The 83733-nt window shown below is 69.9% G+C and carries 84 protein-coding genes; 61 read left to right on the plus strand and 23 right to left on the minus strand.

Translation table 11 applies throughout. The features are described 5' to 3' along the window. Positions 1–107 precede the first annotated feature (107 nt). Complete coding sequence (locus ABZY89_RS19485) at positions 108–1901, minus strand: AMP-dependent synthetase/ligase (RefSeq protein WP_355229839.1); 1794 nt, start codon at positions 1899–1901, stop codon at positions 108–110. 132 nt (positions 1902–2033) lie between these two features. Between ABZY89_RS19485 and ABZY89_RS19490 the strand changes: the two genes are divergently transcribed. The 5 genes from ABZY89_RS19490 to ABZY89_RS19510 all read left to right on the plus strand — a co-directional run bounded on the left by ABZY89_RS19490 (position 2034) and on the right by ABZY89_RS19510 (position 6126). Further along, entirely contained in the window at positions 2034–2480 is a 447-nt protein-coding gene (locus tag ABZY89_RS19490) for an SRPBCC family protein (protein ID WP_355229841.1), read from the plus strand. Beyond that, positions 2477–3694 carry an ArsA family ATPase gene (locus ABZY89_RS19495; RefSeq protein ID WP_355229843.1) on the plus strand — a complete coding sequence of 406 codons (1218 nt, stop codon included), beginning with the start codon at positions 2477–2479 and terminating at the stop codon, positions 3692–3694. Before ABZY89_RS19490 ends, ABZY89_RS19495 begins: the two co-directional genes overlap by 4 nt. Next, positions 3691–4113 carry a DUF5304 family protein gene (locus ABZY89_RS19500; protein WP_160024370.1) on the plus strand — a complete coding sequence of 141 codons (423 nt, stop codon included), beginning with the start codon at positions 3691–3693 and terminating at the stop codon, positions 4111–4113. Before ABZY89_RS19495 ends, ABZY89_RS19500 begins: the two co-directional genes overlap by 4 nt. 3 nt (positions 4114–4116) lie before the next feature. Next, positions 4117–5070 carry an ROK family glucokinase gene (locus tag ABZY89_RS19505; protein WP_355229845.1) on the plus strand — a complete coding sequence of 318 codons (954 nt, stop codon included), beginning with the start codon at positions 4117–4119 and terminating at the stop codon, positions 5068–5070. Between the two features lie 90 nt (positions 5071–5160). After that, complete coding sequence (locus ABZY89_RS19510; protein WP_355229847.1) at positions 5161–6126, plus strand: ROK family protein; 966 nt, start codon at positions 5161–5163, stop codon at positions 6124–6126. Here ABZY89_RS19510 and ABZY89_RS19515 read toward each other — a convergent pair. Continuing rightward, positions 6123–6611 (minus strand): hypothetical protein, encoded by a 489-nt coding sequence (locus ABZY89_RS19515; RefSeq protein WP_355229849.1) that lies wholly within the window; start codon positions 6609–6611, stop codon positions 6123–6125. The two genes, ABZY89_RS19510 and ABZY89_RS19515, sit on opposite strands and share 4 nt — an antisense overlap. Positions 6612–6709: 98 nt before the next feature. On the opposite strand from ABZY89_RS19515, the gene ABZY89_RS19520 reads away from it, so the two are divergent. The 5 genes from ABZY89_RS19520 (at position 6710) to ABZY89_RS19540 (ending at position 10580) form a co-directional block, all read left to right on the plus strand. After that, positions 6710–7444, plus strand: coding sequence for a lysophospholipid acyltransferase family protein (locus ABZY89_RS19520; RefSeq protein WP_355229851.1), 735 nt, complete (start codon positions 6710–6712; stop codon positions 7442–7444). 50 nt (positions 7445–7494) lie between these two features. Next, complete coding sequence (locus ABZY89_RS19525) at positions 7495–7938, plus strand: flavin reductase family protein (protein WP_355229852.1); 444 nt, start codon at positions 7495–7497, stop codon at positions 7936–7938. Then, positions 7935–8780: an arylamine N-acetyltransferase gene (locus tag ABZY89_RS19530; RefSeq protein ID WP_355229853.1), complete on the plus strand. Its 846-nt coding sequence runs from the start codon at positions 7935–7937 to the stop codon at positions 8778–8780. Before ABZY89_RS19525 ends, ABZY89_RS19530 begins: the two co-directional genes overlap by 4 nt. A gap of 25 nt (positions 8781–8805) precedes the next feature. Beyond that, positions 8806–9699, plus strand: coding sequence for a hypothetical protein (locus tag ABZY89_RS19535; RefSeq protein WP_355229855.1), 894 nt, complete (start codon positions 8806–8808; stop codon positions 9697–9699). Positions 9700–9761: 62 nt separating this feature from the next. Then, positions 9762–10580: an NADPH-dependent oxidoreductase gene (locus ABZY89_RS19540; RefSeq protein WP_355229856.1), complete on the plus strand. Its 819-nt coding sequence runs from the start codon at positions 9762–9764 to the stop codon at positions 10578–10580. Between the two features lies 1 nt (position 10581). Here the strand turns inward: ABZY89_RS19540 and ABZY89_RS19545 are convergent, their stop codons facing one another. Further along, complete coding sequence (locus tag ABZY89_RS19545; RefSeq protein WP_355229858.1) at positions 10582–11109, minus strand: GNAT family N-acetyltransferase; 528 nt, start codon at positions 11107–11109, stop codon at positions 10582–10584. 193 nt (positions 11110–11302) lie between these two features. On the opposite strand from ABZY89_RS19545, the gene ABZY89_RS19550 reads away from it, so the two are divergent. Then, on the plus strand, positions 11303–12637 hold the full coding sequence (locus ABZY89_RS19550; protein WP_355229860.1) for an endo-1,4-beta-xylanase: 1335 nt from the start codon (positions 11303–11305) through the stop codon (positions 12635–12637). Between the two features lie 76 nt (positions 12638–12713). On the opposite strand, the gene ABZY89_RS19555 is transcribed toward ABZY89_RS19550, so the two are convergent. From ABZY89_RS19555 to ABZY89_RS19570, 4 genes are read right to left on the minus strand one after another with little or no spacing between them, the layout of a single operon-like run. After that, the gene (locus ABZY89_RS19555) at positions 12714–13586 is read right to left on the minus strand and encodes a metallophosphoesterase (protein ID WP_355229862.1); all 873 of its coding nucleotides are present in this window, start codon (positions 13584–13586) and stop codon (positions 12714–12716) included. A gap of 29 nt (positions 13587–13615) precedes the next feature. Further along, positions 13616–14080 carry a hypothetical protein gene (locus tag ABZY89_RS19560; RefSeq protein WP_355229864.1) on the minus strand — a complete coding sequence of 155 codons (465 nt, stop codon included), beginning with the start codon at positions 14078–14080 and terminating at the stop codon, positions 13616–13618. Then, positions 14077–15546 carry a glycerol kinase gene (locus ABZY89_RS19565; protein ID WP_355229866.1) on the minus strand — a complete coding sequence of 490 codons (1470 nt, stop codon included), beginning with the start codon at positions 15544–15546 and terminating at the stop codon, positions 14077–14079. The genes ABZY89_RS19560 and ABZY89_RS19565 overlap by 4 nt, the downstream gene beginning before the upstream one ends. Then, positions 15543–16385, minus strand: a complete 843-nt coding sequence (locus ABZY89_RS19570) for a DUF1028 domain-containing protein (protein WP_355229868.1) — start codon at positions 16383–16385, stop codon at positions 15543–15545. Before ABZY89_RS19570 ends, ABZY89_RS19565 begins: the two co-directional genes overlap by 4 nt. A 186-nt stretch (positions 16386–16571) precedes the next feature. On the opposite strand from ABZY89_RS19570, the gene ABZY89_RS19575 reads away from it, so the two are divergent. Then, positions 16572–17993 (plus strand): APC family permease, encoded by a 1422-nt coding sequence (locus ABZY89_RS19575; protein WP_355229968.1) that lies wholly within the window; start codon positions 16572–16574, stop codon positions 17991–17993. Positions 17994–18103: 110 nt separating this feature from the next. Beyond that, on the plus strand, positions 18104–19444 hold the full coding sequence (locus tag ABZY89_RS19580) for a class II 3-deoxy-7-phosphoheptulonate synthase (protein WP_355229870.1): 1341 nt from the start codon (positions 18104–18106) through the stop codon (positions 19442–19444). Positions 19445–19531: 87 nt separating this feature from the next. Here the strand turns inward: ABZY89_RS19580 and ABZY89_RS19585 are convergent, their stop codons facing one another. The 4 genes from ABZY89_RS19585 to pknB all read right to left on the minus strand — a co-directional run bounded on the left by ABZY89_RS19585 (position 19532) and on the right by pknB (position 24228). Next, positions 19532–20011, minus strand: coding sequence for a GNAT family N-acetyltransferase (locus tag ABZY89_RS19585; protein ID WP_355229871.1), 480 nt, complete (start codon positions 20009–20011; stop codon positions 19532–19534). 8 nt (positions 20012–20019) lie between these two features. Beyond that, positions 20020–20997 (minus strand): hypothetical protein, encoded by a 978-nt coding sequence (locus ABZY89_RS19590; protein ID WP_355229873.1) that lies wholly within the window; start codon positions 20995–20997, stop codon positions 20020–20022. A 193-nt stretch (positions 20998–21190) separates the two neighbouring features. Then, positions 21191–22090: a deoxyribonuclease IV gene (locus ABZY89_RS19595; protein ID WP_355229875.1), complete on the minus strand. Its 900-nt coding sequence runs from the start codon at positions 22088–22090 to the stop codon at positions 21191–21193. 2 nt (positions 22091–22092) lie between these two features. Continuing rightward, on the minus strand, positions 22093–24228 hold the full coding sequence (gene pknB / locus ABZY89_RS19600) for a Stk1 family PASTA domain-containing Ser/Thr kinase (protein WP_355229877.1): 2136 nt from the start codon (positions 24226–24228) through the stop codon (positions 22093–22095). A 113-nt stretch (positions 24229–24341) separates the two neighbouring features. Here pknB and ABZY89_RS19605 point away from each other — a divergent pair, with 113 nt between their 5' ends. Genes ABZY89_RS19605 through ABZY89_RS19615 form a run of 3 tightly spaced genes read left to right on the plus strand, consistent with a single transcriptional unit; the run spans position 24342 to position 25591 of the window. After that, positions 24342–24713 carry an Rv2175c family DNA-binding protein gene (locus ABZY89_RS19605; protein ID WP_355229878.1) on the plus strand — a complete coding sequence of 124 codons (372 nt, stop codon included), beginning with the start codon at positions 24342–24344 and terminating at the stop codon, positions 24711–24713. A 31-nt stretch (positions 24714–24744) separates the two neighbouring features. Then, entirely contained in the window at positions 24745–25161 is a 417-nt protein-coding gene (locus ABZY89_RS19610) for a ribonuclease domain-containing protein (protein WP_355229879.1), read from the plus strand. Between the two features lie 7 nt (positions 25162–25168). Beyond that, on the plus strand, positions 25169–25591 hold the full coding sequence (locus ABZY89_RS19615) for a barstar family protein (protein ID WP_355229881.1): 423 nt from the start codon (positions 25169–25171) through the stop codon (positions 25589–25591). On the opposite strand, the gene ABZY89_RS19620 is transcribed toward ABZY89_RS19615, so the two are convergent. After that, complete coding sequence (locus tag ABZY89_RS19620; protein WP_355229883.1) at positions 25592–27154, minus strand: molybdopterin-dependent oxidoreductase; 1563 nt, start codon at positions 27152–27154, stop codon at positions 25592–25594. 101 nt (positions 27155–27255) lie between these two features. On the opposite strand from ABZY89_RS19620, the gene sigK reads away from it, so the two are divergent. Both sigK and ABZY89_RS19630 read left to right on the plus strand, forming a co-directional pair. Then, a complete protein-coding gene (gene sigK, locus ABZY89_RS19625; RefSeq protein ID WP_355229884.1) occupies positions 27256–27888 on the plus strand; it encodes an ECF RNA polymerase sigma factor SigK in 633 nt (210 codons plus the stop codon). Continuing rightward, positions 27878–28555 carry an anti-sigma factor gene (locus tag ABZY89_RS19630; RefSeq protein WP_355229886.1) on the plus strand — a complete coding sequence of 226 codons (678 nt, stop codon included), beginning with the start codon at positions 27878–27880 and terminating at the stop codon, positions 28553–28555. Before sigK ends, ABZY89_RS19630 begins: the two co-directional genes overlap by 11 nt. A 7-nt stretch (positions 28556–28562) precedes the next feature. On the opposite strand, the gene ABZY89_RS19635 is transcribed toward ABZY89_RS19630, so the two are convergent. Continuing rightward, a complete protein-coding gene (locus ABZY89_RS19635) occupies positions 28563–29648 on the minus strand; it encodes a polyprenyl synthetase family protein (RefSeq protein ID WP_355229887.1) in 1086 nt (361 codons plus the stop codon). A gap of 34 nt (positions 29649–29682) precedes the next feature. On the opposite strand from ABZY89_RS19635, the gene metF reads away from it, so the two are divergent. Then, positions 29683–30573, plus strand: a complete 891-nt coding sequence (gene metF, locus ABZY89_RS19640) for a methylenetetrahydrofolate reductase [NAD(P)H] (RefSeq protein WP_355229889.1) — start codon at positions 29683–29685, stop codon at positions 30571–30573. Positions 30574–30592: 19 nt separating this feature from the next. On the opposite strand, the gene ABZY89_RS19645 is transcribed toward metF, so the two are convergent. Further along, positions 30593–31918 (minus strand): NAD(P)/FAD-dependent oxidoreductase, encoded by a 1326-nt coding sequence (locus tag ABZY89_RS19645; RefSeq protein ID WP_355229891.1) that lies wholly within the window; start codon positions 31916–31918, stop codon positions 30593–30595. Then, entirely contained in the window at positions 31915–32550 is a 636-nt protein-coding gene (locus tag ABZY89_RS19650; RefSeq protein WP_355229892.1) for a DUF4126 domain-containing protein, read from the minus strand. The genes ABZY89_RS19645 and ABZY89_RS19650 overlap by 4 nt, the downstream gene beginning before the upstream one ends. A gap of 143 nt (positions 32551–32693) precedes the next feature. Between ABZY89_RS19650 and ABZY89_RS19655 the strand changes: the two genes are divergently transcribed. The 5 genes from ABZY89_RS19655 (at position 32694) to ABZY89_RS19675 (ending at position 36524) form a co-directional block, all read left to right on the plus strand. Then, entirely contained in the window at positions 32694–33287 is a 594-nt protein-coding gene (locus ABZY89_RS19655) for a hypothetical protein (protein ID WP_355229893.1), read from the plus strand. A 169-nt stretch (positions 33288–33456) separates the two neighbouring features. Next, on the plus strand, positions 33457–33918 hold the full coding sequence (locus ABZY89_RS19660) for an SAV_6107 family HEPN domain-containing protein (protein WP_355017918.1): 462 nt from the start codon (positions 33457–33459) through the stop codon (positions 33916–33918). Between the two features lie 49 nt (positions 33919–33967). Continuing rightward, positions 33968–34771 (plus strand): methyltransferase domain-containing protein, encoded by an 804-nt coding sequence (locus ABZY89_RS19665; RefSeq protein ID WP_355229895.1) that lies wholly within the window; start codon positions 33968–33970, stop codon positions 34769–34771. A 33-nt stretch (positions 34772–34804) separates the two neighbouring features. Beyond that, positions 34805–36010, plus strand: a complete 1206-nt coding sequence (dinB, locus tag ABZY89_RS19670) for a DNA polymerase IV (protein WP_355229897.1) — start codon at positions 34805–34807, stop codon at positions 36008–36010. A gap of 145 nt (positions 36011–36155) precedes the next feature. Beyond that, positions 36156–36524: a DUF3040 domain-containing protein gene (locus tag ABZY89_RS19675; protein WP_160024339.1), complete on the plus strand. Its 369-nt coding sequence runs from the start codon at positions 36156–36158 to the stop codon at positions 36522–36524. Positions 36525–36548: 24 nt separating this feature from the next. On the opposite strand, the gene ABZY89_RS19680 is transcribed toward ABZY89_RS19675, so the two are convergent. The 3 genes from ABZY89_RS19680 to ABZY89_RS19690 are packed head-to-tail and all read right to left on the minus strand — an operon-like array spanning position 36549 to position 41104. Continuing rightward, on the minus strand, positions 36549–38837 hold the full coding sequence (locus ABZY89_RS19680) for a DUF3488 and transglutaminase-like domain-containing protein (RefSeq protein WP_355229899.1): 2289 nt from the start codon (positions 38835–38837) through the stop codon (positions 36549–36551). Continuing rightward, positions 38837–40129, minus strand: a complete 1293-nt coding sequence (locus ABZY89_RS19685) for a DUF58 domain-containing protein (protein ID WP_355229900.1) — start codon at positions 40127–40129, stop codon at positions 38837–38839. The genes ABZY89_RS19680 and ABZY89_RS19685 overlap by 1 nt, the downstream gene beginning before the upstream one ends. Positions 40130–40150: 21 nt before the next feature. Next, complete coding sequence (locus ABZY89_RS19690; protein ID WP_355229902.1) at positions 40151–41104, minus strand: MoxR family ATPase; 954 nt, start codon at positions 41102–41104, stop codon at positions 40151–40153. A gap of 299 nt (positions 41105–41403) precedes the next feature. On the opposite strand from ABZY89_RS19690, the gene mraZ reads away from it, so the two are divergent. The 22 genes from mraZ to ABZY89_RS19800 all read left to right on the plus strand — a co-directional run bounded on the left by mraZ (position 41404) and on the right by ABZY89_RS19800 (position 64180). Next, entirely contained in the window at positions 41404–41817 is a 414-nt protein-coding gene (gene mraZ, locus ABZY89_RS19695) for a division/cell wall cluster transcriptional repressor MraZ (RefSeq protein ID WP_231380332.1), read from the plus strand. A 259-nt stretch (positions 41818–42076) separates the two neighbouring features. Next, entirely contained in the window at positions 42077–43075 is a 999-nt protein-coding gene (rsmH, locus tag ABZY89_RS19700) for a 16S rRNA (cytosine(1402)-N(4))-methyltransferase RsmH (RefSeq protein WP_355229904.1), read from the plus strand. Further along, complete coding sequence (locus tag ABZY89_RS19705) at positions 43072–43668, plus strand: hypothetical protein (protein WP_355229906.1); 597 nt, start codon at positions 43072–43074, stop codon at positions 43666–43668. The genes rsmH and ABZY89_RS19705 overlap by 4 nt, the downstream gene beginning before the upstream one ends. A 12-nt stretch (positions 43669–43680) precedes the next feature. Beyond that, on the plus strand, positions 43681–45504 hold the full coding sequence (locus ABZY89_RS19710; RefSeq protein ID WP_355229908.1) for a penicillin-binding protein 2: 1824 nt from the start codon (positions 43681–43683) through the stop codon (positions 45502–45504). A 154-nt stretch (positions 45505–45658) separates the two neighbouring features. Further along, a complete protein-coding gene (locus tag ABZY89_RS19715) occupies positions 45659–46093 on the plus strand; it encodes a MarR family transcriptional regulator (RefSeq protein WP_355229910.1) in 435 nt (144 codons plus the stop codon). Between the two features lie 55 nt (positions 46094–46148). After that, positions 46149–47864, plus strand: coding sequence for an MFS transporter (locus tag ABZY89_RS19720; RefSeq protein WP_355229911.1), 1716 nt, complete (start codon positions 46149–46151; stop codon positions 47862–47864). Between the two features lie 139 nt (positions 47865–48003). Further along, positions 48004–49464 (plus strand): UDP-N-acetylmuramoyl-L-alanyl-D-glutamate--2,6-diaminopimelate ligase, encoded by a 1461-nt coding sequence (locus ABZY89_RS19725; protein WP_355229971.1) that lies wholly within the window; start codon positions 48004–48006, stop codon positions 49462–49464. A 137-nt stretch (positions 49465–49601) separates the two neighbouring features. Beyond that, complete coding sequence (mraY, locus tag ABZY89_RS19730; protein WP_355229913.1) at positions 49602–50720, plus strand: phospho-N-acetylmuramoyl-pentapeptide-transferase; 1119 nt, start codon at positions 49602–49604, stop codon at positions 50718–50720. Then, positions 50720–52183 (plus strand): UDP-N-acetylmuramoyl-L-alanine--D-glutamate ligase, encoded by a 1464-nt coding sequence (gene murD / locus ABZY89_RS19735; RefSeq protein WP_355229914.1) that lies wholly within the window; start codon positions 50720–50722, stop codon positions 52181–52183. Before mraY ends, murD begins: the two co-directional genes overlap by 1 nt. A gap of 108 nt (positions 52184–52291) precedes the next feature. Further along, positions 52292–53584 (plus strand): putative lipid II flippase FtsW, encoded by a 1293-nt coding sequence (gene ftsW / locus ABZY89_RS19740; protein ID WP_355229916.1) that lies wholly within the window; start codon positions 52292–52294, stop codon positions 53582–53584. 13 nt (positions 53585–53597) lie between these two features. Next, complete coding sequence (gene murG, locus ABZY89_RS19745) at positions 53598–54674, plus strand: undecaprenyldiphospho-muramoylpentapeptide beta-N-acetylglucosaminyltransferase (protein ID WP_355229918.1); 1077 nt, start codon at positions 53598–53600, stop codon at positions 54672–54674. Further along, positions 54671–56089: a UDP-N-acetylmuramate--L-alanine ligase gene (murC, locus tag ABZY89_RS19750; protein WP_355229920.1), complete on the plus strand. Its 1419-nt coding sequence runs from the start codon at positions 54671–54673 to the stop codon at positions 56087–56089. The genes murG and murC overlap by 4 nt, the downstream gene beginning before the upstream one ends. A gap of 17 nt (positions 56090–56106) precedes the next feature. Beyond that, the gene (locus tag ABZY89_RS19755) at positions 56107–57021 is read left to right on the plus strand and encodes an FtsQ-type POTRA domain-containing protein (RefSeq protein WP_355229922.1); all 915 of its coding nucleotides are present in this window, start codon (positions 56107–56109) and stop codon (positions 57019–57021) included. A gap of 187 nt (positions 57022–57208) precedes the next feature. Next, positions 57209–58447, plus strand: a complete 1239-nt coding sequence (gene ftsZ / locus ABZY89_RS19760) for a cell division protein FtsZ (protein WP_355229924.1) — start codon at positions 57209–57211, stop codon at positions 58445–58447. Between the two features lie 25 nt (positions 58448–58472). Beyond that, the gene (gene pgeF / locus ABZY89_RS19765; protein ID WP_355229926.1) at positions 58473–59183 is read left to right on the plus strand and encodes a peptidoglycan editing factor PgeF; all 711 of its coding nucleotides are present in this window, start codon (positions 58473–58475) and stop codon (positions 59181–59183) included. Further along, positions 59183–59887, plus strand: coding sequence for a YggS family pyridoxal phosphate-dependent enzyme (locus ABZY89_RS19770; protein ID WP_355229928.1), 705 nt, complete (start codon positions 59183–59185; stop codon positions 59885–59887). The genes pgeF and ABZY89_RS19770 overlap by 1 nt, the downstream gene beginning before the upstream one ends. Before the next feature lie 36 nt (positions 59888–59923). Beyond that, the gene (gene sepF / locus ABZY89_RS19775; RefSeq protein ID WP_355229930.1) at positions 59924–60409 is read left to right on the plus strand and encodes a cell division protein SepF; all 486 of its coding nucleotides are present in this window, start codon (positions 59924–59926) and stop codon (positions 60407–60409) included. Positions 60410–60561: 152 nt separating this feature from the next. Further along, entirely contained in the window at positions 60562–61329 is a 768-nt protein-coding gene (locus ABZY89_RS19780; RefSeq protein WP_229788310.1) for a DivIVA domain-containing protein, read from the plus strand. A gap of 470 nt (positions 61330–61799) precedes the next feature. Further along, a complete protein-coding gene (locus ABZY89_RS19785) occupies positions 61800–62228 on the plus strand; it encodes a TraR/DksA family transcriptional regulator (protein ID WP_160024321.1) in 429 nt (142 codons plus the stop codon). Continuing rightward, entirely contained in the window at positions 62201–62797 is a 597-nt protein-coding gene (lspA, locus tag ABZY89_RS19790; RefSeq protein ID WP_355229932.1) for a signal peptidase II, read from the plus strand. Before ABZY89_RS19785 ends, lspA begins: the two co-directional genes overlap by 28 nt. Next, the gene (locus tag ABZY89_RS19795) at positions 62794–63735 is read left to right on the plus strand and encodes an RluA family pseudouridine synthase (protein WP_355229933.1); all 942 of its coding nucleotides are present in this window, start codon (positions 62794–62796) and stop codon (positions 63733–63735) included. The genes lspA and ABZY89_RS19795 overlap by 4 nt, the downstream gene beginning before the upstream one ends. Beyond that, entirely contained in the window at positions 63713–64180 is a 468-nt protein-coding gene (locus tag ABZY89_RS19800) for a GNAT family N-acetyltransferase (protein WP_355229935.1), read from the plus strand. Before ABZY89_RS19795 ends, ABZY89_RS19800 begins: the two co-directional genes overlap by 23 nt. Before the next feature lies 1 nt (position 64181). Here ABZY89_RS19800 and mmuM read toward each other — a convergent pair whose 3' ends face one another. Next, positions 64182–65045 carry a homocysteine S-methyltransferase gene (gene mmuM / locus ABZY89_RS19805; RefSeq protein WP_355229937.1) on the minus strand — a complete coding sequence of 288 codons (864 nt, stop codon included), beginning with the start codon at positions 65043–65045 and terminating at the stop codon, positions 64182–64184. A 140-nt stretch (positions 65046–65185) separates the two neighbouring features. Between mmuM and dnaE the strand changes: the two genes are divergently transcribed. The 3 genes from dnaE (at position 65186) to ABZY89_RS19820 (ending at position 70993) form a co-directional block, all read left to right on the plus strand. Further along, the gene (gene dnaE, locus ABZY89_RS19810; protein ID WP_355229939.1) at positions 65186–68770 is read left to right on the plus strand and encodes a DNA polymerase III subunit alpha; all 3585 of its coding nucleotides are present in this window, start codon (positions 65186–65188) and stop codon (positions 68768–68770) included. After that, entirely contained in the window at positions 68755–69384 is a 630-nt protein-coding gene (locus ABZY89_RS19815; protein WP_355229940.1) for a hypothetical protein, read from the plus strand. Before dnaE ends, ABZY89_RS19815 begins: the two co-directional genes overlap by 16 nt. Positions 69385–69472: 88 nt before the next feature. Continuing rightward, positions 69473–70993: a hypothetical protein gene (locus ABZY89_RS19820; protein ID WP_355229942.1), complete on the plus strand. Its 1521-nt coding sequence runs from the start codon at positions 69473–69475 to the stop codon at positions 70991–70993. Between the two features lie 106 nt (positions 70994–71099). Here ABZY89_RS19820 and ybaK read toward each other — a convergent pair whose 3' ends face one another. From ybaK to ABZY89_RS19835, 3 genes are all read right to left on the minus strand, one after another. Then, positions 71100–71612, minus strand: a complete 513-nt coding sequence (ybaK, locus tag ABZY89_RS19825; RefSeq protein ID WP_355229944.1) for a Cys-tRNA(Pro) deacylase — start codon at positions 71610–71612, stop codon at positions 71100–71102. Then, positions 71612–72280, minus strand: coding sequence for an LON peptidase substrate-binding domain-containing protein (locus ABZY89_RS19830; protein ID WP_355229946.1), 669 nt, complete (start codon positions 72278–72280; stop codon positions 71612–71614). The genes ybaK and ABZY89_RS19830 overlap by 1 nt, the downstream gene beginning before the upstream one ends. Before the next feature lie 75 nt (positions 72281–72355). Further along, the gene (locus ABZY89_RS19835) at positions 72356–73111 is read right to left on the minus strand and encodes a hypothetical protein (RefSeq protein ID WP_355229947.1); all 756 of its coding nucleotides are present in this window, start codon (positions 73109–73111) and stop codon (positions 72356–72358) included. 138 nt (positions 73112–73249) lie between these two features. On the opposite strand from ABZY89_RS19835, the gene hisD reads away from it, so the two are divergent. The 12 genes from hisD to hisF all read left to right on the plus strand — a co-directional run bounded on the left by hisD (position 73250) and on the right by hisF (position 81868). Beyond that, complete coding sequence (hisD, locus tag ABZY89_RS19840) at positions 73250–74560, plus strand: histidinol dehydrogenase (protein ID WP_355229948.1); 1311 nt, start codon at positions 73250–73252, stop codon at positions 74558–74560. Continuing rightward, a complete protein-coding gene (locus ABZY89_RS19845; protein ID WP_355229949.1) occupies positions 74557–75651 on the plus strand; it encodes a histidinol-phosphate transaminase in 1095 nt (364 codons plus the stop codon). The genes hisD and ABZY89_RS19845 overlap by 4 nt, the downstream gene beginning before the upstream one ends. After that, on the plus strand, positions 75648–76262 hold the full coding sequence (gene hisB / locus ABZY89_RS19850) for an imidazoleglycerol-phosphate dehydratase HisB (RefSeq protein WP_355229950.1): 615 nt from the start codon (positions 75648–75650) through the stop codon (positions 76260–76262). Before ABZY89_RS19845 ends, hisB begins: the two co-directional genes overlap by 4 nt. A 79-nt stretch (positions 76263–76341) precedes the next feature. Further along, positions 76342–76986 (plus strand): imidazole glycerol phosphate synthase subunit HisH, encoded by a 645-nt coding sequence (hisH, locus tag ABZY89_RS19855; protein WP_355229952.1) that lies wholly within the window; start codon positions 76342–76344, stop codon positions 76984–76986. Further along, the gene (locus ABZY89_RS19860; protein ID WP_355229954.1) at positions 76987–77319 is read left to right on the plus strand and encodes a hypothetical protein; all 333 of its coding nucleotides are present in this window, start codon (positions 76987–76989) and stop codon (positions 77317–77319) included. A gap of 9 nt (positions 77320–77328) precedes the next feature. After that, positions 77329–77763: a DUF1801 domain-containing protein gene (locus ABZY89_RS19865; protein ID WP_355229956.1), complete on the plus strand. Its 435-nt coding sequence runs from the start codon at positions 77329–77331 to the stop codon at positions 77761–77763. A 5-nt stretch (positions 77764–77768) separates the two neighbouring features. After that, complete coding sequence (locus tag ABZY89_RS19870) at positions 77769–78269, plus strand: DinB family protein (protein ID WP_355229957.1); 501 nt, start codon at positions 77769–77771, stop codon at positions 78267–78269. Positions 78270–78284: 15 nt separating this feature from the next. Continuing rightward, a complete protein-coding gene (locus tag ABZY89_RS19875) occupies positions 78285–78953 on the plus strand; it encodes a cysteine hydrolase (protein ID WP_355229959.1) in 669 nt (222 codons plus the stop codon). After that, the gene (locus ABZY89_RS19880) at positions 78950–79420 is read left to right on the plus strand and encodes an SRPBCC family protein (RefSeq protein ID WP_355229960.1); all 471 of its coding nucleotides are present in this window, start codon (positions 78950–78952) and stop codon (positions 79418–79420) included. The genes ABZY89_RS19875 and ABZY89_RS19880 overlap by 4 nt, the downstream gene beginning before the upstream one ends. A gap of 63 nt (positions 79421–79483) precedes the next feature. Beyond that, on the plus strand, positions 79484–80203 hold the full coding sequence (locus ABZY89_RS19885; protein WP_355229962.1) for a VOC family protein: 720 nt from the start codon (positions 79484–79486) through the stop codon (positions 80201–80203). A 157-nt stretch (positions 80204–80360) separates the two neighbouring features. Then, positions 80361–81110 carry a bifunctional 1-(5-phosphoribosyl)-5-((5-phosphoribosylamino)methylideneamino)imidazole-4-carboxamide isomerase/phosphoribosylanthranilate isomerase PriA gene (gene priA, locus ABZY89_RS19890; protein ID WP_355229964.1) on the plus strand — a complete coding sequence of 250 codons (750 nt, stop codon included), beginning with the start codon at positions 80361–80363 and terminating at the stop codon, positions 81108–81110. Beyond that, complete coding sequence (gene hisF, locus ABZY89_RS19895) at positions 81107–81868, plus strand: imidazole glycerol phosphate synthase subunit HisF (RefSeq protein WP_355229965.1); 762 nt, start codon at positions 81107–81109, stop codon at positions 81866–81868. Before priA ends, hisF begins: the two co-directional genes overlap by 4 nt. Before the next feature lie 178 nt (positions 81869–82046). Here the strand turns inward: hisF and ABZY89_RS19900 are convergent, their stop codons facing one another. Next, entirely contained in the window at positions 82047–83474 is a 1428-nt protein-coding gene (locus ABZY89_RS19900; RefSeq protein ID WP_355229966.1) for a serine/threonine protein kinase, read from the minus strand. Between the last annotated feature and the right edge of the window lie 259 nt (positions 83475–83733).

Consider the following 83733-nt stretch of genomic DNA (forward strand, 5'->3'; position numbering starts at 1 on the left):
CAGGCCAACGGGGCCGCGCGCGAAGAGGTCGAGGTGCTCGACGTCGCGCAGATGCTGCTCGCGTCCGTGAAGGGCGAGCAGGCGACCAAGCCGACTCGGCGGGGGTTTCACTTGCTGTAGAGCGCGTCGACCTCGTGGCTGAACTCGCGCATGACCACGTTGCGCTTGAGCTTGAGGCTGGGGGTGAGTTGGCCACCCTCCTCGGTCCAGGACTCGGGGATGATCGCGAACTTGCGGATCGACTCCGCCTTCGAGACGGCCTTGTTGGCGTCGTCGACGGCGCTCTGGATGGCGGCGCGCAGGTCCTCGTCCTCGACGAGGTCCTCGATGTTGCCGGACTTGTCGTTGGCCTCGGCCCAGGTGGGCAGCGCCTCGGGGTCGATGGTGACGATCGCGCCGATGAACGGCTGGCCGTCGCCCACGACGATGCACTGGTCGACGAGCACGTGGGCGCGCAGGCGGTCCTCGAGGACGGCCGGGGCGACGTTCTTGCCGCCGGCGGTGACCAGGATCTCCTTCTTGCGGCCGGTGATCTTGACGAAGCCCTCGTCGTCGACCTCGCCGAGGTCGCCGGAGTGGAACCAACCGTCCTCGGTCTTCGCGTCCGAGGTGGCGGCCGGGTTCTGCCAGTACTCCTTCAGCACCTGGCCGCCCTTGAAGAGCAGCTCGCCGTCGTCGGCGACACGCACCGAGGTGCCGGGAATCGGCCGGCCGACGGTGCCGATCTTGAACGCCTCGGGCAGGTTGACGGTGAGCGCGCCGGTCGTCTCGGTGAGGCCGTAGCCCTCCAGGACGGTCACGCCGATGCCGCGGTAGAAGTGGCCAAGGCGGTCGCCGAGCGGTGCCCCGCCGGAGATCGCGTAGGAGCAGTTGCCGCCGAGCGCGGCGAGCAGCTTGCCGTAGACGAGCTTGGAGAACAGCTTGTGCTTGGCGGCGAGCAGGAACGGCGCCTTGCCGGTCTCGGTGGCCCGGGAGTATTCGATCGCGACCTCGGTGGCCATGTCGAAGATGCGGCCCTTGCCGTCGGCGACGGCCTTCTGCGAGGCGGTGTTGTAGACCTTCTCGAACACCCGCGGCACGGCCAGCACGAAGGTCGGCTGGAAGGTGCCGAGGTCGGCGACGAGGTTCTTGATGTCGGGGGTGTGGCCCAGACGGGTGCGGGACGTGATGCAGCCGATCTGGATGATCCGCGCGAAGACGTGCGCGAGCGGCAGGAACAGCAGCGTGCTGCGGCCCTCGATGTTGAACAGGCCGTCGAGCGAGTCGACGACGACACCGAGCTCGAACATGAAGTTGCCGTGGGTCAGCACGCAGCCCTTCGGGCGGCCGGTGGTGCCGGAGGTGTAGATCAGCGTCGCGGCGTCGTCGGGGGTGACCGCGCTGCGGCGGGCCTCGAGCTGCTCGTCGGTGATGTCGGCGCCGAGCTTGACCAGCAGGTCGATGGCGTTGTCGTTGATCGACCACACGCTGTTGAGCGCGGCGCAGGACGCGCGGACCTCGCTGATCCGGCTCATGTGGCCGGCGTCCTCGGCGATGATCGCCACGGCGGCGGAGTCCTGGAGGATCCACTCGATCTGCTCGGCCGAGGAGGTCTCGTAGATCGGCACCGTCGTCGCGCCGGCGAACCAGATCGCGTAGTCGATCAGTGTCCACTCATAGCGCGTCTTCGAGAGCAGCGCGACCCGGTCCCCAGCGCCGACACCCGCCGCGATCAGTCCCTTGGCGACCGCCGAGACCTCAGCGAGGAACTCGGACGACGTCACGTCGACCCAGGAGCCGTCCGCGCCGGGCCGGCTGAGGACGGCGGCATCGGGTGCCTCAGCGGCGTTGCGCACGACATCGTCGCTCAGACTGCCGGTGGGGGGAACAACGTACGTCGCGGGCGTGGAGAACTCGCGCACTAGGGCCTCCGCATACTGATGGTAGGTGGGTACGAACCGGAGGTTACCCCCGTCACAGCCCGACCATTTCACCGGGATGCTATCCGGTACGCTCCATGGCACCTAGCAAGTCAGGGAGTGAGGACACCACCGATGGCCGATCAGACCACCTCGACGATCGTGATCGAGGCCGCGCCCTCGGCAGTGATGGCGGTGATCGCGGACTTCAAGTCCTATCCGGCCTGGGCCAAGGGCATGCAGGAGGTCAGCGTCCTCGAAACGGGCGTCGACGGGCGCGCCGAGCAGGTCCGGTTCGTGCTGGATGTCGCGCCGATCAAGGACGAATACACCCTGACGTACGACTGGGACGACGACCGCCAGGTGACCTGGTCGCTGGTCAAGGGCAACCTGCTGCGGTCGATGGACGGCGCCTACGTGCTGCGCGACCTCGGTGGTCGCACCGAGGTCACCTACCGGCTCGCGCTCGACCTGAGCATCCCGCTGATCGGCATGCTCAAGCGCAAGGGCGAGAAGGTCCTGATCGACACCGCGCTGCGAGGCCTCAAGCAGAGAGTCGAGAAGCAGGGCATGCCTTCGTGAGAATCCTCCTCTTCACCGGCAAGGGCGGCGTCGGCAAGTCGACCGTCTCGGCCGGCACCGCGGCGATGTCCGCGGCCCGCGGCCTGCGCACCCTGGTCCTCTCGACCGATGCCGCTCACTCCCTGGGCGACGCCTTCGGGGTCGAGGGGGCGCTGGGTTCGGAGCCGGTCCCGGTCACCGAGCACCTCTACGTCCAGCACGTCGACGCCCAGCGCCGCTTCGAGGAGTCGTGGGCGGAGGTGCAGGGCTATCTGCTGAGCGTCCTGGACACGATCGGGGTGGACCGGATCGCCGCCGAGGAGCTGACCATCATCCCGGGGGCCGAGGAGGTATTCGCGCTCCTGGAGCTGCGCCGGATGGCGGTCTCGGGGGAGTGGGACACGATCGTGGTCGACTGCGCCCCGACCGCCGAGACGCTGCGGCTGCTCGCCCTTCCCGAGGCCCTGGGCTGGTATCTCGAGCGCATCCTTCCGGTGCAGCGCAAGATGGTGAAGGCGCTCAAGCCGGTGCTGACCAAGGCCTCCGGTGTCCCGATGCCCGGCGACTCCGTCTTCGACGCCCTGGTGCGCCTCCACGACGAGCTCGCGGAGGTCCGAGCCCTGCTGTCCGGCCCCGAGGCGTCCGTACGCATCGTGCTGACCCCCGAGCGGGTCGTGCTCGCCGAAGCGCGACGGTCCTGGACGACGCTCTCCCTCTACGGCTACCGCGTCGACGGTGTCGTCGCCAACCGGATCTTCCCGGCCGGCGGCTCCGACGACTGGCGCGCCGGCTGGGTCAAGGCCCAGGACGACGTGCTCGGCGACGTCGGCGCCTCCTTCGAAGGCCTGCCGGTCTGGCGCTCGTTCTACCGGCCGACCGAGCCGGTGGGGGTCGAGGACCTGCGCGAGGTAGCCGAGGCCGCCTACGCCTGGACCGGCAGCGTCGACCCGCTCGCCGTCCCCGAGACCGCGGCCCCGTTCCGCACCGAGACCACCGGCGAGGCCACGATCGTCCACCTCGCGCTGCCCGGGCTGGCCCAGTGGGTCGACCGCGACCAGGTCCAGCTGGGCCGCAACGGCGACGAGCTGGCGATCACCGTGGGGGCCTACCGGCGCCTGCTGACCCTTCCCGCCGCACTCGCCCGGATGCGCGTCAGCGGGGCGCGGGTCGAGGGCGGGGAGCTGCGAGTAACGTTTTCTCGTCAGACGACGAACACCGAGAGCGAGTTGTCGTGAGCGAGCAGCGCCACGAGTGGGCGGACGAGCCGTTGGGGTCGACCGCCGAGGAGCTCGGCCGGCTGATGGAGGCCATCGGCGAGTGGGCCAAGGACTCCCGGATCGGCCACTTCACCGAGGCGGTCGGAGAGCATCTCGATACCGGGGCACCGGAGTGTGCCTACTGCCCGCTGTGCCGTACCGTACATGTCCTCCGGGAGTCGAGTCCGGAGGTCAAGGTGCACCTGGCCAGCGCTGCCGCATCGTTGATGCAGGCCGCGGTCACGGTGCTCAATGCGGCGGCCACGAGTCCGGGTGCTGGCCCTAGTGAAGGCGAGGATGCTCACAGTGATGGCGTGCGGGCTGAGGAAGATGCGACCCGGGACTGGGCGCAGCGCTCGGAGAAGGTCGAGCGGATCGATCTCGACGGCTGGAGCTGAGGCATGACGGCGACGAAGAAGCTCGCCTGTGGCGTCGACGTCGGTGGCACCAAGATCCTCGGCGGCGTCGTCGACCACGACGGCAACATCATCGAGGACCACCGCGTCGAATCGCCGGCGAAGAGCCCGGAGGCCATCGAGGCCGCCATCATCGAGGTGGTCCTGGAGCTCAAGACCCGCCACCCGATCGAGTGCGTCGGCATCGGCGCCGCGGGCTACATCGACAAGGGCCGCTCGACGGTCATGTTCGCGCCCAACATCGCCTGGCGCGACGTACCGCTCAAGGAGCGCCTGGAGAAGGTCCTCGAGCTGCCGGTCGTGATCGAGAACGACGCCAACGCGGCCGCGTGGGGCGAGTTCGAGTACGGCGCGGGTGCCGAGGTCGACAACATGATGCTGGTGACCGTCGGCACCGGTGTCGGCGGCGGCCTGGTGCTCGAGGGCGAGCTCTACCGCGGTGCCTTCGGCGTCGGCGCCGAGATCGGCCACATGCGGGTCGTACCCAACGGCCACCTGTGCGGCTGCGGCAACCGCGGCTGCTGGGAGCAGTACGCCTCGGGGTCGGCCCTGGTGCGCAACGTCCGCTCTGCCGCGCGCGGCGGCTCCCTGCTGGCCCGCGAGGTCCTGGACCGGGCCGAGGGTGACCTCGACAAGATCAAGGGCCCGCTGATCACCGAGGCGGCACGCGACGGGGACGCCTTCGCGATCGAGGCGCTGACCGACCTCGGCGTCTGGCTCGGCGAGGGGATCGCCTCGATCGCCGCCGTGCTGGACCCGGCCGTGGTGGCCATCGGCGGGGGAGTGGCCGAGGCCGACGACCTGCTGCTCGGGCCCGCTCGGCGTGCCTTCCAGGCTCAGCTGACCGGCCGGGGGCACCGGCCGATGCTCGACGTACGCAAGGCGACGCTCGGCAACCAGGCGGGTCTGATCGGCGCTGCTGACCTGGCTCGCAAGTGAGCCACCACAAGTGAGCGAGCGCCAGCGAGCGACGATAAATCTCAGGCCGCCACGTCCGTATGATTGCGCTTGCGCTACGGAGGTGGCGGCTTGAGCCTGCACATCGGTGTCGACATCGGCGGCACCAAGGTGCTCGCGGCGGAGGTCTCACCGGACGGTGAGGTGCTCCGCACCGCTCAGCGCAGCACACCCGGACGCCGGGTCGAGCTGGAGCTGGTGGAGGACGCGCTGACCGAGGCGGTCACCGAGGTGGCCGCCGGCCGGCCCGTCGCCGGCGTCGGCCTGGCCGCCGCGGGGTTCGTCGACGCGGCCGGGGAGCGGGTCATGTTCGCTCCCCACCTGCCCTGGCGAGGCGAGCCGACTCTGACCCGGCTCTCCTCGCGATGGGGCACCCGGGTGGCGCTCGACAACGACGCCAATTGTGCCGCGCTGGCCGAGCTGGAGCTCGGCGCGGCCCGCGGCGTCGACTCGGCCCTGCTCATCACCCTCGGCACCGGCATCGGCGGCGCCGTGGTCCTGGACGGCCGGATCGTCCGGGGCCGCAACGGCATGGCCGGCGAGTTCGGCCACATGCAGGTCGTGCCCGGCGGGCTCCCGTGCGAGTGCGGCCTCACCGGCTGCTGGGAGCAGTACTCCTCCGGCAACGCGCTGGTCGCCTTCGTGCGTGCCCGCGTGGAGACCGAGGAGTACGCCGGCTGCGCGCTCGACGAGCTGGCCGCCGGCGACCCGCTCAAGATCACCGGCCCGGCGGTCACCGCCGCCGCGGGCCGCGGCGATGCGCTCGCGCTGGCTGCGTACGAGTCGGTGGGGTCGTGGCTGGGGGTCGGGATGGCCGGCCTCGTGGCCGCCTTCGACCCCGAGCTGTTGGTCGTCGGCGGGGGAGTCTCCACCGCGGGCGACCTGCTGCTGGCGCCGGCGCGTACGGCGCTGGAGGCCTCGCTCGTCGGCCGCCTGCACCGCGAGGTGCCGCGGATCGTGGCGACCGCCTTCGGCGCGGAGGCCGGCGTGGTGGGAGCGAGCATCCTGGCTCGCCGCCTCACCGCGAGCCAGAGCTAGACGCGAGCGCCGTCGTCCCAGGGGTCGCGGGGCTCGGACGGCATGGTCGCCAGCAGGTAGACGAAGCCGGCCAGGAAGGCAGCGACGAGGCCACCGATGACCCAGCTGCTGAAGTGCCGGCCGGTGATCTGGGTGACCACGATCAGGACCAGCACGGCGACCGGTGCGCCGAGCACCCCGATCCAGGCGAGCAGGCGCGCCGGGGTCGGCTTCGGGAGCGGCGGTGGAGGCGGCGGGACGTAGCCCTCCTCGTCGTCGCGCCACATGTCGTCATAGGCGTCCGGCTCGTCGACGGTCTCGACGATGTCGATCTTCTTCTCGAAGAGATCGCGGGCGACGGGCTCCTCCTCGAGAGCGGGGCGGTCGCCGTAGTTCTCGACGATCTCGCGCCATGCTTCGTCGTCCGACGGCTGGCCCTCCGAGGGCACGGAGGCGTCGTCGGAGGCCCCGGTCGCGTCCTCGGGCCGGTCGTCTCGGTCACTCACTCCTCCAGCCTAGCCGGATCTCATGACAGGGTGCGGGAGTAGAAGTACCTGTCTCGTTATAGGCTGACCGGTCGAAGGCAAATAGGGAAGGCGATGGGGTGTCGACGAAGCTCTTCTACTCGTTCTTGAAGTGGGTGGCGATCGGGCCCATCCTGCGAACGGTTTTCCGTCCGTCCTATGAGGGCACGGAGAACATCCCGCGCAAAGGCCCGGCGATCATGGCCAGCAACCACCTCTCCTACGCCGACTGGCTCTTCATGCCGCTCGGGATGAAGCGGATGGTGCGTTTTGTGGCCAAGGCGGAGTACTTCACCGGAACGGGCCCCAAGGGCTTCCTGCAGAGGATCTTCTTCTCGGGCACCGGCAACGTGCCGATCGACCGTGGTGGCGCCACCGCCGCCGAGGGGGCGCTCATCGCCGCCAAGCGGGTCCTGGCCGAGGGCGAGCTCTTCGGGATCTACCCCGAGGGCACCCGCTCCCACGACGGCAAGCTCTACCGGGGCCGGACCGGCATCGCCCGACTGGCACTGGACACGGGTGCGCCCGTGATCCCGGTCGCCGTGATCGGCACCGATGTGATCGCGCCTCCGGGCAAGAAGTTCGGCAAGCTCGTGCACCCGCGGGTCATCTACGGCAAGCCGCTCGACTTCTCGCGCTACGAGGGCATGACCAACGACCGCTACATCCTGCGCGCGATCACCGACGAGATCGTCTACGAGATCCTCAAGCTCTCCGGCCAGGAGTACGTCGACATGTACGCCACCGAGGCCAAGAAGCTGGCCGAGGGCAAGAAGCCCGCGAAGAAGTCCGGGCCTACCAAGGACGTAGCCTGACGATCCACTCGTCCCACCCGTTCCCGACGCCGGAGGATCCGGTACGCCGGTTGCGCGGGCGTCTGGGTGGGCGGGTGTCGCTGTGGACCTCCGGCTCTGCCGGTTCCTGGGCCGGGCTGACGGTCTCCTCGCTGATGGTGGCCAACGGGTCGCCCGGAGCCGTCCTCGGTCTGCTCGATCCCGACTCGGACCTCCGTGACGAGCTCGAGGAGACCGGCGTGGGGGTCGTGTCGCTGCTCCACTGGCGTCATCGCGATCTCGCCGAGGCGTTCGGGGGCACCGCTCCCGCTCCCGGCGGCGCGTTCCGGTCCGGGGCGTGGGAGACGACCGAGTTCGGCCCTCGGCTCGCCGACGCGCCGACCTGGGCGGGCGTACGCCTGGTGTCGATGCAGGAAATCGGCTGGTCTGCTCTGGCGACGTGCGAGATCGTGGCGCTCGAGGTCGGTGACGACGCCGACCCGCTGGTCCACCGGCACGGGAGGTATGAGCGATGATCGAGGGCTATCTGCGACGGCTCGGCATCGAAGGACGGCCGGAGGCGACGTACGAGACGCTTGTCGATCTTCATCACCGCCATCTCGACACGCTTCCCTATGAGAATCTCTCGATCATGCTCGCCGCCATCGGGGCTGTGGGGGCGCCGGATCCGGTGGACCCCGAAGTGACGCTGGCGCGGGTCGCGGCCGGGGGCAACGCGGGCTACTGCTTCCACAACAACGGCGTCTTCTCGCTGGCGCTGGAGAAGCTCGGTTTCGATGTCGTACGCCGCTCCGGCCAGATGCTCGAGGCGACCGGTCCTTCGGGCACGCTGGATCATCTGGCGCTGGAGGTGCGTGGCCTGCCGACCGCGTCGAACCCGGCGGGCCGGTGGGCTGCCGACGTGGGCTACGGGGACGGCTTCCGTGACCCGTTGCCGCTGGTCGACGGGCACTTCCGGCAGTCAGGCTTCGTGTACCGGCTGGCGCGGGTGGGGGAGTCGGGATGGACCTTCCACCATGATCCGCACGGTTCCTTCAACGGGAGCTTCGTCCGCGGCGACGTGGCGCAGGAGGCGATCGAGGCGTCGCATCTGCGTCTCTCCACGCCGCCGGAGGGCGACTTCGCTCGCAAGCTCGTCGTGCAGCGTCGCGACGCGACGGGTGCTGACACCGTTCGCTCGATCCGGCACACGCGGAGCGGATCCGGGGCGTCGACCCGCGAGCTGCGGGACTTCGAGGAGTGGCGGGCAGCCCTGGGTGGTCTCGGGCTCTCGTTCCTCGGGGTCGAGGACGACGCGCTGCGCGAGCTCCACAAGCGACAGGCCGCCGACTACGACGAGTGGTTGCTGACGCGGTAGTCCGCGACGTGCTGAGATGGCGGACATGAGCGACGACGCACCTGCCCCCGAGCTGCTCGACATCGCGGCCGAGCTCTACGGGCTGCCGCTGGCCGACTTCACACCGGAACGCGACGCGCGGGTCAAGAGCCTGAAGGGGACGCCCCTGGCGGGCGCGGTCAAGGCGCTGAAGAAGCCCTCGACCGCGGCGTGGGTGGTGAACCTGCTGGTGCGCTACGAGACCGAGCAGGTGGAGCAGGTGATCTCGGTCGGCGCCCTGCTGCGCGAGGCGCAGACGGGCATGGACGCCGCCCAGCTGCGGGAGCTCACCAAGCAGCGGCGCCAGCTGACCGCGGCGGTGACGACCCGTGCCCGCGGCCTCGCGCGCGAGCACGGTCTCCGGGTGACCGAGGCGGTCGCAACCCAGGTCGAGGCCACGTTGACCGCGGCGATGATCGACGAGTCCGCCGCCCAGGCCGTACGCAGCGGTCTGCTCGTCTCCGCATTGGCCGCCACCGGGGTCGACGCCGTGAACGCGGCGTCCGCCGTCGCGCTCCCGGATGCCTTGGGCTTCGAGGTCTCCGAGGTGGTCCCTCCTCCCCGGGAGCCGCTGCGGGCCGTCCCGGATCTGCCCGACACCGCCGCGCTCGACGAGGCCCGGGAGGCGCTCGCGGAGGCCGAGTCCGCGCTCTCCGGTGCGGAGGAGCAGCGCGACAAGGCCATGTCGGCGTTCAAGGACGTCGAGGCGAGGTCGCTCCAGGTGAAGTCGGAGATCGAGGAGCTACGCCGCCGGCTGGCCGACCTGGAGTCGGCCGCCGCCGACGTCGACGACGAGCTCACCGAGGCGGAGGATGCCCGCGACTCGGCCGAGACCGCGGTCTCGGAGGCGGCCGCTGCCCGCGATTCCGCCGCCGCAGAGGTCGAGCGCCTCGGCGGATAGGTCTTTCTGACCGTCCGTGGACGCGGTCAATGTCGAGTTGTTTGGTCGACTATTCTGGCGGGGTGACCAAGACTGCCCCCGGCTCCGCCGTCGCCGCCCGCTACCGCGACCCCGCTCTCGCTGCCTTGGCGGCGACCAGCGCGGTGATCGAGCACCAGCTCGGACACCGGTCGGTGCGCTCGTTCTTGAGCGACCCGGTCACCGACGACCAGCTCACCGCGATCGTCGCAGCCGCCTCCTCGGCGCCCACCTCGTCCAACCTGCAGACCTGGAGCGTCGTCGCCGTACGCGACCCGGCCCGCAAGGCGCGACTCGCCAGGCTGGCCGGTGACCAGGCGTTCATCGAGGCGGCGCCGCTCTTCCTGCTCTGGGTCGCCGACCTCAGCCGCGCCCGCCGGCTCGCTGCGGCCGCCGGGACCCGGGTCGAGGCGACCGACTACCTGGAGTCGACGCTCCTCGGTGTGATCGATGCCACCCTCGCCGCTCAGAACGCCATCGTCGCCGCATCCTCGCTCGGCCTGGGCACGGTCTGCGTCGGCGGCGCCCGCAACCACCCTGAGGAGATCGCGGCTGAGATCGGCCTGCCTCCGGGCGCGTTCGTCGTCTTCGGCCTCGCGGTAGGCGTTCCTGACCCTGCTGAGGAGGCCGGCGTCAAGCCACGGCTTCCTCAGTCCGTCGTTCTCCACCACGAGACCTACTCGCCCCCGGGTGCCGATGACCTCGCAGGGTACGACGATCGGCTCGGCGGCTACAACGCCACCTACGGTCTCGGCGGCGGCTGGTCCGAGCGCGTCCTGACGCGCCTCGTCGGGCCCGCCAGCATGTCCGGTCGCCACCGGCTCCGGGCGCAGCTCGAGCGCCTCGGGCTCGCCGGCCGCTGACTCAGATGCTCTTCCGCATCCGGACCAGCGGGACGGGTGCGCCGCCACGGTCGTCGGTGATCCGCTCGACGGGTTCGAAGCCGTACGCCGTGTAGAGCGGCTCGCCGGAGAGGGTGCCCATCAGCTCGAGGGTGGTGAAGCCCTCCGCTGCCGCCGCCTGCTCGCAGAGGTCGAGGATCAGCCTGCCCACGCCGCGTCGGGCGAAGGCCGGGTTGGTGTACATCGCCCGCACCCGGGCCGGGTCCGTCCTCGGGTCCAGGAGCTTCGGCTCGCGGCCCGGGGTGTGGTCGCCGCCGTAGAGCGTCGCCCTTCTGCTCCAGCCGCCGCAGCCGGCGATCTGATGGTCCTCTTCGACCACGAAGTAGGAGCCGTCCTCGATCAGCTGGGTGTCGATGCCCATCACGGTTCGGCTCGAGGTGATCTGGGCCGCGGTCAGAAAGCCCTTCTGGAGCTCTCCGATCGACACGTTCATGATCGCCGTCAGGGCTGGGATGTCTTCTTGGGTTGCGATGCGGTGGGTGAAGGGCACAGGTCAAAGCGTGTCATGACGCTGCGATGTCCTTGCCGCGTGGCCAGAACCAGGATTCCTGTGTGAGGTAAGTCACGTGAATTCGGTCGAACCTATTGACGCTGTAAAACGATGTCGATAACGTTTTCCAGCGAGTTCGCGCGAGCTCTGAGGTACACCGACCACCTTTCATTCCGGGAGAACAGGATCGATGATGACCCGAGTTCGTGTCAGACCCCTGCGCACCATGAAGGCCAGAGGAACCGCCGCCTTCACCACCCTCGCCGCCCTGGTGATCACCAGCGGTATCGCCATCACCGCCGTCGCCGGGCCCGCCCGGGCCGACGGCTCCACCCTGCAGGCAGCCGCGGCCGAGTCCGGCCGCTACTACGGCACTGCCATCGCCGCGAGTCGGATGTCCGACTCGCAGTACACGACCATCGCGAACCGCGAGTTCAACATGATCACGGCCGAGAACGAGATGAAGATGGACGCGACCGAGCCGTCGCCGAACCAGTTCAGCTTCTCCTCCGGGGACCAGATCGCCAACTGGGCCATCCAGAACGGCAAGCGGGTCCGTGGGCACGCGCTGGCCTGGCACTCACAGCAGCCGGGCTGGATGCAGAACATGGAGGGCAGCTCGCTCCGCAGCGCGATGCTCAATCACATCGCCGGGGTCGCCGGCCACTACCGCGGCAAGATCTACGCCTGGGACGTGGTGAACGAGGCCTTCGAGGACGGCTCCTCCGGGGCGCGCCGCAACTCCAACCTGCAGCGCACCGGCAACGACTGGATCGAGGCCGCCTTCCGTGCCGCCCGCTCCGCCGACCCGAACGCGAAGCTCTGCTACAACGACTACAACACCGACAACTGGAGCCACGCGAAGACGCAGGCCGTCTACAACATGGTCCGCGACTTCAAGTCGCGCGGCGTACCCATCGACTGCGTCGGCTTCCAGGCCCACTTCAACTCGGGCAACCCGGTGCCGAGCAACTACCACGTCACGCTGCAGAACTTCGCCGACCTGGGCGTTGACGTACAGATCACCGAGCTCGACATCGCCGGCTCCGGCACCTCGCAGGCCGAGCAGTTCCGCGGTGTGACCCAGGCCTGCATGGCGGTGACCCGCTGCACCGGCATCACCGTCTGGGGCGTACGCGACACCGACTCGTGGCGGGCCTCGGACACCCCGCTGCTCTTCGACGGCTCCGGCAACAAGAAGCTGGCCTACGGCTACGTCCTCGACCAGCTCAACACCGCGGACGGCGGGTCCAACCCGCCGGCGGGTAGCTGCACGGTGAGCGTCACCCGGACCGAGTCCTGGAACGACCGGTTCAACACCGTGTTCGCCGTCAGCGGCACCGACGACTGGGTGGTCCGGATCAGCACGGGCTCGGGCCAGAGCGTGCAGAACGCCTGGAACGCGACCGTCTCCGGTACGTCGGGAACGCTCACCGCCACACCGAACGGGAACGGCAACCAGTTCGGGATCACGCTCTACTCGGGCGGGAACACCGCGACACCGACCGCGACCTGTACCGCGGCCTGACACCGATACGCCTGAGGCCTCGGCTGCGGATGATCCGCAGCCGAGGCTGCGTCGTCGGACAGTGGCGACGGTCGCCTCAGAGCTCCTCGAGAGCGTCCTCTCCGGAGGCGGGGTCGTAGAGGTAGACCTGCTCGCCCGCGCGTGGGTCGCGGGCGGAGAGCACGTGGAAGGTGGGGGAGGCCGGGTCGGCGAGGTCGACGACGGTCGCGCCGGCGCCGAGCACGCCGCGTACGAGATGCGGGGGAGCGGTGGTGTCGATGCGCGTCACGACGCCGGGGGTCACCCAGACGGGTACGCCGGCGAGGAATCCGCTGGCCTGGAAGTGCAGGTGTCCGGTGAGGATCGCGCGTACGTCGCTGCTCCGCACCACCCGGCCGAGGGCGGAGATGTTTCGCAGGACGACATCGGCGACGTACGGGACCGAGGCGAGGTGAAGGGGCGGATGGTGCAGGACGAGGACGGTTCCGTCGCGTACCGGAGTGGCCAGCTCGTTCGCGAGGCAGGCCAGTTGGTGCTCGTCGAGGAAGCCGTGGGTCTTGCCCGGGACCAGGCTGTCGATGGTGATGACCCTGAGCTCGCCCAGGTAGCTGACCGCCGCGCACAGGTCCGAGTCGGGATCGAGCAGCTGGCCGCGGTCGCTCCCGTCGGGATCGCGATGCCCGCTGCCGAGCACCTCGCGGAACGGTCCGCGGGCATCGTGGTTGCCCGTCGAGTAGAGGTGCGGGATGCCGCGCTCGGCCGCGAACGCGCCCACCCTCTCCAGGACCGCGGCGCAGCCTGCGGCCGAGCCGTCATCGGCGATGTCGCCGCTGACCACGACGGCGTCCAGGCCGGGCAGGTGACGGGCGTCGTGCAGGATGCGCTCGAGAGCGGCGACGGCGTCGACACCGTCCATGTCGACGCCGGTCGCGGAGACGTGGGTGTCGGAGAGATGCAGGATCCGGGTCAAGGTGTGCTTTCTGTCCGAGTCGAATGGGGTCAGGTGGTGAAGGCTGACATGCGAACCTCGGCCACGCCGTCGTGCTCGCCGAGGACGGCGACGTCGAGGTAGTGGGCGTCGACCTCCTCCCCGACCTGGGTGAGGTCGACCTGGACGCAGGCGACCGCGTCCGTGCAGCCGGCCTCGCCCAGCACGGGGGAGCCGGGAACCTGCGCGAGCCAGGTGTCGAGATCGGAACGCGGGACCGTCATGGTGCCCTCCATCTGCCAGTCCTGGAACCCGACATAGGTGCAGGTCGCAGCCGAGCTCCCGGCCGGCAGGTCCGGCACACCGACCGCCTCGGCGAGCTCGACGCAGTCGATCGGCTCGGTCCCCGCGGAATCATCGAGGTTTGTGCCGACCCAGGCGACCAGCCCGACGAGACCGACCAGCACCAGGACCACGAACACGGCACCCGCGACGAGCGCCCAGCCCCACCAGGGCACCCGTCGCGGTGTGCTCATGCCCACTGTCGGGAGCGCTCGACGGCCCGGGTCCAGGAGGCGTACGCCTCATCGGCCGCATCGCGGCGCGACGCGTCGGGGGAGAAGTTGCGGTCCAGGGCCCAGGTCTCGCGGATCTCGTCGAACGAGGACCACACGCCGACCCCGAGGCCGGCGAGGAAGGCCGCGCCGAGACCCGTGGTCTCGACGTAGCGGGGGCGGGAGACGTCGACGCCGAGCTGGTCGGCCTGGAGCTGGCAGAGCAGGTTGTTGGCGGCCGCGCCGCCGTCGACGTTGAGCGAGGCGACGGGCGTCGGCATGGTCGCCATCACGTCGCGTACCTCGAAGGTGATCGCCTCCAGGGTCGCCCGCACGATGTGGGCACGGGTGGTGCCGCGGGTGATGCCGATGATCGTGCCGCGGGCGTCGGGGTCCCAGTGGGGCGCGCCGAGGCCGGTCAGGGCGGGTACGAACACGACGCCCTCGGACGAGGTGACGGTGCGCGCCAGGGCCTCGGTCTCCGCGGCCGAGCCGATGATCTGCAGGCCGTCGCGCAGCCACTGCACCGCGGCGCCGGTCACGAAGATGGAGCCCTCGAGGACGTAGGTGACCTCTCCGTCGGGCGACATCCAGCCCGGCGAGGTGAGCAGCCCGGAGTCCGATCGCTGCGGGGTGGTGCCGGTGTTGGTCAGCACGAACGAGCCGGTGCCGTAGGTGCACTTGGAGTCGCCCACCTCGAACGCGGCCTGCCCGAACAGCGCCGCCTGCTGGTCCCCGGCCACCCCGGCGATCGGCAGCGAGAGATCCAGGAAGGAGCGTGGGTCCGTGACCACGCCCTCGCCCCAGTTGGGACCGATCTCCGGAAGCGCGTCGCGCGGCACCCCGAAGAGGTCGCACAGCTCGTCGGACCAGTCGTTGGCGCCGATGTCGAACAGCAGCGTCCGCGACGCGTTCGAGACGTCGGTGACGTGGTGCATGCCGCGGGTCATCCGGGCGATGAGGTAGGAGTCGACGGTGCCGATCGCGTAGCGCCCCGACTCCACGTGCGCCCAGGTGTGCGGCTCGTTCTCACGGATCCAGGCCAGCTTCGTCGCGCTGAAGTAGGGGTCCAGGCGGAGCCCGGTCAGCTCTCGGACGCGGGCGTCGTGGTCGGCCATCGAGGCGCACATCGCGGTCGTACGCCGGTCCTGCCACACGATCGCTCGCCGCGGCGACCCCAGCGTCTCCCGGTCCCACAGCACGACCGTCTCGCGCTGGTTCGTGATCCCGATGCCGACGAGGTCGTCCTTGCCGTGGGCCGCGAGGACCGTACGGCACGCCTCCAGGGTCGCCTGCCAGATCCCCTCGGGCACGTGCTCGACCCGGCCCGGGCTGGGGAAGAGCTGGTCGAACTCCTCATAGCCCCGAGCCGCGACCTCGCCCTTCTCGGTCACGATCAGGGCGGTGACACCGGTGGTGCCGGCGTCGATGGCGAGGATGGAGCTCACTTGGGCGTCCTGACGATGTCGAGGATGCGCCGGTCGATCCAGGACAGGTCCTCGGCCACCCGCATCTCGTAGTTCTCGGTGGCGACCCAGGCGAGGAAGCCCGTGGCGCCCTGCGCCGCGGCGTACGTCTCCACCTCGGCCTCGATCTCCGGGGTGACCTGCACCTTCTCGGCCTCGGTCGACGCCGTCAGGTAGAAGTCGCTGAGGTCCAGGAGCCGCTTCAGCTCGGTGATCGGCGCCGCGTGGTCATCGACCCGGAGGTCGGCGGCGATGTCGTCGTTGCCGCCGTAGCCGGCCTCCTCGCGCACCACCAGGAGGGCCGCGCTCTGCCGGCCGCGGCTGTCGCCGCCGGCCTCGTCTCCCGCGGCCAGGGCCGCCAGCAGCCGGTGCTGCAACGGGTCCTCGGGGGAGGAGGCCAGCCAGGCGGCCTCCATCGCCTCGACCACCTCGGGGCCGGTGAGGATGTTGCCCTGGATCGCGTACGCCCCATCCTCGGTGGAGCCGGTCCGGCCGCCCGCCCAGGCGAAGCAGGAGGGTCCGGTGTGGGACGCGGCGTTGCCGTCGACGTCGACGATTCCGACCTGACGGTGGTCGCGTCGCTCGTCCTCCTCCAGCAGCCTCTCGAGGGCGACCGAAGCGGTCGCACCCTCGTCGAGGTGAGCGAGCGCGAGACCCTTGTAGGCGACGTTGGCCTCGGCCTGGGTGGCGATGGCTCCGACCCCCGCGACGGCGGCCGGGACGGCCGATCCGACGGCGAGGAACTTCGAAGCGACGGCCACACCCCAGGTGGGCTCCCCGGTGCCTGGATCAACTGCTCTGGCGACGATGGAGAAGGTCATGGCGCGACCCTATCCACGAAATTTCGTTCCGTTACGGCGTGTTGACGAATTGTCGTACACCTGACGGCGAGGTTGGGCTTTGATTGAGGGATCCCTTCATCCCAATTTCGGAACTGAGTTTCGAACGTGACCAGGAAGGACATCATGACAACCCTGGCGAAAGAAGAAACACCCGAGTTGAAGAGAGTGATGGGGCCCTGGCTCCTTCTGCTCTTCATCGTCGGTGACATCCTGGGAGCCGGCGTCTACGCCGTCACCGGGACCATGGCCGGCTACGTGGGAGGCATCCTGTGGCTGCCGTTCCTGCTCGCCTTCGTGGTGGCCACCATGACAGCGTTCTCCTACCTCGAGCTGGTGACGAAGTATCCCAGCGCCGCCGGTGCCGCGCTCTACACGCACAAGGCGTTCGGCATCCACTTCCTCACCTTCATGGTGACCTTCGCGGTCGCCTGCTCGGGCATCACCAGCGCGTCGACCTCGGCCAACACGTTGGCGCAGAACTTCTTCGGCGGTCTGGAGATCAACGGCTGGATGGACGCGCCCAGCGAGGGCGTCGTCACGTTGGTCGCGTTGGGCTTCATGGTCCTGCTCGCGCTGATCAACCTGCGTGGCGTGGGCGAGAGCGTGAAGTTCAACATCGTCCTCACCGTCGTCGAGATGGTCGCGCTGTGCATCGTGATCGGCGTCGGCTTCTACGTGATCGCCCAGGGCAAGGCGGAGATGTCCGAGCTGGTCTCCTTCGACGACTACTCGAACATGGGCGTGGTCTTCGCGGTCACCGCGGCGACCTCGGTGGCCTTCTTCGCGATGGTCGGGTTCGAGGACGCGGTCAACATGGTCGAGGAGACCAAGGAGCCGGAGCGGATCTTCCCGCGCACCATGTTCATGGGCCTGGGAGCAGCCGCGCTCCTCTACATCCTGGTCGCGGTCTCGGTCGTCAGTGTCCTGACCCCCGGAGAGCTCGAGACGATCCGTGAGTCCGAGGGCCGGGCCCTGCTCGAGGTGGTCGAGAAGGGTGCTCCCGACTTCCCGATCGACAAGGTGTTCCCGTTCTTGGCGGTCTTCGCCGTCGCCAACACGGCGCTGATCAACATGCTGATGGCCAGTCGGCTCGTCTACGGCATGGCCAAGCAGCGGGTGCTGCCCAAGCAGCTGGGCGCGGTCCTGCCCGGCCGGCGCACGCCCTACATCGCCATCATGTTCACCACGGTGCTGGCGCTGCTGCTGATCTGGTACGTCTCCAGCGACCCGGACAGCAACATCGTCTCCAACCTCGGCTCGACGACCGCGCTGCTCCTGCTGTGCGTCTTCGCGATCGTCAACATCGCCTGCGTGGTCCTGCGCAACCGACGTGCCGACACCGACAAGGCGTTCTTCACCGCGCCGAGATGGCTGCCGCCCATCGCCGCGATCCTGTGCATCTACCTGGCCGGCCCGTGGGTCGACCGCGACGGGATCGTCTACGAGATCGCCGGCGGCCTGATGGTCATCGGCGTGATCCTGTGGGCCATCACCTGGCTCATCAACAAGTTCGCCAACAAGGACGACGAGCCGCCGCACTTCCAGGACATCGAGCACATGGACGTGAACCCCGAGGACGACAAGTAACCGGGTGAATTCGGTCAGGGCCGGCGTACGAACTCTCGAGGACGTACGCCGGCCCTGCCGTGTCTGAGATGACTTCGTAACAAGCGGGTGATCCGCGTACCCTGAGGCTCGTGAACGACGCCTTCCCCTCCCTCGATCAGCTGCACGCCATCGGAGCACTTCAGCAGCCGACCTATTCCGACCCGGCCGCGCTGGCCGCGGCGGTCGAGAAGCTGAGGAACCAGCCGCCGCTCGTCTTTGCGGGGGAGTGCGACCAGCTCAAGAGCTCGATCGCCGCCGCCGGCCGTGGTGAGGCGTTCATCCTGCAGGGCGGCGACTGCGCCGAGGTCTTCGCCGAGGCGACCGCCGACAACACCCGCAACAAGCTGCGCGTGCTGCTGCAGATGGCCGTGGTCCTGACGTACGCCGCCTCCGTCCCGGTCGTGAAGATCGGCCGGCTCGCGGGGCAGTACGCCAAGCCGCGCTCCTCCGACACCGAGACGCGCGACGGGGTGACCCTGCCGGCCTACCGCGGCGACGCCGTCAACGGCTTCGAGTTCACCGAGGAGTCGCGCATCCCCGACCCGCAGCGGCTGCTGGACGTCTACCACGCGTCCTCCTCGACCCTGAACCTCGTGCGCGCGTTCACCACCGGTGGCTACGCCGACCTGCGTCAGGTGCACACCTGGAACTCCGAGTTCGTGCGCAACTCGCCCGTCGGCGCGAAGTACGAGGCGATGGGCTCCGAGATCGAGCGCGCGATCGCGTTCATGGAGGCCATCGGCGCCGACCCGGAGGAGTTCCACCGGGTCGACTTCTACTCCTCCCACGAGGCGCTGCTGCTCGAGTACGAGCACGCGATGACCCGCATCGACTCGCGCACCGAGACGCCGTACAACGTCTCCGGCCACTTCGTCTGGATCGGTGAGCGCACCCGTCAGCTCGACGGCGCCCACGTCGAGTACTTCCGCCACCTCAACAACCCGATCGGCTGCAAGCTCGGCCCCACCGCGACCCCCGACGACGCGCTCGCGCTGGCCGCCAAGCTCAACCCGAAGAACGAGGAGGGCCGGCTCACCTTCATCACCCGCTTCGGCGCGGGGAAGGTGCGCGACGGGCTGCCCGGGCTGGTCGAGAAGATCACCGCCGAAGGCGTCAACGTCACCTGGATCTCCGACCCGATGCACGGCAACACCTTCTCCACCTCCAACGGCTACAAGACCCGCCGCTTCGAGGACGTCCTCGACGAGGTCCAGGGCTTCTTCGACGTCCACCACGCCCTCGGGACCGTCCCCGGCGGCATCCTCGTCGAGAACACCGGCGACGATGTCACCGAGATCATCGGCGGCGGCGAGGAGCTCGACGAGGCCGGTCTCGTGCACCGCTACGAGTCCGTCGTCGACCCGCGCCTCAACCGCGTCCAGTCGCTCGAGATGGCGTTCCAGGTCGCGGAGATGCTGCGGTCCCGCTAGTCACATGCGTCGCAGGAATACCCGGTTAACCGGGTATTCCTGCACTTCTCTGGCATTGCAACACCCCGGAAGTGCAGGTTTCACCGGTTAACCGGGTATTCCTTCACGCGCCCAGGCGAGCTGCATGATCTCGTCGCCGTCGTGGAGGATGCTGCGGTTGTTGGTGTCGGTGAAGCCGGTGCGCTCGTAGAGGCGCTGGGCGCGCCGGTTGTCGGTGCGGGTCCAGACGCTGAGGCCCTCCCAGCCGCGTGACTGGAGGTCGCGGATCATCTCGGTGCCGACGTGGGAGCCCCAGACGGCGGGGTCGACGAAGACCATCGAGATGTGGCCGTAGCCGGGGAGGGGTACGCCGTCGACTAGATAGGTCTCGGCCACCAGCATCCCCGCCGGACGGGTGCCGTAGTGGGCGAGCAGCGCCAGCTCGGCGGACTCCAGCTTCTCGCGGACGCGGCGGATGCGGGCCTCGGTGGCGGTGCGGCGGCGGGCGGCGTTGGCCGCCCGCCAGACGTCGAGCGCAAGGGCGCGCTGCTCGTCGCTGCTGATCTCGGCGACGATGATTCTCGGCATCTAGGCGGCTACAGCGTCATCAGCCAGATGCCGAGCACGAGCATCACGATCATGAAGATCGCGCCCACCCACAGCAGCACGATCCAGGTCGAGGGGTTGTCCTCGGACTCGGAGGCCATCAGCGAGGAGACGTACTCCTGCTGGGCGCCGTAGTCGCCGAAGTCCTGCTCGATCGGCTCCTGCTCGGCGGCGTAGCCGTAGCCGGTCTGCCAGTCGCCGGCCTCCTCGGTCGCGTAGGCATCCTCCGCGTACCCGGTGGCGTAGGCGGGCTCGGGCTCGTAGATCTCGGCCGCAGTCTCCTGCTCCTGGGGCGGGGCCCAGTGGCGGGCCTGCCCGTTGCGCGACTCCTGGACGAGCATCCCGGAGGGCTGGACGAAGGGCTGGTACGCCGCCTCGACCGTGGTCTCGGAGACCGGCTCGGGCTCGGGGACGGGCTCGGGTCCGGGAAGCGGACCAGGCTCCGGAGTCGGGTCGGGAACGGGCTCCGGGCCGGGGACGGGCTCAGGCTCCGGGACCGGGGTCGGCTCCGGGAAGGGCGAGGGGTCGGGAATGGGCGACGGCTCGGGCTCGGGGATCACGGCCTGCTCCGCGGCGGCCGGCTCGTGCGCCGGCGGGGGAGTGGTCGGCGGCGGGGCGGTCGGCGGGGCGTACGCCGGGCGGACCGCGGTGGTGCCGTCGGGCTCGTCGTCGGTGTCGAGCTTCTCCTCGACGGACGGCGCCTGGCGCCTCGAGGTGCGCTCGGTGGGCTCGTCGTTGGAGGCGGACGATGCCGGACCCGGCACGTTGTCGTCGCCGTAGGCGCTGATCCGAGGCAGGCTCAGGGAGGTCTGCGCCGCGTCGGGCTCGTCCTCGACGGCTTCCGGGGCCGTCGAGGAGACCGGCTTCCGGATCACGGTCGCCTCGTTGGGCTCGTCGAGCTCATCGGGTGTGACGTCATCGTTCGGAGTGGGCTGGATGTCTTCGGGCTTCGCTTCAGCAGCGGACACGGGCGGCGTCCTTTCCTCTACATCGGTGGAGTCAGCCTCGGCTGCTCGGTCGGGCTCCGTGGCGACCTCGAGTCCACACATCGGGCACGCCGGCTCATCGGACAGCCGGTGTCCACACTGTGCGCAGCTGGTCATGCCACCCCCATGGCGTCGAAGATCACTCCCGTGCGTTCCCAAGACTAGGTCACCCGCCTTAACCTTGGGCCGATGCCCGCAGATCGCGGAGCAGCGCGATATCGGGGTTGTCCGCGTCGCGAGAGCCGGGAGTCTCCAGGATGAAGGGGACTCCGTCGGTCGCCGGATGTGCGAAGAGCTCCTCGAAGGCCGCCGTGCCGATGTGGCCCCGGCCGATCTGCTCGTGGCGGTCGAGGTGCTTGCCGCGTACGTCCTTGGAGTCGTTGGCGTGGATCAGCCGGAGGCGTCCGGGGCCGCCGATCTCGACGATGCGGTCGACGCACGCGGTCGCGCCACCGGGCTCGTCCAGCGGGGCGCCGGCGGCGAAGACGTGGCACGTGTCCAGGCAGATCCCGGCCTTGGGGTGGAAGTCGACGGCCTCCAGGTAGGCCGGCAGGTCCTCGACGCCCGCGCACAGCGAGCGTCCCTGGCCGGCGGTCGGCTCCAGCAGCAGCCAGGGCGCGTCGTCGGCGGAGATCTCGTCGAGCACCGGAAGCAGCGCCTCGCGTACCTGCTTCATCGCGACGGCGTGCTTCTCGGTCGCATCCCCGTCGGGGGAGACGAAGGAGCCGGTGTGGATGACGACCCCTTCGGCGCCGATGTCGGCGGCGCGGCGGAGGTTGTGGGCGACCAGGGCGGCTGACCTCTCGTAGGTGGCAGGGGTCGGCGAGCCGAGGTTGACCAGGTAGGGGGCGTGGACGAAGGCGCGCATGCCGCGCCGTTCGAGCTCTGCCCGGAACGCCTTGTCCTCGGCGGGCTTCCCGGCCGAGAGCGCCCAGCCGCGTGGGTTGCCGACGAAGATCTGCAGGGTCTCGCCGCCGACCGCGTCGGTGTTGGCGAGGGCACCGGCGACGAGACCCTTGCCGACCTGTACGTGGGTGCCGATCGGGTTGCGAAGGGAGGTCCGAGAAGTCGTCAAGGTCAGTTCAGCCAGATCGTGATCTCGGAGCCGTAGGGAGCCTCGCCGCCCGCCGGCTCCTGACGGGTCACGTAGCCGAGGCCGAGGTTGATGCCGGCCTCCGGCTCCTCCTTGACCTTGAATCCGGCGGCCTCGAGAGTCTGCCTGGCTGTGGCCTTGTCGGCGCCGACGACGTTGGGAACCGCGACAGCGGCCGGGCCCTTGGCGACCACGAGGGTCACGGTCTCGCCCTTGGGGAGGGTGCCGGAGTTGGGGCTCTGGCTGAGCACGGTGCCGGGCTGGATCTCCTGGTTCTCCTCCTCCTGGATCTCGACCTTCAGGCCGTCGGCCTCCAGCGACTTCTTGGCGCGCTCCGCGCTGCGGCCGGTCCAGTCGACGATGTCGACGGGAGCCGGACCCTTGCTGATCACGAGCACGATCGCCTTGCCGGGCCGCACCAGGGTGCCGGGGCGCGGCTGGGAGTTGATGACGTGGCCCTCGGGGACGTTGTCGTTGAACTTCTCGATCGGGTCGCCGATGCCGAGGCCCTTGTCGCGGATCTCGTCCTGGGCGTCGTCGGCGAGCATGCCCTTCACCTTGGGCACCGAGTATTCCTCGACGCCCTTGCTCACGCTGATCTCGACCGTCGATCCGGGCAGCGCCTTGTCGTCGCGGCCGGGGTCGGAGTCGATCACGACGCCCTCCTCGACGGTGTCGGAGAACTCGGTGTTGGCCGAGACCTCGAAGCCGGCGTCCTGCAGCTGCGTGGTGGCTGCGGCCTTGCTCAGGCCGGCCACCGAGGGCACCCGCTCGTAGCGGCCGTCGATGAACCACCACAGGCCGCCCGCCACCAGCGCGACGGCCACCACGGCGGCTCCGATGGCGAACGGGGCCTTCCAGGTCGCCGGCATGCTCCAGCGCTGCTTCGGCTGCGCGGGGGTCGGGGCGATGCGTACGTTCTCCTCGGGCTCGCTCAGCGAGAGCCGGGTGCCCGCGGGGAGTCCGACGCCCGGAGGCGGTCCCGGCGGACCCGGGGGACGACCCGGCGGCGGACCGGACGGCCCTGACTGTCCGGACGGTCCCAGACCGAGCGCGGGCAGGACGGCGGTCGTCTCGGCGCCGGACTCGTCGTGAGCCCGTGCCGGGGAGTCGGTGCCACCGCTGCCCTGGGCGCCCTGCTCGGGCGCGCCGGGCCGGGGGAGCGCCAGGTCGGCGGTGAGGTCGGGGTCGTCGAAGATGCCCGCGGACAGGGTGGCCATGACCCGGTTGACCATGCGCAGCAGCACGCCGGCGTCGGCCGGGCGCAGCTCGGGATCACGGGCGGTCGCGCGGGCGACCAGGGCGTCGACGTACCGGGGGATGCCGGGGGCGGCTTTCGAGGGCGGCGGGATGTCCTCGTGGACGTGCTTGTAGGCGATCTCGACCGGCGAGGGACCGCTGTGCGGCTTGCGGCCGGTGAGCAGCTCGTAGAGCACGACGCCGGCGGCGTAGACATCGGACCGCGGCCCGGACCTGGACTCGGTGACCAGCTCGGGCGCGAGATAGGAGACGGTGCCGACGAGGTTGCCGGTGGTGGCGTCGTTGGAGTTGTTGTTCATCACCCGGGCCAGACCGAAGTCGGCGACCTTGACCCGCTGCGAGATCGAGGCGGCACCGGTGGTGATGAGCACGTTCTCGGGCTTGATGTCGCGGTGCACGATCCCGACCGCGTGGGCCGCGGTCATCGCGCTCAGGATCGGCTCGATGTAGGCCAGCGCCTTCGCCGCGCCCAGCGGAGCCTGTGAGGCGATGGTGTCGCGCAGGGTGTGTCCCTCGATGTACTCCATCGCGAGGAAGGCGACGCCGTCGTCCTCGTCCTGGTCGTAGACGGCGACCACGTTGGGGTGGGAGAGCTTCGCGGCAGACCTGCCCTCGCGTACGAACCGCTCGGCGAAGTTGCCCTCCTCGTCGAGGTCCTGGTGCATGACCTTGACGGCGACGATGCGGTCCAGCCGCATGTCGTGGGCCACGTAGACCGTCGCCATGCCGCCCTTCGCGACCTTCTCGACGATCCGGTAACGCATCCCCAAGACCTTGCCCAGAAGGGGTTCGGATGCGGTAGCCGAGCCTCCGCCGTGGCGCCCGATGACGTCGTCACGGGGGTCCGCCTCACTAGCCACGCGATCCTCCTGTCTCCGGTTGGAGAAGTATTCCGGACCGGGCAATGGTACGGACCAGCGGGTCCCACTCACGACTTTCCGGACCGGCTACCCGGGCCGGTAATGTGATTGTTATGAGTGACTTGCGGTTGGCGGAGCAGGATCTGGGTGTCCTGGTTGAAGAGTGGATCGACTGGGCTACGGCCGCGTCGCTGCTCGGAGTGACCGTGGGGAAGGTGCGCACCATGATCCGCGAGCACGAGCTCGCCGCGGCGGTGCCTCCGGGGGTGAAGGGCCAGCACATCCCGGCCCTTTTCATCCAGGACGGTCTGCCGGTCAAGGGTCTGAGCGGGCTGCTGCACGTGCTCCACGACGGACGCTACGACGACCGCGAGATCATCGCCTGGCTCTTCCTCGACGACGACCTTCCCGGCCGCCCGATCGACGCGCTTCGGGAGAACCGCGGGTCGGAGGTCAAGCGCCGGGCCCAGGCCATGGCACTCTAGACGACCGGTCCGTACGTCTCGGAGGAACCTCGTGAGGTCGAAGTCTGCCCTGGTCGCCCTGCTGATCGCCGTCCTGATGGCGCTGGTCGCCGGATGTGGAGGCGGCACCGGAGGTGACTCCGGGGCGGACGGTGGCGGGAAGACCGGCACCGACCCCGAGAGCGGGCTCGCCTGGATCGCGGAGTCCGACCTGCCGCCCGAAGGCGTGGAGACGCTCGACCTGATCGACGCCGGCGGCCCGTTCCCCTACCCGGGCAAGGACGGCAGCACCTTCGGCAACCGCGAGGGGATCCTGCCGGAGGAGGAGTCGGACTACTACGCCGAATACACCGTGCCGACGCCTGGCTCCGATGACCGGGGCGCGCGGCGTATCGTCACAGGCGAGGGTGGAGAGTTCTACTTCACCGAGGACCACTACGAGTCGTTCTCACGGATCGACCGGGGGTGATGGAGACATGAGTGGACTGGCAGGTCTCTTGGCAGGGAAGGTCGATCCCGGCGTCTATCGCTGGCACACCGAGCTGGCCGCGGCCGACCTCTCCGAGTCGGTGACGGGCGCGGGCTGGTCGCTGGCGCAGATCGCCGACGTGGCCGAGACCAAGGACGAGGTGCTCGGTGCCATCGGCGCTGCGCTGGGCTTCCCGGCCCACTTCGGCCGCAACCTCGACGCGCTCTGGGACTCGCTGCGCGATCTCTCCGCGCCCACGGTGCTGCTGTGGGAGACATGGGGGTGCGCTGCGTACGCGGATCGGAACGGTTTCGACAGGATCGTCCGGGTCCTCCAGGACCGGGCCGCGGAGATCTCCGAGGACCGGCCGGCGTTCACCGTGCTGCTGCGCGGGGACGGCCCGGAGACGGACCTGACCGACCTGGACTGATCACCCGACGTTGACCGTACGCGTCGGGTAGCCGGTGGCTCCGTCGGGAGCGGGCGGCGCCTCGTCGGCGGTCTGCGGAGTGCCGGTGCGGTCGTACGCCCGCGCCTGGATCCGGTGCTCGCCCTCGGTCGCGTCCCAGCGGTAGGTCCACTGGCGCCAGGTGTCGATGCTGTCCTCGGCGGCGAGCGTGGCGGGCTGCCAGGGGCCGTCGTCGATGCGTACCTCGACCTTGCTCACACCCCGGTGCTGCGCCCAGGCGACGCCGGCGATGGTGCGTTCACCGGGCATGACGTCGTCTCCGGGCAGGTCGATGCGGCACTCGGTCTTGATCGGGCCCTCGGCGGACCAGCCGCGGTCGGTCCAGTACGCGCGGAAGTCGGCGAAGCGGGTGACCTCCAGCTCGGTGAGCCACTTGGTCGCCGAGACGTAGCCGTAGAGGCCCGGGACGACCATGCGTACGGGGAAGCCGTGGTCCCGGGTCAGCGGCTCGCCGTCCTGGGCGATCGCGAGCAGGGAGTCGCGGCCGTCGGTGAGCGCCTCGAGCGGGGTGCCGATGGTGATGCCGTCGGCCCCGGTGGACTTCACCGCGTCGGCGTCGGGAGAGAGGCCGGCGCGCTTGAGGACGTCGCGGATGCGTACGCCGGTCCAGGTCGCGTTGCCGATCAGGTCGCCGCCGACCTCGTTGGATACGCAGCAGATCGTCACGCGGCGCTCGTAGAGCGGCATCGCGAGCAGGTCCTCGTAGGTGAGCTCGACCGGGTCGTCGACCAGACCGTGGATCTTGAGCCGGTAGTCGGCGACGTCGACGCGTGGGGTGAGCAGGGCGATGTCGATGCGGTAGAAGTCGTCGACGGGGGTGAGGTGGGGCGTCAGCCCGTCGATCCGGAGCTCCGCGCCCGCCGGGAGGGGCGCGGCGGGGGAGACCGCCGCGGGGATGGCCACCCTCGTCGCCGGGAGCCGGCGCCCGGCGACCACCTTGGCGCCGACCCCGCCGGCCGCACCCACCGCGGTCACCGCCGCCGCGGCGACCAGGAACCTGCGACGGTCGAAGCCGTCGGGGGCCTCGGCCTCGGTGGGCGGGCTGTCGGTGTCGCGTAGGGGCCGGGTCAGGAGGATCAGTGCGGTGATGCCGACAGCGAGGCCGATCACGATCGCCACGATCCCGGTCGTTCCGTTGCCGGCCCGGTCGGCCAGGAGAGCGGCGATGTCGATGGCCCCGAGGAGCACGAGCATGCCCGCGCCGAGGATGGGGCGGCGTACGGCCAGGGCGCCGGCGACGCCGAGCAGGGCCAGCGTGACCAGCCCGACGCAGGCGAGCAGGATCGGCTTGTCGGCGGTGCCGAAGGTGGCGACCGCCGCCTCCTTGAGCCAGCGAGGGGTGAGGTCGATGACCCGGTCGCCGAGCGCGAGCAGCGGCGAGGCGCCGCCGGCCAGGGCGGCGATGAGCTCGGCGACGCCGAGACCGAGTACGCCGGCGGCGATGCCCGCGAGGGGGCCGTACGGAAGACGTGGTGCCGAAGCGGAGCTCGAGGCCTTCTGCTCGGCGAGGTTGCCGGATGTCATGCTGTGGGTTCGTGGCCGATCGATGGGCGGATGGGACCAATCCTCCCACTCTTCGGCTGCGAACCCGGGATGAGATCTTTCATTTGTCGAAAGGGGTGCGCGTGCGGCGAGCGCTGCGGGTCGTGGGCGACGAGTCGTCGCCTGACCCCGATGACGACCTGGACCCCGCGGCGGCGCTCGCCGCGGTAGCCGGTGGCGACCTCGACGCCTTCGGCCGGCTCTACGACGAGCTGGCTCCGCTGGTCTTCGGCGTCGCCCGGCGGGTCGTGCGGGACCCCTCGCGTGCGGAGGAGGTGACCCAGGAGGTGTTCACCGAGGTGTGGCGCCAGGCGGCCCGGTTCGACCCGTCGCGCGGCTCCGCCCGGACCTGGGTGCTGACGATCGCGCACCGTCGCGCGGTCGACACCGTGCGCTCCACGCAGGCCTCGCGAGCGCGGGAGGAGCACGTCGGCCGGCGTGAGCCGGTGGACGTCGCCGGCCCGGAGGACGCTGTCGTCATGGCGGCGGAGCACGAAGGCGTACGCCGCTGCCTGGACTCCCTCACGCCGCTGCAGTCCCAGGCCGTGCGGCTGGCCTACTACCAGGGCTTCACCTATCCCGAGGTCGCCGAGCTGCTCGGCCGGCCCTTGCCGACGGTGAAGTCGCGGATGCGGGACGGGCTGATCCGTCTCAGAGATTGCCTGGCCGAAGCGGAGCCCGAGGCAAAGGGTGGAGGGGCTGGTCATGGCGCCTGACGTACACGGTCTGGTCGGGGCCTACCTCCTCCACGCACTGGAGCCCGGTGAGCGAGCAGAGGTCGAGGCGCACCTGGCTGCCTGCCCCGACTGCCGCGAGGAGGTCGACTCGCTGCGGTCGGCGACCGCTTCGCTGGCCGATGAGGTCGCCGAGACCCCTCCGGCATCGCTGCGCGCGCGGGTGATGCGTACGGCCTCGGAGACTCCGCAGCTACCGCCCGTGGTCGCCGCGGGCCGCGCTCGTCGTCGTTGGTTCGCGGGCGTGATCGCCGCGGTCGCGGCCCTGGTCATCGGTGTCGGAGTGACGGTCAGCGTGGTCGTACGAGATGACGACCCGCCCGCGATGACCGCCGCCGAAGTGATGTCGGCCCCGGACGCGCGGATGCACAAGGAGGAGACCTCCGACGGCGAGCTGATGGTCGCGATGTCCCACGAGATGCACATGGTCGCCGTCGACACCGCCCACCTCGACCGTCCCGACGGCATGACCTACCAGGTCTGGTGGCACACCGACGCCGGCATGGAGTCCGCAGGCGTCCTCGACGAGGAGATGGCCGTCGCCGTACCGGTCGAGGACGGCGACCTGATGGTCACCATGGAACCCGAGGGCGGCTCCGACCAGCCCTCCGAGAAGGTCCTCTTCGAGATGCCTGCCGAGCGCCTCTGACGCCGGGTCAGACCGTGCGCTGGGTGGCGGCGGTGGCGAGGGCGCGGAGGACTTCGGCGGCGTTGGCGTCGAGTACGCCTGACGACTTGGCGTCGTCGAGGGCGGTGAGGCCCTGGTCGGCGAGCTCGGTGATGGTCTTCTCGACCTGCTGCTCGGCGCCGGAGGAGGCGATGATCGTACGCAGCGCCGCGACCTGGTCCACGCTGAGCGGCTGGCCGAGGGAGCGGTCCAGGAGGTCGGCGTCGGTGGTCGGTGAGGCCTTCAGGGCGAGGGCGACCAGGACGGTGCGCTTGCCCTCGACGAGGTCGTCGCCGGCGGGCTTGCCGGTGACCGAGGGGTCGCCGAAGACACCGAGAAGGTCGTCGCGGAGCTGGAAGGCCTCGCCGACGGGGAGGCCGTAGGCCGACAGCGCCTCGATCTGCTCCGGAGAGGCGCCGGCCAGGGCGGCGCCGACGTGGAGGGGGCGCTCGACGGAGTACTTGGCCGCCTTGTAGCGCACCACCTTCATCGCCGCCTCGACGTCCGCGGCGCCACGGGCCTGGACGGTGATGTCGAGGAACTGCCCGGCGATCACCTCGCTGCGGGTGTGGTCGAACACCGAGAGGGCGGCGGAGGTCTCGGAGCCCCCGAACCCAGAGGTACGCAGCAGCTCGTCCGACCAGGTCAGCAGCAGGTCGCCGAGGAGCACGGCCGCGGCGTCGCCATAGGCTCGGGACCGGCCCGGCCAGCCTGCGGCGGAGTGGTCGGCCTCGAACGCGCGGTGCGCGGCCGGCGCTCCGCGCCGGGTGTCGGAGTCGTCGATGACGTCGTCGTGGACGAGCGCCGAGGCCTGGAGCAGCTCGAGCGCGGCGGCCGCCCGGACGAGCGACTCCTCCTCGGCCGGCGAGGGGGAGGGGCGGACCGCGTGGAAGCCCCAGTAGCAGAACGCGGCCCGCAGCCGCTTGCCACCGGACATCGACTCGCGGGCCCGGCGCAGCAGCAGTTCGACCTCGTCACCGAGCGGAGCCAGCCGCTCGGACTGCGTCTCGAGGAAGGTGTCCAGTGCCCCCTGGACGCGACTGCGGAATTCATCGGCGTCCCACGTTTCATTCACTCTCCGAGCCTAGGGCACTGCCTAGGATGGCCCGATGGTGACTGGACGTGGACGCTCCCTGGCGGAGCTGATCAACCAAGGCGAGCGCTCGTTCTCCTTCGAGTTCTTCCCACCGAAGGACGAGGCCGGCGAGGAGCAGCTGTGGAACGCCGTACGCGCGCTGGAGCCCTACCGCCCCACCTTCGTGAGCGTCACCTACGGCGCCGGCGGCTCGACCCGTGACAAGACGGTCGCCATCACCGGCCGGATCGCCGCGGAGACCGAGCTGCTGCCGGTCGCCCACCTGACCTGCGTCGGCCACACCCGCGACGAAGTCACCGGGATCCTGGACTCCTATGCGGCGAAGGGAGTCGCGCACGTGATGGCGCTGCGCGGCGACCCCGCCGAGGGGCCGCGCGCCGAGTGGACCCCGACCCCGGGCGGCCTCGACTACGCGATCGACGTGGTGAAGCTGGCCCGCGAGCGCGGCGACTTCCGCATCGGCGTCGCCGCCTTCCCGGAGGGCCACCCGAGTGCCGAGTCGCTCGAGGCCGACGCCGAAGTACTGGTCGCCAAGGCGAAGGCCGGCGCGGAGTTCGCGGTCACCCAGATGTTCTTCCGTGCGGCCGACTACTTCGGTCTCGTCGACCGGGTCCGAGCCCGCGGCGTCGACATCCCGATCCTGCCCGGGATCATGCCGATCCTGAACCTCGCGGCCATCCGGCGCCAGAGCGAGCTGATCGGCGCCGAGGTCCCCGAGGAGATCGTCGAGCGCCTCAGCGCCGCCGGCCCCGAGCCTGCCGACATCCGTGCCGAGGGCATCGCCGTGGCCGCCGAGCTCTGCCAGGAGCTCCTCGACGGAGGCGCCCCGGGGCTGCACTTCTACACCCTCAACCGCTCCAAGGCGACGCTGGAGATCTTCGCCAAGCTCAACGTGACGGTCTAGGCCGCGCTCACTTCTCGGCTCACTTCTCGGCGGGCCCGACCGACTGCGCGACCAGCGCGGACGAGAGCCCGGCGAACGGCAGCCCGGAGCCGGGCGTGGCGTGGGCGCCGGCGGCGTAGACGTTGGGGAGCGGGGTGCGCGGCCCGAGGCGCTGGAACACCGTCCCGCGACCCGCCCACTTCACGCCCAGCGGCGACCCGCGCCAGCGGCGTACGAGCTCGGCGGCGCCCAGGTCGACACGGTGCACGACGTGCTCGCGCAGGTCGATCTTGTGGCGCGCCAGCGCGAGCAGGACGTCCTCCATCAGCTTGCCGTGGGAGTGGATCGTCCAGGCGTGCTGCCCCTCGGGGGCGAGGCCGCGGGTGCGTACGACCAGGGTGGGCTCGCCGTGGAGCACCAGCTCGTCGGGAAGATCGACGAGGTGCTCGGGCAGCGAGGAGAGTCCGAGGTGGAACGTCATCGGCGGGATCGCCGGCAACGTACGTTCCACCAGCGGCCGCAGCGCCGGCAGCGAGCGCGGATCGAAGGCGACCACGACCGCTCCGTCGGCGCCGAGATCGATCTCGCCGGCGGTGGTGCTGACCGCGACCGCCCGTCCGTCGCGTACGACGATGTCCTCCACGCGGGTCGCGGTCTGCACCGAGACCCGGCGGGTGGCCATCCGGGCGGCGAGGACCTCGGCCACGACCCCCATCCCGCCCTCGACCCGCCAGGCGCCGAAGCGCTGCTCGAGATAGGCGGTGAGCCCCGCCCAGGCAGGTACGTCACGCAGCTCCTGCCCCGCCGCGACGAACGGGTGCGCCGCGACCAGCCGGAGCCGCTCGTCCTTGAACGTCTTGCGCAGCCGCTTGTGGAGGGTCTCGCGCGACCGGAACCGCTCCGCGACGGCCGCGGGCAGCGCCGAGGGCTCCCACGGCACCTCGAAGTAGTGCTGGCGCAGCACCTCCCAGTCCTCGCTGAACCTGGCGACATAGTCGGTCCACTGCTGGCCCATGCCCGGGCCCAGCTCGTCGAAGGCCGCCAGCTGGGCGCCGCGGGTGCCGCCGGGCACCGACACCGAGGTCTTGTCGGCGAACCGGTGCTCGCGGATGACGTCCATCGGCACCAGCTCCAGCTCACGCTCGGCCGGCCGTCCGGACTTGCGGAACAGGTCGCGCATCACCGCGGGCAGGAGCGTCGAGGTCGCCGAGGCGTCCCAGGCGAACCCCTCCTCACGCACCGGCACCAGGGCGCCGCCTAGCTGACCGGAGGCCTCGAGAAGGGTCACCGAGTGGCCGAGCTTGGCCAGCCTGGCGGCGCTGGCCATCCCGGCGTACCCGCCCCCGAGGACGACGATGCTCGTCATTGGACGGGGTAGGGCTTGGTAGTGCCGTCGGAGGGCCCCTCCGGAGGCGGTGCACCCCGTCGTCCGCGGCGGGTGAGCCTGCGCCAGCCCCCGCGAACGGTGCGGATGATGAAGTACACCAGCACCAGCCCGGCCGCCAGCAGGGCCGCGGCGATGCCGGCGGCGGCCAGCGGGTGCTCGGTCGCGAACCAGACCACGCCGAGGACGAGGCCGTCCTCGGCCAGGCTGACCACCGAGTTGGAGACCGGCTCGGGGGAGGAGTTGACCGCCAGTCGCTCGCTGGCCTTGACCAGGTGGGACATGAACGCCGAGGTGCCGCCCACGACGCCGCCGACGGCCGCGTTGAGCGAGTCGGCCTCACCGGCGAGCAGGACACCGATCACGGCGCCGATCGTGGGCCGGATCACCGTGGAGATCGAGTCCCAGGTCGAGTCGACGTAGGGCACCTTGTCCGCGACGAACTCGATCGCGAACATCGCCCCCGCGGCCGCCAGCACCGGCCAGGTGCCGAGCACGTCAGGGATCTCCTCGGCCCCCGTCGTACGCTGCACGACGCCGAGCACCAGCACGACCAGATAGGCGTTGATGCCACTGGCCCACCCGCTGGAGAAGGTCAGCGCTAGAGATTCCATGGAGACATCTTGGCGTACGACACCGACAGCTCGGACCTGGCCCGAGACCAAGCGCACGCGATCCCGTATTTACCTCCGTTGTGCACCGTGCGGCAGAATGGGCTGATCAACGCAGAGTTCCCCCCACGTCGCAAGGAGACCGGATGACCATGACGACACCCGACGAGAACGAAGGTGTGGTCGTGAACGAGGACCCGGAGGTCGCCTACGAGGTCGCCGCCCTCGCTGCTGAGCCCGTGCCGCGCGAGATGACGTGGGCGGTTCGGCTGATCGTCGGTCTGATCGCGTTCAGCGCCGTCGTGGTCGTGGTCATGGTGCTGCGTTCCGATGACCTGGTGCGCGCGTGGGCGGAGGGCAACGCCTCGGCCAAGCGCATCCTGGAGACCGAGGGGCTCGAGGCCCTCATCAATCCGCCCACCGACAACCGGGTCAGCGCGCCGGCGTTCATCGCCCCCGCAATCACCCTGTTCGGGGTGATGGCCGGCATGCTCGGTGTGCTCGCGGTCTTCCTCCGCAACGGCTTCGAGTGGGCCCGCATCGTGATCACGTTCCTGGTGTTCATCTCCGCGGTGGCCAGCGTCGGCGGCATCCTGACCGGCCCGCCGGTGATCATCAGCGTGCTCACCACGATCGCGATCGTCATCGCCGCAGGGCTGCTGGTGGTCATGTGGCTGCCGGCCAACACCCGCTACATCCACCCGCCGCACCTCATCCGCGGCGCCGTCGCCGACGACTGAGCGACCCGCAGCACCGCTCGACACGCCCCGCCACCGAAACGTCTTGTGACTGTCGGTGGTGGGGTGTAGTTTGATCACGTGTTCGAACAGATGTTCGAACAACCAGGCTCTGGCGGGCGTCGTCCTCGACCCCCGACGCCCGCCAGAGCCGTCCACTGCGGGGTCGACCGTGAGCGAGAAGGACGACCCGATGCATCTGCTGCCGGCCACGACGCACAGCTACCTCTTCCGAGCCACCGAGACCCTCGCGGAGGCGATCGTGGCCGACGACGTGCCGAGCAGGTACGCCATCGCTCACGTCGCCGCACTCCAGGCCGCCGCCGCTCTGATCGCCGCCCGCACCGATCCCGTCGAGGCCGCGAGCCGCGCCGGTCGCCGTCGCCCGTGGAACGCCTGGGTCCGCCTCAAGAAGGTCGCGCCCGAGCTCTCCGAGTGGGCCGACTACTTCGCCGCCGGCGCCGCCAAGCGCGCCGCTGCGGAGGCCGGCTCCATCCGTGCGGTCACCGCGGAGGAGGCCGACGAGCAGGTGCGTGACGCCGACCGGTTCCTCGCCGTCGTCGAGGAGTCGCTCGGGCTGATGGCCCACACCTCGCAGGCCACCCCGCTCCGCCACGACCGCCTCGTGGGCTGATCCAGGTGTGGCGTACGCAGGGTGGGAGGCAGGGCCTACGCTTGGCCCCATGTCAGCTGGCTCCGCTCCGCGCTCCGCGCGGTCACTCCCTCGCTCGGCGCGAACGGACGAGCAAGCTCGCCGTTCGGCCTCGCTCCCGTCGTCTCCAACCAGTCGTCGGGCAGGCGCCCGGACCGTCGCCGTCTGGGACGCGCTCGACCCGGTCCTGGCCTCCGGCCCGCTCGACGTCCTCGACATCGGCGGCGGCACCGGCACCTCAGCCGTACGTATCGCCGGGCTCGGCCACCGGGTCACCGTCGTCGACCCCAGCCCCGATGCGCTGGCCGCGCTCGACCGCCGGGCCCGCGAGGCCGGCGTCTCCGTCGACGCGCGCCAGGGCGACCTGGCCGCACTCTCCGATGTCGCCGACCCCAGCGGTGCCGACGTGGTGCTCTGCCACGGCGTCCTCGAGGTCGTTCCCGACCCTGCTGCCGCACTGGCGGGGATCCGCGAGGTGCTCCGGCCCGGCGGAACGCTCAGCCTGCTGGTCGCCCAGCGCACCGCCGCCGTCCTCTCCCGCGCTCTGGCCGGCCACTTCGCGCAAGCGGCCGAGCTTCTCGACGACACCGCTCCGCAGGGGCGCTCGGGTCGGCGCTTCGCCCTCGACGAGGTCACCGGGCTGCTCGAGGCCGCCGGCTTCGCGGTCTCGGATGTTCGCGGCGTACGTGTCTTCGTGGATCACGTTCCCGGGTCTCTGCTCGACGTCGATCCTGGCGCGACCAGTGCGCTCGTCGAGCTCGAGCAGCGTGCTTCTACCCGCGCTGATTACCTGCCGCTGGCCTCGCAGGTGCACTTGCTCGCTTCGCTTCGCTGACGGCTCGCTTGTCCGCGCCCTTGGAGGATCGGGGTGACCTCCTCCGCTGGCGCTCCGGAGGCCACCCCGATCCTCCATGTCGACATGGACGCCTTCTTCGTATCGGTGGCCATCAGGCACCAACCTGAGCTCTGGGACCAGCCGGTGGTGGTCGGGGGACACGCCCGTGGCGTGGTGACCTGCGCCAACTATCCGGCGCGGGCCTACGGCGTGCGGGCCGCGATGCCGGGCTCGATGGCGAGACGGCTGTGCCCTCAGCTCGTCTCGGTCCGTCTCGACTTCGGTGAGGTCGCCGAGGTCTCCCACCAGGTCCGGGAGATCTTCCGCCGCGCCACGCCGCTGGTGGAGGTGGTCAGCGTCGACGAGGCGTTCCTCGACGTACGGGGAGCGACCAGGCTCTTCGGGAGCCCCGAGGAGATCGCCCAGCGGATCCGCCGCCAGATCGCCGAGGAGCTGAGCATCACCTGCTCGGTCGGTGTCGCGCCCACCCCGAGCGTCGCCAAGGTCGGCAGCCGCAAGGCGAAGCCCGACGGCGTCGTGGTCGTCCGGCCGGAGGAGATCCCCGGCTTCCTCCACCCGCTCGACGTCGGCGAGCTCTACGGCGTCGGCCCGAGCACCCGGACCCGGCTGAGGCGGCTCGGCTTCGAAACGGTGGGCGACATCGCCCGCACCCCGGTGCCGACCCTCCACCAGATCCTCGGCCCGCGCCTCGGCGGCCACCTGCACCGGCTCGCCACCGGCACCGACCGGCGCGAGCTGACCGGCCGGCTGGGCCCCGACCTGCCCGACCGGTCCACCGGCGCCCAGGAGACCTTCGGTCACGACCTGAGCGACCGCGAGGACATCGTCCGCGAGCTGCTGCGCCTCTCGGCCCGGGTCACCCGGCGGATGCGGCGGGCCGGCACGGTCGGCCGCACGGTCGCGCTGACGGTGCGGTTCACCGACTTCAAGACCATCTCGCGCTCGCGCACGCTGCCTGATCCCACCGACGTCACCCAGGAGGTGCACGCCACCGCGGTCCGCCTCTACGACGAGCTGAATCTCCGGGGCCGGGCCCTGCGCCTGGTCGGGGTCCGGGTCGAGCACCTGGTCACCCGCGAGGGCACCGACCGGCAGCTGGTGCTCGGCGAGCGGGAGCGGGGCTGGTCCGAGGCCGACCGCGCCATCGACAAGGTCGCCGAACGCTTCGGATCCAGCCTCGTACGCCGCGCGAGCCTGCTCGATCAGGGCCGGGGTTGACGCACCCGCCACTTTGCTTGACACAATCAGTCCTGGTTGTGCCATGTGGCAGAACGTCAAGGGGCAAGAATTTTCTGGGCTCACTACCGCCTTCAGGGTGGCCAGCCTAGACTTGGAGATGCCCCAACAGGACATGGGAGGTACGGTGCCACTCTCGGAAGAGGAGCTTCGCCTGCTCGAGCAGATGGAGCGCGCGCTCTCGGCGGAGGACCCGAAGTTCGCCTCCGCCCTCCGAGGCACGGCCTTGCGTCGTGCCCAACGTCGACACGCGGTCATCGCGGGCATCGTGCTCGCCGGTGGTGTCGCGTTGCTGATGACCGGTGTGATCTCACGGATGTGGATCGTCGGGGTGGTCGGCTTCTTGGTGATGCTGGCCTCGACCTCCGTGCTGCTCACCGCTCTTCGTGGTGCTGCCGCGGTCGAGGAGGACGACGGGGACCACACGCCCCGCAGCTCGTTCTTCGACCGGGCCAGCGAGCGCTGGAAGCAGCGCCGCCGCGACAACGACCTCTGAGAGAACGACCTCTCAGAGGGACCTCTAGGACGAGATCAGCTCCCGCTCGGACCGCGCAACCGGTCCGTCGGAGGTTGGCGCGGGCCGGCGGCGGAAGACCGACGCCGGCCACAGGCGTGCCCGGCGACGGGCACGCCGATCGGCGTGCTCCCTGAGCGTGGCCGAGACCAGGCGTACGTCGTCCCCGACCGCTGCGGTGTCGCGATGCTCCGCATAGCGGTTGCGCTCGACGGCGGCCACGATCCGTTGCAGCGCGAGCATCGGCTCGCGATCCTGCAGATGCGGGGCCAGGCCGGTGGCCTCCTCCCGGGGTGAACGGGTCCCGGTCCAGGGGAGACCGAGGTCGATCGCGGTGTCGCCCAGCTCGCTCCAGCCGGCCTCGGCGTCGCCCGCGAGGCGAGTCGTACGCCGCCGGCGCCGGATCACCGCCGGCGCCGCGAGGGCGATCAGGCCGACCAGGGCGACGATCCCCAGGCCGGTCCAGACGGCGCCGGCGTTGGACTCCTCGGTGCCGGTGTCGGCGACCTCGGGCGTGTCCGGCTCCTCGCGCTGCGGCCGGTTGGGCACCGGCGCGACGCTCGTGCCGGCGCTGGGAACCGGCGCCTCCGGCTCGTTGCGGGCGTTGCCCAGCGCACCGGTGGTGTAGCCGGGCTCGCTGGTGTCGGCGGCCGACGGGGTCGGCTCGAAGCGGATCCAGCCGATGTCCTCGAACCACAGCTCGGGCCAGGCGTGCAGGTCGCGGCCGCGGAACTGCCACACGCCGTCCTCGTCCTGGTCGCCGCCCAGGAAGCCGAAGGCGACCCGGGCCGGGATGCCGAGCTCGCGAGCGAGCACGGCCATGGCCGTGGCGTACTGCTGGCAGTAGCCGATCTTGTTGTCGGTCAGGAAGTCCAGCAGGGCCGCGCTGTCGGCGCCGACGTCACGCTCCAGGCTGTAGGTGAACTCGCCGCTGTGGCGGAACCAGTTCTGCAGGGCGACCGCCTTGGCGAACGGCCGGTCCTGGCCGGCGGTCCGCTCCAGGGCGATCTCCTCGATCTCGTCGGGGAGCAGCGGCAGGTCGGTCATGCCCGGCGGGGCGCCGACGCCGGGGTCGCCGGCGGCGAGGAGTCGCTCCTGGGACGGCTCGACGGGGGCGGCGGTCATCCGCCAGCTCTGCCCGGCGACGGTCTGGTCCCTGCCCTCGGTGGACATGAAGTCGAGGGTGTCCTCGTCGTAGCGCCACGGCCCCCGGGCGGTGACCTCGAGGGGATGGGCGAAGATCGGCAGCCAGGTCGACTGGAACTTCGCGCTCGCCCGCAGCTGGTAGGTCGTGGGATCACCCAGCAGGGTCGCGTCGGACATCGGCGGCTCGAAGGTGGCCACGCCGCTGTGGTCGGAGGGCACGTCACGGTTGCCGGAGGTCCACTCCGTGCCGGTGAACTTGGTCAGGGCCCCGACGCGGAGATAGGACGGGGGAGTCTCGGTGTCGCCGTAGACGGGTGTCACGGACACCATCACCTGGTCGCTCTGCCGGCGCAGGTCGTCGTAGAGCCCGACGGTCGGGTTGATCACTCGCAGCGGGCCGTTGCCGTCACCCGGACCCAGGCCGGGAAGGGAGACGTTCGGGCTGGGCAGCCACGCCGGGGTGAGCAGGGCGATCACGACCGCGGAGACGCCGATGACCGCCGGCCCGGCGGCGGGCACCACCGGGAGGTCGTCGTCGAGGCGCCGGCCCCAGCGGCTCAGCTGCTGGGCACGATCGAGGCGCAGCATCACCAGGAACGAGATCGCGGTGAGTGCGAAGACGACCCAGGAGACACCGCCCCAGCCGCCAGCGCCGATGATGCTGAACGGCACCGTGAAGACGCCCAGCACCACGAGCCCCATCATCGGCGGCCGCCGCAGAGAGACGGCGAGGATGTCCGCCAGCAGCACCGCCGCGACACCGCCCGGGATGAGGTAGGGCGCCACCTCCGGCCCGGACATCGGCAGGTCGAACGGGTTGAACGCGACGTACGCCTCGGTCATCTCCGCCGTGACCCGTGCCCGGCCGCCGCCGGTGACTGGGAAGGGGTGCTGCACGACCAGGAGGCCGGTCGCGATCGTGCCGAGAAGCAACTGCAGCAGGACCACGACCGAGCCGTGCACGCGCAGCAGCCGCGCGGAGATGCCGGTGCCGACCACGAGCAGGCCGGCGACCAGGATCGGGCCGAGGTAGGGGAACCGGGTGCTCGTGAACGAGCCCCATGACGACAGCGCGAACAGGACGGTCAGGAAGCAGGTCAGCGGCACCGCCATGGCGGGCACGACGCCGCGTGTGTCTCTGGAGGTCATCATCGCGCTGCCCCCGCTCCCGCCGCCGCGCCCCGGGTGCCGAGCTCGCGCCAGCGCGTGGCCACCGAGTCGCCGACCCCGAGCTCGACCGCCTTCCAGCCGTGCTGGATGAGCAGAGGTACGCCGCTGGGCCGCCGTTGCTCGGGCGCCAGGTGCACCGCGCTCCAGCCGTCGACGGCGAGCGAGAAGGCGAGCGCGGCGCCGGTGTGGTGTCGCACCCGGCGAAGCACGCCGGCGTCGTCCTCGTCGAGCGAGCCGAGCACCGCGACGGTGACGCCACCCTGGCCGGCCTCGCCGATCCAGGAGGCGTCGATGCGGTGGTGCTGGACGGTCTCGACCACGGCGAGCGCCTCCAGCAGGGCGGCCGCGTCGGCCTGACCCTCGCGGTCGTGCCAGCCGGCGTTGAGCTCACCGCTGCCCGCGACGCCGGGGGTGTTTCCGCCGGAGGTCACCAGCCGCACCGAGTAGCCGGCCTCGACCAGGTGCACCGCGACCGAGGCGGCGACCACGACGGCGTGCTCGAAGGAGGAGCTCGCGCCCTGGCCGCGGTGGACCGAGCGACGGTTGTCGAGGAAGACGGTGGCCCGGGCCTGCCAGGGCTGCTCCTCGCGGCGCACCATCAGCTCGCCGAGGCGCGCCGAGCTGCGCCAGTGCACCCGCCGCAGCTCGTCGCCGCGGCGGTACTCACGCACCGTGACGTCCTCCGCGCTGCCACCGAGGAACGCCCGCGGCCGGGAGTCGCCCGACGAGGTGGCGTTGCCGGTCAGGGGAGTCGGGGGCAACGGGACCACTCTCGGGGTGACCGTGAACGGGACAGTGGACTGGAAGGCGCGGTTGAGCTCGACCAGGCCGAACGGGTCGGCCACGGTCACGCGCATCGGGCCGATGTCGAAGCGGCCCCGGATCTCGGAGCGGATCTGGTAGCCGAGCTTGTGACGCCACCCGAAGCCGATCCGGTCGACCACGAAGCGCGGGCGCCCACCCAGGGCGTACGGCACCGTCTCCTCCAGCAGCAGGGTCCCGGTGGGGATCCGGCCCTCGTTGGCGATGGTGAGCTCGACCTTGGCCGGCTGACCGGCCTCGGTCAGGTGCGGCTCGATGTGGCGGACGAGCGCGAGCCGGTAGCGGCCCCAGGCGGCGACCACCGCGGTGACCAGCGGCAGGGCGACCAGCAGCATCCCGATCCGGGACAGCGTGGACTGGTCCAGCAGGATCCCGCAGACGATGGCGGTGATCCCGGCGGCCAGGAAAGCCCGGCCTCGGATGGTCAGTCCGGACAGTGCCTCACGCATATCGGACGGTTCCCTCGTGGATCAGGACTGTGGCACCGGGACGGCGGACACGACGGACTCGAGGATGTCGGTGACCGACCGGCCGTGCATCGCCGCGGAGGCGCTGGGGAGGAGACGGTGGGCAAGGACCGGACCGGTCAGCCTGCGTACGTCATCGGGGAGGACGAACTCGCGTCCGTGCAGGGCGGCATGAGCCTTGGCGGCCCGCAGCAGGTGGAGGCTCGCCCGCGGCGAGGCACCCAGAGCGAGCTCGTTGTTGGTGCGGGTCGCCGCGGTCAGCGCGACGGTGTAGCGGCGGACCGCCTCCGACACGTAGATCTGGTTGACGACGCCGACGAGCTTGCGGATCTCCACGGCGTCGGTGACCGGGTCGAGGTCGTCGAGCGGGTTGGCCGCGCTGTGGCTGGCCAGCATCGCGATCTCGGAGCCGACCGGCGGATAGCCGACCGACACCCGCGCCATGAACCGGTCGCGCTGCGCCTCGGGGAGGGCGTACGTCCCCTCCATCTCGATCGGGTTCTGGGTCGCGATCACCATGAACGGCGACTCCAGCTGGTAGGTCACGTTGTCGACGGTGACCTGATGCTCCTCCATGCACTCCAGCAACGCCGACTGGGTCTTGGGAGAGGCACGGTTGATCTCGTCGCCGACCACGATGTTGGCGAAGATGCCACCCGGGCGGAACTCGAACTCCCGGGTGTTCTGGTTGAAGATCGACACCCCGGTGACATCGCTCGGGAGCAGGTCGGGCGTGAACTGGATGCGGCGCACCGAACAGTCGATCGAGCGCGCCAGTGCCTTCGCGAGCTGGGTCTTGCCGACCCCGGGCACATCCTCGATCAGGAGGTGTCCCTCGGCGAGCAGCACGGTCAGCGTGGAGTCGACGACGTCGGTCTTTCCTTCGATCACCTTCTCGATGCTGTCGCGAATGCGGCCCGCGACCCGCACCAATGTCTCGATCTCTGTCCCATGCACTGGACCCGATCCTGGGGCCTCCAACGGCGTCGTCACGTCGCGTCCTTCCGACTCACCCTGCTTATGGGAACACCGTACGGGGTAGCGCCTACGGGCGTCTGCGTCATTCACCCGACTGTGACCTGTAGGCGGTATGCCGCCGGCTTCCGCCCGACGCGGACCGGGGGAGCGGGCGGTGGTGGGAAATCGCCTAGTGGGGGAGGAAGGTGGTTTGAATGTGGGGGATTGTGGGGTACGGTGGGGCAAAGTGGAGGAACGATCCACGTTGAGCTGACCGCGGGGGCGAGCACATGTTCTTCATGGGCACGTACACGCCGAAGCTCGATGAGAAGGGCCGGATCTTCCTCCCGGCAAAGTTCCGAGATCGACTGGCGGAGGGGGTTGTCGTGACGCAAGGTCAGGAGAACTGCCTCGTGGTGTGGCCCGAGGACGTCTTCATGCAGGAGGCGCAGCGGGCCCAGCAGACGCCGCTCACCTCTCGGGACGCACGTGACTACGCCCGTGTCCTCTTTGCGGGGGCCGAGCAGACGACACCCGACAAGCAGGGCCGGATCGGCATTCCGCCGCTCCTGCGCGACTACGCCGGGATCGTCAAGGACGTGGTCGTGATCGGTGTGATGGACCGGATCGAGATCTGGGACCCGGCCAAGTGGGCGGAGTACTCCGCGGGTGCACAGGCCAAGTTCGCAGACCTCGACGAGTCGACGGACTGATAAAGGGACAGATCGACAAAGCGACAAGCAGCAGAGCTGATCAGAAACGAAACAAGTCAACAGCGGATCCGCAGGACGAGGTCTCAGTCCCGCTCCACTCATCCACTCATCCAGCCATCCGGGGCACCTTCCCCGGCTCCGGACGGCACCTGGTGGTGACGGAGCGGGCATGAGACCTGGCTCTGCGGATCCGTGGCGTTGTCAGCCCGTGGCTCTATCAAAGAGGCAGGGCAGCACACACACCAGACGAAGCCGTGCGATGGGGGTCGAGGCGGTGACGAACCAGAAGCACGTGCCGGTGATGCTCGACCGCATCGTCGACCTGCTCGCGCCGGCGCTCGCCGATGGTGGCGTGCTGGTCGACTGCACGACGGGTCACGGTGGTCACACCGAGGCCGTCCTCGAGCGGATCGCTGGATCACGCGTGATCGGCATCGACCGGGACACCTATGCCCTCGGCATCGCGGGGGAGCGGCTGGCCCGCTTCGGCGACCGGTGGACAGGCGTCCACGCGGTCTACGACGAGATCCTCGACGTCGTCGCCGGGCAGGGCCTGGACGAGGTCCAGGCGGTCCTTTTCGACCTCGGTGTCTCCTCGATGCAGCTCGACCAGCGCGAGCGCGGCTTCGCCTACGCGGAGGACGCGCCGCTCGACATGCGGATGGACGCCACCCGGGGTCAGACCGCGGCGGACGTCCTCAACAACTACTCCGCGGCGGACCTGACCCGGATCCTGAGGGACTACGGCGAGGAGAAGTTCGCCAAGAAGATCGCCTACGCCATCGTCAAGCGTCGCGAGACGGTGCCGTTCACGACGAGCGGTCCTCTGGTGGAGCTTCTCTACGCGGAGATCCCGGCACCTGCCCGTCGCACCGGCGGACATCCGGCCAAGCGCACCTTCCAGGCGCTGCGGATGGAGGTCAACGACGAGCTCGGGGCACTGCGTACGGCACTGCCGGACTCGCTCGAGGCCGTCGGCGTCGGTGGCCGGGTGGTCGTCGAGTCCTACCACTCGCTCGAGGACCGGCTCACCAAGCGGGCCTTCACCGAGGCGACCAAGCTGGACGTACCTCCGGACATGCCGTTCGTGCCGCCCGAGGCCGAGCCGTCGTTCCGCCTGCTCACCCGTGGTTCCGAGCAGGCCAACGAAGCCGAGATCGAGGAGAACCCGCGCGCCGCCTCGGTGCGACTGCGCGCGGTGGAGCGCACCAAGCCCCGAACCAACCTTCCCAAGTCGAACCCTGGAGCAGCCAGATGAGCATCGCCGCCGCGCCACAGGCGCCCGTGCGCAGCCCGGACCGGGCCACCGAGACGACCCAGACACGGCTCACCGCCGTGCCGGCGCCGCTGCCTGCCCCGATGGCGCCGCGACTGCCGTTCGTCGTGCTCGTCTCGATGCTGCTCATCGGTGGCGTCGTGGGTCTGCTCGTCTTCAACACCTCCATGCAGCAGTCGGCCTTCCAAGAGGCGCGCCTGCAGGAGCAGGCGACCACGCTGGCCGCCCGGGAGCAGGCGCTCGACGGTGAGCTGAAGAAGATGGAGGACCCGCACAAGATCGCCGCCAAGGCGAAGGATCTCGGCATGGTCGTCCCGCAGAACGCGGCCATGCTCCGGGTCCCCGAGGCGAAGATCGAGGGCGAGGCGGCCGCGGCCGACCGGTCCGCGACGCCGCCGCTGCACCCGAAGGTCGCCAAGCCCTACAGCGTGCTGGTCGCCGAGCAGAAGGCGGCCGAGGCGGCCGCCGCGAAGAAGAAGGCGGCCGAGCTTGCCGAGAAGAAGCGCGAGCAGGAGGCGGCAGAGAAGCAGACGGCCGAGGAGCAGCAGCGTACGTCTTCGGGCGAGGCTCGGTAGGGGAGCGGAGCGATGGCCCAGCGACAGGTCAAGCGGAAGGTCCGCCGGCCGGCGCGCCGCTCTGCCTCGCGGTCCACGCCGAAGGCGACGCAGCGACGCGGGCCGGTGCACATCCGGCTCCGCGTCGGCTTCATCCTGGTGGCGATGGTGCTCTCGGTCTTCGGGGGCCGGCTGGTGCAGCTGCAGGGCATCGACCCGCACTCGTACGCCGCGATGGCGGCCGCCGAGAACGTCGTCGACGTCGTGCTGCCGGCCGAGCGCGGCGAGATCCTCGACCGTGACGGCGAGGCGCTGGCGGACTCCTCCGACGGGCTGATGGTGCTGGCCGATCCGAAGCAGACGAAGAAGGACGCTCCGGCGATCGCCGCGTTCCTGGCGAAGGAGCTCGGCGTCGACTACGCCTCGGCGCTCGCCAAGCTCCGCAAGGACGGCAGCCGGTTCCAGTACATCAAGCGTCAGGTGCCCGCGACCCAGGCGACCGCCGCGGTCGAGAAGGCGGGCGAGGAGGGCTACCAGGGCCTGTGGACCAGCCGTGACCCGCTGCGCAACTACCCCAACGGCGACGTCGCGGCCAACCTCGTCGGCTTCCTCGGCAACGACGGCCCGCTGGCGGGCCTCGAGGCCGCCTTCGACAAGCACCTGGCCGGCAAGGACGGCCACGCCGAGTACGACGCGACCAGCCCGGTCAGCGGCACGCGGATGCCGCTGGGCACCAACAACCGCGTCGACCCGGTCGACGGCAACGACCTGAGGCTCACCATCGACCGCGACCTGCAGTACTACGTGCAGCAGACCCTGATGGACGCCGTGCAGAAGTCGCGCGCGGAGTCGGGGATGGCGGTGGTCATGGACACCCAGACCGGCGAGATCCTGAGCCTGGCCGACTACCCGACCTTCGATGCCCGCGACCCGGCCGCCTCGCCGAAGTCGCTGCGCGGGAGCAACGCCCTCTCCAACGTCTACGAGCCCGGCTCGGTGCAGAAGGTGCTCACCGTCGCCGGCCTGCTCGACCAGGGGCTCGTCTCGCCCTCGACCAGGCTCAAGGTGCCGGGGTCCTACCGCTCGGGCGATGCCGACATCCACGACTGGTACGAGCACGGCATGGAGAAGCTCACCCTGGCCGGTGTGATCGCGAAGTCCTCCAACATCGGCACCGTGATGGCCGCGAACAAGTACGAGGACGGCCAGCTGCGCGACTACCTGGCCGCCTTCGGTCAGGGTCGGCGCACCGGCCTCGGCCTCGACACCGAGTCGGCCGGTCTGCTCGCCTCGCCGGAGACCTGGAACCCGGCAGATGAGGACCGCATCGACTTCGGCCAGTCGATCTCGGTCAACGCCGTGCAGATGACCGCCGCGCTCAACACGATCGCCAACGGCGGCGTACGCATCGACCCCAGCCTCATCGCCGGGAGCGCCACCAACAACTCCGGCATCGAGGTCGGCACCGACACCGCCGATCGCACCCGCGTGGTCTCCGAGGAGGCCGCCTCCCAGACCGGGGAGATGATGGAGCGGGTCATCAACGACCCGGACAACGCCACCGCTCCGCAGGCCGCCGTTCCCGGCTACCGCGTCTCCGGCAAGACCGGTACCGCGCAGCGGGTCAACTCCGAGTGCAAGTGCTACGACGGCACCACCACGGTCTCCTTCGGCGGTTTCGCCCCCACCGACGACCCGCGGTTCACGGTCTACGTGGCCATCCACAACCCCGGCAACGGTGGTGGCGGTGGCACCGTCACCGGCCCGGTCTTCTCCCAGATCATGTCATTCGCCCTGCGTCGCTACGGCGTCCCGCCGACCGGCACCGAGCCTTCGAAGATGCCCACTGGTTGGTGAGTTGCGCGGCTGCAGGAATACCCGGTTAACCGGGTATTCCTGCACTTCTCGGGCATTGCAACACCAGAGAAGTGCAGGCATTGCCTGTGCGCTGTGACGGATGAGACAGATGATCCAACCCAAATGCATAACATAGGTATGTTATGTTTCTCGGGTGAGTACGACACCTGCCTCCGGACGTGACCTGTCGCTCGCCCTCGAGAAGGTGGTGCGACTGGTGCGGGAGGTGTCGACCGCTGGGGACGTGTCGCCGACGGCGGCCACGGTGCTGGCCGGGCTGGCGAGGACGGGACCGCAGCGGGTCACGGACCTGGCAAAGGTCGCCGGGGTGTCCCAGCCCGCGATGACGCAGCTGGTCAACCGGCTCACCCAGCAGGGGATGCTCGCCCGGGTCGCCGATGACGCCGACAGGCGCGCGGTCCTGGTCGAGGTCACCGACGCCGGACGTGAGGTCCTCGAGACCAGGCGCGGGCAGCGAGCCGGTGTGCTCGACGCCGCCCTGGCCCGGGTCTCGACCGAGGACCGTGCCGCCATCGCGGCGGCGCTGCCCGCACTCGACCGGCTCGTCGACGCCGTGCTCGATTCCTGACGCGCCGGCCTGCCGGCGACGCGTCGAAACCAACGTCTGAGAAGAGGCAAGAAGAATGAGCTCCCACCAAGGGGCAGCTGCCGCAAGTCCGTTCAAGCAACCACGCGCCGTGTGGGCGGTCGCGTTCGCGTGCGTGGTGTCGTTCATGGGCATCGGGCTCGTCGACCCGATCCTGCCGGTGCTCGCCGAGGAGCTGGCCGCGACACCCGCGCAGGTGTCGCTGCTGTTCACCAGCTACCTCGTGGTGACCGCCGTGGCGATGATCGGCGTCGGCTGGGTCTCCAGCCGGATCGGCGCCAAGTGGACCCTGATCCTCGGCCTGGTGCTGATCGTGGTCTTCGCCGGGCTGGCCGGGACTGTCGACGGTGTCGACGGCATCGTCGGCTTCCGGGCCGGCTGGGGCCTGGGCAACGCGCTGTTCATCTCCACCAGCCTCGCCGTCATCGTCGGCTCGGCGACCGGAGGGTTCGCGGGGGCGATCATCCTCTACGAGACCGCGCTCGGCCTCGGCATCGCGGTCGGCCCGCTCCTCGGCGGCGTCCTCGGTGGCATCTCCTGGCGCGGCCCGTTCTTCGGCGTCTCCGCGCTGATGGCGATCGCGCTGGTCGCCACGCTGGTCTTTCTGCCGCCGACGCCCAAGCCGGAGAAGAAGGTCACCCTGCTCGCGCCGCTCGCCGCGCTGCGCCACCGCGGGCTGCTGACGATGGGCATCATGGCGCTGCTCTACAACTGGGGCTTCTTCACCCTGCTCGGCTACGCGCCCTACCCGATGGGGCTGCACGACCCGCTCCAGCTCGGCTGGGTCTTCTTCGCCTGGGGCATCCTCGTCGCTGTCTTCGCCGTGTGGGGTGCGCCGTGGGCGCAGCGCCGCTTCGGCACCGCGCCGACCCTCTACGTCAACCTGCTCGGTCTCGGCGCCCTGCTCGCCGTCATCGGCCTCGGTGTCTCCTCGCCGACCGTGGTCATCGTGGCCGTGATCCTGTCCGGCATCTTCGTCGGCCTCAACAACACGCTGACCACCCAGGCGGTCATGCTGGTCTCGCCGGTGGAGCGGCCGATCGCGTCGTCGGCCTACGGTTTCGTACGCTTCATCGGCGGCGGTCTCGCGCCCTTCGCCGCGGGCAAGATCGCCGAGGCGACTGACCAGTCGGTGGCCTTCTATGTCGGCGCCGCCGCGTTCCTGGTCGCGATCCCCGTCCTGGCCAGCGGCCACAAGCTGATCACGGCCGCCGAGTCGGCCGAGACCGCCGAGCCGGTCGCACCGACGCTCGAGCCCGTCGGCCCGGTCCGTGGTGAGGGCCGTCCCGTGCTGGTCGCCGTCGGCGCCACCCTCGATGCCGACGCGGTCGTCGACCGGGCAGCAGAGATGGCCGCGGCCGAGGGCGCTCCGCTCGAGGTCGTCCACGTCCGCGAGACCGAGGTCGTCGAGGAGCTCGCCATCGACGCCGAGGAGCCGGAGATGGCCGCTGCGACCGTACGCGCCCACCTGGACCGCCTCGCCGCCCGCGGCGTGAGCGCGTCCGGCCTGGTGCTGCACAGCGTCGGCGACCACGCCAGCGCTGGGATGGTGCTGGCCAGGTACGCCACCGAGGCCCGGGTCCGCACGATCGCGCTCGGCTCCTCGCCCCGGGGCCGTGCCGCCCAGCTCGCCGACGGCTCGATCACCTCCGCGGTCGTGCGGAACGCCGGCGTACCCGTCGTGCTCGTCGTTCCAGGCCAGGAGCCGCACGAGCTCAGCGCCGCAGCATTGACCCAGCTACGCCACGCCTGAACGCCACGCCTGAGGTCGGCCCGGCGGGACCTGGTCCCGCCGGGCGGATAACCTTCGCCAGGTGAGCAGTGCGTACGAGACGGCGGATCCCAAGAGCCCGACCCGCCCGCGAGTGACCGAGCCGGTGACGCTGGCCGAGCTGGCCGGCGAGTTCGGCCTGGACGTACGGGGCGAGGCCCGTGTCACCGGGGTCACGCTGAGCTCCCAACGGGTGCTGCCCGGTGACCTCTACGCCGCCGTCCCCGGGAGCCGGGCACACGGCGCCAGCTACGCCGCCAGTGCCGTCGAGGCCGGAGCGGTCGCGGTGCTCACCGACGCCGCCGGCGCCGCCGAGCTGGAGTCCCAGGGTCTCGGTGAGGTGCCCGTGCTGCTCGTCGAGAAACCGCGCAAGGTGCTCGGCTCGGTCTCGGCCCGCGTCTACGGCAACCCGTCGGGCAAGCTGCGGCTGATCGGGGTCACCGGCACCCAGGGCAAGACGACGACCACCCGGCTGGCCGAGAGCGCGCTGCTCGACGCCGGCCACCGCGCCGGCGTCATCGGCACCGTCGGCACCCGGATCGGTGGGCGCGACGTGAAGACGCCGCTGACCACGCCCGAGGCTCCCGACCTGCACGGTCTCTTCGCCCGGATGGTCGAGGAGGGGACCGAGGCGTGCGCCATGGAGGTCTCCTCCCACGCCCTGGTGATGGGCCGCGTCGACGGGGTCGTCTTCGACGTCGCCGTCTTCCTCAACCTGGGCCGCGACCACCTCGACTTCCACGAGACGGTCGAGGACTACTACGCGGCGAAGGCCGACCTGTTCACCCCGGAGCGGGCGATGTTGGGCATTGTCAACATCGACGACGAGCACGGCCGGCGCCTCGCCGCCGAGGCGACGATCCCGATCGTCACCTACGCCCTGCACGACGACACCGCCGACTGGCGCGCCACCGACGTCGAGCTGCGCCCCGACGGCTCCACCTTCACCGTCCACGGCCCCGGCGGGCTGGAGTTCCCGGGCGCCAGCCCTCTGGCCGGCGACTACAACGTCAGCAACACCCTCGCCGCCCTGGCCAGCATCCACCACGCGTACGGCGAGGAGACCGTGGTGCGCGACGTCGCCACCGCCCTCGCCAAGGGCTCCGGCGTCCCGGGACGCCTCGAGCGGATCGACGAGGGCCAGCCGTTCACCGTCGTGGTCGACTACGCGCACAAGCCGGATGCGGTCGAGGCCGCGCTCGGCACGCTCCGTCCGCTGACCGAGTCCCGGCTGATCGTGGTGATCGGTGCCGGGGGAGACCGCGACACCGGCAAGCGGCCGATCATGGGGGAGATCAGCGCGCGCCTGGCCGACCACGTGATCGTCACCGACGACAACCCCCGCACCGAGGACCCGGCGAGCATCCGGCGGCAGGTGCTCGAGGGCACCACCGACGGCAGCGCGAGCGTCGAGGAGATCGGCGACCGGCGGGCCGCGATCGTACGCGCCATCACTCTCGCCGAGCCCGGCGACATCGTCGTCGTCGCAGGTAAGGGGCATGAGACGGGCCAGGAGATCAACGGCGTCACGCACCCGTTCGACGACCGCGAGGTCGTCCGTGCGGCGTTGGCCACACAGTGATCGATGTGCCGATACGGCGGGGTGCCGCAGAGCCGGCGAAGCCGTAGGGAAGAATGCCGGGGGCCGGTGTCTTCGCTATGCACACCGGCCCGGGGGCAAGGACATGAACGGCATGGCAAGGAAGGCACCCGGCTGACATGAGAGCGATCTTGCTGAGCGGAGCGATTGCGCTTCTGTTCTCGCTGCTCGGCACCCGATTTGCGATCGTACAGTTCACGAAGTTGGGCTACGGCCAGGAGATCCGCGAGGACGGGCCGACCACCCATCGCACCAAGCGAGGCACCCCGACCATGGGTGGCGTCGCGATCGTGATCTCGGTCGTCGTGGGCTACTTCGCGGCCAAGCTGTTGACCGGGGACGCCCCGAGCGCGACGGCCTATCTGCTGCTCTTCCTCCTGGTGGGAATGGCCGCGGTCGGCTTCGTCGACGACTTCATCAAGGTCTTCATGCAGCGCAACCTCGGTCTGCGCGCGTGGTCCAAGATGGTCGGGCAGACGCTGGTCGCGGTGGGCTTCGGTGCGGTGGCGATCCACCCCGGGCTGGCCAACGCCGACGGCATCACGCCGGCGGCCGACCAGCTCTCCTTCATCCGTGACTTCGGTCCACACTTCCTCGCCGGGGACGGGATCCTCTACTGGCTCGGTGGAGCCCTCCTGCTGGTGATCTTCTGGATCATGGTCACCGGCACCTCCAACGCCACCAACCTCACCGACGGCCTGGACGGGCTGCTGGCGGCCTCCTCTGCGATCGTCTTCGCCGCCTACACGATCATCTCGATCTGGCAGAACAACCAGCGCTGCGGCCGCCCGAGCGTGGAGATCGGCACCTGCTACGAGGTGCGCGACCCGCTCGACATGGCGATCCTCGGCGCCGCGATCAGCGGCGCCTGCATCGGCTTCCTGTGGTGGAACGCGAGCCCGGCGAGGATCTTCATGGGCGACACCGGCTCGCTGGCGCTCGGCTCCGTGCTGGCCGGGTTCGCGATCCTGTCGCACACCGAGTTCCTGCTGATCATCCTCGGCGGCCTCTTCGTGACCGAGACGGTCTCGGTGATCCTGCAGACCGGTTGGTTCAAGATCACCCGCAAGGTGACCGGCACCCCGAAGCGGATCTTCCGGATGACACCGATCCATCACCACTTCGAGATGCTCGGCTGGGAACAGGTGACCGTGGTGATCCGGTTCTGGATCATCACCGGCCTCTGCGTCGCGGCCGGTCTGGGAATCTTCTACGCCGAATGGGTGGCGACCATCTGATGACTGAGCCAGAGGACAAGTCCGAGAAGCTCGACAAGCTCGGCCGCAACGACTCCTGGGAGGGCGTGAAGGCGGTCGTGGCCGGCTTCGGCGTCTCCGGTTTCGCCGCCGCCGACAACCTCACCCACCTGGGTGCCTCGGTGATCGCGCTCGACGAGTCGCCGGGCGACGAAGAACGCCAGGAGAAGGCCAAGCTCCTCGGCATCCTGGGTGCCGACGTACGCCTCGGCGAGGGCGCCACCCACGTGCTGCCCGACGACGTCGACGTCGTGGTCACCTCGCCCGGCTGGAGGCCGACGGCTCCGCTGCTCGCCCAGGCGCGCGAGCGCGGGATCCCGATCTGGGGAGAGGTCGAGCTCGCCTGGCGGCTTCGCGACCCCGACAACGCCGCCCCCTGGCTGGCGGTCACCGGCACCAACGGCAAGACCACGACCGTGCAGATGCTCGACAACATCCTGCGTACCGCCGGGCTCCGGTCCGTCGCCGTCGGCAACGTCGGCCTGCCGATCGTCGAGGCCGTGATGGACCCCGAGCCCTACGACGTCTTCGCCGTGGAGCTCTCCTCCTTCCAGCTCCACTACACCTCCTCGATGGGCGCCGAGGCGGCCGTCGTCCTCAACATCGCCGAGGACCACCTCGACTGGTACCCCTCGATGAAGGAGTACGCCGCCGACAAGGGCCGCGTCTACGAGGGCGTCGAGCTGGCCTGCGTCTACAACGTCGCCGACGAGGCCACGCTCCACCTGGTCGAGGAGGCCGACGTCGTCGAGGGCGCCCGCGCGATCGGCTTCACCCTCGGCACCCCGGCGGTGGGTCAGCTCGGGATCGTCGAGGACATCCTGGTCGACCGGGCCTTCATCGAGGAGCGTCAGACCTCCGCCGCGGAGCTGTGCCAGATCTCCGACCTCGCCTCCTCCGCGCCCCACTACGTCCAGAACGCGCTGGCCGCGGCCGCGCTCGCCCGGGCGCACGGGGTCTCCCAGGCCGCCGTACGCGACGGGCTGAAGTCGTTCCGTCCCGACGGCCACCGCATCGAGGTCGTCGCCGAGGCCGGCGGCGTCACCTGGGTCGACGACTCCAAGGCGACCAACCCGCACGCCGCCCAGGCCTCGCTGCAGGCCTACGACCCGGTGATCTGGATCGCCGGCGGGCTGGCCAAGGGCGCCCGCTTCGAGGACCTGGTCGCCTCCATCCACGACCGGCTGCGGGCCGTCATCCTGATCGGCCAGGACCGCGACGTCATCGCCTCCGCCCTCGCCGCCCACGCCGGCGACCTGGAGATCGTCGAGCTCGACGACCCCGACGGCGTGGCCGCTCTCGCGGAGGCCGTCGAGATCGCCGCAGCGCTGGCCAAGCCCGGCGACACCGTGCTCCTGGCCCCCGGCTGCGCCAGCCAGGACCAGTTCCGCGACTACAAGGCCCGCGGCGAAGCCTTCGCCGACGCCGTACGCCGCCAGCTCTGACCCCACTCGCCTCGGCAGGGGCGACACGCGGGGGAGATGCGCCGCGAACGCGGAGACGGCGGCGAGAATGTAATGGACGTACGTCGCACCGCAACTGGGAGGTAGGCCGTGACGACCACCAGCCCCGACCAGACCGGTTCCGGATCGGCCGAGCAGGCCAAGGCGTACCCGAAGTCGGTTCTCGGCTACCTCAAGGCCTGGTTCCACGCGCTGAGGGTGGCGCTGAACCGGCCGCTGGCCGCCTACTACCTGCTGCTCACCAGCACCGCGCTGCTGCTGACCATCGGGCTGATCATGGTGCTGAGCGCCTCGAGCGTGTGGGCCTACACCCAGATGGGCAACTCCTACGCGATCGTCGGGCGGCAGGTGCTGTGGGTGATCATCGGCATCCCGTGTGCGTTCATCGCCTCCAGGATCAGGCCGAAGCACCTGCGACGGCTGGCCTGGCCGGGGTACGTCATCGCCTGCGTGCTGCTCTTCCTGACCATCTTCCTGGGCCACGACGTCAACGGGCAGCAGAACTGGATCGGGGCCGGCCCGGTCAAGATCCAGCCGAGCGAGATCGCCAAGCTGGGGATCGTGCTGTGGGCGGCCCACGTCTACGCGCTCAAGGAGCGCCGGCTCGACAGCCTCCACGAGGTGCTGATGCCGGTCCTGCCGGGCATCGCGCTGGCCACCGGCCTCGTCCTCGCCGGCCGGGACCTCGGCACCGCGCTGGTCTTCTTCGCGATCGTGCTCGGGATGCTGTGGGTGGTCGGAGCGCCCGGGCGGCTGTTCGGGATGGCGATCTCGATCATCGGTGTCTCGGTGCTCTTCCTGATCAGCACCGACACCGAGCGCCTTGCCCGGCTGACCAGCTTCGCAGACCCGTTCAAGGACTACCACGGACAGGGCTGGCAGCCCTCCCACGGTCTCTACGCCCTCAGCTCGGGCGGCATCCTGGGGCAGGGGATCGGGGCGTCACAGCAGAAGTGGGGCGACCTGCCCGAGGCCCACACCGACTACATCTTCGCGGTGCTCGGCGAGGAGCTCGGCCTGGTCGGCACCCTGCTCGTCGTCGGCCTCTTCCTGACCCTCGCCTTCGCGCTGATCAAGGTCGCGCGCCAGACCGACCGGCCGTTCGTACGCTACTTCAGCTTCGGCGTGCTGGTCTGGCTGCTGGGCCAGATGATCATCAACGTCGGCATGGTGCTCGCGCTGCTGCCGGTCATCGGCATCCCGCTGCCGCTGGTCTCCTACGGCGGCTCGGCGCTGATCCCGTCGATGGTGGCGCTGGGCGTCGTGATCGGCTTCGCCCGTCGTGAACCTGCGGCAGCCGCGGCGCTGAAGCAGCGTAAAGCCTTGGCAAAGGATCGAGCCCGCCAGGCAGCCGCTTACCGGTCCGCTCAACGCAACCGATAAGTTCGGACGCATCATGAAGGCCCTCCTCGCCGGTGGTGGCACCGCCGGACACACATCCCCCCTGCTCGCCACGGCTGACGCCCTGCGCCGTCTGGACCCCAGCGTGGAGGTGACCTGCCTCGGCACGCCTCGCGGCCTGGAGAACCAGGTCGTTCCCGCCGCGGGCTACCCGCTCGAGCTGATCCCGCCCGTCCCGATGCCGCGCCAGCTCAGCAGCGACCTGCTGAAGGTGCCGGCCAACCTGAAGGGCGCGGTCGACGCGACGTACGAGGTGCTCGACCGGGTCCGGCCCGACGTGGTCGTCGGCTACGGCGGGTACGTCTCGGTGCCTGCCTACATCGCCGCGAAGCGGCGCCACATCCCGGTGATCGTCCATGAGGGCAACTCGATGCCCGGCTACGCCAACAAGGTCGGTGCTCGGCTTGCCGACCGGGTCGCGGTGAGCTTCCCGGACACCAAGCTGCCCAAGGCCGAATACATCGGGCTGCCGATCCGCCGGATGATCTCGACGTTGGACCGCTGGGCGCTGCGCGCCGAGGCACGCAGCTTCTTCGGGCTCGACCAGCACCGCCCCACGATCGTGGTCACCGGTGGCTCACAGGGCGCCCGGACGATCAACGAGTCGGTCTCCGGCGCCTACCCGGCCCTGGCCAGCAACGGGATCCAGGTGCTCCACGTGATCGGCCCGAAGAACGAGATGGTCTCGCCCGGCCCCGGCTACCACGTGCTCAACTACGTCGACCGGATGGACCTCGCGCTGGCCGCCGCGGACCTGATGATCTGTCGCTCCGGCGCCAACTCGGTGATCGAGGCGAGCGCCGTCGGGGTCCCAGCCGTCTACGTACCTCTCCCGATCGGCAACGGCGAGCAGGCCCTCAACGCCCGCGCCGTCGTCGACGCAGGTGGCGCCGTGCTCGTCTCCGACGCCGACATGAATGCCGCCTGGGTCACCAGCCACGTACCCCCGATCGTCACCGACCGCGCCCGCCTCGAGGCGATGTCGAAGGCCGCCAGCGACCTGGTGCCGCGCGACGCCGACGAACGGCTGGCGCGGATGATCTTCGAGGTCGTAGCAGGAGGCAGGTCATGAGAGTTCCGGTTCCTGAGCACATCCTTCCGGCCGAGCAGCTGGGCCGGGTCCACTTCATCGGCATCGGTGGGGCGGGCCTGTCCGCGATCGCCCGGGTCATGCTGGCCCGCGGGATCGAGGTCTCCGGCAGCGACGGCGCCGACTCGTCGATGGTCGCAGCGCTGCGCGAGGAGGGCGCGACCGTCTACGTCGGTCACGACGCCTCCCAGGTCGACGGCGTCGACACGCTGATCGTCTCCACCGCGATCCGCGAGGACAACCCCGAGTACGTCGCGGCCGTCGAGAAGGGCCTGCGGATCTACCCGCGCTCGGCCGGCCTGGCCTCGGTGATGGAGGGCCGCCGCGTCCTCGCCGTCGCCGGCACCCACGGCAAGACCACCACCACCTCCCTGTTGACCGTCTCCCTTCAGACCGCGGGCGCCGCGCCGACCTACACCGTCGGTGGCGAGCTGGCCGCCTCGGGCACCAACGCTGCCGAGGGTTCGGGCGACCTCTTCGTCGCCGAGGCGGACGAGTCCGACGGCGCCTTCTTGGTCTACAAGCCGTACGCCGCGGTCGTCACCAACGTCGAGGCCGACCACCTCGACCAGTGGGGGACCGAGGAGGCCTACCGCGAGGGTTTCGCCCAGTTCGTGGGGCGACTGGCTCCCGACGGGTTCCTGGTCGCGGTCATCGACGACCCCGGCGCCGCCGACCTGCGTCACGTCGCCCACTCGCTCGGCCGCCGCTTCATCGGCGTCGGTGAGTCGGAGCTGGCCGACGTACGTGCCGTCGACGTCGTCCTGGAGGGCACCACCTCCTCCTTCACCGTCGTCGACGGGCTCGACGAGCTGGGCCGGATCACGCTGCAGATCCCCGGCCGCCACTACGTCGCCGACGCGCTGGCCGCGTTGACGGTCGGCCTGCGTCTCGGTCACTCCTTCGACCTGCTCAAGGCGGGGCTGGAGTCGTTCACCGGCACCCGGCGGCGGATGGAGCGCAAGGGAGAGGCCGCAGGCGTACGCGTCTACGACTCCTACGCCCACCACCCCTCCGAGATCGCCGGCGACCTCGTCTCCGGCCGGTCCGTGGCGGGGCAGGGGCGGCTCATCGTCGCCTTCCAGCCGCACATGGTCTCCCGCACCCGGATCTTCGGCGAGGAGATGGGCCGCGTGCTCGGTGCCGCCGACGAGGTCGTCGTCCTCGACGTCTACCTCGCCCGCGAGGACTACGACCCCGAGGTCACCGGCAAGCTCGTCGCCGACGCAGTGCCGCTGCCGCCCGACCGGGTCGTCAGCGTCGCCGGGCTCGAGGAGGCCGCCGCCGAGCTGGCCCGCCGCGCCCGGCCGGGTGACCTGGTTCTGACGCTCGGGGCAGGTACCGTGACCGAGGTGGGCCCGATGGTGCTCGCCAGGCTACGTACGGCAGAGCAGTAACGCTGGGGGAGGCGAGCATGGGGGAGAAGGGGCCCGGTGTGGAGACCGAGATCGCCGAGGCCCTGGAGATCGCCCAGTCGGCGTCCGGGGAGCGAGAGATCGACCTCGAGTCGGAGGAGGCCAAGGCCGGCGCCGAGTCGAGCACCGAACCGGAGCCGGCGGAGTCTCAGGACGAGCCTGCGGCGGTCGATCCGGCGACGCTGAAGAGCCGCAAGGCCTTCGCCAGGCGGCAGTGGCGCCGGCGCTGGCTGGCGTGGCGCTATCTGATCGTCGGCACCCTGGTCATCGCGCTCCTGCTCGGTGGGATCTGGGCGGTCTACTTCTCCACCTGGCTGCAGGTCAAGGGCACCTCCGTGCACGGCTCGATGAAGATGACCAATGCGAAGCAGGTCGTCGAGTTCGCGGCAGTCCCGGTCGGCGAGCCGCTGGCGACCGCCGACCTCGAGGCCGTGCAGGTGCGCGTGCTCAACGGGCTGCCGATGGTGCGCTCGGTCAACGTCTCGCGCGAGTGGCCCGACAAGATCCGGGTCGACGTCACCGAACGTACGCCGGTGGCCGTCGTCTCCATCGGCGGCCGGCTCCGTGCTCTCGACGAGACCGGCACGGTCTTCTGGGACTACAAGAAGGCGCCGCGAGGTCTGCCGATGGTGAACACCGTCACCGGCACCAACTCCGACGCGCTCCGCGAGGCCGCCTCGGTGGCCTCGGCGCTCCCGGCCGACCTCGCCAAGACGGTCGACCACGTCGAGGTGACCACCGTCGACTCGATCTCCCTGGAGCTGCGCAACGACAAGCGGGTGGTGTGGGGGAGCAGCGCCCAGTCCGACACCAAGGCCGACGTCCTGGTCGCGTTGATGAAGGCCGAGCCCGACGTGGCCCGCTACGACGTCTCCGTGCCCGGCCAGCCCGTCACCAGCAAGAGCGTCGACTGACCTTCTCTACTCGAAGGCAACGGATCGGCACAACTGATCCGCATCCGCGTGTCGCGCCAGTTTGAGGACGTACGTCTGCCTACTGTTCTGAGAACGGCGAGGTTGACATAACTATAACCCTCAGGCTGAGGGTAAGGGTTGAGAAGCCCGTCGTAAGGACCAACCAGCGATCGAAGGGGCGACCACCGTGGGAGCTGCACAGAACTATCTGGCGATCATCAAGGTCGTCGGCATCGGTGGCGGCGGCGTCAACGCTGTCAACCGGATGATCGAGGTCGGCCTCAAGGGGGTCGAGTTCATCGCCATCAACACCGACGCCCAGGCGCTGCTGATGAGCGACGCCGACGTCAAGCTCGACATCGGTCGCGAGCTGACCCGCGGTCTCGGTGCCGGCGCCAACCCGAGCGTGGGGGAGAGTGCCGCCGAGGACCACGCCGATGAGATCGAAGAGGTCATGAAGGGCGCCGACATGGTCTTCGTGACTGCCGGCGAGGGTGGCGGCACCGGCACCGGTGGCGCCCCGGTCGTGGCCCGCATCGCCCGCTCCCTCGGCGCACTGACCATCGGTGTGGTGACCCGCCCGTTCGCCTTCGAGGGCCGTCGTCGCGCCAACTCCGCCGAGGACGGGATCGCCAAGCTCCGCGAGGAGGTCGACACCCTCATCGTCATCCCCAACGACCGGCTGCTGTCGATCTCGGACCGCAACGTTTCGGTGATGGACGCCTTCCGCCAGGCCGACCAGGTGCTGCTGCAGGGTGTCTCCGGCATCACCGACCTGATCACCACGCCCGGCCTGATCAACCTCGACTTCGCCGACGTGAAGTCGGTCATGTCCAACGCCGGCTCGGCGCTTATGGGCATCGGCTCCGCCCGCGGTGACAACCGCAGCGTCGAGGCCGCCGAGATGGCCGTCTCCTCGCCGCTGCTGGAGGCGTCGATCGACGGCGCCCACGGAGTCCTGCTCTCGATCGCGGGCGGCTCCGACCTCGGCCTCTTCGAGATCAACGAGGCCGCTGCGCTGGTCGCCGACGCGGTCCACCAGGAGGCCAACATCATCTTCGGCGCGACCATCGACGACGCGCTCGGCGACGAGGTCCGGGTCACCGTGATCGCGGCCGGCTTCGACGGTGGCATGCCCAAGCGCCGCGAGGGCCAGTCGGCACTCGGCACCATGCAGAGCCGCTCGACCAGCTCCCAGTCGGCCAACAACGGCGAGACCGCCGCCGTGGCCACCGCGGTCGCGACCCGGCGCGCCGAGGAGGCCGAGGAGACCCCGGCCGCCGAGCCGGCCAAGCCCGCCAAGCCGGCCCCGGCCACGCCTCCCCCCGCGGCTCCGCCGGCCGAGCCCGCGCCGGTCGCCAAGAAGCCCGCTCCGAGCGTCCAGTACAGCGATGACGAGCTCGACGTTCCCGACTTCCTCAAGTAAACACAGTTTGAAGTAGGTCCCTTTCTTGTATTCGTTCCGAGCCTCAGCAGGCCTCGTCGACCTGGCGTTCACCGACAGGTACGGCGGGGTCAGTCTCGCTCCGTACGCCGAGCTCAACCTGGCGGTCAACGGATCGGACTCGCCGGAGGCGAAGGCCGAGAACCATCGGCTGCTGCTGGCCGACTTCGCCGACGGCGCGCCCTACGCCGACCTCTACCAGGTCCACGGCAACGCGGTCGTCGACGCGGAGTGCGGCACCCGCCCCGAGGCGGACGGAATCGTCACCACCGAGCGCGACCTGGTGCTGCTGGTCCGCACCGCCGACTGCGTACCCGTGCTGTTCGCGGACGAGGCGGCCGGGGTCATCGGTGCGGCGCACGCCGGACGCAAGGGGATGGCGGCCGGCGTCGTGCCCGAGACGATCGCCCGGATGCGCGCGCTCGGCGCGACCCGGATCAGCGCCTGGGTGGGGCCGCACGTGTGCGGCAAGTGCTACGAGGTGCCTGCCGAGATGCAGGAGGAGATCGCCGCGGTCGAGCCGGCCGCGCGCGCCACCACGAGCTGGGGCACGCCGAGCCTCGACGTCGGCGCCGGAGTGCTCGCCCAGCTGGCCCGCGAGGGCGTCGAGACGGTCGACGCCGGCCGCTGCACCCGCGAGTCCGACGACCTCTACTCCTACCGCCGCGACGGCGCCGGCATGTCGCTGGGCGCCCTGATCCGGCTGCGTGGTGCCTGATGGCGACCGATCGCGCCGATGAGATCGCCGCGGGGCTCGCCGAGACCCGCGAGCGGATCGCGGTGGCCGCCAAGGCCGCTGGTCGCCCCGCCGACGACGTCCACCTCGTCGTGGTCACCAAGTTCTTCCCCGCCTCCGACGTACGCATCCTGGCCGGCCTCGGCGTCACCGACGTCGGCGAGAACCGCCACCAGGAGGCGGCGGCCAAGGCAGCCGAGTGCGCCGACCTCGGTCTGCGCTGGCATTACATCGGCGGGCTCCAGTCCAACAAGGCGGCCGCCGTGGCCGGCTACGCCGACGTGGTCGAGTCCGTCGACCGGTCCTCGCTGCTGCCCCGGCTCAGCCGCGGCGCGGGGGAGCGTGGCCAGATCCTCGACGTGCTCCTGCAGGTGTCCCTCGACCCGCCCGGACGCGAGGGTCGCGCCGGGGCGGATCCCGGCGACGTACGCGACCTGGCTGCTGAGGTCGAGACGACCGACGGGCTCCGGCTGCGGGGCCTGATGGCGGTCGCGCCTCTCGGCGAGGAACCGGAGCAGGCATTCGTCCGGCTCGCGCGGATCCGCGAGGACTTCCTGGTCGAGTATCCCGAGGCGACGGTGCTGTCGGCGGGGATGAGCGGCGACCTGGAGCAGGCGATTGCCCATGGCGCGACACACGTACGTGTCGGGTCTGCGGTCCTCGGAGAGAGGCCAACTGTCAAGTAATGTCTCGGTCAGCAATACTTTGGGGAAGGTGGCGACATGAGCGGCGCGATGCGCAGGTTCGGTGAATACCTCGGCCTGCTTGAGGACACCGGGTACGACGACGATGTCTACGAGGGTGACGACGACGAGACCCGCTCCCACGAGGCAGTCAAGGCGCCGGTGCGGTCGAAGCAGTCACGCCCGGCTCCGGTGGCAGACCTTTCCGAGCGGCGACGAGCAACGGTGGTGCCTGCAGTGGCAGAGCTTTCCAAGATCATCACGCTGACCCCGACGTCCTACAACGAAGCGCGTCAGATCGGCGAGAACTACCGCGACGGCACGCCGGTGATCATGAACCTCACCGAGATGAACGATCCGGACGCGAAACGGCTCGTCGACTTTGCGGCGGGCCTGATCTTTGCTACCTATGGGAACATCGAGAGGGTCACCAACAAGGTGTTTCTTATCTCACCTGCGAACGTTTCGGTCACGGCTGAGGCCAAGCAGAGGATCGTTGAGGGCGGCTTCTTCAACCAGAGCTGAGGCCTTCGACACCTGCTCGTAGGTGCCTGGATGCGGTCCGCATCTGGCATGTCTACGGACAGGCGCTAGAGTTTCGACAGCATTACCTGATGCCGCCCCCCGGCGGTGCAGTCCGTACGTCTGAGTCAACCGAGTAATGAATGGGTGAGGTCATGCCGCTGACGCCAGAGGACGTGAGCAACAAGCGCTTTACTCCCGTCCGGCTCCGCGAGGGCTACGACATGGGCGAGGTGGACCAGTTCCTCGACGAGGTCGAGGCCGAACTGGCACGTCTCACCCGGGAGAACGACGACCTTCGCGGGAAGTTGGCATCTGCGCAGTCGGGTGGGGGTCCGTCCTTCCCGATGGCTCCCGAGCCGCCTGCTCCTGAGCCGATGCCGGCTCCTGAGCCGGTCTCGCACCAGATGCCGATGTATCAGGAGGCACCGCAGACCGGCGGCATCGAGACGATCCGGGTCGAGACCGTGCCGGAGGCGTCCAACGCCGCCGCGCGCCTGCTCGAGCTGGCCACGCGCAACCACGACGCGCTCATCGACACTGCCAAGAACGACGCCGACAAGATCGTCGGCGAGGCCCGCACCAAGGCCGAGCGCCTCGAGGCCGAGTCGAAGTCGAAGGCCGACCGCATGGAGGCCGACGCGCGAACTCGTGCGCAGATGCTCGACAGCGAGACCGCCGAGCGTCGCCAGCAGCTCTTCGGCGAGCTCGAGCGTGAGAAGGACAACCTGACCACCGAGGTCGACACACTGCGTAACTTCGAGCGTGAGTACCGCTCCCGCCTGAAGAGCTACTTCACGCAGCAGCTCGACGCGCTCAACAACTCGGCTGAGTCACAGGCGCCCGTGATGGCCGCCGCCGTCAACGAGTCGGGCCCGGCGCCCAAGCGCCTGCGCTCCATCCTGGGGGAGGACGAGGGCTGAGGTCCTCGTAGTCAGGCTTCCATCGGCCGGTCCCGCATCGCGGGGCCGGCCGATGCGTACGTCCGCTGCGTCCTGACGGAGCCCGCCGGCCGCGGCAGGAACGCGTTGTAGCAGGTGAGGCGGGTCCTGTAAGAGGATTTCGGAGTTTTTCCGCGCTGCGGACCAATATGCGTGCAGTTTCGGTGTGTTAGTTGAGTGGAGCCGAATCCCGGGCTACATTCCGGGCACGCACTCCGCACCGACTCGGCGGCGCGAAGTGACGGCAGGAGAAAGGGGACTCCATGTCTGTACCGATGAGGTGTCGCGCCAGCGCGGCAGTCGGGCGCGTCCACGTGGCGACGCCCGAGCTTTCTGGGAATACCAGCTCCTACGTCACGGCTTCCACGTCGGTGGCCGCGGCGAGCGCCTAAGCCAAAACTGACCACCGTGCGGCCCGGGGGGGCCGTGTCTCACACCAGAAAGCGAGTGCCGTGCCTAAGAAAGCAACCAAGACCGTCGTCTCTCCTGACCAGCTGAAGGTCAAGGACGGCGAGGACCCGTGGACGAAGGATGAGCTCAACGAGGTCATCGACGAGCTTCACGAGATGAGGGCTCACAGCCTCGAGGTGCTCACCGCTCTCGAAGCCGAGCTCTCCGGCCTGATGAAGGACTCCGGCGACGGTGCCGGCCAGGACCAGGCCGACATGGGCGCGACCAGCTTCGAGCGTGACCACGAGCTGACCGTGGTCAACAGCGAGAAGGACAAGCTGGCCCAGATCGAGCGTGTCCTGGGATACCTCGAGGACGGCTCGTACGGCATCTGTGAGTCGTGTGGGGAGCCGATCGGCAAGATGCGGCTCATGGCATTCCCGCGTGCCACACTGTGCATGACATGCAAGCAGCGCGAGGAGCGTCGCTGAGCGACGCACATACCGGTCCTGAGTCCGACGTGCGCCCTGTTCGATGGGCCGAGTTCGCGACCGTCGCAGTGTTTCTCCTGGTCATCGACCAGATCACGAAGCTCTGGGCGGTCGCGACGCTCGTTCCCGGGCAGCCGCAGGAGCTGATCGGCTCGGTCCTCCAGCTCAACATCATCCGTAACCCGGGAGCGGCCTTCTCGACCGGCACCGGCTACACCTGGGTCTTCACGACGCTCTCGATCGTGGCCACGATCGGTGTGCTCTGGTTCGCGCGCCGGGTGCGCCACCGGGGCTGGGCCATCGCGCTCGGCATCCTGGTCGCCGGCATCAGCGGCAACCTGGTCGACCGGCTCCTGCGTGAGCCGGGCTTCTACGTCGGGCACGTGGTCGACTTCCTGCAGCTGCCCAACTGGCCGATCTTCAACGTCGCCGACATGTGCATCAACGTCGCCGCGGTGCTGATCGTGATCTTCTCGTTCAAGGGGATCGGGCTGGACGGGTCGATCGACGGCGGTGCGGCGGACGAGTCCGATGACACCTCGGACGAGCCCGAGGGCGAGAAGAAGTGAACTTCGGTCACGCCGATCAGCGCACGCTGCACGTCCCGGACGGCCTGGAGGGGGAACGGGTCGACGCCGCCATGGCGCGGCTGTTCGGCCTCTCCCGCACCCGCGCGGCGGAGCTGATCGCCGAAGGGCTGGTGACCGTTGACGGCTCGGTCGTGGCCAAGAGCGACCGGGTCAGCGCCGGGTCGATGCTCGACGCGACGATCCCGTCGCAGGCGGACCCTCTGGAGATCAAGCCCGAGATCGTCGAGGGCATCAAGATCATCTACGACGACGACGCCTTCGTGGTGATCGACAAGCCCGTCGGTGTCGCCGTCCACCCCTCGCCGGGCTGGCAGGGGAAGACCGTCGTCGGTCACCTCGTCGCGGCCGGCTTCCGGATCTCCACCTCAGGAGCCAAGGAGCGCGAGGGCATCGTCCAGCGCCTCGACGTCGGCACCTCGGGCGTGATGGTGATCGCCAAGTCCGAGCACGCCTACTCCGTCCTCAAGAACGCGTTCCGGCAGCGTACGGTCGACAAGACCTACCACGCGCTGGTCCAGGGCCATCCCGACCCGCTCGAGGGGACGATCGACGCGCCGATCGGGCGCAACCCGAAGTACGACTACAAGTTCGCGGTCCGCGCGGACGGGCGTCAGTCGGTGACCCACTACGAGACGCTCGAGGCGCATCGGTTCGCCTCGCTGCTCGAGATCCACCTCGAGACCGGGCGCACCCACCAGATCCGCGTCCACATGTCTGCGCTGAAGCACCCGTGCGTCGGCGACCTCACCTACGGCGCCGACCCCGCTCTGGCGCGGCGAGTCGGGGTCGAGCGGCAGTGGCTGCACGCGGTGCAGCTCGGCTTCGAGCACCCGGAGACCGGTGAGTACGTCACCTTCGAGTCGACCTATCCCGACGACCTCCAGCACGCCCTCGATGTCATTCGCGACTCCGACTGAGGCGGTGCTCCGCCCGGCGGAGTCCGAGGACATCGCCGAGATCGTCCGCACCTACGTCGAGGCACGTGCCGCCGCGCCGATGCCGGCGCCGATCTACCCGGAGTCGGACATCCGGGAGTGGCTCGCGGTCAAGGTCCTGGCGCCCCAGAAGGGGTCGCAGGTCTGGGTCGCGGAGGTCGACGGCGTCGTCTCGGCCTTCGTCGCCTTCACCCCGACCTGGCTCGACGACCTCTTCGTCCACCCCCGCGCCCAGGGGACCGGGATCGGCACCATGCTGCTCGACCTGGTGAAGTCGCTGACCCCCGACGGCTTCGGCCTGTGGGTCTTCGAGATGAACACCCCCGCGCGAGCCTTCTACGCCCGCCACGGACTGCGTGAGGTCGAGCGGACCGACGGCTCGGCCAACCAGGAGAAGACTCCCGACGTACGGATGGCCTGGTCCTGACCTACTCGCCCTTCAGGTGGTCCATCTCGGCCGCGATGAGGGCGATCTCGGCGGGTCCGACGCGGCAGCAGCCACCGACGTACGCAGCCCCGGACCGCGCCCAGGAGAGGGCCTCTCCGGGCCGGAAGTGAGGGCTGCCGGTCCAGGCGCCGTCGGCGTAGGTCTCTCCGGTGTTGGGGTAGACGACGGCGGGCTCGCCGGTGGCGGCGGCCAGCTGGACGGCGGCGGGGACGTCGGCCGGGTCGCAGCAGTTGACGCCGACGGCGACCACCGAGCGGATGCCCGCGGCCAGCGCCAGGGCGTCGGCCAGGGGCTGATCGGCGCGGGTGCGGGTGCCGGCGCAGGAGTAGGAGAACCACACCGGAAGACCGATGTCGTCGAGGAGGTCGACCAGCACCTCGGCCTCCTCGATGTCGGGGATGGTCTCGACCGCGATGAGGTCGGGGTCCTCGGTCTCGAGCAGCGCCAGCCGGGGTGCGTGGAAGTCACGCAGCACGGCCGCCGAGACGCCGTAGCGGCCGCGGTACTCGGACCCGTCGGCCAGGTAGGCGCCATAGGGTCCGATCGAGGCGGCGACCAGGCGTCCAGGAGCCTCCTCGGCGACCTCGCGCGCGACGCGGACGCTGCGGCGCAGCAGCTCGGTGGCGTACGTCTGGGTCATCCCGGCCTCCACGAAACCGGGCACGCTGGCCTGGTAGCTGGCGGTCGTGGCGACGTCGGCGCCGGCGGTGAAGTAGGCGCGGTGGACCGCGGCGATCTCCGCGGGCGACTCGTCAAGCAGCCGGGCCGTCCACAGGGCCCCGGAGACATCGTGACCGCGTGCTTCCAGCGCGTTGGACAGGCCGCCGTCGAGGATCGTCACCACAACTCAAGACTGTACGGCCAGCCGCCCGAAAAACTGTCGGTGGCGCCAGATAGTCTGTAGTCCTTCCCCCAGGTCGTCCGTTTGAGCACGGGCTCCTGCGCCCGCTCCATCCGTTCGACCTCGAGGAGGGCTCCACGCCAATGGCGGCCGGCTCCAAGGACTCTTTCGTCCACCTGCACGTCCACACCGAATACTCGATGCTGGACGGAGCCTCGCTCCTCGACGGGTTGTTCTCGCGCACCGCCGAGCTGGAGATGCCGGCGATCGCGATGACCGACCACGGCAACATGCACGGCGCCTACGACTTCTGGTCGAAGGCGCGTAAGCACGACGTGAAGCCGATCATCGGCATCGAGGCCTACATCACGCCGAACACCCCGCGCGGCGAGCGCAAGCGGGTGCGCTGGGGCAAGGGCGACCAGGCGCAGGAGGGCGGCGACGACGTCTCGGGTGGTGGTGCCTACACCCACATGACGATGTGGGCCGAGTCCACCGAGGGGATGCACAACCTCTTCCGGCTCTCGAGCCGCTCCAGCCTGGAGGGCTACTACTTCAAGCCGCGGATGGACAAGGAGATCCTCGCCGAGCACTCCAAGGGGATCATCGTCTCCACCGGCTGCCCCTCGGGCGCGATCCAGACCCGGCTGCGGCTGGGCCAGTGGGACGAGGCGCTCAAGGAGGCCGGTGAGCTGCAGGACATCTTCGGGAAGGACAACGTCTTCCTCGAGCTGATGGACCACGGCATCTCCATCGAGAAGCGGGTCCGTGACGACCTGCTCAAGCTCGGCAAGGCGATGAACATCCGCCCGGTCGCGACCAACGACTCCCACTACAACAACCCCGAGGACGCCGCCGCCCACGAGGCGCTGCTGTGCGTCCAGTCGGGCAGCCGGATGACCGAGCCGCCCTACTCCAAGGGCGGCAAGCGGTTCGCGTTCGAGGGCAGCGGCTACTACATCAAGACCGCCGCCGAGATGCGCGAGCTGTGGGGCCGGCAGGACCTGATCGAGGCCTGCGACAACACCCTGCTGATCGCCGAGCGCTGCGACGTGCAGTTCACCGAGTCGACCGGTGGCTACATGGCGCTCGCCGACATCCCCGAGGGCGAGACCGAGGAGTCGTGGCTGCGCAAGGAGACCTGGCGCGGCATCGAGCTGCGCTACCCGGGCGAGAAGACGACCCAAGAGGTCCGGGACCGCGTCGAGTTCGAGATCGACGTCATCCTGCAGAAGGGCTACCCGGGCTACTTCCTGGTGGTCGCCGACTTCATCCAGTGGTCCAAGGACAACGGCATCCGGATCGGACCGGGCCGTGGTTCCGGTGCCGGCTCGATCGTGGCGTACGCGCTGCGGATCACCGATCTCGACCCGCTCGAGCACGGACTCTTCTTCGAGCGGTTCCTCAACCCCGAGCGTCCCTCGATGCCCGACTTCGACATCGACTTCGACGACCATCGCCGCGGCGAGACGATCAAGTACGTCACCGAGAAGTACGGCGCGGAGAAGGTCGCCCAGATCGCCACCTTCGGCCGGATCAAGGCCAAGCAGGCGATCAAGGACGCCGCCCGCATCCTCGACCACGGCTTCGCGATCGGCGACCGGATCACCAAGGCGCTGCCGCCCGACGTGATGGGCAAGGGCGTTCCGCTCAAGGAGCTGTTCAACCCCGACCACAAGCGCTACGGCGAGGGTGGCGACTTCCGGGCTCTGCACGACACCGACCCCGACGTCCGCAAGATCTACGAGACCGCGCTCGGTCTCGAGGGCCAGATCCGGCAGACCGGCATCCACGCCGCGGGCGTGATCATGGCCTCTGAGCCGATCATCGACATCGTCCCGCTGATGGAGCCCAAGCAGGACGGCCAGGTCGTCACGCAGTTCGAGTATCCGACCTGCGAGGCGCTCGGCCTGGTCAAGATGGACTTCCTGGGCCTCTCCAACCTCCACACCCTCGAGGACGCGCTCGGCAACATCCGCGCCAACCGCGACATCGACCTGGTGCTCGAGGAGGTCCCCTTCGACGACAAGCCGACCTATGAGCTGATGCAGCGCGGCGACACGCTCGGCGTCTTCCAGCTCGATGGTGGTGGCATGCGGGCGCTGCTGCGCTCGATGCTCCCCGACCGGTTCGCCGACATCACCGCGGTCTCCGCGCTCTACCGACCCGGCCCGATGGGTGCCGACTCCCACAACAAGTACGCCCACCGCAAGAACGGCCGCGAGCCGATCGTGCCGATCCACCCCGAGCTCGAGAAGCCGCTCGCCGAGGTGCTGGGGGAGACGTACGGCCTGATCGTCTATCAGGAGCAGGTGATGTCGATCGCCCAGGTCCTGGCCGGGTTCTCGCTCGGACAGGCCGACAACCTGCGCCGCGCGATGGGCAAGAAGAAGAAGGCCGAGCTCGACAAGCAGTACGCCGGCTTCCAGGCCGGCATGCTCGAGCGCGGCTACTCCCAGAAGGCGATCGACACGATCTGGGAGATCCTGCTGCCGTTCTCCGACTACGCCTTCAACAAGTCGCACTCGGCGGCCTACGGCGTGGTCACCTACTGGACCGCCTACCTCAAGGCCAACTACCCGACCGAATACATGGCCGCGCTCTTGACCTCGGTCAAGAACGACAAGGACAAGATGGCGATCTACCTCAACGAGTGTCGCCGGATGAAGATCGCGGTGCTGCCGCCCGACGTCAACGAGTCCGCCCACGACTTCACCGCGGTCGGCAGCGACATCCGCTTCGGCCTGACCGCCGTGCGCAACGTCGGCGCCCAGGTGGTCGACGGCATCGTCGAGGCCCGCACCTCCAAGGGGCGCTTCGAGGACTTCAACGACTATCTCTCCAAGGTGCCCGAGCGGGCCTGCAACAAGCGCGTGATCGAGTCGCTGATCAAGGCCGGTGCCTTCGACGACATGAAGCACCGCCGCCGCGCGCTGGTGGCGATCCATGAGACCGCCGTGGACCAGTACATCGACATCAAGCGCAACGAGGCGATCGGCCAGGACTCGCTCTTCGGCGGCCTCGACGAGGACGGCGGCGACGGCTTCGGCGTCTCGGTGGCCATCCCCGACATGGACGAGTGGGACAAGATGACCCTGCTCGGCCATGAGCGGGAGATGCTGGGTCTCTACGTCTCCGACCACCCGCTGATGGGCCTGGAGCACGTCCTCGCCAACGGCACCGACTGCACCATCGGTCAGCTGATGACCGACGAGACGCGACCCCACAACACCACCGTCACGGTCTCCGGACTGGTCACCAACGTCAACCGGCGCATCACCAAGAAGGGCGACGCCTGGGCGACGGTGACCCTGGAGGACCTCGAGGGCTCGGTCGAGGTGCTGCTCTTCCCGTCGTCCTACCAGCTGGCCGCGCCGCATCTGGTCGAGGACTCGATCATCCGGGTCAAGGGCCAGCTCTCCCGCGACAAGGACCAGCCCGAGCTGCGTGGCCAGGAGGTCACCGTCCCCGACCTGACCGGCGGCCCGGGTGCCGCCGGGGGACCGGTGGTGATCTCGCTGCCCTCGACGCGGTGCACGCCGCAGGTGATCGCGTCGCTGCGTGACGTACTGACCACCTATCCCGGAGTAGCCGAGGTCAGGCTACGGTTGATGACACGGGACGCGACCCGGGTCATGAAGCTCGATGACCGGCTGCGGGTGGCACCGACTCCCGAGCTGTTCGCCGACCTCAAACAACTCCTCGGACCAGGATGCCTGACAATCTGATCGTGCCGCCGCCGCCCAGTCTCTACGCGACCGGCCACCGCTCCGCCCGCCCCGACCTGTCCCGTCCGGTGCTGGTCCAGGTGGCCATCATCGTGGCCGCCTTCATCGCCGGCGGCCTCGTGGCTGGTCTCGCGGCGGCGACGTTGTGGACGCCGCCGACCGGGATGGTGCTCGAGGACAAGTGGTACCGCGGGCTCATCTCGATCGACCCGCCCGCCATCGGGCAGAACATCGATCAGGGCGTCTTCGCCGCGACAGCGTGGTTCTCGGTCTGCGCGATCGTGCTCGGCCTGCTGGTCGGCATCGCGGCCGCAGTCTGGCTCAACCGCTCCGAGCTGGTCACCCTCGGTGCGCTGATGGTCGGCGGTGCGATCGGTGGCGGCCTGATGCTGCTGATCACCTCGCTGCTCTCGCCCGAGGACCCCAATGGTCTCGCCAAGGGTGCCGCCGACGGCACCGTGCTGGAGGACAGCTTCCAGCTGGCCTCGCCGTGGCTGGTCCTCCTCGTCCCGGGCTCGGCGATGCTGGCGCTCATGGTCATCTTCTTGATGTGGGCGCCGCACCCTCCCGCGGATCACGAGCTCGAGGGGCAGCAGGCCGCGACCGAAAGGTAAATTCGGCGGACAGCCGCCGTTGGTCGGCGTAGATTCAACAGGTTGGACGGTTGGCACAGTGCTGACCGACAGAACCTGAAAGTCACTGATGTCAGAGAACACGCCCGGTCAGAACCCGTCTGGACCGGAGGCGACAGAGATCCTCGACCTCGGCGGGGACCCTGCTGGAAAGAGCAGGAAGCCGCTGATCATCGGCGCGGCAGCTGTCGTCGGCGTCGCTGTGCTGGCGACCGCCGGCACCGTCACCGCGGTCGCACTGAGCAACGCCGGGAGCTCCCCGGCAGAGGCGTTCCCCGCCTCGACCGTCGCTTACGCCGAGATCGACCTGACCGAGGCCAAGGACGCCCTGCCGACGCTGCGAAAGCTGCCTTCGCTCGAGAAGGAGCTCGGCCTGAAGCAGGGCGAGGACCCGCGCGAGATGCTGTTCACGAACGCCTGTGACGAGCTCGACTTCGCCGCGGACGTCGAGCCGTGGATCGGCTACAAGGCCGCGGTCGGCGCAGTCCCCACGGACGCGGAGCCGGTGCTCGCGTTCGCCCTCCAGGTCACCGACGAGTCCGATGCCGAGGCCGGCCTTCCCAAGCTCGCCGAGTGCGGCGGCTCGGAGTCCGCGTGGGCGGTCTCTGATGGTTGGGCGCTCATCGCGGAGACCGACGACGATCTGGCCGCGATCGAGAAGGCGGTGGAGGCTGGCACCCTGGCCGAGGACGCCGGCTTCGAGAAGTGGACCGGTGACGTCGGCGGCACCGGGTTCATCACGGCGTACGCCGCCAAGGAGCTGCCCGACGCGATCGCCGACGCGGCTGAGAACGGCGTGTTCGACGAGGCCGAGGGAGAGCTCGCCGAGAACCCGATGGGTGGGATCGCGCCGATGCCCGACCCGGCCGCCCTGGCCGACACGATCCGGTCGGCGATGAAGGACTTCGGTGGCGGGGCCTTCACCGTACGTGCCGACGAGAACGCCTTCGAGCTCGAGGCCGCCTCGACGGTGGGTGAGCAGGCCGAGTCCATGGAGGCCGGCACCATCGCCGGCACCCTGCCGAAGGACACCACCGCGGTGATCGCGGCCAACCCGGCCGACGGCTGGCTCACGACCGGCCTGGCCGGGAGCGGCGCGGAGGACCAGTTCACGCAGATGCTCGGGATGGCGCCCGGTGACCTAGAGAAGCTCCTCGGAGACAGCTTCGCGATCGCTGCCGGCGAGATCGACCTGAGTGCTCCGGACTCCCTGGACATCGGGATCAAGCTCGACGGTGCCGACTCTGCCGATGTCGAGAAGTTCGTCGGCGACCTCGCCGCGGGCTTCGGTGCTCAGGGCATCGTCAGCGTCGACAGCGAGGGCGAGGTGACCTCCGTCGGGACGGGCGACTACAGCAAGGACCTGCTCGCCGACGGTGGTCTGGCAGAGACCGACAAGTTCAAGAACGCGGTCCCCAACGCCGAGGACTCCTCCGGGGTGGTCTACGTCGACTTCGACGGTCTCGACGACCTAGTGGCGGCCGAGGCTCCCGAGGTCGCCGACGACATCGAGGCGCTCGGCCAGCTCGGCTTCAGCGCCTACCTGGACGGCGACACCTCGCGAGCCCTGGCTCGCATCACCGTCGACTGACCTGCCGAGCCGAGTCGGCTCGAACTGACAGGATCCGTCGCCGAGTCGGCTCGTCATGACGAGCCGACTCGGCGTGGGTTTTGGTCAGTTCGCGCCGACTCGGGGGTCATCTGGCGATGGGGGCCGTGGTGGCGTCCGTGATCTTGATCAGGTCGGCGGGGGAGAGCTCGATGTCCAGGCCGCGGCGGCCGCCGGAGACGTAGATCGAGTCGTACGTCGTGGCGGACTCGTCCAGGACGGTCGGGTGGGGACGCTTCTGGCCGACGGGGGAGATTCCGCCGGCGACGTAGCCGGTCGCACGCTCGGCGGCGGTCACCTCGGCCATCTGCGCCTTCGAGCCACCCAGCGCGCGGGCCAGCGCCTTGAGATCGAGCTGGCCGGTGACGGGCACGATGCCGACGACGAGCTTCCCGTCCAGGGCGGCCATCAGCGTCTTGAAGACCTGCTTCGGCTCGACGCCGAGGGCCTCGGCGGCCTCCAGGCCGTAGGACTCGGCGCGCGGATCGTGCTCGTACGGGTGCAGGGTGTAGTCGATGCCGGCCTGGGTGAGGGCGACGGTCGCCGGGGTTCCTCCGCCGGCTCGCTTCCCGGACTGCTTCCCGCCCTGTTTCTTCGGCATCAGTTGGGGGACCACTTCGTGCGGGCGACCTCGGTCGCGGGCAACGAGGGGATGACGTTCATCGCCTTGAGCTCGGAGCGGAGCAGGTCGGTGGCCATGCCGAGGCGTACGCCGGCGTCGGGTGCCTCCAGGAGCGCCTGCCGGTCGGGCATGGGCAGGGGAGTGGTGGCCGAGATGGTCCAGGAGAGGAACTCCGGGTCCTTCGGGAGCGAGCCGGAGAACGGGTCGTCGCGGAACTCCAGCAGCGCGGCTCGGTAGGCGGTGAAGGTCGCTCGTGCGGTGTCGACGATGGCGTGCGGGACCGCGACGTGATCCTCGGGGAGGTCCTCGATGTCGGCGAGGGGGAAGTCGCCCGAGCTGACCAGGCTGTCCATCCGGATCCGGTCGACCGCGAGCACCTCGAGGTCGAAGGAGCCGTCGTCGTGCCGCTCCACCTCGGTGATCAGCAGCTTCACCCCGACGCGGTAGAGCGACTGCGCGCCGGTCTCGCCGACCTCGTAGCCCTCGCGGATCGCGACCGAGCCGAAGTGGCGGTCCTCCTCTTCCTGGCGGAGCAGGTGGTGCACCATCGCGCGGTAGCGGTCCTCGAAGACGCGCAGCGGCAGGGTCACGCCGGGAAACAGGACCGCGTTGAGCGGGAACATGGGTAGTCGCTGGCGCTCGTTCACGGGCACCAACCTATGGGGGCCGCGGGCGTGTGCGCCCGCGAACCCCCGTGTTGTTTCAGCTGCCGACCCGAGTCGTCAGTCGTCGTAGACCGCCCGGTCGATCTTGGTGTGGTAGCGCTGACCGGCGGCGGCGCCGACGAGTGCCCCGACGAGCATCACGGCCAGGAGTGCGATGCCGGTGATCACGGCGCCCCAGCTGAGCTGGTCGGTGCTCAGCCCCACGCTGGGCAGGTCGACCTGCCGCATGATGTCGTAGCTGGTGCCGAACAGGGTGCCTGCGATGGCAGCGATGATCATCGCCACGATCGCAACGATCCAGACGCCCAGGCCCTGTCGGCGGGCGTCGAAGCGGGACATCCGGCCGGCGACGTACCCGCCGGCGTAGTAGCCGACGAACATCACCACGGCGAGCGTGATCGCCGCCGCGATACCGACCGTGCCGGACATCTCCTCCAGGTCCGTCTGGGTCCAGTTCTGGTTGGCTCCGATCGCCGAGGCGACGGCGCTGATGATCGCCCCGAGAAGAACGGTGACTCCGATGGCGACCAGCCAGCCGAAGAAGCAGGCGCCCCAGTTCATGCCTCCGTAGGTGTCGTGGAGAGCGGCACGTCGGCCCTCCTCGGCGTGGCGATGGTGCTCGACGGCGTCGCCCGCGCGCAGGGGGCCGGCCTCGCCCTCGGCGTTGTGCGGGCGCTCGACGCGGTCGTCGTGGCCGACGACCGCCGGACCACCGGGGTGGTAGTCGCGGGTCGAGGCGTGGTTCTCGTCGACGCCGGGCTGGTTCTCGTCTGCTTGCTGGTGTTGTCGGTGGAACGGTCGTGTCAGTGCCATGACGATCCTCCTTTGGTGGGTCGGATCTCCGAGTACCCGGATCGGGGCGCCATATGCGTCTCTCCGCCGCGTGTCGGGCGGCGTCCACGTGGCGTCGGCAGATCGGCTCCGGAGGCCGCCCACTCGTAGACTTGAGGCATGATCCGCCGCATCGACCTGAGGGGTGCCGACAGAGGCGCCGCTTCGACCATCGACTACCGCGCCGCCGTTCCGCGTGCCGAGTTCGACATCGAGGCGGCCACTCATGCGGTGCAGCCGATCATCGACGCCGTCCGCGAGCGCGGCCGGGAGGCGATCGCCGAGTTCTCCGAGAAGTTCGACGGCGTCCGCGTCGACGACATCCGGGTCCCGGCCGCGGCGCTGACCAAGGCGCTCGACGAGCTCGACCCGGCGATCCGGGCCGGGCTCGAGGAGTCGATCGCGCGGCTGCGTACGACCTGTGCCGCCGAGCTCGAGCAGGACGCGGTCACCGACCTGGCGCCCGGCGCCCGGGTGACGCACCGCAAGGTGCCGGTGGGGCGCGTGGGGCTCTATGTGCCCGGTGGTCTGGCTCCGCTGGTCTCCTCGGTGCTGATGAACGTCGTTCCGGCGCAGGTCGCCGGGGTGCCCTCGATCGCGCTGGCCTCGCCGCCGCAGAAAGAGTTCGGTGGGCTTCCGCAGCCCACCATCCTGGCCGCGTGCGCGCTGCTGGGCGTCGATGAGGTCTACGCCGTCGGCGGCGCCCAAGCGATCGCGATGTTCGCCTACGGCGTCGATCCGTGCGAGCGCGTCGACATGGTCACCGGCCCCGGCAACATCTACGTCGTCACCGCGAAGCGCCTGCTCAAGGGCCAGGTCGGGATCGACTCCGAGGCGGGCCCGACCGAGATCGCGATCCTCGCCGACGAGACCGCCGAGGCCGCCTACGTCGCCGCCGACCTGATCTCCCAGGCCGAGCACGACCCGCTGGCCGCCTCGGTGCTGGTCACCGACTCCGAGACGCTCGCCGCCGACGTGGAGGCCGAGCTCGACAAGCAGGTCGCCGCGACCAAGCACGTCGAGAGGATCCGTACGTCGCTGACCGGCGCGCAGTCGGGCATCGTGCTCGTCGATGACATCGACCAGGGCGTCGACGTCGTGAACGCGTACGCCGCCGAGCACCTCGAGATCCACACCCCCGACGCCGCCCGGGTCGCCGGCCGGATCCGCAACGCCGGCGCGATCTTCGTCGGCTCCTACGCTCCGGTGTCCCTGGGCGACTACTGCGCCGGGTCCAACCACGTGCTGCCCACCGGCGGCTGCGCCTGCCACTCCTCGGGTCTCTCGGTGCGAGCCTTCACCAAGTCGATCCACGTCGTCGACTACTCCCGCGAGGGGCTGGCCGCGGTCAAGGACCACGTGGTCACGCTCGCCGAGGCCGAGGACCTGCCGGGCCACGGCGCGGCCGTGTCGGTGAGGTTCTCCTCATGAGCTGGCCCCCGATCCGTGCCGAGCTCGCCGGGATCGAGCCCTACGGCGCTCCGCAGCTGGACGTCCCGGTCCAGCTCAACGTCAACGAGAACCCTTACCAGCCCTCCGCCGAGACGGTCGCCGACATCGCGGCCAGCGTCGGCGAGGCGGCGCGCACGCTCAACCGCTACCCGGACCGCGAGTTCGTCGCGCTGCGGGAGGGGCTGGCTGCGTACCTCTCCTCGGATGTGGAGGCGCAGATCGCGCCGGAGCAGGTGTGGGCGGCCAACGGGTCCAACGAGGTGATGCTGCAGCTGCTGCAGGCCTTCGGTGGTCCGGGGCGCACCGCGATCAGCTTCGCGCCGACCTACTCGATGTATCCGGAGTACGCCCGCGACACCAACACCGAGTGGGTCGTCGGACACCGCGAGAGCGACTTCGCGATCGACCTGGAGAAGGCGCGGGCGCTGGTCGAGGAGACCCGGCCCCACGTCGTACTGCTGCCGAGCCCCAACAACCCCACCGGCACCGCGCTGCCGCCGGAGGCGGTCACCGTGCTGTGCGAGGCCGTCGGCGACGGCGGCATCGTCGTGGTCGACGAGGCCTACGGCGAGTTCCGGCGGGCCGGGGTGCCCTCGGCGCTCGAGCTGCTCTCCGAGCACCGCAACCTGGTCGTCACCCGCACGATGTCGAAGGCGTTCGCCGGGGCCGGGCTGCGGCTCGGCTACCTGGCGGCCGACCCGGCGATCTGTGACGCGATCCGCGTCGTACGCCTGCCCTACCACCTCTCCGCGGTGACCCAGGCGGCGGCGAGCGCGGCCCTGCGGCACGCGCCGGAGCTGCTGGGCTACGTGGCCGATCTTCGCGAGGAGCGGGACACGCTGGTCGAGTGGCTGCGTGAGCAGGGGCTCGAGGTCGCCGACTCGGACGCCAACTTCGTCCTCTTCGGGCGTTACGCCGATCGGCACGCCGTCTGGCAGGGGCTCCTCGACCGCGGAGTGCTGATCCGCGAGACCGGGCCCGACGGATGGCTGCGGGTCTCGGTCGGGACACCCGACGAGATGACCGCTTTCAAGCAAGCTTTGACCGATGTGAACGGAGCACGCGTATGAGTTCGGCACGGACTGCCCGGATCGAGCGGGAGACCTCGGAGTCGAAGGTCGTCGTCGAGGTGAACCTCGACGGCACCGGACGGGTGGACGTCTCGACGGGCGTCGGCTTCTACGACCACATGCTGACCGCCTTCGGGCGGCACTCCCTCGTCGACCTGACCGTGCACTCCGAGGGCGACGTACACATCGACGCCCACCACACCGTCGAGGACACCGCGATCGTCCTCGGCCAGGCGCTTCGCCAGGCGCTCGGTGACAAGAAGGGCATCCGTCGCTACGGCGACGCGACCGTCCCGCTCGACGAGGCGCTCGTACGCTGCGTCGTGGACGTCTCCGGCCGGCCGTACTCGGTCCACACCGGCGAGCCGGAGGGCCAGCAGTACGTGCTGCTCGGCGGCTCGGGTGTGCCCTACCTCGGCTCCCTGACCCAGCACATCTTCGACTCCATCGCCCACCACGCTCACCTGACGATGCACGTCAACGTGCTCGCCGGGCGCGAGCCGCACCACATCGTGGAGACGCAGTTCAAGGCGTTCGCGCGCGCGTTCCGCGACGCGGTCGCCTACGACCCGCGCGAGACCGGGATCCCGTCGACGAAGGGCGCACTGTGAGCGAGCGTCAGCGAGTGAACAATCGTGTCAATACAGCGCCGCGTTCGTATTCTGGCGCTTGCGCTACGGACGTGGTGCTGTGAGTGCACCCTCCGTCGTCGTCCTGGACTACGGCTCCGGAAATGTACGCTCCGCCGTCCGCGCCGTCGAGCGCGCCGGTGCCTCGGTCGAGCTGACCGGTGACCTCGACGCCGCGATGGCGGCCGACGGTCTGCTGGTGCCCGGTGTGGGGGCTTTCGAGGCCTGCATGAAGGGCCTGCGCGCGATCCGCGGCGAGCGGATCATCGCCCGGCGTCTCGCCGGCGGCCGTCCGGTCATGGGGATCTGCGTCGGCATGCAGATCCTCTTCGAGACCGGCATCGAGCACGGTGTCGAGACCGAGGGCTGCGGTGAGTGGCCCGGCGTCGTCGAGCGCCTCCAGGCGCCGATCGTGCCCCACATGGGCTGGAACACGCTCGACGCGCCGTCCGGGACGTCCCTGTTCGCGGGTGTCGAGAAGGAACGGTTCTACTTCGTGCACTCCTACGGCGTACGCGACTGGACCCTGGTCACCAACGACCGCACCGTCGCGCCGCTGGTCACCTGGGCCGAGCACGGCGGCGACCGGTTCGTGGCCGCCGTCGAGAACGGCCCGCTGACCGCTACCCAGTTCCACCCGGAGAAGTCCGGCGACGCCGGCGCCGCGGTCCTGCGCAACTGGGTGTCCTCCTTGAAGGCGGCGTAGGTGGCCCAGACCGGAGCCCGGGCGAAGGCCCGTGCCGAGCGTGAGCGGCTGGCCGCCGAGGCCGCCGAGCAGCAGGCCGCCCGCGCGGCCCGCTCCTCGGCGCGTCGAGCGCGGCGTGAACGGTTGACTGCTTGGGTTCCGGCTCGCCGCTCCCGGCCGGTCAGTGCGCTCGCGGAGCGCCGGCGGCGCAACGTACGGATCCTGATCGTCGTCCTGCTCCTCCTCAATGCGCTCGTCTACCTCGTCACCGAGGATGTCGGCACGGTGACCTTCTCGGCCATCGCATCGGTGCTGGTCGCGCCTGTGGTCTACACGCTGCTGTTCCGCCGCTAAAGTGGCCGGATGGCAGCCAAGACGACCTGGACCGACGCCGATCCGGTGGGTTTCATAGAGGCTGTCGAGCCTCCCGGTCGCCGTCGGGACGCCGTCACGCTGCTGGAGCTGATGCGGCGCGCCACAGGGGTGGAGCCCCGGATGTTCGGGTCCGCGATCGTGGGTTTCGGCGAGTACCACTACAAGTACGCCAGCGGCACCGAAGGCGATGCTCCGGCCGCGGGCTTCTCGCCCCGCAAGTCCGCCTCGGTCGTCTACCTCAACGACGGCATCTCGGCCCACGAAGATCTCCTCGCCCGCCTCGGCCCACACACCCACGGCGTCGGCTGCCTCTATCTCAAGGACGTCGACGCGGTCGATCTGAGCGTTCTCGAGGAGATCGTCCGCCGCTCGTACGCCACCCTCACCAGCGGCACCTACGGCAAGCGCGCAGCGGAGGGCTGAGCGTCGTGATCGACGACTTCGCGAAGGCGCATCTGCACGACAAGCTCCGCAGCGTCCGGGAGGCGCTGGTGTGGAAGGTCGAGGGACTCTCCGAGCACGACGTCCGCCGACCGATGACGCCGACGGGCACCAACCTGCTCGGGCTGGTCAAGCACAACGCCCTCTCCGACGCCCGCTACTTCGGCGAGGTCTTCGGCCGTACGCCGCCGCTCGATCTCCCGCCGTGGGACACCGCCGGGTGGTGGGATGCCACCCACCGGGCGACGGATCACGAGAGCCGGAGCGATGTCCTCGACCTCGCCGACCGCGTCTGGTCCCACGTGGACGCCACCATCGAGGCGCTCCCGATCGACGCTCCCGGCCACGTGCCGTGGTGGGACGAGGACGTCATGCTCTTCAACATCATGGCCGCCCGCCTCTGCGACGCCACCCGTCACGCCGGCCACGCCGACATCCTCCGCGAGACCATCGACGGCTCGGTCGGCGTGAACCCCGAGAGCGCCTGAGTGGTGGCGCCGAGCGTGCACAGGTGGGCGATCCCCGAGCGGGAGTACGCGCGACACGAGACTCGGCGGGGACGGCGCTACGCATATCAGAGCCTCGACCCAGCCAGGACCGCGCTGGTCGTCGTCGACCTCGTGCCGTTCTTCTACGAGGCGAACGAGACGTGCTACGCGATCACCCCGAACGTACGTCTGCTGGCGGATGTCCTCCGTGAGGCAGGCGGCATCGTCGCATGGGTTGTGCCGGGAGACCCCGGACCGACGACCTGGGCGCGGGAGTTCCGCGGGGAGGAGGTCGCCGAGATGTTCCGGCGCAGCGGTGGCGCGGGGCCGATCGAGGGGCGGCTCGGGCCTGGTCTGGAGGCGCACGAGGGTGACCTGCTCGCCGAGAAGACCGCGACGAGCGCGCTCTTCCCTGGTAGCTCGACGCTGCACGACCAGCTTCGGGAGCGTGACGTCGAGACCGTTGTCGTCACCGGCACGCTCACCGAGGTCTGCGTCGCCGGCACGGCGCGGGACGCGGCAACGCTGGGATATCGCACGATCCTGGTCGGCGACGCCACCGCCGGTCGCGACGACGAGTCCCACAACGCGACGCTGACGACCATCTATCGCACCTTCGGCGACGTACGCAGCACCGACGATGTCCTCGAGCTCGTCGCCGCCGGAGGTAGTGTCGGTACATGACCGACTACGAGGTCTCCAGGTCAGCGGTCCTGCCGTGCGACGTCGGGCGCGCGCACGCGCTGCTCGACGACTTCCATCAATGGCCGGCCTGGTCGCCATGGGAGGGACTTGACCCGGACATGTCGCGGACCTACTCGGGCGCAGAATCCGGTGTCGGGGCGCGCTATGCGTGGTCGGGCAACAAGCGCGCGGGGGCCGGCGCGATGGAGATCACCGAGTCGAGCCCCGAGCACATCGAGGTCGCGCTGGAGTTCCTCAAGCCGTTCAAGAGCCGGAGCACGGTGAGCTTCGACCTCGCCACCGTCGCCGACGGCACCCAGCTGATGTGGACCCATGCCGGATCGGTGGGTGGCGTGATGGGCCTGATGGCCAAGGTCTACCCGATGGAGAAGGCCATTGCGCCCGACATGGAGAAGGGGTTGGCCAACCTGATGACCCTGGCCGCGCGCCCTGCGGACATGGACTGATCCGGTCGGAGCTGCTCCGAAACAGATTGCGTACCGATCGCGGCGCGACCTAGGTTGCCGGACATGACACCTCGGCGGTTCGGGATCTGTATCGATGCCAACGACCCGGAGAAGGTCGCGGGATTCTGGGCAGCGGTGCTGCGCCGGGAGACCGAGACGAATGGCGATGAGATCCGGCTGCTGCCACGCACGGAGGACGACCTCCGGATCCGGTTCATGCCAACGAAGGCGCCGAAGACGCTGGCCAATCCGCACCATCTCCATCTGACCAGCAGCCTGCCCGATGACCAGCAGCGCACCGTCGACCGGCTGATCGGCCTCGGGGCCACCCACCTCGATGTCGGCCAGCGGCCGGACGAGGACCACATCGTGCTCGGCGACCCGGAGGGCAACGAGCTGTGCGTGATCCCGGCCGGCAACCGTTGGCTGGAGGGGACGGGCTTCTTGGGCGAGGTGGCCGCGGACGGGTCGCGGGAGAACGGGACCTTCTGGAGCGCCGCGCTCGGCTGGCCGCTGGTCTGGGACCAGGACGGCGAGACCGCGGTCGCGACCCCGTCGGGCAGTGCCAAGGTCGCCTGGGGCGGGCCGCCACCGGTGCCGCGTGGGCCGCGGGACCGGTTCCGCTTCGACCTGATCGCGCCCGAGGACACCAGCCCTGCTGATGAGATCCAGCGCCTCGTCGGGCTCGGCGCCACGGTCGTCGCCGAGACGTACGGTGACGGGCGGTGGGCGAGGATGACCGACTTGGATGCGTACGAGTTCGAGCTGCTGGCGCCTTGCTAGATGTGTTCCTTGGTCGAGGTATGCAGCCGAAGGGCCGCTTCCCGCGCGGAACTCCGGGAGGGATGTGTTCCTTCGTCTGCATACCTTGATGGAGGAACCGTCTCGCAGCAGGACGGCGGGGCAGGAGTGGAGGCGTACAGAACATAGGATCGTCCTCATGGGTGACTACCTCGAGCTCCTGCCGGCCGTCGATGTGAAGGGCGGGCAGGCGGTGCAGCTTGTCCAGGGCGTGGACGGGTCGGAGAAGCGGTTCGGCGATCCCTACGAGGCCGCGCTGCGGTGGCAGGAGACCGGGGCCGAGTGGATCCATCTGGTCGACCTCGACGCCGCCTTCGGTCACGGCAACAACCGCGAGATCCTCGCCGGGATCGTCGGCAAGCTCGACATCAAGGTCGAGATGAGCGGTGGGATCCGCGACGACGAGTCGCTCGAGGCCGCGATGGCGACCGGCTGCCGCCGCGTCAACGTCGGCACCGCCGCGCTGGAGAACCCGGAGTGGACCAGGCAGGCGATCGCGACCTACGGCGACCGGGTCGCGGTGGGTCTGGACGTACGCGGCCGAACCCTCGCCGCGCGTGGCTGGACCAAGGACGGCGGCGACCTCTACGAGACGCTCACCCGCCTCGACTCCGAGGGCTGCGCGCGCTACGTCGTCACCGACGTCAACAAGGACGGCATGCTCCAGGGCCCCAACCTCGACCTGCTGCGCGCGGTCTGCGAGGCCACCGATCGCCCGGTCGTGGCGAGCGGGGGAGTGACCACCATCGACGACATCGAGGCCCTCATGGGTCTGGTCGAGGTCGGCGTGGAGGGTGCGATCGCCGGCACGGCTCTCTACACCGGTTCCCTGGACCTCGCCGAGGCGCTCGACCTCACGCTCGGCCGGCCGCGTGGAGACCTGTCATGAGTTTGGCGGTACGTGTCATTCCCTGCCTCGACGTCGACGCCGGTCGCGTCGTCAAGGGGATCAACTTCAAGGAGCTGCGCGACGCCGGCGACCCGGTGGAGCTGGCCGCGACGTACGACAAGGAAGGCGCCGACGAGCTCACCTTCCTCGACATCTCCGCCTCCCACGAGGGGCGGGCGACGACGCTCGAGATCGTCACCCGCACCGCTGAGCAGGTCTTCATCCCGCTCACGGTCGGCGGCGGGATCCGCAGCGTCGACGACGTGGACCGGATGCTTCGTGCCGGCGCGGACAAGATCGCCGTCAACACCGCGGCCATCGACCGCCCCGAGCTGATCGCCGAGATCGCCGACCGGTTCGGTAACCAGGTGCTCGTGCTCTCCGTCGATGCCCGGCGGGCGCCGGCGACCGACTCCGGTTTCGAGGTCACCACGCATGGCGGTCGCAAGTCAGCGGGTCTGGATGCGATCGAATGGGCGGCGAAGGCCGTCGAGCTCGGCGCCGGCGAGATCCTGCTCAACGCGATGGACGCCGACGGCACCGAGGACGGCTTCGACATCGACCTGATCAAGGCCGTACGCAGCGAGGTGACCGTCCCGGTCATCGCCTCCGGTGGCGCCGGTAAGGCCGACCACTTCCCGCCCGCGGTCGACGCCGGCGCCGACGCCGTCCTCGCGGCCACGATCTTCCACTTCGGCAAGGTGCGGATCGGCGAGGTCAAGCAGGCGCTCTCCGGCGCCGGCGCGGCTGTTCGCTGACGGTCGCCCGCGCGGCAGAATCCCGCCATGGCGGGATTCTGCTTCTCTCCACCGGATAGCCCGCCGCGTTATCGCACACTTTGGTCGCTGCCCGGCTACCGCACAGCCCCGTCGCCGGGACAGGCTGGCCTGGCGCAGATTCCCGCCATGGCGGGAATCTGCGCCCCGGCGCGGGCGGCTAGCTCAGCAGAGAGCTCGGGATCTGCCCGTGGCGTACGCGCTGGGGGTGGTTGCCGACGTCGAGGTAGGCGAGCTCCTTGCCGGTGCGGAAGTCGATCACGGCGACCGCGTCGGCGTCGGACAGCGATGCCCAGCAGGTACTGCCGATGCCTTCGGTGGTCCAGTAGGGCTTGCCGTAGAAGTGGCCGGTGGTCTCCTCGTCGAGGATGGTGTGCTCGCCGCTGGAGCGGTCGACCATCGCGACGTAGTCGTCCATCGTGCCCGCCGCACACAGGGTCTCGCCCTTGGAATCGATCGAGAGGCCGTGGTGGGCGGAGTCGTTGACATAGAGCTCGCGCGGCAGCGGGGTGCGCTTGGGGAGCTGGATGACTCGGGTGACGGCGCCGGTGCGGGGCTCCTCGACGGAGCCGGTGGAGTAGCCGACCTTTCCGTCGATGTCGGCCGCCTGGGTGTCGAACTCGACCAGGCCGTGCAGGAACGACATCTGGAAGTAGATGAACCGCTCACCGGGCGCGACCGCCATGGGACGTACGGCTGAGGAGATCGAGGGGTAGCCGGCCTCCTCCAGCTCCTTGCCCATCTCCCAGCGCTGGGAGACCTCGAAGCTGGACTCGTCGACGATCTCGAACCAGCGGTCGCCCTTGATCGCGTCGTGGATCGGGCCGATCTTGATCGGCGGGAGGAGGTCGGTGCCGGGGATGGTGCCGAGGCCGAGCTGGTCGAGATTGATCAGCGGCAGCGAGTCGAGGGAGATCTCCTTCTGGTCGCCGGGCAGGTAGACGCGGCCGATGGAGGCGTGGAAGATGCGCGAGCCGTCCTTGGAGTAGTTGTTCTCGTGGGGCGTCTCGCCCGACTCGAACGTACGCAGCCGCTCACCCGTCCGCGGGTCGCCCGCTCCGCCCATCCAGTACTCGTGCACCGAGCGCGAGGTCGAGTCCGAGACCAGCAGCTTCGTGCCGTCGGGGGAGAGGCCCATGTGGTCGGTGCGGTGGCCGTCCATCTGCTGCTCGACCACGACGGGGTCCGGCGAGCCCGCGAGCGCCTTCTCGATGTCGATCCAGACCACGTCGGCCAGGCTGGGGCGTGAGACCGCCAGCAGCTTGCCGTCCCGGGTGGTGAACATGTCGTCCACAAGCTGGTCGTTGCCTTCGCCGGGGCCGTAGCGGACGAGGTAGTACATCGCCAGCCGCTCGGGATCCTGATGGATCGCGGCGATCTCCTCGTCCTTGTCCGGCACCAGGTCGATGTCCTTGCGCAGCACCTCGAAGCTGCGGGCATCGACGATCGAAGCCGTCCCGTCCCAGTTGTTGCCCACGACCATCACGTCCCGCAGCTCTGGTGTCGCGCTCGCGCTCACTGCTGGAGCGGCTGCGCTGAGTGAGAAGACGAAGAGCATGGCGACGGTGACTGCTGCCGCACGACGCATCGTGGGACCTCCTGGGGGATTCGGTTATCTGAGACACAACGTCCGTGGGTGGGGGAGGTTACGGGCGGGTAGGGGTCTTGGGCGTACACGGACTGTTTCTTCGGGGTTGGGGTGGGCCGCCGACCCGTTCTTTGAGGGTCTTCTCGACGGTCCCCGGAGTAAAGGACGGCCTTCGGCCGCCGGCTTCGCCGGCCGCTTCGCGGTCCTTGACACCGGGGCCCGTCGAGAAAAGATTTGGCTGGCTATCGGGGCGGCGGCC

This window comes from Nocardioides sp. NPDC006303, from assembly GCF_040613175.1.
In the GTDB taxonomy this organism is placed as follows: Bacteria; Actinomycetota; Actinomycetes; order Propionibacteriales; family Nocardioidaceae; genus Nocardioides.

Coding starts and splice junctions, on each gene's coding strand:
- ABZY89_RS19490 (WP_355229841.1), top strand. CDS start 2,034: ATGGCCGATCAGACCACCTCGACGATCGTGATCGAGGCCGCGCCCTCG.
- ABZY89_RS19505 (WP_355229845.1), top strand. CDS start 4,117: ATGACGGCGACGAAGAAGCTCGCCTGTGGCGTCGACGTCGGTGGCACC.
- ABZY89_RS19530 (WP_355229853.1), top strand. CDS start 7,935: ATGATCGAGGGCTATCTGCGACGGCTCGGCATCGAAGGACGGCCGGAG.
- ABZY89_RS19535 (WP_355229855.1), top strand. CDS start 8,806: ATGAGCGACGACGCACCTGCCCCCGAGCTGCTCGACATCGCGGCCGAG.
- ABZY89_RS19550 (WP_355229860.1), top strand. CDS start 11,303: ATGACCCGAGTTCGTGTCAGACCCCTGCGCACCATGAAGGCCAGAGGA.
- ABZY89_RS19560 (WP_355229864.1), bottom strand. CDS start 14,080: ATGAGCACACCGCGACGGGTGCCCTGGTGGGGCTGGGCGCTCGTCGCG.
- ABZY89_RS19570 (WP_355229868.1), bottom strand. CDS start 16,385: ATGACCTTCTCCATCGTCGCCAGAGCAGTTGATCCAGGCACCGGGGAG.
- ABZY89_RS19585 (WP_355229871.1), bottom strand. CDS start 20,011: ATGCCGAGAATCATCGTCGCCGAGATCAGCAGCGACGAGCAGCGCGCC.
- ABZY89_RS19605 (WP_355229878.1), top strand. CDS start 24,342: ATGAGTGACTTGCGGTTGGCGGAGCAGGATCTGGGTGTCCTGGTTGAA.
- ABZY89_RS19615 (WP_355229881.1), top strand. CDS start 25,169: ATGAGTGGACTGGCAGGTCTCTTGGCAGGGAAGGTCGATCCCGGCGTC.
- ABZY89_RS19620 (WP_355229883.1), bottom strand. CDS start 27,154: ATGACATCCGGCAACCTCGCCGAGCAGAAGGCCTCGAGCTCCGCTTCG.
- ABZY89_RS19630 (WP_355229886.1), top strand. CDS start 27,878: ATGGCGCCTGACGTACACGGTCTGGTCGGGGCCTACCTCCTCCACGCA.
- metF (WP_355229889.1), top strand. CDS start 29,683: ATGGTGACTGGACGTGGACGCTCCCTGGCGGAGCTGATCAACCAAGGC.
- ABZY89_RS19645 (WP_355229891.1), bottom strand. CDS start 31,918: ATGACGAGCATCGTCGTCCTCGGGGGCGGGTACGCCGGGATGGCCAGC.
- ABZY89_RS19650 (WP_355229892.1), bottom strand. CDS start 32,550: ATGGAATCTCTAGCGCTGACCTTCTCCAGCGGGTGGGCCAGTGGCATC.
- ABZY89_RS19655 (WP_355229893.1), top strand. CDS start 32,694: ATGACCATGACGACACCCGACGAGAACGAAGGTGTGGTCGTGAACGAG.
- ABZY89_RS19665 (WP_355229895.1), top strand. CDS start 33,968: ATGTCAGCTGGCTCCGCTCCGCGCTCCGCGCGGTCACTCCCTCGCTCG.
- ABZY89_RS19680 (WP_355229899.1), bottom strand. CDS start 38,837: ATGACCTCCAGAGACACACGCGGCGTCGTGCCCGCCATGGCGGTGCCG.
- ABZY89_RS19685 (WP_355229900.1), bottom strand. CDS start 40,129: ATGCGTGAGGCACTGTCCGGACTGACCATCCGAGGCCGGGCTTTCCTG.
- mraZ (WP_231380332.1), top strand. CDS start 41,404: ATGGGCACGTACACGCCGAAGCTCGATGAGAAGGGCCGGATCTTCCTC.
- rsmH (WP_355229904.1), top strand. CDS start 42,077: ATGGGGGTCGAGGCGGTGACGAACCAGAAGCACGTGCCGGTGATGCTC.
- ABZY89_RS19705 (WP_355229906.1), top strand. CDS start 43,072: ATGAGCATCGCCGCCGCGCCACAGGCGCCCGTGCGCAGCCCGGACCGG.
- ABZY89_RS19710 (WP_355229908.1), top strand. CDS start 43,681: ATGGCCCAGCGACAGGTCAAGCGGAAGGTCCGCCGGCCGGCGCGCCGC.
- ABZY89_RS19720 (WP_355229911.1), top strand. CDS start 46,149: ATGAGCTCCCACCAAGGGGCAGCTGCCGCAAGTCCGTTCAAGCAACCA.
- mraY (WP_355229913.1), top strand. CDS start 49,602: ATGAGAGCGATCTTGCTGAGCGGAGCGATTGCGCTTCTGTTCTCGCTG.
- murD (WP_355229914.1), top strand. CDS start 50,720: ATGACTGAGCCAGAGGACAAGTCCGAGAAGCTCGACAAGCTCGGCCGC.
- murG (WP_355229918.1), top strand. CDS start 53,598: ATGAAGGCCCTCCTCGCCGGTGGTGGCACCGCCGGACACACATCCCCC.
- murC (WP_355229920.1), top strand. CDS start 54,671: ATGAGAGTTCCGGTTCCTGAGCACATCCTTCCGGCCGAGCAGCTGGGC.
- ABZY89_RS19755 (WP_355229922.1), top strand. CDS start 56,107: ATGGGGGAGAAGGGGCCCGGTGTGGAGACCGAGATCGCCGAGGCCCTG.
- ABZY89_RS19770 (WP_355229928.1), top strand. CDS start 59,183: ATGGCGACCGATCGCGCCGATGAGATCGCCGCGGGGCTCGCCGAGACC.
- sepF (WP_355229930.1), top strand. CDS start 59,924: ATGAGCGGCGCGATGCGCAGGTTCGGTGAATACCTCGGCCTGCTTGAG.
- ABZY89_RS19780 (WP_229788310.1), top strand. CDS start 60,562: ATGCCGCTGACGCCAGAGGACGTGAGCAACAAGCGCTTTACTCCCGTC.
- lspA (WP_355229932.1), top strand. CDS start 62,201: ATGCAAGCAGCGCGAGGAGCGTCGCTGAGCGACGCACATACCGGTCCT.
- ABZY89_RS19800 (WP_355229935.1), top strand. CDS start 63,713: ATGTCATTCGCGACTCCGACTGAGGCGGTGCTCCGCCCGGCGGAGTCC.
- dnaE (WP_355229939.1), top strand. CDS start 65,186: ATGGCGGCCGGCTCCAAGGACTCTTTCGTCCACCTGCACGTCCACACC.
- ABZY89_RS19815 (WP_355229940.1), top strand. CDS start 68,755: ATGCCTGACAATCTGATCGTGCCGCCGCCGCCCAGTCTCTACGCGACC.
- ABZY89_RS19820 (WP_355229942.1), top strand. CDS start 69,473: ATGTCAGAGAACACGCCCGGTCAGAACCCGTCTGGACCGGAGGCGACA.
- ybaK (WP_355229944.1), bottom strand. CDS start 71,612: ATGCCGAAGAAACAGGGCGGGAAGCAGTCCGGGAAGCGAGCCGGCGGA.
- ABZY89_RS19835 (WP_355229947.1), bottom strand. CDS start 73,111: ATGGCACTGACACGACCGTTCCACCGACAACACCAGCAAGCAGACGAG.
- hisD (WP_355229948.1), top strand. CDS start 73,250: ATGATCCGCCGCATCGACCTGAGGGGTGCCGACAGAGGCGCCGCTTCG.
- ABZY89_RS19845 (WP_355229949.1), top strand. CDS start 74,557: ATGAGCTGGCCCCCGATCCGTGCCGAGCTCGCCGGGATCGAGCCCTAC.
- hisB (WP_355229950.1), top strand. CDS start 75,648: ATGAGTTCGGCACGGACTGCCCGGATCGAGCGGGAGACCTCGGAGTCG.
- ABZY89_RS19865 (WP_355229956.1), top strand. CDS start 77,329: ATGGCAGCCAAGACGACCTGGACCGACGCCGATCCGGTGGGTTTCATA.
- ABZY89_RS19880 (WP_355229960.1), top strand. CDS start 78,950: ATGACCGACTACGAGGTCTCCAGGTCAGCGGTCCTGCCGTGCGACGTC.
- ABZY89_RS19885 (WP_355229962.1), top strand. CDS start 79,484: ATGACACCTCGGCGGTTCGGGATCTGTATCGATGCCAACGACCCGGAG.
- priA (WP_355229964.1), top strand. CDS start 80,361: ATGGGTGACTACCTCGAGCTCCTGCCGGCCGTCGATGTGAAGGGCGGG.
- hisF (WP_355229965.1), top strand. CDS start 81,107: ATGAGTTTGGCGGTACGTGTCATTCCCTGCCTCGACGTCGACGCCGGT.
- ABZY89_RS19900 (WP_355229966.1), bottom strand. CDS start 83,474: ATGCGTCGTGCGGCAGCAGTCACCGTCGCCATGCTCTTCGTCTTCTCA.